The organism is Priestia sp. YIM B13552, assembly GCF_042787775.1.
GTDB classification, from domain to species: Bacteria; Bacillota; Bacilli; order Bacillales; family Bacillaceae_H; genus Priestia; species Priestia megaterium_E.
Genome location: NZ_JBHZOU010000005.1, coordinates 110725 through 221851 on the forward strand (window position 1 = coordinate 110725; position 111127 = coordinate 221851).

133 protein-coding genes and 1 other RNA gene (2 of these 134 running past the window's edge) are annotated in these 111127 nt (G+C 39.6%); 37 read left to right on the forward strand and 97 right to left on the reverse strand.

Annotated features, from left to right (window positions below):
* Positions 1–1525, reverse strand: partial view of a bifunctional cytochrome P450/NADPH--P450 reductase gene (locus ACFX40_RS19700; protein ID WP_377255934.1) — the 5' portion only. Its footprint begins 1625 nt before the window's first position; 1525 of the gene's 3150 nt are visible here — the first part of the coding sequence; its start codon is at positions 1523–1525; its stop codon lies off the left edge, out of view.
* Positions 1526–1551: 26 nt separating this feature from the next.
* Positions 1552–2130, reverse strand: a complete 579-nt coding sequence (locus ACFX40_RS19705; RefSeq protein ID WP_377255937.1) for a TetR/AcrR family transcriptional regulator — start codon at positions 2128–2130, stop codon at positions 1552–1554.
* Positions 2131–2433: 303 nt separating this feature from the next.
* On the opposite strand from ACFX40_RS19705, the gene ACFX40_RS19710 reads away from it, so the two are divergent.
* Positions 2434–2802 (forward strand): nuclear transport factor 2 family protein, encoded by a 369-nt coding sequence (locus ACFX40_RS19710; protein ID WP_377255940.1) that lies wholly within the window; start codon positions 2434–2436, stop codon positions 2800–2802.
* A gap of 70 nt (positions 2803–2872) precedes the next feature.
* Here ACFX40_RS19710 and cotJC read toward each other — a convergent pair whose 3' ends face one another.
* Genes cotJC through ACFX40_RS19725 form a run of 3 tightly spaced genes read right to left on the reverse strand, consistent with a single transcriptional unit; the run spans position 2873 to position 3969 of the window.
* Positions 2873–3442, reverse strand: coding sequence for a spore coat protein CotJC (cotJC, locus tag ACFX40_RS19715; protein ID WP_013083974.1), 570 nt, complete (start codon positions 3440–3442; stop codon positions 2873–2875).
* Positions 3443–3463: 21 nt separating this feature from the next.
* Positions 3464–3724 (reverse strand): spore coat protein CotJB, encoded by a 261-nt coding sequence (locus ACFX40_RS19720; RefSeq protein WP_028409289.1) that lies wholly within the window; start codon positions 3722–3724, stop codon positions 3464–3466.
* Positions 3721–3969 (reverse strand): spore coat associated protein CotJA, encoded by a 249-nt coding sequence (locus ACFX40_RS19725; RefSeq protein WP_098965215.1) that lies wholly within the window; start codon positions 3967–3969, stop codon positions 3721–3723. Before ACFX40_RS19725 ends, ACFX40_RS19720 begins: the two co-directional genes overlap by 4 nt.
* A 185-nt stretch (positions 3970–4154) precedes the next feature.
* Here ACFX40_RS19725 and ACFX40_RS19730 point away from each other — a divergent pair, with 185 nt between their 5' ends.
* Positions 4155–4505, forward strand: coding sequence for a transporter (locus ACFX40_RS19730; RefSeq protein WP_377255943.1), 351 nt, complete (start codon positions 4155–4157; stop codon positions 4503–4505).
* Positions 4506–4558: 53 nt separating this feature from the next.
* Here the strand turns inward: ACFX40_RS19730 and ACFX40_RS19735 are convergent, their stop codons facing one another.
* A complete protein-coding gene (locus tag ACFX40_RS19735) occupies positions 4559–5188 on the reverse strand; it encodes a LysE family translocator (protein ID WP_028409291.1) in 630 nt (209 codons plus the stop codon).
* Positions 5189–5215: 27 nt separating this feature from the next.
* Positions 5216–6049 (reverse strand): AraC family ligand binding domain-containing protein, encoded by an 834-nt coding sequence (locus tag ACFX40_RS19740; RefSeq protein ID WP_098332081.1) that lies wholly within the window; start codon positions 6047–6049, stop codon positions 5216–5218.
* 222 nt (positions 6050–6271) lie between these two features.
* Between ACFX40_RS19740 and ACFX40_RS19745 the strand changes: the two genes are divergently transcribed.
* The 6 genes from ACFX40_RS19745 (at position 6272) to ACFX40_RS19770 (ending at position 10801) form a co-directional block, all read left to right on the forward strand.
* Positions 6272–7093: a sensor histidine kinase gene (locus tag ACFX40_RS19745; RefSeq protein ID WP_028409293.1), complete on the forward strand. Its 822-nt coding sequence runs from the start codon at positions 6272–6274 to the stop codon at positions 7091–7093.
* A complete protein-coding gene (locus tag ACFX40_RS19750; RefSeq protein WP_098248051.1) occupies positions 7094–7735 on the forward strand; it encodes a response regulator in 642 nt (213 codons plus the stop codon).
* Positions 7736–7867: 132 nt separating this feature from the next.
* Positions 7868–9250: a PepSY-associated TM helix domain-containing protein gene (locus ACFX40_RS19755; RefSeq protein WP_098965218.1), complete on the forward strand. Its 1383-nt coding sequence runs from the start codon at positions 7868–7870 to the stop codon at positions 9248–9250.
* A gap of 29 nt (positions 9251–9279) precedes the next feature.
* Positions 9280–9744 carry a FixH family protein gene (locus ACFX40_RS19760; protein WP_098432233.1) on the forward strand — a complete coding sequence of 155 codons (465 nt, stop codon included), beginning with the start codon at positions 9280–9282 and terminating at the stop codon, positions 9742–9744.
* A gap of 140 nt (positions 9745–9884) precedes the next feature.
* On the forward strand, positions 9885–10307 hold the full coding sequence (locus ACFX40_RS19765) for a NucA/NucB deoxyribonuclease domain-containing protein (RefSeq protein WP_013057949.1): 423 nt from the start codon (positions 9885–9887) through the stop codon (positions 10305–10307).
* A gap of 140 nt (positions 10308–10447) precedes the next feature.
* On the forward strand, positions 10448–10801 hold the full coding sequence (locus tag ACFX40_RS19770; RefSeq protein ID WP_225049451.1) for a DUF1516 family protein: 354 nt from the start codon (positions 10448–10450) through the stop codon (positions 10799–10801).
* Between the two features lie 40 nt (positions 10802–10841).
* Here ACFX40_RS19770 and ACFX40_RS19775 read toward each other — a convergent pair whose 3' ends face one another.
* From ACFX40_RS19775 to ACFX40_RS19785, 3 genes are all read right to left on the reverse strand, one after another.
* Positions 10842–11435 carry a hypothetical protein gene (locus tag ACFX40_RS19775; RefSeq protein ID WP_028409296.1) on the reverse strand — a complete coding sequence of 198 codons (594 nt, stop codon included), beginning with the start codon at positions 11433–11435 and terminating at the stop codon, positions 10842–10844.
* Between the two features lie 154 nt (positions 11436–11589).
* Complete coding sequence (locus ACFX40_RS19780) at positions 11590–12246, reverse strand: TetR/AcrR family transcriptional regulator (RefSeq protein WP_028409297.1); 657 nt, start codon at positions 12244–12246, stop codon at positions 11590–11592.
* Positions 12247–12268: 22 nt separating this feature from the next.
* Positions 12269–13549 carry a glycosyltransferase gene (locus ACFX40_RS19785; protein ID WP_231504527.1) on the reverse strand — a complete coding sequence of 427 codons (1281 nt, stop codon included), beginning with the start codon at positions 13547–13549 and terminating at the stop codon, positions 12269–12271.
* A 296-nt stretch (positions 13550–13845) separates the two neighbouring features.
* Here ACFX40_RS19785 and ACFX40_RS19790 point away from each other — a divergent pair, with 296 nt between their 5' ends.
* The gene (locus ACFX40_RS19790) at positions 13846–14391 is read left to right on the forward strand and encodes a GNAT family N-acetyltransferase (protein ID WP_098332085.1); all 546 of its coding nucleotides are present in this window, start codon (positions 13846–13848) and stop codon (positions 14389–14391) included.
* Between the two features lie 148 nt (positions 14392–14539).
* On the opposite strand, the gene ACFX40_RS19795 is transcribed toward ACFX40_RS19790, so the two are convergent.
* The 8 genes from ACFX40_RS19795 to ACFX40_RS19830 form a co-directional block, all read right to left on the reverse strand.
* On the reverse strand, positions 14540–15025 hold the full coding sequence (locus ACFX40_RS19795) for a hypothetical protein (protein WP_028409300.1): 486 nt from the start codon (positions 15023–15025) through the stop codon (positions 14540–14542).
* 78 nt (positions 15026–15103) lie between these two features.
* Entirely contained in the window at positions 15104–15772 is a 669-nt protein-coding gene (fsa, locus tag ACFX40_RS19800) for a fructose-6-phosphate aldolase (protein WP_098332086.1), read from the reverse strand.
* Between the two features lie 49 nt (positions 15773–15821).
* Positions 15822–16715, reverse strand: a complete 894-nt coding sequence (gene gnd, locus ACFX40_RS19805; RefSeq protein ID WP_028409302.1) for a phosphogluconate dehydrogenase (NAD(+)-dependent, decarboxylating) — start codon at positions 16713–16715, stop codon at positions 15822–15824.
* Between the two features lie 38 nt (positions 16716–16753).
* The gene (tkt, locus tag ACFX40_RS19810; RefSeq protein WP_377255948.1) at positions 16754–18748 is read right to left on the reverse strand and encodes a transketolase; all 1995 of its coding nucleotides are present in this window, start codon (positions 18746–18748) and stop codon (positions 16754–16756) included.
* Between the two features lie 28 nt (positions 18749–18776).
* The gene (gene zwf / locus ACFX40_RS19815; protein ID WP_028409304.1) at positions 18777–20279 is read right to left on the reverse strand and encodes a glucose-6-phosphate dehydrogenase; all 1503 of its coding nucleotides are present in this window, start codon (positions 20277–20279) and stop codon (positions 18777–18779) included.
* 443 nt (positions 20280–20722) lie between these two features.
* Complete coding sequence (locus tag ACFX40_RS19820) at positions 20723–21256, reverse strand: hypothetical protein (RefSeq protein WP_330534026.1); 534 nt, start codon at positions 21254–21256, stop codon at positions 20723–20725.
* A gap of 85 nt (positions 21257–21341) precedes the next feature.
* On the reverse strand, positions 21342–22196 hold the full coding sequence (locus ACFX40_RS19825; protein ID WP_028409306.1) for a GAF domain-containing protein: 855 nt from the start codon (positions 22194–22196) through the stop codon (positions 21342–21344).
* A 330-nt stretch (positions 22197–22526) separates the two neighbouring features.
* Positions 22527–23093: a GNAT family N-acetyltransferase gene (locus tag ACFX40_RS19830; RefSeq protein WP_377255952.1), complete on the reverse strand. Its 567-nt coding sequence runs from the start codon at positions 23091–23093 to the stop codon at positions 22527–22529.
* Between the two features lie 128 nt (positions 23094–23221).
* Between ACFX40_RS19830 and ACFX40_RS19835 the strand changes: the two genes are divergently transcribed.
* Positions 23222–23527: a hypothetical protein gene (locus ACFX40_RS19835; protein WP_377238387.1), complete on the forward strand. Its 306-nt coding sequence runs from the start codon at positions 23222–23224 to the stop codon at positions 23525–23527.
* Between the two features lie 68 nt (positions 23528–23595).
* Here ACFX40_RS19835 and ACFX40_RS19840 read toward each other — a convergent pair whose 3' ends face one another.
* From ACFX40_RS19840 to ACFX40_RS19880, 9 genes are all read right to left on the reverse strand, one after another.
* Complete coding sequence (locus ACFX40_RS19840; protein ID WP_377255955.1) at positions 23596–23985, reverse strand: VOC family protein; 390 nt, start codon at positions 23983–23985, stop codon at positions 23596–23598.
* Positions 23982–24551, reverse strand: a complete 570-nt coding sequence (locus ACFX40_RS19845; protein ID WP_028409309.1) for a shikimate kinase — start codon at positions 24549–24551, stop codon at positions 23982–23984. Before ACFX40_RS19845 ends, ACFX40_RS19840 begins: the two co-directional genes overlap by 4 nt.
* A gap of 11 nt (positions 24552–24562) precedes the next feature.
* On the reverse strand, positions 24563–25015 hold the full coding sequence (locus ACFX40_RS19850) for a hypothetical protein (protein WP_377255958.1): 453 nt from the start codon (positions 25013–25015) through the stop codon (positions 24563–24565).
* Between the two features lie 239 nt (positions 25016–25254).
* On the reverse strand, positions 25255–25950 hold the full coding sequence (locus tag ACFX40_RS19855; protein ID WP_377255961.1) for an ABC transporter ATP-binding protein: 696 nt from the start codon (positions 25948–25950) through the stop codon (positions 25255–25257).
* Positions 25950–27035 carry an ABC transporter permease gene (locus tag ACFX40_RS19860; RefSeq protein ID WP_377255964.1) on the reverse strand — a complete coding sequence of 362 codons (1086 nt, stop codon included), beginning with the start codon at positions 27033–27035 and terminating at the stop codon, positions 25950–25952. Before ACFX40_RS19860 ends, ACFX40_RS19855 begins: the two co-directional genes overlap by 1 nt.
* A 72-nt stretch (positions 27036–27107) precedes the next feature.
* Positions 27108–28490, reverse strand: coding sequence for a sensor histidine kinase (locus ACFX40_RS19865; protein WP_377255967.1), 1383 nt, complete (start codon positions 28488–28490; stop codon positions 27108–27110).
* Complete coding sequence (locus ACFX40_RS19870) at positions 28487–29161, reverse strand: response regulator transcription factor (RefSeq protein WP_028409314.1); 675 nt, start codon at positions 29159–29161, stop codon at positions 28487–28489. Before ACFX40_RS19870 ends, ACFX40_RS19865 begins: the two co-directional genes overlap by 4 nt.
* 163 nt (positions 29162–29324) lie before the next feature.
* Positions 29325–30203, reverse strand: a complete 879-nt coding sequence (locus ACFX40_RS19875; protein WP_028409315.1) for a PhzF family phenazine biosynthesis protein — start codon at positions 30201–30203, stop codon at positions 29325–29327.
* Positions 30204–30217: 14 nt separating this feature from the next.
* Positions 30218–30562 (reverse strand): YunG family protein, encoded by a 345-nt coding sequence (locus tag ACFX40_RS19880; protein WP_028409316.1) that lies wholly within the window; start codon positions 30560–30562, stop codon positions 30218–30220.
* Positions 30563–30752: 190 nt separating this feature from the next.
* Here ACFX40_RS19880 and ACFX40_RS19885 point away from each other — a divergent pair, with 190 nt between their 5' ends.
* Positions 30753–31526, forward strand: coding sequence for a DUF2628 domain-containing protein (locus tag ACFX40_RS19885; protein ID WP_377255970.1), 774 nt, complete (start codon positions 30753–30755; stop codon positions 31524–31526).
* A 57-nt stretch (positions 31527–31583) separates the two neighbouring features.
* On the opposite strand, the gene ACFX40_RS19890 is transcribed toward ACFX40_RS19885, so the two are convergent.
* The 3 genes from ACFX40_RS19890 to ACFX40_RS19900 form a co-directional block, all read right to left on the reverse strand.
* Positions 31584–32720 carry a GAF domain-containing sensor histidine kinase gene (locus ACFX40_RS19890; RefSeq protein ID WP_028409318.1) on the reverse strand — a complete coding sequence of 379 codons (1137 nt, stop codon included), beginning with the start codon at positions 32718–32720 and terminating at the stop codon, positions 31584–31586.
* Between the two features lie 80 nt (positions 32721–32800).
* Positions 32801–33373 carry a GNAT family N-acetyltransferase gene (locus tag ACFX40_RS19895; RefSeq protein ID WP_098332097.1) on the reverse strand — a complete coding sequence of 191 codons (573 nt, stop codon included), beginning with the start codon at positions 33371–33373 and terminating at the stop codon, positions 32801–32803.
* 347 nt (positions 33374–33720) lie between these two features.
* Positions 33721–34029, reverse strand: coding sequence for a hypothetical protein (locus tag ACFX40_RS19900; RefSeq protein WP_028409320.1), 309 nt, complete (start codon positions 34027–34029; stop codon positions 33721–33723).
* A 514-nt stretch (positions 34030–34543) separates the two neighbouring features.
* Here ACFX40_RS19900 and ACFX40_RS19905 point away from each other — a divergent pair.
* Positions 34544–34690 (forward strand): YjcZ family sporulation protein, encoded by a 147-nt coding sequence (locus tag ACFX40_RS19905; protein ID WP_057273570.1) that lies wholly within the window; start codon positions 34544–34546, stop codon positions 34688–34690.
* Between the two features lie 314 nt (positions 34691–35004).
* Here ACFX40_RS19905 and ACFX40_RS19910 read toward each other — a convergent pair whose 3' ends face one another.
* The 3 genes from ACFX40_RS19910 to ACFX40_RS19920 form a co-directional block, all read right to left on the reverse strand.
* A complete protein-coding gene (locus ACFX40_RS19910; protein WP_377255973.1) occupies positions 35005–35451 on the reverse strand; it encodes a GNAT family N-acetyltransferase in 447 nt (148 codons plus the stop codon).
* Between the two features lie 20 nt (positions 35452–35471).
* The gene (locus ACFX40_RS19915) at positions 35472–35855 is read right to left on the reverse strand and encodes a MerR family transcriptional regulator (protein ID WP_025751010.1); all 384 of its coding nucleotides are present in this window, start codon (positions 35853–35855) and stop codon (positions 35472–35474) included.
* A gap of 370 nt (positions 35856–36225) precedes the next feature.
* The gene (locus tag ACFX40_RS19920) at positions 36226–37161 is read right to left on the reverse strand and encodes an aldo/keto reductase (protein ID WP_028409322.1); all 936 of its coding nucleotides are present in this window, start codon (positions 37159–37161) and stop codon (positions 36226–36228) included.
* A 273-nt stretch (positions 37162–37434) separates the two neighbouring features.
* On the opposite strand from ACFX40_RS19920, the gene ACFX40_RS19925 reads away from it, so the two are divergent.
* The gene (locus ACFX40_RS19925) at positions 37435–37650 is read left to right on the forward strand and encodes a hypothetical protein (RefSeq protein ID WP_028409323.1); all 216 of its coding nucleotides are present in this window, start codon (positions 37435–37437) and stop codon (positions 37648–37650) included.
* 34 nt (positions 37651–37684) lie between these two features.
* Here ACFX40_RS19925 and ACFX40_RS19930 read toward each other — a convergent pair whose 3' ends face one another.
* Positions 37685–38605: an EamA family transporter gene (locus tag ACFX40_RS19930; RefSeq protein ID WP_098332099.1), complete on the reverse strand. Its 921-nt coding sequence runs from the start codon at positions 38603–38605 to the stop codon at positions 37685–37687.
* 108 nt (positions 38606–38713) lie between these two features.
* Here ACFX40_RS19930 and ACFX40_RS19935 point away from each other — a divergent pair, with 108 nt between their 5' ends.
* A complete protein-coding gene (locus ACFX40_RS19935; RefSeq protein ID WP_377255976.1) occupies positions 38714–39613 on the forward strand; it encodes an AraC family transcriptional regulator in 900 nt (299 codons plus the stop codon).
* 31 nt (positions 39614–39644) lie between these two features.
* On the opposite strand, the gene gvpU is transcribed toward ACFX40_RS19935, so the two are convergent.
* The 16 genes from gvpU to ACFX40_RS20015 all read right to left on the reverse strand — a co-directional run bounded on the left by gvpU (position 39645) and on the right by ACFX40_RS20015 (position 48859).
* Positions 39645–40061, reverse strand: coding sequence for a gas vesicle accessory protein GvpU (gene gvpU / locus ACFX40_RS19940; protein WP_014459206.1), 417 nt, complete (start codon positions 40059–40061; stop codon positions 39645–39647).
* Positions 40062–40084: 23 nt separating this feature from the next.
* On the reverse strand, positions 40085–40963 hold the full coding sequence (gene gvpT / locus ACFX40_RS19945; RefSeq protein ID WP_336091398.1) for a GvpT/GvpP family gas vesicle accessory protein: 879 nt from the start codon (positions 40961–40963) through the stop codon (positions 40085–40087).
* 36 nt (positions 40964–40999) lie between these two features.
* The gene (locus ACFX40_RS19950) at positions 41000–41302 is read right to left on the reverse strand and encodes a gas vesicle protein (RefSeq protein WP_013057989.1); all 303 of its coding nucleotides are present in this window, start codon (positions 41300–41302) and stop codon (positions 41000–41002) included.
* Between the two features lie 21 nt (positions 41303–41323).
* The gene (locus ACFX40_RS19955) at positions 41324–41608 is read right to left on the reverse strand and encodes a gas vesicle protein K (RefSeq protein WP_013057990.1); all 285 of its coding nucleotides are present in this window, start codon (positions 41606–41608) and stop codon (positions 41324–41326) included.
* Complete coding sequence (locus ACFX40_RS19960) at positions 41562–41849, reverse strand: gas vesicle protein (protein WP_013057991.1); 288 nt, start codon at positions 41847–41849, stop codon at positions 41562–41564. Before ACFX40_RS19960 ends, ACFX40_RS19955 begins: the two co-directional genes overlap by 47 nt.
* Before the next feature lie 17 nt (positions 41850–41866).
* Entirely contained in the window at positions 41867–42676 is an 810-nt protein-coding gene (locus tag ACFX40_RS19965) for a GvpL/GvpF family gas vesicle protein (protein ID WP_377255980.1), read from the reverse strand.
* Positions 42677–42943, reverse strand: coding sequence for a gas vesicle protein GvpG (locus ACFX40_RS19970; RefSeq protein ID WP_028409328.1), 267 nt, complete (start codon positions 42941–42943; stop codon positions 42677–42679).
* Between the two features lies 1 nt (position 42944).
* A complete protein-coding gene (locus ACFX40_RS19975) occupies positions 42945–43712 on the reverse strand; it encodes a GvpL/GvpF family gas vesicle protein (RefSeq protein ID WP_377255982.1) in 768 nt (255 codons plus the stop codon).
* A 14-nt stretch (positions 43713–43726) separates the two neighbouring features.
* On the reverse strand, positions 43727–44653 hold the full coding sequence (gene gvpN, locus ACFX40_RS19980) for a gas vesicle protein GvpN (RefSeq protein WP_377255985.1): 927 nt from the start codon (positions 44651–44653) through the stop codon (positions 43727–43729).
* Between the two features lie 28 nt (positions 44654–44681).
* Positions 44682–44948 (reverse strand): gas vesicle protein GvpO, encoded by a 267-nt coding sequence (gvpO, locus tag ACFX40_RS19985; RefSeq protein ID WP_013057996.1) that lies wholly within the window; start codon positions 44946–44948, stop codon positions 44682–44684.
* A gap of 75 nt (positions 44949–45023) precedes the next feature.
* Positions 45024–45290: a gas vesicle structural protein GvpA gene (gene gvpA / locus ACFX40_RS19990; RefSeq protein ID WP_013057997.1), complete on the reverse strand. Its 267-nt coding sequence runs from the start codon at positions 45288–45290 to the stop codon at positions 45024–45026.
* Between the two features lie 19 nt (positions 45291–45309).
* Positions 45310–45765 (reverse strand): gas vesicle protein GvpQ, encoded by a 456-nt coding sequence (gvpQ, locus tag ACFX40_RS19995; RefSeq protein WP_377255988.1) that lies wholly within the window; start codon positions 45763–45765, stop codon positions 45310–45312.
* Between the two features lie 25 nt (positions 45766–45790).
* A complete protein-coding gene (gene gvpT, locus ACFX40_RS20000; RefSeq protein ID WP_028409331.1) occupies positions 45791–46276 on the reverse strand; it encodes a GvpT/GvpP family gas vesicle accessory protein in 486 nt (161 codons plus the stop codon).
* Positions 46277–46336: 60 nt separating this feature from the next.
* Positions 46337–46597 carry a gas vesicle structural protein GvpA gene (gene gvpA, locus ACFX40_RS20005; RefSeq protein WP_013058000.1) on the reverse strand — a complete coding sequence of 87 codons (261 nt, stop codon included), beginning with the start codon at positions 46595–46597 and terminating at the stop codon, positions 46337–46339.
* 447 nt (positions 46598–47044) lie between these two features.
* Positions 47045–47530 carry a YflT domain-containing protein gene (locus tag ACFX40_RS20010; protein WP_028409332.1) on the reverse strand — a complete coding sequence of 162 codons (486 nt, stop codon included), beginning with the start codon at positions 47528–47530 and terminating at the stop codon, positions 47045–47047.
* Positions 47531–47638: 108 nt separating this feature from the next.
* Entirely contained in the window at positions 47639–48859 is a 1221-nt protein-coding gene (locus ACFX40_RS20015) for an MFS transporter (protein ID WP_377255991.1), read from the reverse strand.
* A 109-nt stretch (positions 48860–48968) separates the two neighbouring features.
* Here ACFX40_RS20015 and ACFX40_RS20020 point away from each other — a divergent pair, with 109 nt between their 5' ends.
* Positions 48969–49838 (forward strand): LysR family transcriptional regulator, encoded by an 870-nt coding sequence (locus ACFX40_RS20020; RefSeq protein WP_377255994.1) that lies wholly within the window; start codon positions 48969–48971, stop codon positions 49836–49838.
* 27 nt (positions 49839–49865) lie between these two features.
* Here the strand turns inward: ACFX40_RS20020 and ACFX40_RS20025 are convergent, their stop codons facing one another.
* From ACFX40_RS20025 to ACFX40_RS20045, 5 genes are all read right to left on the reverse strand, one after another.
* Positions 49866–50345, reverse strand: a complete 480-nt coding sequence (locus ACFX40_RS20025; protein ID WP_237074365.1) for a DUF2798 domain-containing protein — start codon at positions 50343–50345, stop codon at positions 49866–49868.
* Between the two features lie 198 nt (positions 50346–50543).
* The gene (gene gltP / locus ACFX40_RS20030; RefSeq protein ID WP_377238402.1) at positions 50544–51788 is read right to left on the reverse strand and encodes a glutamate-aspartate/proton symporter GltP; all 1245 of its coding nucleotides are present in this window, start codon (positions 51786–51788) and stop codon (positions 50544–50546) included.
* Between the two features lie 201 nt (positions 51789–51989).
* Entirely contained in the window at positions 51990–52328 is a 339-nt protein-coding gene (locus tag ACFX40_RS20035; RefSeq protein WP_028409337.1) for a zinc ribbon domain-containing protein YjdM, read from the reverse strand.
* 90 nt (positions 52329–52418) lie between these two features.
* Positions 52419–52619: a hypothetical protein gene (locus ACFX40_RS20040; RefSeq protein ID WP_098248022.1), complete on the reverse strand. Its 201-nt coding sequence runs from the start codon at positions 52617–52619 to the stop codon at positions 52419–52421.
* A 31-nt stretch (positions 52620–52650) separates the two neighbouring features.
* A complete protein-coding gene (locus tag ACFX40_RS20045) occupies positions 52651–52833 on the reverse strand; it encodes a hypothetical protein (RefSeq protein WP_057244319.1) in 183 nt (60 codons plus the stop codon).
* A gap of 225 nt (positions 52834–53058) precedes the next feature.
* Here ACFX40_RS20045 and ACFX40_RS20050 point away from each other — a divergent pair, with 225 nt between their 5' ends.
* Positions 53059–53397 (forward strand): hypothetical protein, encoded by a 339-nt coding sequence (locus ACFX40_RS20050; RefSeq protein WP_136789865.1) that lies wholly within the window; start codon positions 53059–53061, stop codon positions 53395–53397.
* Positions 53398–53426: 29 nt separating this feature from the next.
* Here ACFX40_RS20050 and ACFX40_RS20055 read toward each other — a convergent pair whose 3' ends face one another.
* The 3 genes from ACFX40_RS20055 to ACFX40_RS20065 all read right to left on the reverse strand — a co-directional run bounded on the left by ACFX40_RS20055 (position 53427) and on the right by ACFX40_RS20065 (position 56485).
* Complete coding sequence (locus tag ACFX40_RS20055; RefSeq protein WP_028409339.1) at positions 53427–54038, reverse strand: CBO0543 family protein; 612 nt, start codon at positions 54036–54038, stop codon at positions 53427–53429.
* 38 nt (positions 54039–54076) lie between these two features.
* Positions 54077–54577, reverse strand: coding sequence for a CBO0543 family protein (locus tag ACFX40_RS20060; protein ID WP_028409340.1), 501 nt, complete (start codon positions 54575–54577; stop codon positions 54077–54079).
* Positions 54578–54874: 297 nt separating this feature from the next.
* A complete protein-coding gene (locus ACFX40_RS20065) occupies positions 54875–56485 on the reverse strand; it encodes a gamma-glutamyltransferase family protein (RefSeq protein WP_377255999.1) in 1611 nt (536 codons plus the stop codon).
* 162 nt (positions 56486–56647) lie between these two features.
* On the opposite strand from ACFX40_RS20065, the gene ACFX40_RS20070 reads away from it, so the two are divergent.
* Positions 56648–58036 (forward strand): alpha/beta fold hydrolase, encoded by a 1389-nt coding sequence (locus ACFX40_RS20070; protein ID WP_377256002.1) that lies wholly within the window; start codon positions 56648–56650, stop codon positions 58034–58036.
* Positions 58037–58070: 34 nt separating this feature from the next.
* On the opposite strand, the gene ACFX40_RS20075 is transcribed toward ACFX40_RS20070, so the two are convergent.
* Positions 58071–58400, reverse strand: a complete 330-nt coding sequence (locus tag ACFX40_RS20075; RefSeq protein WP_013084034.1) for a 4Fe-4S dicluster domain-containing protein — start codon at positions 58398–58400, stop codon at positions 58071–58073.
* Positions 58400–59998, reverse strand: coding sequence for an FAD-dependent oxidoreductase (locus ACFX40_RS20080; RefSeq protein WP_028409343.1), 1599 nt, complete (start codon positions 59996–59998; stop codon positions 58400–58402). The genes ACFX40_RS20075 and ACFX40_RS20080 overlap by 1 nt, the downstream gene beginning before the upstream one ends.
* Before the next feature lie 492 nt (positions 59999–60490).
* On the opposite strand from ACFX40_RS20080, the gene ACFX40_RS20085 reads away from it, so the two are divergent.
* A complete protein-coding gene (locus tag ACFX40_RS20085; RefSeq protein WP_377256005.1) occupies positions 60491–61921 on the forward strand; it encodes an MFS transporter in 1431 nt (476 codons plus the stop codon).
* Positions 61922–62016: 95 nt separating this feature from the next.
* Here ACFX40_RS20085 and ACFX40_RS20090 read toward each other — a convergent pair whose 3' ends face one another.
* Positions 62017–62559 carry a GNAT family N-acetyltransferase gene (locus ACFX40_RS20090; RefSeq protein WP_098965250.1) on the reverse strand — a complete coding sequence of 181 codons (543 nt, stop codon included), beginning with the start codon at positions 62557–62559 and terminating at the stop codon, positions 62017–62019.
* Positions 62560–62651: 92 nt separating this feature from the next.
* Here ACFX40_RS20090 and ACFX40_RS20095 point away from each other — a divergent pair, with 92 nt between their 5' ends.
* Positions 62652–63116 (forward strand): hypothetical protein, encoded by a 465-nt coding sequence (locus ACFX40_RS20095; protein ID WP_057244309.1) that lies wholly within the window; start codon positions 62652–62654, stop codon positions 63114–63116.
* 182 nt (positions 63117–63298) lie between these two features.
* On the opposite strand, the gene ACFX40_RS20100 is transcribed toward ACFX40_RS20095, so the two are convergent.
* Complete coding sequence (locus ACFX40_RS20100) at positions 63299–64483, reverse strand: M20 family metallopeptidase (protein WP_098432260.1); 1185 nt, start codon at positions 64481–64483, stop codon at positions 63299–63301.
* Positions 64461–65801, reverse strand: coding sequence for an LLM class flavin-dependent oxidoreductase (locus tag ACFX40_RS20105; RefSeq protein ID WP_098332106.1), 1341 nt, complete (start codon positions 65799–65801; stop codon positions 64461–64463). The genes ACFX40_RS20100 and ACFX40_RS20105 overlap by 23 nt, the downstream gene beginning before the upstream one ends.
* A 446-nt stretch (positions 65802–66247) precedes the next feature.
* Between ACFX40_RS20105 and sfnG the strand changes: the two genes are divergently transcribed.
* Positions 66248–67321 carry a dimethylsulfone monooxygenase SfnG gene (gene sfnG, locus ACFX40_RS20110; RefSeq protein WP_377256008.1) on the forward strand — a complete coding sequence of 358 codons (1074 nt, stop codon included), beginning with the start codon at positions 66248–66250 and terminating at the stop codon, positions 67319–67321.
* Positions 67322–67363: 42 nt separating this feature from the next.
* Positions 67364–68584 carry an acyl-CoA dehydrogenase family protein gene (locus ACFX40_RS20115; protein WP_377256011.1) on the forward strand — a complete coding sequence of 407 codons (1221 nt, stop codon included), beginning with the start codon at positions 67364–67366 and terminating at the stop codon, positions 68582–68584.
* 28 nt (positions 68585–68612) lie between these two features.
* Here the strand turns inward: ACFX40_RS20115 and ACFX40_RS20120 are convergent, their stop codons facing one another.
* Entirely contained in the window at positions 68613–69545 is a 933-nt protein-coding gene (locus ACFX40_RS20120) for an NAD(P)-dependent alcohol dehydrogenase (RefSeq protein ID WP_377256014.1), read from the reverse strand.
* 170 nt (positions 69546–69715) lie between these two features.
* Here ACFX40_RS20120 and ACFX40_RS20125 point away from each other — a divergent pair, with 170 nt between their 5' ends.
* From ACFX40_RS20125 to ACFX40_RS20140, 4 genes are all read left to right on the forward strand, one after another.
* A complete protein-coding gene (locus tag ACFX40_RS20125) occupies positions 69716–70408 on the forward strand; it encodes a response regulator transcription factor (protein WP_098332368.1) in 693 nt (230 codons plus the stop codon).
* On the forward strand, positions 70401–71405 hold the full coding sequence (locus ACFX40_RS20130) for a sensor histidine kinase (protein ID WP_098248014.1): 1005 nt from the start codon (positions 70401–70403) through the stop codon (positions 71403–71405). The genes ACFX40_RS20125 and ACFX40_RS20130 overlap by 8 nt, the downstream gene beginning before the upstream one ends.
* A 100-nt stretch (positions 71406–71505) precedes the next feature.
* Positions 71506–72267 carry an ABC transporter ATP-binding protein gene (locus ACFX40_RS20135; protein WP_098332111.1) on the forward strand — a complete coding sequence of 254 codons (762 nt, stop codon included), beginning with the start codon at positions 71506–71508 and terminating at the stop codon, positions 72265–72267.
* Positions 72257–74203 carry an ABC transporter permease gene (locus ACFX40_RS20140; RefSeq protein WP_098334333.1) on the forward strand — a complete coding sequence of 649 codons (1947 nt, stop codon included), beginning with the start codon at positions 72257–72259 and terminating at the stop codon, positions 74201–74203. Before ACFX40_RS20135 ends, ACFX40_RS20140 begins: the two co-directional genes overlap by 11 nt.
* A gap of 48 nt (positions 74204–74251) precedes the next feature.
* Here ACFX40_RS20140 and ACFX40_RS20145 read toward each other — a convergent pair whose 3' ends face one another.
* The 3 genes from ACFX40_RS20145 to ACFX40_RS20155 form a co-directional block, all read right to left on the reverse strand.
* A complete protein-coding gene (locus ACFX40_RS20145) occupies positions 74252–74866 on the reverse strand; it encodes a GNAT family N-acetyltransferase (RefSeq protein WP_060745270.1) in 615 nt (204 codons plus the stop codon).
* A 107-nt stretch (positions 74867–74973) separates the two neighbouring features.
* Positions 74974–75576 (reverse strand): dienelactone hydrolase family protein, encoded by a 603-nt coding sequence (locus tag ACFX40_RS20150; RefSeq protein WP_028409356.1) that lies wholly within the window; start codon positions 75574–75576, stop codon positions 74974–74976.
* Between the two features lie 5 nt (positions 75577–75581).
* Complete coding sequence (locus ACFX40_RS20155) at positions 75582–76784, reverse strand: aminotransferase-like domain-containing protein (protein WP_028409357.1); 1203 nt, start codon at positions 76782–76784, stop codon at positions 75582–75584.
* Between the two features lie 481 nt (positions 76785–77265).
* Here ACFX40_RS20155 and ACFX40_RS20160 point away from each other — a divergent pair, with 481 nt between their 5' ends.
* The 3 genes from ACFX40_RS20160 (at position 77266) to ACFX40_RS20170 (ending at position 78404) form a co-directional block, all read left to right on the forward strand.
* Positions 77266–77592, forward strand: coding sequence for a PadR family transcriptional regulator (locus tag ACFX40_RS20160; RefSeq protein ID WP_028409358.1), 327 nt, complete (start codon positions 77266–77268; stop codon positions 77590–77592).
* Positions 77593–78132, forward strand: coding sequence for a DUF2812 domain-containing protein (locus tag ACFX40_RS20165; protein ID WP_028409359.1), 540 nt, complete (start codon positions 77593–77595; stop codon positions 78130–78132).
* Positions 78133–78227: 95 nt separating this feature from the next.
* The gene (locus tag ACFX40_RS20170) at positions 78228–78404 is read left to right on the forward strand and encodes a hypothetical protein (RefSeq protein WP_165574902.1); all 177 of its coding nucleotides are present in this window, start codon (positions 78228–78230) and stop codon (positions 78402–78404) included.
* Between the two features lie 39 nt (positions 78405–78443).
* Here the strand turns inward: ACFX40_RS20170 and ACFX40_RS20175 are convergent, their stop codons facing one another.
* From ACFX40_RS20175 to ACFX40_RS20225, 11 genes are all read right to left on the reverse strand, one after another.
* Complete coding sequence (locus ACFX40_RS20175; RefSeq protein WP_098334332.1) at positions 78444–79220, reverse strand: sulfite exporter TauE/SafE family protein; 777 nt, start codon at positions 79218–79220, stop codon at positions 78444–78446.
* A 70-nt stretch (positions 79221–79290) separates the two neighbouring features.
* A complete protein-coding gene (locus tag ACFX40_RS20180; RefSeq protein ID WP_025750977.1) occupies positions 79291–79515 on the reverse strand; it encodes a sulfurtransferase TusA family protein in 225 nt (74 codons plus the stop codon).
* A gap of 24 nt (positions 79516–79539) precedes the next feature.
* Positions 79540–80667, reverse strand: a complete 1128-nt coding sequence (locus tag ACFX40_RS20185) for an MBL fold metallo-hydrolase (protein ID WP_263033983.1) — start codon at positions 80665–80667, stop codon at positions 79540–79542.
* A gap of 62 nt (positions 80668–80729) precedes the next feature.
* The gene (locus tag ACFX40_RS20190; protein ID WP_028409363.1) at positions 80730–81281 is read right to left on the reverse strand and encodes a sulfurtransferase TusA family protein; all 552 of its coding nucleotides are present in this window, start codon (positions 81279–81281) and stop codon (positions 80730–80732) included.
* A 56-nt stretch (positions 81282–81337) separates the two neighbouring features.
* Positions 81338–81634 (reverse strand): rhodanese-like domain-containing protein, encoded by a 297-nt coding sequence (locus tag ACFX40_RS20195; protein ID WP_028409364.1) that lies wholly within the window; start codon positions 81632–81634, stop codon positions 81338–81340.
* 22 nt (positions 81635–81656) lie between these two features.
* Positions 81657–82013 carry a rhodanese-like domain-containing protein gene (locus ACFX40_RS20200; RefSeq protein WP_028409365.1) on the reverse strand — a complete coding sequence of 119 codons (357 nt, stop codon included), beginning with the start codon at positions 82011–82013 and terminating at the stop codon, positions 81657–81659.
* A 27-nt stretch (positions 82014–82040) separates the two neighbouring features.
* On the reverse strand, positions 82041–82523 hold the full coding sequence (locus tag ACFX40_RS20205; RefSeq protein ID WP_377256018.1) for a DsrE/DsrF/DrsH-like family protein: 483 nt from the start codon (positions 82521–82523) through the stop codon (positions 82041–82043).
* 47 nt (positions 82524–82570) lie between these two features.
* On the reverse strand, positions 82571–82798 hold the full coding sequence (locus tag ACFX40_RS20210; RefSeq protein WP_028409366.1) for a sulfurtransferase TusA family protein: 228 nt from the start codon (positions 82796–82798) through the stop codon (positions 82571–82573).
* A gap of 92 nt (positions 82799–82890) precedes the next feature.
* Complete coding sequence (locus ACFX40_RS20215; protein WP_028409367.1) at positions 82891–83151, reverse strand: metal-sensitive transcriptional regulator; 261 nt, start codon at positions 83149–83151, stop codon at positions 82891–82893.
* The gene (locus tag ACFX40_RS20220) at positions 83141–83506 is read right to left on the reverse strand and encodes a sulfurtransferase (RefSeq protein WP_377256021.1); all 366 of its coding nucleotides are present in this window, start codon (positions 83504–83506) and stop codon (positions 83141–83143) included. Before ACFX40_RS20220 ends, ACFX40_RS20215 begins: the two co-directional genes overlap by 11 nt.
* A gap of 330 nt (positions 83507–83836) precedes the next feature.
* On the reverse strand, positions 83837–84154 hold the full coding sequence (locus tag ACFX40_RS20225; RefSeq protein ID WP_028409369.1) for a hypothetical protein: 318 nt from the start codon (positions 84152–84154) through the stop codon (positions 83837–83839).
* A gap of 156 nt (positions 84155–84310) precedes the next feature.
* On the opposite strand from ACFX40_RS20225, the gene ACFX40_RS20230 reads away from it, so the two are divergent.
* Complete coding sequence (locus tag ACFX40_RS20230) at positions 84311–84529, forward strand: hypothetical protein (RefSeq protein ID WP_028409370.1); 219 nt, start codon at positions 84311–84313, stop codon at positions 84527–84529.
* Positions 84530–84636: 107 nt separating this feature from the next.
* Here ACFX40_RS20230 and ACFX40_RS20235 read toward each other — a convergent pair whose 3' ends face one another.
* From ACFX40_RS20235 to ACFX40_RS20245, 3 genes are all read right to left on the reverse strand, one after another.
* Entirely contained in the window at positions 84637–85164 is a 528-nt protein-coding gene (locus tag ACFX40_RS20235) for a complement C1q domain-containing protein (RefSeq protein WP_028409371.1), read from the reverse strand.
* 149 nt (positions 85165–85313) lie between these two features.
* On the reverse strand, positions 85314–86093 hold the full coding sequence (gene fabI / locus ACFX40_RS20240) for an enoyl-ACP reductase FabI (protein ID WP_014459159.1): 780 nt from the start codon (positions 86091–86093) through the stop codon (positions 85314–85316).
* 116 nt (positions 86094–86209) lie between these two features.
* Positions 86210–87085 carry a LysR family transcriptional regulator gene (locus ACFX40_RS20245; protein ID WP_028409372.1) on the reverse strand — a complete coding sequence of 292 codons (876 nt, stop codon included), beginning with the start codon at positions 87083–87085 and terminating at the stop codon, positions 86210–86212.
* 114 nt (positions 87086–87199) lie between these two features.
* Between ACFX40_RS20245 and ACFX40_RS20250 the strand changes: the two genes are divergently transcribed.
* Complete coding sequence (locus ACFX40_RS20250) at positions 87200–88093, forward strand: DMT family transporter (RefSeq protein WP_098248001.1); 894 nt, start codon at positions 87200–87202, stop codon at positions 88091–88093.
* Between the two features lie 31 nt (positions 88094–88124).
* Here ACFX40_RS20250 and ACFX40_RS20255 read toward each other — a convergent pair whose 3' ends face one another.
* The 3 genes from ACFX40_RS20255 to ACFX40_RS20265 all read right to left on the reverse strand — a co-directional run bounded on the left by ACFX40_RS20255 (position 88125) and on the right by ACFX40_RS20265 (position 89703).
* Positions 88125–88616, reverse strand: coding sequence for a GNAT family N-acetyltransferase (locus ACFX40_RS20255; protein ID WP_060745262.1), 492 nt, complete (start codon positions 88614–88616; stop codon positions 88125–88127).
* Positions 88617–88639: 23 nt separating this feature from the next.
* Complete coding sequence (locus ACFX40_RS20260; protein ID WP_231504540.1) at positions 88640–88822, reverse strand: hypothetical protein; 183 nt, start codon at positions 88820–88822, stop codon at positions 88640–88642.
* 170 nt (positions 88823–88992) lie between these two features.
* Positions 88993–89703, reverse strand: a complete 711-nt coding sequence (locus ACFX40_RS20265; RefSeq protein WP_028409376.1) for a GntR family transcriptional regulator — start codon at positions 89701–89703, stop codon at positions 88993–88995.
* A gap of 168 nt (positions 89704–89871) precedes the next feature.
* Here ACFX40_RS20265 and ACFX40_RS20270 point away from each other — a divergent pair, with 168 nt between their 5' ends.
* Positions 89872–91755 (forward strand): beta-glucoside-specific PTS transporter subunit IIABC, encoded by a 1884-nt coding sequence (locus ACFX40_RS20270; protein ID WP_377256024.1) that lies wholly within the window; start codon positions 89872–89874, stop codon positions 91753–91755.
* A gap of 13 nt (positions 91756–91768) precedes the next feature.
* The gene (gene bglA / locus ACFX40_RS20275) at positions 91769–93208 is read left to right on the forward strand and encodes a 6-phospho-beta-glucosidase BglA (RefSeq protein ID WP_098432271.1); all 1440 of its coding nucleotides are present in this window, start codon (positions 91769–91771) and stop codon (positions 93206–93208) included.
* 81 nt (positions 93209–93289) lie between these two features.
* Here bglA and ACFX40_RS20280 read toward each other — a convergent pair whose 3' ends face one another.
* The 5 genes from ACFX40_RS20280 to ACFX40_RS20300 all read right to left on the reverse strand — a co-directional run bounded on the left by ACFX40_RS20280 (position 93290) and on the right by ACFX40_RS20300 (position 97295).
* Positions 93290–93439: a hypothetical protein gene (locus tag ACFX40_RS20280; RefSeq protein ID WP_013058052.1), complete on the reverse strand. Its 150-nt coding sequence runs from the start codon at positions 93437–93439 to the stop codon at positions 93290–93292.
* 199 nt (positions 93440–93638) lie between these two features.
* The gene (locus ACFX40_RS20285; protein ID WP_377256027.1) at positions 93639–95036 is read right to left on the reverse strand and encodes an NCS1 family transporter; all 1398 of its coding nucleotides are present in this window, start codon (positions 95034–95036) and stop codon (positions 93639–93641) included.
* A 242-nt stretch (positions 95037–95278) separates the two neighbouring features.
* Positions 95279–95542 (reverse strand): excalibur calcium-binding domain-containing protein, encoded by a 264-nt coding sequence (locus ACFX40_RS20290; protein WP_028409380.1) that lies wholly within the window; start codon positions 95540–95542, stop codon positions 95279–95281.
* Between the two features lie 104 nt (positions 95543–95646).
* A complete protein-coding gene (gene bla / locus ACFX40_RS20295) occupies positions 95647–96579 on the reverse strand; it encodes a class A beta-lactamase (RefSeq protein ID WP_098432273.1) in 933 nt (310 codons plus the stop codon).
* A 170-nt stretch (positions 96580–96749) separates the two neighbouring features.
* On the reverse strand, positions 96750–97295 hold the full coding sequence (locus tag ACFX40_RS20300) for a helix-turn-helix domain-containing protein (RefSeq protein WP_060745256.1): 546 nt from the start codon (positions 97293–97295) through the stop codon (positions 96750–96752).
* Between the two features lie 137 nt (positions 97296–97432).
* Between ACFX40_RS20300 and ACFX40_RS20305 the strand changes: the two genes are divergently transcribed.
* On the forward strand, positions 97433–98050 hold the full coding sequence (locus ACFX40_RS20305; protein WP_028409383.1) for a LysE family translocator: 618 nt from the start codon (positions 97433–97435) through the stop codon (positions 98048–98050).
* A gap of 327 nt (positions 98051–98377) precedes the next feature.
* Here the strand turns inward: ACFX40_RS20305 and ACFX40_RS20310 are convergent, their stop codons facing one another.
* Complete coding sequence (locus ACFX40_RS20310) at positions 98378–98692, reverse strand: MGMT family protein (RefSeq protein WP_028409384.1); 315 nt, start codon at positions 98690–98692, stop codon at positions 98378–98380.
* Positions 98693–99047: 355 nt separating this feature from the next.
* Here ACFX40_RS20310 and ACFX40_RS20315 point away from each other — a divergent pair, with 355 nt between their 5' ends.
* The gene (locus ACFX40_RS20315) at positions 99048–99605 is read left to right on the forward strand and encodes a MerR family transcriptional regulator (protein WP_377256030.1); all 558 of its coding nucleotides are present in this window, start codon (positions 99048–99050) and stop codon (positions 99603–99605) included.
* A gap of 32 nt (positions 99606–99637) precedes the next feature.
* Here ACFX40_RS20315 and ACFX40_RS20320 read toward each other — a convergent pair whose 3' ends face one another.
* The 3 genes from ACFX40_RS20320 to rnpB form a co-directional block, all read right to left on the reverse strand.
* Positions 99638–100522 carry a LysR family transcriptional regulator gene (locus ACFX40_RS20320; protein ID WP_028409386.1) on the reverse strand — a complete coding sequence of 295 codons (885 nt, stop codon included), beginning with the start codon at positions 100520–100522 and terminating at the stop codon, positions 99638–99640.
* A 357-nt stretch (positions 100523–100879) separates the two neighbouring features.
* The gene (locus ACFX40_RS20325) at positions 100880–101269 is read right to left on the reverse strand and encodes a VOC family protein (protein ID WP_050690910.1); all 390 of its coding nucleotides are present in this window, start codon (positions 101267–101269) and stop codon (positions 100880–100882) included.
* 219 nt (positions 101270–101488) lie between these two features.
* Positions 101489–101877, reverse strand: an RNA gene (gene rnpB / locus ACFX40_RS20330) — RNase P RNA component class B.
* Between the two features lie 246 nt (positions 101878–102123).
* Between rnpB and ACFX40_RS20335 the strand changes: the two genes are divergently transcribed.
* Positions 102124–102942 (forward strand): histidinol-phosphatase, encoded by an 819-nt coding sequence (locus ACFX40_RS20335; protein ID WP_377256033.1) that lies wholly within the window; start codon positions 102124–102126, stop codon positions 102940–102942.
* 79 nt (positions 102943–103021) lie between these two features.
* Here ACFX40_RS20335 and ACFX40_RS20340 read toward each other — a convergent pair whose 3' ends face one another.
* The 3 genes from ACFX40_RS20340 to ACFX40_RS20350 all read right to left on the reverse strand — a co-directional run bounded on the left by ACFX40_RS20340 (position 103022) and on the right by ACFX40_RS20350 (position 107469).
* Entirely contained in the window at positions 103022–104515 is a 1494-nt protein-coding gene (locus ACFX40_RS20340) for a glycoside hydrolase family 1 protein (RefSeq protein WP_098334320.1), read from the reverse strand.
* A 42-nt stretch (positions 104516–104557) separates the two neighbouring features.
* The gene (locus ACFX40_RS20345; protein WP_377256036.1) at positions 104558–106498 is read right to left on the reverse strand and encodes a beta-glucoside-specific PTS transporter subunit IIABC; all 1941 of its coding nucleotides are present in this window, start codon (positions 106496–106498) and stop codon (positions 104558–104560) included.
* Between the two features lie 119 nt (positions 106499–106617).
* Positions 106618–107469: a PRD domain-containing protein gene (locus ACFX40_RS20350; protein WP_060745247.1), complete on the reverse strand. Its 852-nt coding sequence runs from the start codon at positions 107467–107469 to the stop codon at positions 106618–106620.
* A 324-nt stretch (positions 107470–107793) separates the two neighbouring features.
* On the opposite strand from ACFX40_RS20350, the gene ACFX40_RS20355 reads away from it, so the two are divergent.
* The gene (locus ACFX40_RS20355; protein ID WP_098580063.1) at positions 107794–109374 is read left to right on the forward strand and encodes a histidine kinase N-terminal 7TM domain-containing diguanylate cyclase; all 1581 of its coding nucleotides are present in this window, start codon (positions 107794–107796) and stop codon (positions 109372–109374) included.
* Positions 109375–109517: 143 nt separating this feature from the next.
* A complete protein-coding gene (locus ACFX40_RS20360; RefSeq protein WP_377256040.1) occupies positions 109518–110279 on the forward strand; it encodes an MBL fold metallo-hydrolase in 762 nt (253 codons plus the stop codon).
* 367 nt (positions 110280–110646) lie between these two features.
* Here the strand turns inward: ACFX40_RS20360 and ACFX40_RS20365 are convergent, their stop codons facing one another.
* Positions 110647–111127: the end of a DUF4003 family protein gene (locus ACFX40_RS20365; RefSeq protein ID WP_377256043.1), read on the reverse strand. 509 nt of this gene lie beyond the right edge of the window; 481 of the gene's 990 nt are visible here — the last part of the coding sequence; the start codon falls outside the window, past its right edge; the stop codon is at positions 110647–110649.

A 111127-nucleotide genomic window follows, 5' to 3' on the forward strand; every position in this document is an offset into this window, starting at 1 on the left:
CTTTGCTCATTGCAATATCTGCTAAATCACGCGCCGTTCCTTCAGCTGTTCCCATATTTGAACCGTATAACACAAGCAGCGGCGTATTATGAGCGTTTTCTGCCTTTTTGCGTACTTTTTTAGCAGACTGTTCAGTGCTAGGTGAAGGAATACCACCAAGCGGAATTTTTTTCGATTTTGCTTTTACCACAAAGCCTTCAGGTTTTAATGTTAAAGTTTCTTTAATATCCAGCTCGTAGTTTGTATGATCTTCAAAGTCAAAGTGTTTTAGCATCATACCAAGTACCAGCGTTGCTTCATGAAGAGCGAACTGCTGACCGATACACGCGCGCTGACCGTTTCCAAACGGTTTAAACGCATGCTGCGGAATCGCGCTTGGATTTTCAAAACGCTCTGGGCGGAACTCTTCCACATCGTCTCCCCAAATTGTTTTATCACGGTGAAGCTGAGGAATCAGAACCATTAGTTCGTCGCCTTTTTCTAACGGATATTCTCCTCCAAGCATCGTATCTTCTTTTGCATATAGAGAAAACGCAGGAGCCGTTGGCCATAAGCGCAGCGCTTCGTTTAAGACCATACCCACATATTTAAGCTGCTTGACTTGCTTGTAGGTTGGAACAGGATCTACAAGAACTCGTGCTGCTTCTTCTGCTGCTTTTTGTAATACATGTGGATTTTTCACTAAGAAATACAGCGCAAATGATAAAAGACCGCTTGTTGTTTCGTGTCCCGCAATTAAGAATGTAATAATTTGATAGCGAATGTTCTCGTCATCAAGCGGTTCGCCCGTTTCTGGGTCTTTTCCGTTTAGCATATGAGTTAATAGATCATCGCTTTGTTCACCGCTTGCTTTGCGATCTGCAATAATTTTATCCACTAGGTTGTTCATTACTTTAATATCTTCTTGAAACTGGCGTTTATTTTCATCATAAGCTGGGTCATCTGGATTTGCTCGCTGCAGCTTGTTCATTGATTCGTCCAATGCACGGACCATACTCGTAATAAACGGATGAGGCTGATCTCGGTAAAAGCTGTTAAAACGATAGTTGAAGCCGCAAAGACCAATAGTATCAAGCGTTAAACGCGTCATATCTTCCGGTACTTCAATATGCTCATCTGCATTTAGACGCTCCCACTTTTGAACAAGCTGCATGGCGATATCGACCATCATCGCATGATAGCCTTTCATTGCCTGCTGACTAAAGCTTGGAAGTAAGATATTATGCGCTTTTTTCCAATTTTTTTCGTGCGTCCAGCTTGTAAATAACCCGTCTCCTGCAAAATCACGTACAAATTTAAGCGCTTGACTTAAGTTTTTATCAAAGCGTGATTCATCGCATGCTTCTTTAATTAGACGCTGACTTGATAAGTAACGCGTTACACGACCAGGCGCTTCGAATTTAAAGATTTCTCCTAGTTCATCCGCAATTTTCATCAAAGCTTGAACTGGTTTATCTGTGTTTAATAACGGTAAATTTTTAAGCTCTCCAAACGTCTTTGGCTGAGGCATTTCTTTAATTGTCATGTTATCCCTCTTTCACTTGTTAAGTTTCATGATTGTCTGCTAAGTGCTGCCCACAGACTCTCTTCTACACCTGTAAGAAGTTCATCAGTTAAAGATAAGTAGTCATTTTCAATCATTTCATATACTTCCATAAAACTTCCAAATAAAATAGCAATTAGCACATTTTCAGGAAGATTCCTAATCACACCTTGCTTTTGTCCTTCTCTGAAGAACGTGCAAACAAATTCTACCAGCTTTTGATATGCTAAGCGGCTCTCTTCTGTTAAAAAAGCTCCTTGGCTATGAGTTTTAATAAATCCAAGAGCACGAGGATGGTTTTTAGTGAATGTCACCATACCTTCAAAGATATGATGAAATCCATCTCGGTATCCATCTCTCTCGTTTGCCAGACCGCTTTCAATGCACTGTAAAAACTCGTTTACGTGCTGTTGAAATAATTCATTTACAAGGCTTTCTTTATTTTTAAAGTAGCGATAAATTGTTCCTGCTCCTACTTTGGCATTCTCTGCAATCATTGGCATCGTTGTTGCATCGAATCCTCTTTCTGCAAACAGCAGAAGAGAAGCAGAAAAAATCGCTTTTTGTTTTGTTGGAGTAGATTCCACTTTATCACCTCTTTCCAAAAACGGAATGAACGTTCATTCCGCTACAATTACAAGTATAAAAAACTGCATCTTAATAGTAAAAAGATAACTAGAAAAGTGGAAAGAAAAGGTTCTTTCATTCTAATTTTATACCATTTAAAGGTAATTAACCGAGTCTTTCAGAATCTTTTGTGCTTACAGAAAATTAGTCCACTTATCCCCTCTATTAACATAATTTAACACACCTTATTAAGGGCAGAAGTTTAAAGGAAAAGCAACGTGGAAATAGAAAAGAGTTACACAAGGCGTAAAGGAGGATTAAAAATGAATCAAGCAAGAGTTATAGAATACGAAGAAATGCTTCGCTCAGCCATGCTTTCTAATAACGTAGAGCTATTAGAAAAGTTACTTTCAGATGAACTTATTTTTGTGAATCATCTTGGGCAATGGTTGTCAAAAGAGCAAGATATAAATGCTCATCGCTCAAAAAGTTTGGATATAGCGGGTATTGAAGTGTTGGAACAAGAAGTTAAACTGTTTCAAGAACTTGCCGTTACGATTACAAAAATAGCGTTGAATGGGGCACTGGCAACCGGTGAATCGATCGGAGGCGAATACAGCTATACGCGAGTTTGGAAAGATGTTGAAGGGAAATTAAAGGTTGTTTCTTGTCACTGCAGTTCCAGCGTATAATCGACGCTGCCATAATAAAAAACATCCCTCCTTTCGTATGCATTCGCCAAGGGGGATGTTTTTTTACTAGTTAAAAGATTTTCTTCCTGTCTCTGTCATCTTTTAAAATCTCCACGGCCTCGCGGAACCGCTGTGAGTGAACAATCTCTCTTTCTCGTAAAAATCGTAAGCTATCGTTTAAATCCGGATCATCTGATATATCAATTAACCATTGATATGTAGCTCTTGCTTTTTCTTCTGCAGCTATGTCTTCATAAAGATCTGCAATCGGATCTCCTTTTGCCTGTATATAAGTAGCTGTAAACGGAACCCCAGCAGCATTATTGTAATAAAGTGCACTATCATGGTTCACATAGTGTTCTGCTAATCCTGCTGCCTTCAGCTGCTCCGGCGTTGCATCTTTTGTTAGCTTATAAATCATCGTAGCAATCATTTCAAGATGAGCAAACTCTTCTGTCCCGATATCGTTTAGCAGTCCAACCACTTTATCGGGAATTGTATAGCGCTGATTCAAATAACGCAGTGCTGCCGCAAGCTCTCCGTCCGCTCCCCCGTATTGTTCCATTAAATATTTGGCAAGCGTTGGATTACACGTGCTTACTTTCACTGGATACTGCAATTTCTTTTCATACACCCACATATCGTTCCCGCCTTTATCTGCTTATATTTGCCATGGCCAAGGGCTTGTTCCCCAGCTCCACTTTCCGTCGGTATAGCTGTTTCCATATTGTTGAAGCGGCCCGTACTTTGTTTCAAAGGTTCTTTTTAACTGCATAGCCTGCTGCGCGTATTCGTTAAACTGCTGCATAGCCTGCTGGTCATTTGGATGGGTATCTAAATACAGCGTTAATTCTACTAGTGCAAAATCAATCGCCTGTATTTCTTCTAAATCCTGATAGTACTCCGGAGGTAGATTTTTCATTCTTCATCCCTCTTCTTATCTTTGTATGGATTTTCATAGTAGTCCCAAAAAGCTGGCCACAGCGTTCCTTTTTTTAGCGCTTCTTTCGGTAAAAACTGCTGCAGATTCGGCGGCTGAAATCCCATGTATAATTGAGGCGGCGTAGAATAATATTTAACTCCTATCGGCCGGCACGGATCATAGATACTGTGGAAAGGTTGATAGGTCTTAACCGGTGTAAACATCTTTTTTGGATTGTTATCCATGAAAAGTCCTCCTCTAAAAACACACTCTGTTTTATCCTATTCAGCTTTTATCGAGTTCATGAAGGAATTTACTTCGGACTTAGGAACCAAACTTTTATTCGTAAAAAAGGCCTATGTAAAAAACGCTATAATTGCCCAATCCATTTAGGCAACTTTCTCATACTTTATAAAATAGTGATTAAAAAATGGACATTAACTACATGGATTTTTATTTGTACCCGACAAGATTTCCTGGACCTCAACTCCCGCCCGGTCCACCTAGACCACCAGGCGGTTTACCTACACCTAGCCCGCAGCAAGCCCCAACTTCTCCTCCACCGGCATTTATTCCGGCTCAACAAACGGCAACTCCATTTGCTGTTGACCCAGGAGCCATTTCTCTATGTCTATTCCGCAACACGTTCATATGGCTTAGAAACGGCTCTAGCTTCTGGTATTTTCCTATTTTTGTAGGCCCGCGATCGGTTTGGAACGGACGTTTTTGGACCATTTTCGGTGTGGATACACGACAAATTGTTTCGTTTACGTGTTTTTAAACGTAAAAAAAAGCCTTATTTTTCAATAAGGCTTTTTTGCTTACTAACTACGATTACACTATTGTTCTTATTCCAAAACCAATCAGCAGCACGCCGCTGCATCGTTGAAAGGCTTTTTGAAACACTGGTTTTTTAAACCATTTTTTCACGTAATCTATTACATACACCAAGATTAAAAACCATCCTACTGCTATAAGCGTCAGAATAAAGCCAAGTATCAGCAGCTGTTGATTTGTGTGTGCATCCAAGTTAATAAACTGCGGCATAAACGTAATATAAACTAATACCGTTTTAGGATTAAGAAAATTACTAAGAGCCCCTTGCATATATGATTCTCTATAGCAGCGATTAGATGAAGACTTTACAGTTTTTGTTTCTTCTGAAATAGCCTTCAATGAGAGCGTATTTTTTGTCAGAAATATTTTGATGCCTAAGTAAAATAAGTACGCTGCCCCTATGTATTTAATCGTGTTAAACAGATACACCGACTGCGCAATAGCAACAGACAAGCCAAGCACAGCAATTAACGTCCAAAACGTGAGGCCTGTAGCCATGCCGAGTATGGTAAAACGTCCTGCTTTTGCTCCGTGATGAAGCGTATTTTTCATAATAAGAATTGTATCAGCACCAGGTATCATCGACATAACCAGCGCCATCAGCATGTAAGCAGCTAAATGATCCACAGCTCTTCTCTCCCTTTTAAGCTATTACTAGCATCCTGTTTTCTTTTCACTTTCAAATATTTTCATATATTGTTTTGGCGTTAGCCCAACCTGACTTTTAAAAAATCGAGTCAAATGACTTTGATCACTAAATCCCGTTAAAAAAGATACGTCAATCGGTTTTTTTCCTTGCTCTAGCAGCTTTTTAGCCTGATTGATTCGAATTGTTTCCAAGTAGCTGTATGGAGAGATTCCTTTTTGCTTTGTAAAAGAGCGCAGCAGCCGGTATTTGCTCCATCCAATTAGCTGACTTAACTCATCCAGCGTGATTTTGTTTGTATAGTTGTCTTCCAAATAGCTGCAGATCGTTGTAATTTCACGGGACGTGTCAACGGCTGACGAAAGAAAAGAAAGATTTGAATGATCCTGCATGAGTTCTTCCAGCAAATATAAAAATAACTCTTCTTTCTTAAACTCCCGTTCACCATTTGAAATTTGCAAATGAAGCTCTTTTAAACTAGAGACAGCATCACTTCTTTGCACCACGCTGCTGTTAAAACGCGGAAGACTTTCACTGCCGTTAATGTCAAAAACAGCTTTTTTCATCACTTCTGGCGTCACGTTAATACAGCGATAATCAAGCGTTTTGCCGTCTATTTGTTCACAGCTATGGACATCATACGGATTAAACAGCAGCAAATCGCCTGGATTAATGATGTATTCTTTGCCTTGGCAAATTAAATGACGCTGACCTTCTTCAATAAATCCAATCACATAATACTCGTGAAAATGAGCAGGAAACTTTTGCATAATCCCTTTAAAACGATAAGCTTCAATATGTAAATCGGCGTCAACGTGCGCCGTGCGAATTTCTTTTACCATCAATGACCCCTCCTTGTCACATACTAAGCTTTTTAACCATACCATTCACTCAAAAATTTTTCTTGTATGATATTGCAGATGAGACTTTTTTCCATTACTTTTATCCGTTCAGCTACCGGTGGTACTAATCACCCTTAAGAGTGATTTCTCTTCTTTCCTCTAGTAATTTTCCGCTCAAATGATAAAATATAGACACATTTTATGGACGAAAGAAGGGATACCGTGAAATATAGACAAATTAAATGGCTGATTTTGCTTCTTCCAACTCTGACCATCGCGCTTTGGGAGTATGTTCGTCATGCCTTTTTGCTCCCTTACATCTCAATGGATATGGGAAATGTGCTTTCTCCGCTCCTTGTCTTTTTTGTAACGCTTGTGTTTGTCCGCTATTTATTTTCTATTTTAGAAAAAATGCAAGAGGAACTAAGACAAGAAAAAGAAAAGAAAGCAGCACTTATTGAACGTGAAAAATTAGCTCGTGAACTGCATGACGGCATTGCGCAGTCGCTGTTTCTCCTATCTGTTAAAATGAACAAGTTCGGAAGAAAAAATAAATTAGAACAGGATCCTGACTTTATCCGGATGAAACAAACTCTTCAGCATGTCCATGACGATACGCGTCAAGCGATTACGAATTTAAAGCACTCTCCGTCTGACTCTTCCGAAAGCTGGACTGAAAGCATTCATCAATACGTCGATGATTTAACACATACTCATTTACTAGATGTAAACCTAGATTGGAGACTGTCAGAAACAACGCTGTCGAGGAAAGAAAAAAACGAGCTGTTTGCTTGTGTAAAGGAAGCGGCTATGAATGTAATCAAACATGCAAAAACGAATAAAATCTGGATTACAGCCACTGAAACGGCCGGGGGATGGATTTGTGAAATTATAGATTTCGGTACAGGTTTTACGTCCGACTCTCTCAAGTCCGGTCTTGGTTTGCAAATTATGAAAGATCGTGCGAAGGACATGAACTGGGACTTTTCCATTGAGCGAAAACAGAACCAAACCATTGTTAGCATTAAAAAGGGGGTTACGTAAATGCAGCCGTTTCGTATTTTGATTGTAGATGATCATGCTCATGCGAGAGAAGGCATTCGCGATATTTTAGAAGAATATGAAGATTTTATTATTGTTGGCGAAGGAACCAACGGGCAAGAAGCCATTGAACTGACCGAAAAATTAATGCCCGATATCGTACTAATGGATATTGGAATGCCTGTGATGGACGGGTTGGAAGCGACAAAACAAATTAAGCTTCGGTTTCCGTACGTTAAAATTGTGGTTATCACGGTTTCAGACGATATTACGGATTTATTTGATGCGCTGAAAAAAGGCGCACAGGGCTATTTGTTAAAAAACCTGCAGTCTGAAGTGTGGTACGACTATTTGCGTGCGTTCGCTTTAGATGAAGTTCCTATGTCAAAAGAAATTGCGTTTCAAATTTTAAAAGAGTTTCCGCAAGAAACATCGATAAAAAAACCCGACACTCCCCTTTCTGCACGAGAGCTTGAAGTGCTTCAATTAGTGGCTAAAGGACTGTCAAACCGCGATATCTCCGCGCAGTTATTTATTTCTGAACACACGGTAAAAAGCCATTTGAAAAATATTTTAAGCAAGCTTCATTTAGAAAACCGCGTGCAGCTGACAAGCTATGCGTTTCAAAACGGCTTAATGAACTAACAGCTTTCACGAGCTGTTTTTTTTATCAGCATCTTTCTCTTATAAGTCCCAACAATCACTCTCAGGAGTGATGGCTAATTCTCCCTTTCCTTCTATAATAAAAGCACGCTAGTTAGTAAAGAGGAGGAAAAAATGATGCAGGAAAAGCGCGAAGAAACAGCAAGTACAATTAAAAAAAGCACGGCGCGTTCTCAAGGCCTATACAAAGCCATATGGCGCTGGCACTTTTATGCGGGCTTAGTGTTTACTCCGTTTCTTCTTATATTAGCTGTTACTGGAGGCGTGTATTTGTTCAAGCCTCAAATTGAAGAAAGACTGTACCACGACTTGTATCATGTTCAAGCTCAATCACAGTCTACATCCCCTTCAGCACAAGTGCAGGCTGTAAAGGAAAAGTATCCAGGCGCTGACATGTTGACGTATAAGCCCAGTGAGCGCTCCACTCGTTCTTCAGAAGTAGGAATCTCATTAAAAGACCATACATATACGATTTTTGTTAATCCTCACAATGGTCACATTGTAGGAAAACTGGATGATTCGAGTCGCTTCATGAATCAAATTGAAGAATTTCACGGAGAGCTAATGGCAGGAACAGCGGGTGATCGTATCGTAGAACTTGCGGCCTGCTGGGCGATTGTCTTAATTGTAACCGGTGCTTTTTTATGGTGGCCGCGCAAAAAAGACAAAATAAAAGGCGTGCTGATTCCTCGTTTTTCAAAAGGTAAAAACGTGCTTGCACGAGACCTTCATGCGGTACCGGCCTTTTGGATTTCAGCTGGTATGCTTTTTCTCGTACTAACGGGCCTTCCGTGGTCAGGACTGTGGGGCAATGCGTTTCAGCAAATCGCCACAAACGCAGGCGTTGGGTACCCTCCGTCTATTTGGGTAGGCAGTGCACCTACTTCAACCGTGCAAACAAAAGATGTAGCGGACGTGCCTTGGGGAGCTGAAACGCTAGAAGTTCCAAACTCCACAGCTTCGCAATATACAAAAGTATCGCTTGATGACATTGTAGATATTGCAAAAGAACAGCATATGCACGACGGCTATACCATTTCTATTCCGCAAGAACCTCAAGGCGTGTATACGCTCTCTGTATTTTCACCAAGAGCTCAGGATGAAGCAACCATTCACCTTGATCAATACACCGGCGCTGTGTTAGCCGATTATCGGTACGACAACTATGGATTTATGGGAAAATTGATTGCACTTGGTATTACGCTTCATAAAGGTACACAGTTTGGGTTTATAAATCAGCTTATGGGCCTCATTGTTTGTATCGGAATTGCTGGTATTGCTATCAGCGGAGCCTTACTGTGGTGGAAACGAAAACCAGCTAAAAACATAGGCGCTCCTAAAGTTCCTGAAGGAAATGCAATGCGCATTGTGACGTGTATAATCGTGGTGTTTGGTCTCGTCTTTCCTTTAGTCGGACTGTCCTTAGTTATCGTGTGGCTTTTAGATTTCTTTGTCATCAAACGAATTCCAGCATTGAAGCGGTTTTTAAACGAATGATGCATGAAACGATGTGAGGTGCAGTAACAATGAACAAATGGAAAATACCCGGATTGATCATACTCAGTACGATTTTACTTTCCGCGTGCTCTGTAAACAGTAACGCAGATCAGCTCTACAAGCAGCCAAATCCTCTGTCTGCGCATGTGATGCTTCCTGAAACTATAAAACCACGGAGCACACAGGTACTAGAAGTGCACGTAATGCAAGAAAATAAAACGGTGGATGATGCCAAAAGCGTTCAGTTTAAAGTGTGGAAAAAAGATGCTCGCGGTAAAGTTGAAACAGTAAAAGCGCATTATGACGGCAGTATGTATAAAGCCAAAGCAACCTTTAAAGAGGATGGTATTTATTATATTAAAACCGATATTGACGCGCGCGGTGAACACATCCTTCCTACTCAGCAAGTCGCAGTAGGCGAATTATCGAAAGAAGAATTACGTTCACTGCAGCCAGCTGAAAACGAAACGCATCATCATCACTCTCATCATTAGACATAAGCTCACGTTCAGCGACTGTACGTGAGCTTATATTTTTCTTATGAATTTTGACTAGTTCCATTATATGTTTTTACATTTTTTTCTTATTACTTTAAAATAAAAGTGATAAACGTTTTATAAAGGAGTTTTACAGATTGAAAAAAATTGTTTCTGGTATTTTAATTTTAGTATTAGCCGTTATTGTTATGATTGAAGGAAATCCGTTAGAGCAGAACTCTTCAACGAATACCTCCTACGATGAAGTAATTACCTTCCCTGCTGATCGTTACCCTGAAACTGCAGCGCACATTCAACATGCAATCGATAAAGGAAAATCGGCTGTTTGTACAATTGACCGAGACGGGGCTGAGGAAAACCGCCGTGAGTCTTTAAAAGGCATTCCGACTAAAAGCGGCTATGACCGAGATGAGTTTCCGATGGCCTTTTGTGAAGAAGGCGGAAGCGGTGCTGATATTGAATATGTAAAGCCTTCAGACAACCGAGGCGCCGGGTCTTGGATCTCCCATCAAGTAGACGAGTTTCCTGACGGTACGAAGGTTTTAATTGAAGTGAAGTAAAAAGAATGGTCGTGATGACCTTTCTTTTTTTATATTAAAAGTCTATAAAAAATGAAAAATTGCTCTTGCCTAAAGATACTCTTCACTTTTAAAATAAAAACGTGTGTGTTACATATATGCATCATCGTTTTATAGGAGGAATGAGTTTCTTGGACAATCTATGGCAGCAGCTACTCCCTGCCTCATGGCAATTAACTTTATTTATTTTCTTTTTTGTTTATATCTTGCGCTACAAACAAGAGAATAAATTCAGCATGCAGCTTCACTTGCTGCTTAAGTTTCTTTATGCCGTTATTTTGATTTTAAATGCGGTGTTGTTTTTAGTGGAAAGTCAGCGCGATTTTCTTTTTTATGCAACGCTTTTCATGAGTATCCTGACAATTATTTTGATGGAGTTCACGCTTTCTGCAAAAAAACAGAACGAGCTTGATTTTATTTCAGCCGTTTCTTGCTGTGTTCTTCCGATTTTTATTTCTTTACTTGAACTTAGTTAATGAAACAAAGGCCTCTGGTGATTCAGAGGCCTTTTTGATGTTATTGATCTTTGTTGTTACGGTCCATCATATCTTTTGGATCTTCTACAATATCTTCTGGATCACGGTTGTTGTCTTTTTCATCATCTCGATACATCTTGTCATTTTTATCTACGCCAGGTACGTTATTGTTGTTGTTCATATTGTCTAAGCCCGTGTTTACAAACGCCACGTATACTTTGTCGATTTTACTATCTGCTTCTCTTACGCGGTCTGCAATTTTTTGCTCAAAATCAGTTGAAACTTCATGATAAGTATCCCCGTTATACGTTACGGTGTTCACCTTGCCGTTATCATTGTTGTCCGCTGCGTCATTTCCAGCTAGGTCTACCGTTACATACGCGTTATTATTATCGCGAAGCACATATGCATCGTCAACTTCCTTCATATCTTCTACATTTTGTGCTGCTTCAACTGACTTGGTCGGTTGATCAGTGTTATCCATTGGGATATTGTTATCAACTCCGTCGTTTGTAGAAGTGTTGCGTAAGTCATTTTGAGTATTGTCCATTGCGTTATTGTCTTTATTTCCTCCACATGCAGCTAAGCCTGAAAGAAAAAGAACTGAAGAAGCAATGATAAGCCCTTTTTTCATTTTTTCCATCTCCTTAAATATAGTTTGCAGTCGTATTATGCTTAATTTTTGCAAAACTATTCAAAGGAGACGGAGAAGTGAAAAAACCTTTTTAAAAAATATACTTAACGCTGCTAACAATATTATAAGATACATTTTAATATTACAGCTGTACTTATTCTCCTAATAGCTTTCGAACGGCTATTGAAAGCGTATTGACATGCCGTTCTACGTTTGCCGCCTCAGCAACTTGTTTCTTTTCATCGACGTTGTAAACCGGCGCTGGATTTTGTGTAATTCCGTTGATCGCTGTAGCCATAAAAGCCAGCAGATCATCTGTTGGTACAGCCGGAGAGAAATTCTTTACTTCTATTTGCTGCGTAATAAAGTCGTGAAGCTTTTTTTGAATATATTTAAGGTTAGAGACTTCAACTAGCTGATCTTCAATTTTCATAAAACGCTGAGGGTCTTTTGAATACAACGCTACTAGTTCAAAGTAAATTTCTCCTCCTGCTGTCATCGATTCTTGGATATGCTCTCCAATATACATAATAAAATCATGCAACATTTCAAAGGAATCTTTTTTTGTCTGAAGTAGGGCTTCAATTTTATCTTTTACTTTATAGCTGACGCTTTCTTGATTAAGAAGTCCAACAAATACTTCATCAAGGTTTGAAAAATATTTGTACACGCCTCCCTGACTCATTCCAGCTTCCAAAACGATATCTCGCATGGCTACATCATGCACCGGTTTGCTTCTGCATACTCTTTTGGCTGCTTCTAAAATCTCTTGCTTCTTTTTTTCAGCGTATCCTTCCCTTACTTTTGGCATTTTTTCACGCTCGCTTACTTTTTTATTTATTTTCGAATGTCTCGAGTGCATCAATAATAACCTGAGCTGCTTTTTCAGCTCCTTTTTCAGCTCGGATTTGTTTTCCGATTTCTTGTGCTTTGGATCGAATTTCATTAACTTGCGTACAGGAAATGGCTGCGGATAATTTTTCAGCCGTCAATTCTTTTCTCGGAATGGCTTTTGCTCCAGCTCCTAGCTCGTGAATTTTTCTTCCCCAAGCAAATTGGTCATTTCCATAAGGAACAATAATACTTGGTACACCAGCTCGGAGGCCTTCGGCTGTTGTTCCTGCTCCTCCATGATGAACAACGGCAGACATTTTAGGAAACAGCCACTCATGAGGAATATCTTTTACAAATAAAAGGTCTTCTGCTATCTCTTCCGTGTGATTCATTCCTCTTCCTCCTGTATTGATGATACCTCGTTTCCCGGCAAGTTTTAAGGCTTTAATCACTAAAGCAGTCGTTTCGCCTGCGTTTTTTTTATCACCAACACTTCCAAATCCAATATAAACTGGCGGTTCTCCAGCCTTTAAAAACCTTTCCAGCTTCTCTTCCGGCTGATAGCTATGGTCACTGTCCATAAACCAATTTCCGTAGGAATGAACGTGTTCAGGCCAATCTTTAGATACGGAAAATACAGTGGGACTTGACGAAATAATGGTTGGGTTAGCTGCTGTACGCTGCTTTGGATATGGACATGAAAAATCGTTAGGTCCTGTTCCATGCTGCTGAACCCAATATTTTTTTAAAGGACCATTTACTACTTTCCAAAATCCCCATTCAAAAATACGATGCGTCAGCTTATTATATATTTTTCCAAATCGTGGTCGATCATAAAAAATTAAAGCTGGATAGTCTTTTGTTGGTGTCATTGGAAAAGGGCTGGCTAGAATGCTTGGTATATTCATCTCTTTAGCAGCAAAGTAACCAATTGCCGCACCTGGATGATATACAATTGCATCGGCTCCTTTGCATGCTTTGTGCAAATCTTCTTGTATATTCATCATCATACCCATCATCTTTTCATTTTTTAAGCTCGAAAAAAATTTGAGAGGATTGTCTGCATTAATCGCGTCGTCTGCTGCTCCGCTCTCTATAATTTTAGAAACATCTCCTCGAAGCATGGCATATTCGAATCCATACGATTTTATGAAGTTTTGATAAGCTTCTGAAGCCGCAATTCGTACACGGTATCCTTTCTTTTTTAGCTCTAATCCTAAAGCCATAAAAGGCTGGGTGTCTCCCCGCGTTCCTGTTGTTAACATCGTAATAAGCATCATTTCAGCCTCCTTATATTAAAACGACAATGTTGTCGTTTTAATATAATGTAACCTCCTGGAATTGATTCGTCAATGTAAAAACGACAATTATGTCGTTTTTATTACTATCCTTTATTTTCCTAAGGTGCTTTTTGTAAGGATTGCTGCTTTTAATTATAGCAAGGGAAAATTTCCTTTTTATAGTATTGTATAAAGAAAGGCTTATTCAGCTAACGGGCAGTCATATTGAATAAGATAGGGTTTATTTATCCTTAAATAAAATATTTTCAAAACATCATAAAAGGAAGTGTGTACTATTGGGCAGTGAAAGTAAACTCATTATTTCTCCATTAAATAATGACTTAATAGAGGATATCAATAGGACAAATGATTATTTTAAGCTATATGGCAGAGTTGTCCCCAGTTTACAATCAGGAAGGTGGTCTTATAAAGAAGTTCTTTTTGATGAAGCTAGAGAAACACGTTTTCCAGATGACAAACTTGATTGGAGCCAATATATAAACCGAGAGGATAAAGCTTTGTTTTTAGCTTATATGAATAATACTTGCATAGGACAGATTAGAATCATTAAGGATTGGAATCGCTTCTGTTATATTGAAAACATTGCTACTAAAAAAGACTATAGAGGCAGCGGAGTTGGAAAGTTTCTCTTAAATAAAGCAGAAGAGTGGGCAAAACAAAGAAAACTTATAGGAATGTCCTTGGAAGCACAAGATGATAATCTTGGTGCATGCAGATTTTATGTAAAACAAGGATTCATACTAGGTGGAGTTGACACACTAAAGCAGTCATATAATCCTACTATTGGAACCACTTTATACTGGTATAAGTTATTCAAGTAACGGGGACTTTAGCGAAATAAGTAATAGAGTCGTTTTAACATAGGAATTTTAAAGAGTTAAATAGTTGAAACTGAAAAAAAGATGCTTCGCGTTTTAAACGAAGCATCTTTTTCAAGTGCAGCTATGAATGCCTACCTACTTTTTTAAGTTAAACTGATCGTGAGGCAGCTAATTTCTCAATCGGGGCTTGTTCAATGTCTGCTGCTGAAATATTCAGCAGCTTTTCTAAAACAGCCGTTATGCCCTCATTTGTCTTATTACTTTTCTTGCATTCATTAATATGCTGATTTAATTGTTTTTTATAAGCCTCTGTATGAATGAGCCACTGACTTAAAAGCTCTTTTGTCGCCTTTCTTTCTTCTTCGCTTTTAGCTCCAAATAAGCTTTCCATATCAGGTTCTTGAATAATTAGCTTACTAAAATCTTCGCTTACTGCAAGCCAAAAATAGTTTTTTTCGTACTCGTAATATCTGTGTTCTTTTAATAAAAAGTAGCCAATTTCAAATTCAATGCGATAGAGCGGCTGGTTAACTTTCGGCGCATGAAGGCTTTTAAAGTTAATATGTTCTACATCATCTACATAAACCTCTGAACCGTATTGGGTTTTAATCATCTTAGCATCTACTGTATTCATGGTGTTTACCTCTTTAAGGATATTATGAGAGAACGGGTGCATTCTTTTTCTAGAATGCGCACGTTCTTTATCTTTTACTTAATTTTGAACAGCATTTTTCCAATCAGCCGCAAATTTTTCGATTCCTTGTTCGGTTAAAGGATGTTTAACAAGCTGCTCGATTACTGAATATGGAATCGTTGCAATATGAGCTCCGGCAAGGGCTACGCGTGTCACGTGATCCGGATGTCTTACAGAAGCCGCAATGATTTGAGAGTCAATATTTTGAATGCGGAACAACTCGGCAATTTTAGCCACAAGCTGTACGCCGTCTTCTGAAATATCATCAAGGCGACCAAGGAATGGAGATACATATGTTGCACCTGCACGAGCTGCTAAAAGCGCTTGGTTCACAGTGAAAATAAGCGTTACGTTTGTTTTTACACCTTTTTTAGCAAGGTAGCGAGTCGCTTCTAATCCAGCGATTGTCATTGGAAGCTTAATCGTAATATTTTGATCCCCGCCATTAATTTTAATTAGTTCTTCTGCTTGCGCAATCATGTCTTCTGCTGTTTGGGCATCCGGCGTCACTTCTGCTGAAACGGATTCTACTTCTGGAACAGTTTTTAAAATTTCTTCAATACGATCTTCAAACTTTACGCCTTCTTTTGCAACAAGAGAAGGGTTTGTTGTGACGCCAGATAAAACGCCCACTTTGTATGCTTTTTTAATATCGTCAAGGTTTGCAGTATCAATAAAAAATTTCATTTTTTCATTCCTCCATTAGTTTTTTTTACTATACCCACTATTTCACTTGTTATTTCTTTTCCACAGCATGACCGCCAAACTCATTTCGAAGTGCGGAAACTACCTTTCCTGTAAAGGTATCATCTTCAAGCGAGCGATAGCGCATCAGTAAAGACATTGCAATAACCGGCGTAGCTGTTTGAAGGTCTAGAGCGGTTTCTACCGTCCATTTCCCTTCACCAGAAGAGTTCATAACTCCTTTGATGTCATCTAGCTTAGCATCTTTAGAGAATGCATTTTCTGTTAATTCCATTAGCCATGAACGAATAACAGATCCATTGTTCCATACTCTCGCTACTTTTTCGTAATCATAGTTAAATTGGCTTTTTTCAAGAACTTCAAATCCTTCTCCGATTGCAGCCATCATGCCGTATTCAATGCCGTTATGAACCATTTTTAAAAAGTGGCCGCTGCCTGCTTCACCAGCGTATAGATATCCGTTTTCTACTGCTGTATCGCGGAAGATAGGTTCAACAATTTCCCACGCTTCACGATCTCCGCCAATCATATAACAAGCTCCGTTACGAGCGCCTTCCATTCCGCCAGATGTTCCAACGTCCATAAAGCGGATTTTGTTTTCTTTTAACTCGTTATAGCGTCGAATAGACTCTTTGTAATGAGAGTTTCCAGCTTCAATTACGATATCTCCTTCAGCTAAAAGAGGCTTCACTTCACTAATAACAGAATCAACAACCGTATGAGGAACCATCAGCCATACAACTCTTGGTGTTTCTAGTGACTGCACAAGCTCCTGCAAGCTTGATACTCCTGAAGCACCATACTCTTTCATTTGTTCCACTGCGTTTGAATTTACGTCAAATGCTACAACGTCATGACGGTGATCCAATAAGTTTTGTCCTAAGTTAATCCCCATTTTCCCTAAACCAACTAATCCTACTTTCATGTGAACAGCTCCTTCTATTTATCTTTTCATCTTCTTATTTAAGCCTTTAGCAATTCTTTTGCTTGTGCCACTACGTTTTCTTCTGTAAACCCAAACAGCTTCATCACATCAGCTCCCGTTCCTGAAGCACCGAATGTGTCAATAGCTAACACTTTTCCTTTTGGTCCTACAAAGCGTTCCCAACCAAGTGAAATTCCCATTTCTAGAGAGATTCGTTTTGAAACAGATTCAGGCAAGATGCGCTCTTGATACTCTTTTGACTGCTTGTTAAACAGCTCCCAGCTAGGCATTGCTACAACACGTACAGATATACCTTCACGCTCTAGCTGAGTTTTAGCACTGACCGCTAGTGCTACTTCAGAACCTGTAGCGATAAAAATCAGCTCCGGCTTATCGTTTGTTTCGGTTAATACGTAAGCTCCTTTAGCTAGGTCGTTGATATTTTGTTTTGTTTCTTCAAACACAGGCAAGTTTTGACGGCTAAGCACTAAGGCTACAGGACCTTCCGCTTGCTGAAGCGCATAAGCCCAAGCGCTAGCTGTTTCGTTTGCATCAGACGGACGGATTACGGTAAGCCCTGGAATTGCACGAAGAGAAGCTAAATGTTCAACGGGCTCATGAGTCGGTCCATCTTCTCCTACTGCTATGGAATCATGAGTAAACACATACGTGACCGGCAGCTTTTGCAGTGCAGCCAAACGAATCGCTGGACGCAAGTAATCATTAAAAACAAAGAATGTGCTGACAAACGGCTTCACACCGCCGTGAAGGGCCATTCCATTTCCGGCCGCTCCCATTGCATGTTCACGTACGCCGAAATAAATATTTCGATTTCCGAAATATCCTGGTGCGTAAGGGCCTTCTTCTTTAATGTCCGTCATCGTGGAATGCGATAAATCAGCGTTGCCTCCAAAAATAGATGGCACAGATTTAGTGAAATAATTAATAGCTTCTCCGCTTGCAACACGAGTCGAAATCGCTTTTTCTGATGAGAATGTTAAAATATCATTCACTTCAATTAACGCTTCGCCTGTGATAGCACGCTCTAATTCATCAGCGAGCATAGGGTATTCTTTTTGGTAAGAAGCAAACAGCTCGTTCCACTCTGCTTCTGCTTTCATTCCTTTTTCTTCTAGCTTTTCAAAATGGGCTTTTACTTCTTCTGGAACATAGAAGTTTTCTTCAGCTTTCCAGCCGTAGGCTTGCTTTGTTGCTTTTGCTTCTTCTTCTCCAAGCGGATTACCGTGTGCTTTATTTGTTCCCGCTACTTTTGGACTTCCGTAGCCAATAATTGTTCTCACTTCAATAAGCGTTGGCTGCTCGGTGTTCTGCTTCGCTTTTTCGATGGCTTTTGTGACTTCATCTACGTTATTTCCATCTTCTACACGCAAATACTGCCAGGTTGCAGATTCCGCTCTTTTTTGGATATTTTCACTAAACGAAAGATTTAATTCCCCGTCTAACGAAATATCGTTGGAGTCATATAAAGCGATAAGTTTACCAAGCTTCATATGGCCAGCCATGGACATTGCTTCATAAGAAATGCCTTCCATCAAGTCACCATCGCCTACTAACGTATACGTATAGTGATCAATGACTGGGAATTTTGACTGGTTAAATTTTGCCGCTAAATGAGCTTCTGCCATTGCTATTCCGACTGCATTTGCAATCCCTTGACCTAAAGGACCTGTTGTGGCTTCCACGCCGTCCGTATGGCCAAATTCAGGATGTCCCGGTGTTTTACTGTTTAGCTTGCGAAAGCTCTTTAAATCTTCTACTGATACATTGTATCCGCTTAAATGAAGCATGCTATACAGCAAGCTTGAGCCATGACCGGCTGATAAGATAAAACGATCTCGGTTAAACCAGCTTGAATTTGCCGGGTTGTGCTGTAAGTGATTCGCCCATAGCGCATAGGTCATCGGAGCCGCTCCCATCGGAAGCCCGGGGTGGCCTGAATTGGCTGCGTTCACCGCATCAATTGACAGGGTGCGAATCGTATTAACTGCAAGTGTGTCTATGTTGGTACTCATGTGTCATCCTTCTTTCGCTTTGTTTGTATTAAACTGGCTGCACTTCGCGTGATTGACTTGCTGTTTCTTCATCCAGCCACCATTTAAAACCGTCTTTTTCTAAAAGTGCATGTGATGCATCAGGGCCGTGTGAACCAGCAGCATATTTATAAAGCGGCACTGTATTTTCCTCAAATGCTTCAAGAAGCGGCTGAACCCATTCCCAAGCTAGCTCTACTTCTTTCCAATGAGCAAAAAATGTAGAATCTCCGGCGCATGCATCTGCAATAAGACGCTCATATGCTTCCGGTGCTCCTTCTTGCTGACCTGAAAAATTAATTTGTACAGGCTCAATATGACCATGATTAAATGGATTTTTGCTGTTCAACTGCAGCGTAATATTTTCATGCGGGTTAATTTCAATGATCAACAGATTTGGAGATGTTGTTTCTCCTTTGTCTAAGTACAACTCTTTTAACGAGTCTTTGAATTCAATAACAATTCGCGTCGCTTTTTCAGCCATTCTTTTCCCTGTACGAATGTAGAAAGGAACGCCTTTCCAAAGCGAATTATCGATATATAGTCTGGCTGCTAAAAACGTGTCCGTCTGCGAAGATGGTGATACGCCGGGCTCATTTACGTAGCTCTCCACTGAAGAGCCGTTTATTTTTCCGGCCTCATATTGACCGCGAATAACGTCTAGATCCATATCTTCTTTTACAAGCGGACGAAGTGCTTTTAACACATTTATTTTTTCGTTTCGAATATCATCAGCGCTAATGCGGGCCGGTAAGTGCATAGCCGTCATCATCAGCATTTGCAGCATATGATTTTGAACCATATCTCGAATGGCTCCCGAATGGTCATAATAGCTTGCTCTTTCCTCTACCCCGACCGTTTCACTTGCTGTAATTTGTATATTCGCAATATGTTCGTTATTCCATAATGATTGAAGAATAGGATTAGCGAATTCCAGCGCTTCTAAATTTTGCACCATCGACTTGCCAAGATAGTGGTCAATGCGGTAAATCTCTTTTTCTTTAAACGCTTTGCTCAAGTTTTCGTTTAATTGTCGAGCTGACTGTAGGTCATGGCCAAACGGTTTTTCAATAATTAACCGTTTCCAACCTTTTGTAGCACCTAAGCCACTATCTTTAATATGCTCGGCGATCGTACCGAAAAATTCTGGGGCAACGGAGAGATAAAACATTCGGTTGCTTGGAATGTTTAGTTCTGCTTCTCGTGCTTCTACTAGATTTAACAGACTTTTATAGTCTTCAGCATTCGTTGCATCCAATTGACTGTAGCGAAAAGCTGAAAGAAAATGCTGCATAAGAGATGAATCTTTTTCGACGCGACGTGAAAAAGTATGAATAGATTCTTCTACTTTTTTCTGAAAATCTGCATCGGACATCTTCCTTCTGCCTAGTCCTACAACAGAAATTGATTTAGGGATTTTCCCATCTACAAATAAATTATAGAGTGCAGGATAAATTTTGCGTTTCGCTAAATCACCTGTTGAACCGAATAAAACAAAAGTCATCGCTTCCATATCTCTTCCTCCTGTTAGGAAAAATATAATCTTTTAAAAGTAACTTTTCTTTCACTCGTTACTTTATGTAACATATCTTATTCCTGAAATATTTTTTCGTCAAGATATTAAACTCGTAAAAAATCATTTCAATTTTCTTTTTTTCTTTAAACCTTATAGCAGCTTATCTCGGTTAGTTTATGGAAAAATAATGAAAATACTTTTCAGTTGAATTTAGAAAATAAAACTGTTTTAATGGACTTGATAGAATTGTATGAAAGTAAAAACATACATACTATTTACATATGTGCCAGGTAAAAAATATCAAAAGGTGGAAGTGCTATGAAAACTCAACTAATGAAGATAGTTGAAGACCTATCAGTTTTTTCACATAGAAAAATCGTAAAACACTCTAAAGGAGAAAGGAGAGTTTGTCCTCTTTCTTTTAAGCTGCACGCACGCCTTTAATGCGTGGCTACAGCAAGAAGTGCAAGCATCATATAGAGGTTAAAGACAGCCAGTAAAACAAGAACGGTATAGACTAGTGTTTTACCTGTTTTTCCTAAAAAGTAGACATTTACTAAACTAAAATACACGCTTGCTGCGCATAAAACGAACGCAAGAAATTCCTTGCACTCACTGGGCTTCATTTGAAAATCTTGATTATAGTAAATTCGGAGATCCTTACTAACGGCAAACGGCACGGTCCACCACCTAATCAAAATTCCAATAAACATAAGTATCCCTATTGTGTTTAACGTGGACTGAAGTGTTCTCGGCTGTTTCTTTTTCATATTCACATCCGTTTGTGCGGACCTTTTGAAGTTTACTCGCATGTATTTCCCCCCATGATGTTTTTGCATACCACAAAAAAGATCATCAGCCATACGCAGGCCTCTCCCGCGGCTATTTCTTACACCGTCAAAAGATGCGTAATAATCATCGCGCAAGGCTTCAATAAAGTTATATTCTTTATCTATATTCACTTTATGCTGCATTTGATGCTTTCACAGCTTCTGATCATACCAGCTTGTTATATACATACACAAAAATAAGCCTTGGCTCATAGAGCTAAGGCTTGCTTCATGTTTTGATTAAGTTATACCCCACACATTGAAGAGCTTGTTGAATATTTTTCACGACTTTTAACTGTAAGTTTTTCAAATCATGATTTTTAATTTGCTCTTTCGCAAATGTGGGCGTTACACCTGTTATAACTGCTTGAGCACCCATGAGCTGAAGTGCTGTAATCATTTTTAAGAAGAAATTCGGAAACTCTTTTTCTCTCAGAAGCAGCTTCGATAAATCAATGATAAAGTAATCTATTTCATTATGAGCTGCATCGTGAAGCACATCTGTCATAATCTGATCCGCACGCTCTTTATCAATAATACCTTGAAGAGAAAGAATCGAAACACCTTCTGTAATTGGAATGATTGGGACACTTAAAAACCCCATCTGATATCGTGTTTCATCCAGATCGATCATATGAGATAAGATACCTGCCATTGATTGTAAAAAAGCAATATCTTCTCCTGAAAATTCTTTTTCTTCCTTGTCCATTACACAGAGTGTTCCAAATACATTTCCTTTTAAATCTTTTAATGTAACACCTAAAAAACCTTTTACCTGCAATTGATCCGTTACTTCTAGCTGTCTGGTAACGGCATCCTTCATCAGATTTGCCGTATGCATAACGTCTCCGTCATTCATAATGATTAAGCGGCAGTATGTACCTCCGTATTCAACGCTGTATCCTTCAGGAATAATTTCTTCCTTCTCGTTATATGAGCTGAGGACCGTCATCGCTGTTTCTCCTTTTCTAGTTACGTACGTTGTGCGGACATTCAGCTGGTTGGTAATAACCTCAAATAATTTTTGCGAAACAGACCGCAGTGAATAAAAATGAGGAACTTTATTTTCTCCATCAACGTTCATCTAGTTACCTCCATCGCAACCATCATTCTCTCTGCCATAAGTGCATTCTTTCATAAAGATACACACAGTTTGTTTCTAACTTTTTTGTAGTATGAGAGAGTACGGCTATATTGCCTCTTTTCTATCTTATACATGCTAGATTTGACATATGACATGATTTCACATAAGAAAAACTTCTTCCGTTCATGAAAGAAGAAGTTTTAAATTATATAAAAATCTTACACGTCCCCATCTCCCCTCTATTCCCCGTATTAGGATATATCAAACTAAACTGCTTAATTCTTATGGATAAAAAACAAACGTTTACAGGAAAACATAGCACACAGGGTATTAAAGCTCCTGCTGCATCTTTTTGTTCCATTCCCTTCGCAGAATGCCCATTTTAATGCTGTCAACATAGTTACCGTTTACGATACGTGCTTCTCGGATTCTCGCTTCTTCTTTCATCCCTATTTTTGCCGCTGTTTTGATCATTCTGATATTGCCTGACCATGTGGACATACCGAGTCTATGTAAATGTGTAGATTCAAATAAAAAATCAATCCACATGCGGTAAGCTTCCGTTCCGTATCCTCCGCTCCAATAGTCTGGGTCGTAAATGACAATTCCGGTTTCCAGCCAGTTTGTATGCTTGTCCACCCAATAGCAGCTCACGGTCCCCACCGTTTTTTCATTAATAATAATCGCAAGTATTCGAGGAACTGACGGAAAAAGCTCATATTCTTTTTTCCATGAGTTTATATACTTTTCTTTCGTGAGTCTTCGTTCTGGTATGTACGGAGCATTCCACTTTTTTGCTTCTTGGTTTTTTTCTTCGTACTTCCAGTAATAAAGTTCATTAACGTCTTCCTGTGTCGCTTCTCTTAACGACACTTTTTCTCCTATTAGTTTTATCATGAGAAGCATCACTCCTTGACTTATAAAATAGCTTATTACGTTCTGTAGAAATAAAACGAATATTAATACACGTGTGTACAAGCACACCTTTGCATAACGAATAAAATATAGTAGTTATGATGAAAGGAGTGAATCTTATAAAAAAATATTATTGCTACTACAATTCAGCAGATGGAAAATATTATGTAGAAAGCGATTATTCTTCTAAAAAGCGTTCTCGCAAGAAAAAACCATGCTGTGTAACCATTAATTATTATACAAATATTGCATATGAAGGCGGACAAATTGCTATAAACGGTGGACAAAACGCATCTCAAGGTGGACAAATTGCCAAAAACGGCGGGCAAAATGCTAATCAAGAAGGACAAATCGCAGGAAAGTACGGGCGAAATAAGCTAACTGAATTTAATTTCACTAATGGTAATGAAGAGTAATTCCCCCTGTTTTGCCTGTAAAACACCGAGAAGAATGTATATACTCCCGGTGTTTTTTTGTTTTTCTTCTATTTATTACTTACGGTTTCCATAACTGCAAAATAGTTATCTTCACTGTCTGAAAAGTTAAAGACTTTTCCTGAAGGCATGGATACAATTTCTCCTACCGTTACGCCTTTAGCTGTTAAATCTCTGTATAGTTCATCCACATTCTCTGTAAAAAACAGCAGCGAAGGAGTTCCGACGTTTAATTCTGGCTGCATTTTTGCTATTAGCTGTTTGTTATGAAGGATAATGGTTGTTTCGGCACCCGCTACCGGTGCTAGCTCAATCCACTTCATGCCTTGTTCATTATTTTGTTCAGACATAACTTGAAATCCCATTTTTTCTGTCCAAAACTTTACCGCTTGATCTTGATCGTTTACATACACCATAATTTGACCAACTTTTTTAATCATTTCTTCCACTCCTTTGATATAGATAAAATAATTTCTTCGGCTACTGTATCTGCCGATTTTTCTTTTGTGTAGATCGTTTGCTTTGCCAGCATCTCATTTGATGGATGCGTTACAAAATGTTTGTTAAGTTCAAAAACATCTTTATCATCCGTTATTTTCTGCAATCTTTGATGTAATAGTTGTATAGACTCTTCTTTATCAGCACTAGGAAGCAATAAAAATAGAGACTGGTAAGGTTTTAACGTCTTTTCTACTTGCTGAAACAACCCCATGTCTTCATACACTGAGTGACCCGCGCCAAAATCAATGACCGCATGTTTGTACTCTTCTAGTATTCTTTTAACAGCATAGGCTTCAAACGGTTTCCAATAGGCGTACATGCCTTGAAATCCTTGTTTTTCTCGAACGTTTTGCTGTGTTTCTTTGCTGAATCCTATTTCCCGGTAGTAGGAAAATCGCACTTCATCCATTGAGCACTGAGGAACATTTAGTTTTTTTGCCACTTTTTCACCGACCGTCGTTTTTCCAGCGCACATAGGTCCAATGAGAATAATAGGGGTTTGCATATGCTACCTCCTTATTTCACTTCCAGCACAAACGCGTACAACGCATCTCCATTGGATACATTTTTTTGATTTTTATCCATCCACCATACTGAATATGAGTAGTAGTAAGTGCCTGCTTCAGAAGGTGCTTTCAGCTTATTTTTCTTCAGTGGTACGTCCACTTCATTTTTGTTTTGTATTTGTACCATATGCCTCTCGTTAGGCTGCCGCTTATGTTTGATAGTAAGCGCTAGCGATTCATTTGCTTTAACTTCAATAGGCTTTTCGGTTTTTAACAATTCTAAAGGGCCTGCTTTATCCACACACGTCTCTTTCCAGCAGTATGTGCCAACTTTTGTTTCATAAAGGTGGTTGTTTGCTTCGAGATACGCTTTTGGCGGGGATTCTTCAAGAACTCCACTGCTTGAACATCCCGTAAAGCTTGCTACGATAAGTCCAAACGCGGCTGTATTCCATTTTCTCATCGTTTCATCACCTTTTTACTATTTCTTCATTGCCTTTTCATTTCCTGTTTCTTATTTTCTTCCTTCCTAAATAGCGTTGTTTTATTTTGGCTATACGCTTTTTAAAGAAGTGGAATATGAATAACTAACCCATCTACTAATAAAGAAGCAAACGTATGGAAGCTCCAAATCGAGACGACAAATATATGCACAATGAAGAACGCAAAAAAAGCGCTGCTCTTGTCAAGAGCAGCACTTTTTTAAACTTGCACGCTGTTTGATTCTACTAATTTTCCATCTTCCATCCACACAACACGGTCACATAAATCCAGCATTCTTTGGTCATGCGTAACCATTACAGCTGATTTGCCCCTTAGCTTTACTTCATCTGCGAGCATTTGCACGACTGCTCTTCCTCGCTCTGAATCCAAGCTGGCCGTCGGTTCATCTGCAAAGATAATTTCAGGGTTATTCATCCACGCTCTTGCAATCGCTGCCCGCTGGCGTTCTCCGCCCGATAGACTTTCAGGATAGTGATGCTTTCGATGAGCAAGCCCTAGTTTTTCAAGCAAATCATCCGCTCTTTTTTTCGCTTCTTTATTTCGACTTCCTTCTAGTTCCGTGACAAGAAGAAGCTGATCGCGAACCGTTAAATACGGAATTAAATTAGCTGCTTGAAAGATAAAGCCGATTTTCTTCAAACGGATGTTGTTCATTTGTGATGGAGACATTTTATTAATCTCGTCTCCGTCAATAATCACGCGTCCGCTAGACGGCGACAGCAGCGCGCCTGCAATGGATAAAAAGGTACTTTTCCCGGAACCAGAAGGACCGACAATCGCCACAAGCTCTCCTGCTTTTACACGCAGCGATAGGTCATTTAACACGACTACAGCGTTTTCTCCGTCTCCAAATGACTTGCTAACACTCTCTAAAACTAATTTTTCTTCACTCATTAAACAGCCCTCCCAATCGCTTCAACTGCATCTACTTTTGCTACGCGATACAGCGACAATAATGAACTCAGTACAGAAACAGCTACAAACAGCGCCGAACAGCCGGCGATTAGCGATAAATCCAAGTGAAATGGCATCGAAACAGGCAAAATGGCAGCTACTCCGTACGTCAGTCCAATACTAATAGCGAGACTGCATAAAGTTAACACAACCACTTGAGATAAAATCGTTCGCGCTAAATAACTTGTTTTTGCTCCTATCGCTTTTAACACGCCAAACTGATTCATTTTTTGAAGCGTCATCACGTAGAAAAAAACGGCTAAGACAAAAGCGCCAATGATAAACAGAAACGCGACCATCATTAAAAGCGAGCCTTGTTCTTCTTGATAGCCAGGAATTCCTTTTAACGCTTCATCTTTACTAATCACGTCAATGTTAGACTCCTTTTTTTGAAGAGCATGTGCTTTTTTATCGTTCATGTTTAACACCACTGCATTAAAAGCACCTGTGCTTTCAATTGTCTTCCACTCTGTAAGATTAATATGAATAACAGGAGCGTGACTAAACGACTGATTTTTTGTAAAACCAACAATCCTAAAGCTTTTTCCTGAAGCCGTATCTTTTATCATATCACCTAGCTTTACTCCTTCTTCTTTTAGCGAAGAGTCCGCCACGGCTTCATGTTTCGCATCGTCCGTAATCATCTTCCCTTCTGTTACGTTCGGAGCTAAAAAGCCGCTTGTGCTTATGGCAAAAAACGAGGCGTCTATTTTTTTCGCTTTTCCTTCATTTATAATTGCTGTCATCATCACACCAAGCGGCTCAGCATTTTTCTTGCCGCTTAGCTGTTGAATATCTTCTGTTTTGTTTATGGATAAAACAGAGCGCGTCAGGCGCTGATCCGCTTCTTTTTGAAGCACAACGTAATTTCCTTTCATTTCTTGAACAGCTGAAGCATTGTCAGAGGAAAGCCCCTTTGCTAAGCCTGATACAAAAAGCACAAGCCATACAATTAACACCATAATCACGCCAATGAGTAAGTAGCGCAGCTTCGCATGTTTCAATTCACGTAAAGCCAAAAACATGTTTCTTTCATCTCCTTTTTTCATTCTATTTAAAGTATAAAAATAGAAAATGAATGGAAGATGAACGGCTCATTACATTTTCGGAAGATAAATGTGAAAGGTGCTGCCTTTTCCTTTTTCGCTTTCAACGTGAATGGAACCTCCATGCATTTCGACAATTTGCTTCACAATCGCTAAGCCAAGCCCGCTGCTTCCTTCGGTCCGGCTTCTTGCTTTATCTTCTTTATAAAAACGATTAAAAATATGCGGGAGGCTTTCTTTTGACATGCCGATTCCCGTATCTTGAAATTCCACGTGGCAATGCGTGTCTTCCATACCAACGCGAAGAGACAGCGTGCCTCCTTCTTCCGTAAACTTTACGCTGTTTGTAATCAAATTTGTCCACACTTGATGAAGCAGTTTTTGATCGCCTGAAATCATCGTTGAAGGAAGATCCATTTCAATAGCCAGCTCTTTTTCACGCCAGCTCCACTCCGTCATAAACAGCACCTGCTTGATTTGAGCTGCAACATCAAACGTACTTTTTTCGATATGCTCACTTTCTTTATCAAGTGAAGCAAGCGTAAGCAGCTGTTTGCTGAGTGACGACATGCGCCGGCTTTCTTCTTCAATAATAGACAGATACTCATTTCTCTGTTCATCTGAAAGATGAGCAGAACGGAGCGTTTTCGAAAACCCTTGAATGGACGCCAGCGGAGACTGAATTTCATGCGACACGTTGGATACAAATTCTTGGCGCATCTCTTCAAGCTGCTCTAAACTTTTAGCCATCTCGGAAAAATGTGAAGCAAGCGCCCCGATTTCGTCTCGGCGCTTCACGTACAGATCGACGTTGTATTTTCCTTTTGCCACTTGTTTTGTCGCTTCCGTTAGCTTGACAATTGGTTTTACTAAATAACGCGTACTAATAAGTACAAATAAAATACTTAATACAATCATCAGCAGTAAAATAACCGAGAAAAAAATGCGCATTTCCCCGAACTGCAGCTGAATATCAGGGCGGATAAACAGCGCTTGCTGCTTATTAGTTTCTCCTTTTAACGGCACGCCGATGGTATTGGCTAACACATTATCAAAAAATCCCGTCACAAACACCTGTGAAGGAAAGTTTGCAATTCCGTGATACATTTTTCCGTCCAGTACTTGTTTGACAGCACTCTTTTCTAAGCGCTGATTTCTAAATTCCCGTCCGTAAAACGTCTCATGTCCGCTCCTGTCCACCACATATATTTGATAACCTAATTTACTGATATGCTGTAAATAAGCTTGTTGATCCACGCCCCTATTGCTTTCGTAAAAGCTCGCAATGTCTTTTGCCATACGCGTAAGCTTTTGATCGTTATAAGGCTTTAAGCTGTACTGATAATAAACGTTTGCTAAAATAAACGCTAGGAGACTGCTAAATACCATTACAGCAATGGTTGTCAGGACAATCCGCAAATAGAGCGTCTTCATTTTGCCGTCACCTCAAGCTTATAGCCGACGCCTCGAACCGTCGTAATGACAAAATCATCGGTATGTCCAAACCTTTCGCGCAGCCTTTTTACGTGTACATCGATTGTGCGGTTATCTCCGTTAAAATCCGCTCCCCATATCAGATGAATTAATTCTTCTCTTGTGAAAATTCTTCCTGGATAGCTCGCAAGCTGAGCTAATAATTCAAATTCTTTCATTGGAAGAATTAACAGTCGTCCGCTGCAGTGCACTTCATAGCTTTTTCGGTCGATAGAGGTGTTGTTCAGCACGATCATTTTTTCATTTACCACTTCGTATCGGCGAAGCAGGGCTTTGATTCGGAAAATCAATTCTTTTGGTTCAAACGGCTTTGTAACATAGTCATCCGTTCCTGCTAAAAAGCCTTTTTCTTTGTCTTCCAGCTGATCTTTTGCTGTTAATAAAATAATGGGAAAATCATAATAGCTGCGTATTTCTTCGCAAACTTCATATCCGTCTTTATGAGGCATCATAATATCGACAACCGCTAAATGAATGTGCTGCTTAGCAAGCAGACCCGAAGCTTCCTCACCGTCTTTTGCTTCATGCACCACATAGCCTTCAAGCTGCAAATAGTGACGAACTAATTGCCGCATATGCTCATCGTCATCCGCCAGTAAAATGTGAATCATTTCTTCTGCCACTCCTTTTATCAACCATTTAAAATGGCGGCCTTTTGGCCGCCATCATTTATTCTTTCAGTATCTATCTGTTTACTAGTGTAACCAAACGCCGTGGTCCTATTGCGTTTTTATTAGGATAAGAACTTATTGTGAACAGCAGATGAACGGCTTGTTACAAAATCCATTCACCGCGCGCAATCATCTCTACTTTTCCGCCTACTTTAATGTGAAAAGCTTCTCCATCATAACTAGCTTTTACATACAGCAGTGAAGGTCTTTCTATCTCGTATCCTTGTTCTACACGTATGTCAATCACGGTCTGATTAAAATAGCCGTATTTAACTAAATATGCTGCCAAACAGCCGTTGGCGCTGCCGGTTGCTGCATCTTCTGGAACGCCGTAGTAGTCGGCAAAGTCCCGTACGTTTAGCTGATGATCTTGGTGATAGGTTTCCCGCGAAAAGACCATAATTGCTTTTGCTTCTGTATTTTCTATCAGTTTGAAATATTTTTCTTTGTCTACATTTATTTCTTTAGCTGCTTCTAATGATGTTAACGGGGCAAGGATGACAGGCAGACCGGTGGATACTTCTTGAACGGGAAAACGCGTGTCGATATAAGCTTCATCAAGGTTTAACACATCCGCCACTTGCTTTTTATCAAGCACTTTCCCAAACGTCGGCTGACTTTGTGTCATCCATAGTACATCTTTTTGTTCATCATATGTAACGGGCGTAGGACCTGCTTTATAATGAAGAATAAGCTCCTCTGTATCTTTTTCTTCTAGTTCTTCTCGGATAACATAAGCGGTACCGAGCGTCGGATGGCCTGCAAATGGCACTTCTTCATTAGGCGTAAAAATCCGCACGTTATATTCCCCTTTTGCAGAAGAAGACGTAATAAACGTCGTTTCAGAGAAATTAATTTCTTTAGCCATTTGCTGCATCTCTTTGTCTGAAAGGCTTCCTGCGTCTTTAAAAACTGCGAGCTGATTTCCCGTATATTTTCTCTGTGCAAATACATCAACAATGGAATACTGAATACTTTTCATTTATGTGTTCCTTTCTAAAGGGAATTTTTATGTATGAAACAGGCCATTACGTTTTTCTTTAAAGCCTCATATTGCTCTTTATTCGTATCCATAAACGCTTCTTTCCGACTGGACAAAATGTCTGCATAATGGAGAGGCTCGCGAAATTGTTCTTGTGTAAAATCACAGCGCTGTCCGTTGAGCTGATTATAGAAATGCCAGCCTTCTTTACACGGAGTTTTTAAAATACCTCCTCCTTTGATATCTTGAACGACAAGAGCTGTCACGCCGCACTGTCCTTTGGAAGGATTGTCAGCCGTCCACTTCGTGCTTGAATGAATTGACCACGATTGGTGCAGGGCTTTCTTTAAACGATTCACGTTTAAGCACCTCCTTTTTCTTCAAATCTACCATATTCTTCTTTTTTATGAAAGTTCCCGTTAAAAAACCCATAGCACAAATATTCTTACTTTAAAAATAATTTAAGGGAGAATAGAAAAATAATAGAAATAATGTATAATAATAGAGTCATTTTAGATGATAGATTATAACCAATGAAAGGTGTTTTAAATGGAAGAACAAGCAGTAAATGAACTCCTGTCTTTTGAAGAAGAGCATAAAGTAGTTCGAACAAATACGTCCTATTATGATTTGAAGTGGGGAAAAACAGCTAATCCAGCTAAAAACAACACGTGGAACTGGGCAGCCTTTTTTCTGACAAGCGCGTGGTTTGCATACCGAAAAATGTATAAGTACTTTTTTATTTTAACGCTTATTGAGGTAATTTGGTTTTCCCTTTTGTGCTTTGTAGACATACCAGAGTGGTCGGATGCAATTGTGTTCGGCGGTGCTTCACTTATTACAGGGCTATGTGCCAACCGCTGGTATTATAACCAAGTTAAAAACGTGTTAGTTCGAGCCGAAGCTCAGCCGGAGCAGCGGAAAGAAGCTTATCTGCAAATAAAAGGCGGCACTCACATCGGAATTGCTATTGGTTTAAGCATCTTAGCGCTTGTGATTACTTTTGGAGTCGGAGCGGGATTATCATTTTTACCAACAAAAACGAATATTAAAGATGTAGTTCGCTACGGCGACGAAGCAATTACGCTTGAAATGTACAACGATCATCCAAAATGGACCTATATTAAAAAAGAAGGCCGTCATCACGTTGTACAATTTACCGGCTACGATTATACAGAAAAAGAGCATGTACGCATTGTATTTAATGTTTATTTGGATAAACAAATTTACGAATGGGACAAAATTTACATCAACGGCAAAAAGTTAAATAAAAAAGATGCGGAAGACTATGAATACTGGATTGAAGACAGTTCAGCATATTAAAAAGGTCAGCAAAAAAAGAAAGGATGAGGCTTGCTCTCCTTTCTTTTTTGTTTTATCTTAAAGCGTCAAAGGCAGCTTAACCGTCACTACTGTCCCGTTCTCATCACTTTCAATCGAAAGCTTACCGTTATGCTCGTTGATGATTGTTTTACAAATAGAAAGCCCTAACCCCATGCCTGTTCCATCTTTTGTTGAGAAAAATGGATTTCCTACTTTATTAATAATGGATAGCGGAATCCCAGAACCGGTATCTTGAATATCAATAAGAGCACAATCTTCCCATTTTTTGATAATAAGATTTACTTCCCCGCGTTTCTTTTTCTCCATTGCTTCAATGGCGTTTTTCAAAAGATTCATAAACACTTGTCTCATTTGAGCAGGATCGATTGATACAAGCGGAATGGCTCCTTCTATTCTTACGTTCATTTCGACATTATACAGCGCAGCTTCACTTTTCAAGAAAGCAACGGTATCATGAATAACTTCTACAATCGATACGATTTCTTTTTTAGGCGCTGTTGGCTGCGTGACAAGCAAGAAGTTGTTAATAAGTTCATTCATACGGTCCAGTTCATCAAGAACAATTTTTTGAAAAGGCTCTGCCTGTTCATTTTCATTAAATAAAAATTGAATAAAACCGCGCACCGACTGCATCGGGTTTCGAATCTCATGCGCTAACCCTGCTGCCAGCTGCCCTACGAGCGCCAGTTTATCAAGCTGCAGAATTTTCTCTTCAATTTTCGGCAAAACAGCCGCTTGATTTTTATAAATAATATGAGACAAAATACCAGCCAGCCGGTTTAACCCTTGAATTTCACTTTCGCTAAACTGATAAGGATCCGGATCGACCGCGCATAAAGTACCAAACATTCTCCCGTCTTCTAGCACAATCGGTGTTCCTAAATAAGAACCTACCCGGGCACCATCAATGATGGCTAAATTAGACGTTCTAACATCGCGTTTTGTATTGGGAATAACAAGGGGCTCATCACACGTGACTAAGTTGCATACCGCAAGCTCTAACGGCAGCGTCAGTCCATCCTCTACAAGGCTTCCCCCTTCTTTATTAAAGGCTTTCATAACTGAAAATTGTTCGTCGAAAATCCCTACAAACAGCGTCCTGCTTCCGACTACTTCGCTAGCCATCTGCAATACATCCCAAACGGCTTTTTCATTGATGTTCCTCTCTTCCATTACCTTAGTCACCTACTATTTAAATATAGACTGTTCTATTCTCTTATTCTCATTATAAAATTTAAATGTAAAAACGTATATCAAAATTTTAAGAACTCGTTTATTTCTTCTATGTCATCATTAGGGTTAAGGATAGCTAAGACTTGATGGTCTTCCCATATACCATTAATATTTACATTTTTTCTAGCAATTCCTTCCCTATGAAACCCTGCTTTTTCAAGTACGCGCTGAGAAGGCAAATTACGTGGCATAACGCCGGCTTCAATGCGGTGAAGATGCAGCTCTTCAAACGCATAGCCAACAAGTGCTTTTACGGCTTCTGTTGCGTACCCTTTTCCATTATAATGCTGATCTAGAAAATAGCCGATAAACGCGCTTTGTAAAGATCCGCGCAGCACTTGAAAAAGACTAATGGTGCCAATCAGCTTATTATTCTCTTTTTGAAAAAGACCAAAATAGTATTCTTCATCGTTTTTCCTGTTCTCTTCATGACGCTGAATTTTTTCTACTTGGCTTTCCAACGTATAAAAAGAATGCTCTCGAATCATAGAAAACCGTTCAAAAAAACCGCGATTGTCCTTTTGCAACCGAAGGCTGTCGTGCGCATCGCTGACAGTTAAGGGGCGTAAATAAATAGTATGACTTTCGATCATGGTATTTCTCTCCCTTTTTTACTTCTCACAGAAAGTTATGTAAAAAGAATGCTTCATTAACATTTTCCATTTTCTCACATAGTAAGCGTTTCTTACTGTAATGTAAAGAACCAAAAGCACGATTCTAACATCTTTTCTTTATCCCTTTCTGCCGCTATTTTTAATTTCTTCCCTATGTAAAAATAAAAAACCACCTGGGAAATCACCAAGTGGTTTTTTATATTAAGCGGGGTGCACGCTCTGATTAACTGTGGATGGATATAAAGCCTTACGTTCCAAAACAGACTTCTTTATAGAAAAGAATGGGATAAAAAATACTTTTTCTGAGATTTTTCTTTTATTTACGTTTAACAGCAGCCGCCGAAGCCATAGCCGTAACCGCCAAAGCCACCATAAGGATAACCACCGTAACCGTAGCCGCCAAAGCCATATGGTGATAACAGTGAACCTGCTACTAGCCCTCCTGCTAATCCTCCTAAAAATGGACCTCCAAAGCCATAGCCGAATGGTCTGCCAAAGCCATAGCCAAACGGGCGTCCGAAACCAAACGGTCTGCCAAAGCCAAACGGTCTGCCAATAAACCTTTCATCTGCGTGTTGAAGTTGATGATGATCTTGAGAATACATAGTAGGTAAAAAATGCATTTCTGAATTCATAAGAGAAACCTCCGTTTTTTTGTTTTTGCTTTCACCCATGAATATGCATTTACCTAGTCGCTGTCTTGGGCAAATATCTTGGTTATGCTGAAAATAAGGGAAAAGAATTACGAAAAAAAACAAATTACTAGGTTTATATGAAAATGAGCTTGATTTCTCTTTAGTACCTAATACATACAAAAAAGCGGATCCTGACTTAGAATGGTATAGGGAAAGTACTAACGTGTTTATTTCATAGTAAAAAATAAGAAGCCGAAGAAAAAATTCTTCGGCTTCTCCTTCATTATGTACGCAGGCTAAGGAGGAAGTGGTATTAGCCTGCTTTGTTATAACATGGGGGCTCATATATGAGATCTTGGGATGATTCATCCTATGTAGAAAGTGAAAAAAAGTACCGTGTCCATCTTATTTTCTTATCTTTTTTTATTTTCATTGAAATCATTGGATATTTTTGGAGCACTTTTGCATTTCAGGCATATGTTAAAAATGTACTCAGAACTTGGAGGTGAAATATATGGGCTTCTATGGTGGCTGTGGTTATGGCGGTTACGGTTACGGCGGCGGCGGCGGATTTGGCAGTGGCTTTGCTTTAATCATCGTATTATTCATTTTATTAATCATCATCGGCTGTGCTTGCTGGGGAGGATTTGGCGGTTGCTAATCATTAGAAATAGTGATAAACAGCTTCATTTCCGCTAATTTTTTTACCAAAAGCTAGCTTTCCACTTTATTATGAAAAAGCAGTGTCCACATAATGGGCACTGTTTTTAAATGTGCTTATGAATCAGGTAATAATAAGACTAGCCATTATAAAAAAATAGATTTTTTTAATCTGCCGTTTCTTGTCTATTTCTTCCCATCACCTTATTTTTCTTGTTCATACTTCCTTTTCTTCTACATATTAATAGATAAAAAGATTAATTATAAAGAGAGTCACTCTGCAACTCTCTTCCTGCTCTATGTAGATGCTAAACATTAAACAAACGTTTTTTTCAAGACAACGCGCTGATCATTGACAGTATAGCCGTTTCTTTCATAAAAAGCCTGTGCAGCTCCTCCAGTCGCCGTCAAGAGATACAAGCTGTTGATATCGTGTCTTTGAAGTTCGTTCTCAAACCGGCTTAAGATAGCTGAACCGTACCCTTTTCCCTGCACGCTTGCGCTGACGCAAAGCTCGGCCACGTAAAAGGTCATACCGCTGTATGATTTTTTTGCGTGACCTGCAATCATTCCAATCAGCTCTCCTTGGTCATAAAATAAATAGCCCATAAATTTAGGTGTGTTCAGTAAATCAGTCAGCCTTTCTCTAGCTGCTTTCTCTGTCCACGGCTCATTCCAAGGTGTTTTTGTAAATACATTCATATACAAGTTAATACACTGCTCCATATTCTCTGCAGTGAGAGGTACTACTTTTTCGATCATTTTTACGCTTCCTTTTTTGTTTAGTTTGAAGGCTTGTTAACAATTCGCTCGTACATTTCCGGCAGGTGCTTAATTTTATAATCAATCGTCTCAAGCTTGTGATGGATTTCTTCGATTTCTTTTTGTACCGCTTTTTTATGATCCATCAGCATTTGCAGACTTTTATCAAGCACGGCATTTTCAAGCGTACAGTTTTCAATAAGCGTCCGAATGTCCTTGATTTGCATCCCTGTGCTTTTTAAACAGCAGATTAAATCAATCCATTCAATATCTTGTTCTTTAAAAATACGATTCCCTGACGCTGTACGATCTAAAAATGGAAAAAGCCCTTCTTTATCATAATAGCGAATGGTATAAATTGTCACGTTCAATTTTTTTGCCACTTGTGAAATGGTATACGTCATACTGCTTCCTCCCATACCTTAAACTTCTCAGAAAAACATGATGAGTTTGTCTTGACCTCTAGTTATCTCGAGGATTTATTCTTTTATAGTCTTCTTCATTGAGCTCTTTATGCTGCAGACTTTTTGTACAAGCAGCAAGCAACATATATTTAAACCTGAAAGGATGAATACGATGAATACTGCTCACATGATGCTTACCATTGTAATTGGCGGTTTTATTGCCTTTTTGTTAGGTCTTGGCGTCACAAAAATAATTGAGCTGCTGCTAAATCTTTTTCTAGCTTAACCAGTAGTTACTTATCGTAAAACGCAGGTAACTCCGTTCCATATCCGAACGGAGTTACCTGCTTTATTTTAAAAACTGCAGCGCTTAAGGCACCATGTTGCCAGCGGCTTTGTAAATATCGTACCACTCTTCGCGCGTTAACTTGATTTCTGAACCTTTACTTGCATCTTTCATACGCTGAATATTTGTAGTACCAAGCACCACTTGAATATTTGCAGGATGAGTTGTGATCCACGCAACGGCAATCGCTGTATTCGTCACGCTATACTTACTTGCGATGCGATCAATCACTTCGTTTAGCTTTCCAAATTTCTCTTTGTCGCCTAAGAAAGGTCCTTCGAAAAATCCGTTTTGGAATGGCGACCACGCTTGAAGCGTTATATCATTTAAACGGCAATATTCAAGCACGCTGCTGTCGCGGTTCACAGCTTGGTCGATGCCCATATTTAAAGAAATACCAGAGTCTATAATTGGCGTATGTGCAATGCTGAACTGCACTTGGTTTACGACAAGCTTTTGGTTGATATATTTTTCAAGCAGCTGAATTTGCGCTGGGTTGTGGTTCGACACACCGAAGTGACGTACCTTTCCGCTGCTTTGAAGCTCATTAAACGCTTCTGCTACTTCTTCAGGATCCATTAGCGGATCTGGGCGATGAAGTAATAAAAGATCTAAGTAATCTGTTTTTAAGCGCTCTAAGCTGCCGTTAACAGAGTCTATGATATGCTTCTTTGAAAAGTCATAGTAATTTTTCGCTGCGTTAATGCCGCATTTACTTTGAATCACCATTTTCTCACGAAGACTTGAATTCATTTGTATAGCGTTTGCAAAATACTCTTCGCATTGTCCCACATAATCAGGACCGTAAATATCAGCATGGTCAAAAAAGTTAATTTCTTCTTCCATCGCTGTGCGGATTAGCTTCTCTGCTTCTGGTAACGAAAGCTCTGTTAAACGCATATTTCCCATAATTAAATTTGATACGTGTAAGTCAGTATTAGCAATTGTATGATACTTCATATAAAGCCCCTCCTTGAAATGATACTAATACAAGATAAACCATAGAGTTAACTCTAGGTCAAGCAGAAAGAATAAAAGTTTTTATAAGCAGCGACGGTAAAACACCCTATCTTTTTTGGTAAAAAGATGAAATACTAGGTTGTGGTGTGATAAAAGTCACTGCCGCTCTGCATTTCATTTAGTAGTATATGTTACGTTCTTTTATTCCTTTTTATCGAAGCTTATTTCATAGCAATACATCAATTTACCAGGCAAAGGAGCTTATCAATCACTATGCAGAAAACGAAAGCAAAACGATTTGAAATACAGTATTCCGTTCTAAAAGATGAAGCCAAAATCAAAGGAACTTTTGTGATAGAATCTGCTAAAAACCGGGATGACGCATCAAGACTTGCTAAATTAAATGTCTCTACAAAAGAAAGAGTGTTTATTCAATATGTAAAGATTTTAAAAGTCAAACGAGTTTCTACAGATTCGGCGGAAAAGTGACATTGGTTTGCTTCTTCTTTTAGCAAGCCCCTATTTATGCTGAAAGTGTCGTCTTAGAAGATGCTTGTTTCGTTCGTGTGAGTAATAAAACTAATCCAATAATACAAGCTGTGCCTATCCATTGATAAAAACCAAAAGGCTCTTTCAGCCAAACAACGGTTGTAATAACAGCGGCTAAAGGCTCTAAACTTCCAAGCAAACTCGTTTCTTTAGGTAAAAGACTTTGCAGGCTTTCTACATAAAACCAAAAAGCAAGCATCGTGCCAAAAATAATGACAAATAAAATATATCCCCAGGTTATTGGTGATAAGCTTGACGCTTCCCAAGGAGGATGAATAAAGCTCATTACGCTTCCCCCAATTACCATTGACCAGCCAACGATGACAAGCGAACTGTACTTTTTGATCAGCGGCACCGCATACAGCGTATAAAATGCTGCTGCTACACCTGACAGCACTCCCCAAGCAACGGCAGATACAGGAACAGACAGCTGAGAAATAGAGCCGTTTGTTAATAAAAAAAAGCAGCCCCCCAGTGCCAGCAAAACAGTGATGACGTCTTGTCGCGTAAATATAGACTGCTTGCGCAAAAGCAAATAAACGATAATCATCACCGGTGATAAATACTGCAGCAGCGTAGCTACTGCTGCATTTCCATGCTTAATAGAAGCCATATACGTATACTGAACGGCGAGCATACCAAATATGGCAAAAACGACGAGCTGAAGAGCTGCCTTTTGGTTCTTCCATACTCCAAGTACGTGAGAACGATTATTTTTTATACATGAAATCATTAGCAGCAAAAAACCCGCAATGAGCAGCCGTACTGAAACAAGCCAGTCTACACTGATTTCAAATTCTTGAAAAAGCTTTTGAGCAACCGTTCCTCCCATCCCCCAACATATAGCTCCAGTTGTTACAAAGAAGAACCCTTTTTTCCGGCTGAGATTGTTCATCTTTCATCCCTCACTTTTATTATAAGAATAGTGTTATAATAAATGAAAAACGGGGCGGGAAATACGCATATTGCATTAAAAAATATAATTATATTGAGGTGACCATGTATGCCAGCAGCCCATTTTAAAATTGATGAAAACTTAAAAGAGCTAACGACCCATCGCACCGTTGAGCTGCCAGTAGCATGTTATCAAACGACGATCAGTGATCACATCAACGGCTACATCCCTCTTCACTGGCATGATGAGCTTCAATTTGTATTAGTTATAAAAGGAGATGCGTCTTTTCAAATAAATGAAAAAACAGTGACTGTAAAACAAGGCTACGGACTGTTTATTAACAGCGGATGTCTTCATATGACTGAAGACACAAACAAATCTGGCTGCGTGTACATTTGTTTAAATGTTTCTCCTCATTTTCTTGTGCCGCAAGAGCTTTTTACAAATTACGTTTATCCCTACATTCATGCAACGAATCTATCACATTTATTCATCAGTCTAAAGCAAGCCTGGGGGAATAACGTGTTAGAGTCTATACATAAAATATACACATGGATTCATAAGCAGCCGCACCACTATGAAATAGAGATTGCCTCTGAACTCAGCATACTGTGGAAAAATTTAATTCTTAACGGTTTGCAGCTGAAATACAATGAAAAAGAAATGATCAAAAATCAGCGAATGAAGCAAATGCTCAATTGGATTCATTTGCACTTTGCTGAAAAGATTACGCTCGATGATATTGCCAAAGCCGGACAATTGAGCCGTTCTGAATGCTGTCGATATTTTAAGAAAATGTTAAAAAAATCGCCTTTGACCTATGTATTAAACTATCGAATTCAGCAAAGCTTAGTTATGCTGCAGCAAGCAGAAGCAAATGTGACGGACGTCGCTTATCAAGTAGGATTTAATAGTACAAGCTATTTTATTAATCAGTTTCGAAAAGAAATGAAGATGACTCCGCTCATGTATCGAAAAAAGAAGCTGCACATCTCATCACATCACTAAAAAAACGGCAGGGCAATCACCCCGCCGTTTTTTATGAACTCTTTTTACTCGTTGATTTTGCATCAGAAATCTTTCCTAAAAAAAACCCGTCTACTTCTGCTATTTTCCCTCTCCAAAAGATCTTTCCTTTAGAAGGAGTAGATTTACTGTCTCCACAGTAAATCTTTGTATTTTTCAAATGAATAAAATGGGCTTCTGCTTCTCCGTTTGATTCACTCGCTTCGCTTGCTAAAGAGAATTGTTCGCTTAGCGCCTGAGCCACTTCACTGCCTTCTTCAAACGTTTCGCTTAAGTAATCAAAGTATTCTTTTGCTGAAATCATGGTACCGGAAATCACAGCGCCGTTTACATTTAATGAAATATCAAGTGAAAAGCCGTGTTTATTAGAAGCTTTCACAAAGTATTCAAGCGTACTGTCTTTAGTTGAAAAAGAAGGGCCTGTACTCATGTCTTTCTTTCCTCCTTTACGCCTTAGGCTGTTGTGTCGTCTTCACTAGAAAGAGATGTTGCTTCATCATCTTCTTCGTCCGTGTTTTTCTTTGCTTTTGTATTTTTTGATTTTTTAGCTGTTGACTTTTTTGGTTTCGCTTCCTTTTTTTCTTCTTCGCTTTCATCTTCTTCTTCTTCTTCTGTTTTTACTTTTTTATTTTTTTTGTTTGAGCGAGAATCTTCCTCTTCTTCCTCGCTGTCTTCGTCACTTTCACTTTCTTCTTCCTCTTCTTGCTCCTCTTCTTTTTTATCCTTTTTACGAGGCTTAGATGTTGCTTCTTCGTTTTCGTCGTCCTGCTCGTTTTCTTCGTTTTCATCGTTCTCTTCTTCGTCGGAATCTGTATCTTCCGCTTCTTCGTCTTGATTTTTATTGAGGCTAAGCTCAACAAGCATGTTCATTTTTTCTTCAAGCTGTGATAAGCGATCTTGAAGAGTTTGATTTTCTTCTTTTAACTCGTCGTACTCTTGAACGTTATCGTCTTCTGTTTCGCTACTAGAAGAATTTACGTTTTCTTCATCATCTTTTGATTTATCTTTATCTTTTTTAAACAAGCTTCCCGCAGATGTTTTCAGGCTGGCCACACTGCTTTTTGATTTTTCTTTTACCTTTGTTCCTAAATCAGATGCTTTGCTTTTTAATTCGTCTGTATCAATGCGGTCAAGGAGACTTTTTCGATTTTCAGGAGTCGATACATATCCAATCGTTGCACCGATGATACCTCCTGCTACCGCTCGTTTGATTGGCCCGCTGCTTGTTGTTTTGCTTGCTTTTGAACCGTTCTTTTCTTTTGAACCGTTTTCCGTATTTTTATTTTCCTTGTTTTCTGCCTGTGTGTTATCTAATTTTGTTTCAGTTGCCATTGTAAATCCCTCCATTTTTTAAGTAGCGTACAGTTTTTAACGTTTCGTTTCTATTTTTTCTTCAAGCGTTTTTAACCGCTCATGCAGCATTTTATTTTCTTCTTCGAGCGCTTTGTTATTGGCTCCTTTTGAACTGAGATAGGGATCATTTTCCCACCAGTCCATGCCGATTTCTTTTGCTTTATCAACGGAAGCCACAATCAAGCGGATCTTTATCGTTAATAGCTCGACATCTGCAATTCCTACGGTGATGTCCCCCGCTATGACGACTCCTTTATCCAAAATCTTTTCGAGCACATCTACAATCGTACTTGACTGCATATTATGTTCGACTGCCATACTGTTCCTCCTACTGACCGCTTAAAGCAGGCTGCCTAGCGGTCCAAGATCAATATTTAAATCTTCTGCATCCAGACCGAACACCTCTTTCAACTCGTCCATTTTTTCTTCTAAGTTCATTAGTGCAATTCCTAAGTTTTCAATTTGTTCGTCCGTCAACGTTCCACCCTCCACCCGCCTCATGGCATGACGTTCAACGATTTGCCTCAATAGCTCAATAACTGTCATCACAAGCTGCGCTAAGCCTTGTTCAGCTTGATCAGGATCCAAGTGGATTCGTCCATTTGCTTGGCTGACCGGTTGCATCCATTAATTCCTCCTTTTGTTTATCAAATTGTTCAGAAGTGATTGGTTTGCGATTTCCTTCTTTAGCTTGCACCAGCGTCTCGACCGAAGAAATAAGCACCCGCAAATCCAAATACACTAAATCGACGCCGGCTATGGAAATGATTAAGTCTCCTTTAATGGCGACTCCTTTATCTAAAATCACATCTAAAATATCAATAAGAGCAATATCTTTATTCTCCATGGATTGTTTAAGAGACATAATGTTAATTCCTCACTTTACGCAAAGCTCGAGAAATGATAGGGCGGCCATGGTCCCGTCACTTCAAATTTCCAGCCTTTATTTTCAAGCTTTTGCTGAAGCTCTTCTATTTTGTTTACGAACTCATTGATCTGCAGAGACGGAAGAAGAAACACGCTGTTCCACGCCATCTGTTCAGAAGCGCCCGTTACGTCCTTGCTCCAATTCTTTTTAACTGAGTCATAAAGCGATAACTCTTTAAGCTTGTCATGTATCTCTTCACACACTGTGTTTTTGTGAAGTTCTAATTCTCTTTCAATCAGCTGATCTATTTTTTTCTTTTCAAAAAATTGTCTTCCTGGTGATAAGTGACTAATTTCTTCTTTTTTCGCTTTCACGCTTTCATTCGTTTCGCTGATTCCTTTTTTAAGCTCCGTATCATCACAGTAAATCTTCACGTTCCACTCTTCATTTCCTTGAAGCAGCTTCAGTGAATTCTCTATCTTTTCTTTGTTAATCTCAATAGCTGCCTGCAGACTTTCTTCACTTTTATAGATGGTGCAAAATTTTAATGGAATGATCGTAAATTCTTCGTACAAAGCGGCTACCGTCTCGTGATGGTGAAATGCTTTTTCCTGCAGCCAGCTCATATCCTGCTCCATCTTTTCTTTAATCACTTCTTCTGAATAGGTGTCAGCATCCAGCTTAGAAACTACAGCCGTCACCTGATCAAACGTTAGTGGGTACAGTGAATGTTCTCCGTCAAACCCTTTATAAGATGGAAACGGCTCTATGGCTGCTGCTTCTTTTGTTGGAATTAAACCGTATAAATACAGTAATTCTCCCATCTAGTCTTCCTCATTTCTTTTTTTTGTTAGCTCTTCCCATTGTTCAATTTCTCTGCGCTTCGCAATTTCGTACCTCATTAACAATTCATCTTCTTTTTCTTGAAACGCTTCTTCGGGAATTTCACCAAGCTCAAACATCATTTGAAGCTGAATGAGTTTTTGCTGAATCGTCGGAAGGTCATATAGCTGTTTATCAGCTTCTTCCTGTACTTTTTCGCCGATTTTCACTACAAGGTTAATAGGGGCGGTTACTAATTTGTGAAGCACGTTATTTCTCTTCTACTTTTAGGCGAATGTTCACAAAATTATAAGCAGGCCATGGACCGCTGTAATGAAAATCGGCTTTGTCTTTCCAGTTTTCATGCGCTTCATTCACTTTTTCATCAAACTTCGCTTCATCTTCTCGGTTAATTAAGAAAGATGCGTTTAAAAGCATCGTTTCGCCCGTTGGCTCATTTGCTTTTGCTGCTTCCGCTGCTTCTTCAAGCGGTGAAAACACATCTGTCTTGACTTCTTTTTGCAGGGAAGTAAACATCTTTTGAGCCATTCCCCCAAGTTGAATACGCTCATAATAACCGGCTGCTTCTGATTTTCCTTTTACGGAGGCTGATACTTTTTCAAGTTCAGGATTTTCATTTACTTTTTTCTCAAGCCATTCTTTTTTCCCAATTACTTTTAAACCGACTTCAATTTTTCCTTTGATCGCTGGAAACAGTTTTTCAAACTGCGGATAAAGGTTTTCCAAAAGAACTTTTACGTCTTCTTTTGATTTGAATACATTCCCAAAGCTGATTGGAATAACCGTATCGTTCTTGTCCATAATCGCTGCTACTGCGTTTTGATGCATTAATAAATTTTGGCGATTAGGATGATAAATTTTCATCGGTACTTCAGCTGCTACCATAGCTGCGTCTTTGTAGCGAATCAGAAATGTTTCAGCTTTTGTTCCTTCTACTTCCACGGCGCCAAATTCTTCGTTTTTATCCGTTTGAATGGCGCTAAAAATATAAATACCTGTTTCGTTTGTTTCACTCATGTTTTCAAGCTCCTTTACTTTTCTTCAATGTCTATATTCTTACATTCTTCTAAAATGATTTTTTCGGCTTTGCTTTTTGCATTTTCTTCATCCAAACATTTGGTAAGCGGATGATGCAAAATATCGATACATAACGTTTGAAAATCTTCGTCATTTCCATCGATAGCAATGTCTTGCTGCGTGGCGAGAGTAGCGATCATAAGCGAAGCCCGAAGGCTAAGTCCGCTGCTGTTTTCGTCTCCAGAGCGGTTTCGCACGTTTGCTACGAGCGTTACAATTGTGCGCGCTTCGTCTTCTTCTACGTCCGTTTTCTCCGTTATAATCGCTGTCTCTCTGTCGATGTCTTTATAATCAATAAACATGGTAATTAACCTGTCAAGAAGCGCATCTTGCGTATCATATACGCCGGCATACTCAGCTGGATTGCTTGTGAAGATGACGCGAAAATCGGGATGCACGCGCACAAAAGGATCGGTCATTTTCACTCCATACAGCGGAAGCACGCCTTCTTCTAATATTGATAGAAAGATATTATTCGTTGCAGGCTTAGACCGAGTAAATTCGTCGTAAATCAGCGTATAGCCATTTTTTACAGCTTCAAGCAATCGGCCATCCTGCCAGTTTTCACTCACTTGTTCATCTTTTTTATAGACAGAACGAACATATTGGTCGATTACTTTTTTGCTCGTGTATCCCGTAAAATCGCCAATTAAATCTTTATTGTTGAGCTCGTGATTCCCGTGCATCAGCATTACAGGACGCTTTCTCTTTTTAGCAAGCGCTCGCGCTAAAGAGGTTTTGCCTCCGCCGGCAGGACCTGTAAAATGAATGGAATAGCCGGATTTTAAATAGCTCAGCGCTCTTGAAAGAACCTCTTTTGTCTCGTCATCTTGTATAAAAGCTCCACTGCCTTTTTTCCTTTTGTCTGTTAAGACGGTCATTTTTACGTTCCTCCTGCCATCTTATCGTCTATGCTTCAATGCCAATGGCGCTTCTATATCTGACGTCGAGTCGTTTGAATGAAATGACTTCTTTTTCTTTATTTAAAAAGCACTCGTACGTTCCGAGCATTTCATCTTTGGCGTATTTTTTCATGTATTCTCGTTCTTCAATGACTTCAACAATAACTCTCCAGCCTTCATCTTCAGTAGCTTCCACCGAGGTAATTTTATGAGGAGGAGCTACGTGTTCACCGAAAAAGTCGTTCACGGCTTGCATAATTTTTTTAATTTCCATTTTTAGTAGCCTCCAATAGTTAAATCTAAAAGCTGGAACCACCCTCAAAAAAGGAAGGTTCCATATCACTTCATATTAAATACTAAAACGCGGCTGTCCTTCACTTGAATTTGAACGTTCAGGAAGACCGTTTTCTTCTACGTCGTCACGAAGAAGCCCTACTGCTTCTGCATAGCGTAACCATGTATCAACACTGGCAATAACCACTCGTGCTTCAATCGTTAAAATTTCAATTCCTACAACAGAAACCCTTGCAAAAGCATCAATAACAATTCCTTTATCTAAAATACGATCAATGACTTCTGCTAAACTTGAACTATTAGTACTTTTTTGAATAGACATATCTCATTTCTCCTTTCGCTCATGATCCCATTGTTTTTAAATCAGTAGATGATTTAATATCATTGGAGCTTTTAATATCCGTTGCTTTTTTAATCTGATTTGCGCCTTTTATTTTCCGCTTATTTTTTGACTTCTCTTTATCGTCTGAAGAAGAAACTTTTTCTTGAAAGTTTTCTCCAGCTTCTTTCACATCGCTAAGCTTATCTTTTACTGATAGTAAGACGTCTTGGAGCTTTTCTTTTGCGTCTTCCCCTTTGCCGTGTACCTTTTGGGCATTTTTTTCTTTTGTTTCCTGCAGTTTTTCTGACGCTTCATTTGCTTTTTCCTGCAGTTTCCCTTCAGTTTTTTCGACAAATTTTTCTTTCGCTTTTTCTTTAACCTTTTCTTCTACCTTTTCCTTAACAGGTTCAGGCGTGTGCTCCACTATTTTTTTTCCTGCTTTTAGTGCTGCTTTCTCCACATCTTTTTTATCCATGAAATTCCCCTTCAGGACGGATATCTTACTTCTTCGCGTCCATGAGTTTGTTTAGCATCTCTTCAATGCGCTGCAGCTGGTCGTTCATATTTTTATTTTCTTCTTTTAACTCTTCGTACTGAGACGTTTCCATTTCTGCGCTTTGGCTGACTTCTTCCTGCGCATTTCCCTGTTCATTTGATGCCTCTTCTTTTTTCTTTTTAGGTGCGAGCAGCTTGCTTAAATTGTCTTTTTCAAGATAGCCTGTAGCCGTCTGTCTTAATGCTCCCATCGCTTGCTGCGTTAAAATATCCTGTGCGTTTCTTCTTAACTCTTGTCCTGTCGCACGTACAATTTCTGATTGTCCTAAGCGGCTGAGTACTTTTTTACTCGTTTGAGGACTTGAAAGAAGCCCAATTCCTGCTCCTACTACGCCTCCTAAAATAGCAAGATTTAAAGAGTTTTGCGTTTTTTCTTCCTGCTGCTGATTTTCTTGTTTTTCATTTTGCACGTTGTTATCAGTTGTTGACATGTTCCATCCTCTTTTCTCTTATTATTATTTATTTAATGAATTTTCTTACGATTAAAAGACTTAAAAGCTAAGCCCTGCTCCTCGCTCTTCTGTTCGGCCAGGCAGCCCTTCTTCCTCTACTTTGTCGGTTAATAACCCAACGGCTTCTGCGTAGCGAAGCCACGTATCGACACTTGCAATAACGACTCGGGCTTCAATCGTTAAAATTTCAATTCCTACGAGTGATACTCGGGCAAAAGCATCGATGACAATCCCTTTGTCGAGAATTCGATCAATCACTTCTGCTAAACTAGAACTATCTGTACTTTTTTGAATACTCATTTTTAGCAGCTCCTTTTGAAATTTAGCTAAATGAATGATGCTACTAATCAACCTGCTTAACTTTTTAATTAAACATACTTTTGAAATATACTTTTTAGCCCTCTTTCAAACATGAAGAATTTGCTAAAAAGTAATTTCTGAAAATAAATTAGAAAATTATTCTACTACGTATAATAATTAACAGTTAATTATTGGATGGAATTTGCGCGTAAATCCTTCTGTTAAAGCTTTCATCAAGATTTCAATCCCAAAATAAAACAATAAATACATTATTGTTACAATAATATTACATTATAATTTAAGGCATATTGTTACTCGGTGTACCATGACATATTTTGATATTTTTAACTATTATGGAATATTATTGTGAATTAAGTTCACTTAAATAAAACGAGCGCATAAAAAAACTGCCGCACTGCGACAGCTTTCTCCTACGTATCTTACGTTCTATAAAATCATTCCAGTTAAAGGAGCTTTCGGGTTTCCATCATGATCTGAGTCTTCTTTGTCTACTAAAACAAGCAAGCTTCCTTCTTTGACTGAATCATTATATTGTTCGGCCTGCTGTTTTGGAATTCCCATACTTACTAAAATACCAGACAGACCTCCTACGCTCGCACCAGCTGCCGCACCTGTTAATGTAGCTACAATCGGACCAGCCGCCACAATGGGACCTATTCCCGGTATGGCAAGAGCCCCGGCACCTGCTAATATTCCGGTTAAGCTCCCTAGCGTACCTCCGGTAAGTGCTCCAGTTGCTGCCCCTTCTGTTTTTGTATTCGTTTCTTTCTGAACGTTTTTGGTCTTTTTATGTTTGCCGATGATAGATATTTCTTCTGATGTATACCCTTCTTTTTTCAAACTCTCTACAGCTTGAATTGCTTCTTGTTCCGTTTCGTATACCCCCACAACATTCTTTGCTTTTGCTTCCATACTATCTCCTCCTCATTAATGTTGTGTGTACCCGGGAGTATGGCTTTGAAACGTTTTAGAGAGTCAGAGGTCTTCTCTATTCTTAAATAAATAGCCCTACATCACTTTTCATTTAGTGACGTTTTTATTTAAAAATGAATGAACTCGCTCTTTTTTTAACCATATTCCTCCATAAGCAATGAAGCACGCAGCCGTACTAAAAGCCAACACATAGCTCCGGAGCCAATCCACAAGGAGCCCAAACCAAATCGGCGCGAGCACGATGGCAAATTGATTGAGCGTTAACGCAATGCTTACCGTTAAACCGATAAAACGATCATCCGCTTTTTCTGCTATTAGCACGATAAACAAACTAAACCAGCCAATTGCAAAAAAGCCAAAGCTAAAACAAAAAGCAGTTAGTAGCCAAAAAGGCAAAGTAAATCCAATATAAGAAATTGCTATTGTTAGTCCTGCAGTCATCCAAACCGTCACTTGCAAAGGAGTTCTTCGATTTCCGTTATACACATAATCACTTACCCAAGCTAAAACAATTCTCCCCACCATTCCCCCTAGCAGTGTGATGCTCAGCAGGGTGCCCGCTGAAGCAAAATCCATCTTTATGGCTTTCGTTAAATAGCTCATAAAGTGCGCAACGATAATCATTTGAAGAGAAATCATTGAAACACCTACAAAAAACAGCGGATAGAGCGTTTTATCTTGAGAAATGCGCTTGATTTTTTGACGAAGCGTAAATGTTTCCTTTTTTTCTGACGATGATGATTGCTCTCGGTAGAATACAAAAAAAAGAAGACCTCCTCCGATAGCTGCTGCTGCCTGTACGAGAACAGCCCCATGCCACCCGTATTGATGAAACAGCAGCGGTAATGCTGCTGAAGCGACAACGCCTCCAATCGGTATCCCCGTTTGCCGAATTCCCATGGCAAGACCTCTATGATGAGAAGGAAACCACTTCACCACCGCTTTGCTTCCTCCTGGCTGTGCTGTTCCATACCATACGCCTGCTGCGAGAAGTACGCCTGTTAGATACAAATAATGATCAGCGCTATAGGCGAAAAGCATGCTTATCCCCAGCAAAATAGATCCTCCTCCTACAAGCCACCTTTCGCCATATTGATCCATCCAGTTTCCAAAAAGCAGCATAGAAAAAATCGGACCAATTTGAACAGCTGATACGAGCAGTCCTGTTTGAAACTGCGATAAATCATATAGTCTTTGCCAAAACGCTGCCAATGGTCCTATCCCGTACGTGACAAATGTTGCACACGCCTGAGAAAGCGTGGCAATAAATAAAATCATCCACTTATAAGAAGCTTTTTGTCTGATCATTTACTCTCCTCCACCTCTACTTTCAGTGTAGAGAAAGAATGGTATCATGTAAAATAAGGAATAAAGATAAAAGTCATCAATAAAAATGATAGCTGAAGGAGGAGATTTTATGGATATAAAAGATTTGCTTGTTTTTACGACAGTAGCAGAAGAAAAAAACATTTCAAAAGCTGCCAAAAGTTTAAGCTATGTGCAGTCGAATGTGACGATGCGCATTCAGCAGCTGGAAGCTGAACTCGGCACACAGCTATTTGAACGCAGCGGTAAAGGCGTAACGTTAACTTCTAGCGGAGAGCTGTTGCATCGTTATGCTGAAGAAATTCTTCGTTTAACCAATGAAGCCACTATAACTGTTCAAAACAGTGCGCACACGCCGATAGGGCCTTTGAAAATAGGCGCAACTGAATCCACCGCGGCTCTTCGGCTACCGCCTTTGCTTTCTACTTATTGCACTGCCTACCCGGATGTAGACTTCATTTTAGAAACACATACAACCGATGTTCTTATTCACCTGGTTTTAACCCGAAAACTTGAAGGCGCATTTGTTGCAGGCAGCTGTGAACATCCTGATCTAAACTCTTTATTTACTCAAGATGAAGAGCTTGTACTTGTGAGCCGCCACCCTCTTCCTTCTCTTTACAGCCTAAACGATATGAATTTATTAGCCTTCAGCAGCGGATGCGCATATCGACATACGTTAGAAATGCTGTTGACAAAAGAAGGCGTGTTTCCAAAACGGATATTAGAATTTGGTACGATTGAAGCGATTATTGGGTGTGTAAAAGCTGGTATGGGCGTAGCTGTAATGATGAAATCCATTGTATCTCATCACGACCATTCATTAACGTTAACTCCGCTGCCGCAGCCATATAGAAAGGTTCCCACTTTTTTTATTACGCGAAAAGATGCCTTTGTATCGGCGGCTTTACGTGAATTTTCTTCTCTTCTTACCGAACAGCTTTGCATAACAAAACCCTAAGAAAATAGGCGTTCTTAGGGTTTTGACTTAAGCCGCTGCCGGATTCTTTTTCACAAATTTCATAAACAATAAACGAACTAAAGGTCCCATAATAAGAAGCTGAAGCGGGTAGGCTACGATAAAGTTTTTCATCACGATAAATGCATAGCTTGAAAGAAGCGGCTCTCCTTGCAGGCCTTTCGTAAGTGACATCGTAATTAATCCATATACAGACATGGAAAGCACCATTCCAATAACCATACATGATGACAAAATCAACACGACTTTTAACTGTTTAGACTTATCAAACGGCAGTGAAAATGCTACTTTTTTTGCTACGGGACCAACGAAAAAAGTTTCGACAGTCATTGCGACTACAAACGTGATAACCAAGTTCAAAATACCTTCTGCGAGCGTGATATGCCCGATGACGTCATTCATTAACATGTTATACACCGTCATTACAAGCACCATCCCTCCGCACATCATCATTCCAAAATACATACTCTCTTTTTTAGTTGTTGGCACATTCCTCATCCTTTTCATCTTTTTTACTTGGCTTAGTATAGCTTTTTATCTTCCTTCTTCGTAAGTGAACATTTTGTGAACATTTGTAAGCGGCTGCTCCTCTTTTTGTGGAGGGATAAGTATGACAAACCACTCTAGTCTGCACCTTTGAAACGTAAACAAAAACCCCCGCTTTATGGACTAAAGCGGGGGTTCATTTTATAGAGATTCTGTGTGCGACCCGGGCGGGATCGGCGTTTGGGTGCGGAATACTTTTTCCCATTTCGAGACGACAATACAGGCAATCGCGTGGCCTGGAACGTTGACTCCTGTTCTGGCCATATCCATAATGCGATCCACTCCTGCAATAATTGCCACTCCTTCAGCCGGCAGACCTACTGCATTGGCTGTTGCTAAAAGAACAACGAGTGAACCTGACGGGACAGCCGCAATTCCTTTACTTGTCATCACGAGTATAAGCATCATAAATAATTGCTGAGTTAATGGCATATCAATGTTAAAAGCCTGTGCTAAAAAGACGCATGAAACGGATAAATAAAGAGTGGAGCCATCACAGTTTAACGACAGGCCGGACGGAATAACGAACGACACAACTCGTTTAGGGCATCCGTACTTTTCCATCCGTTCCATCAGCTGTGGCAGCACCGTTTCCGTACTTGTTGTTGAAAACGCAATAAGAAACAAATCCCAAATCATTTTGAATACTTCAAAGTAGTTGAATTTGAATATAAACCCAACAAGCGGAAATAAAACAAATAAAATAATAAAAAGACCTAAAAAGACGGTTCCAATAAGCTTTAGCATTGGAAGCAGAAGCACAATGCCGTATTGCCCTACAGATGCAGCCATTAGCGCTAGTACACCAAGAGGCGCTGTGACCATGACAATTTGCGTTAATTTAAACATAATTTTAGCCGTGGATTCAAAAAACTTCATTGCAGGTTCGGATGCTTTCCCAACTCCTGAAGCGGCAACACCAAATAAAATAGCAAAGAAAATCACGGCCAGCAAATCATTTTTTGCCATCACATCTACGATATTTGTTGGAATGATGTTTAAAATCATTTGTTTAAAGTCCACGACTTTCTCAGTGTACTGAGACAATTCACCGATATCTTTTTTTACAAGATGAGAAAGATCGAGGCCTACTCCAGGCTTTAGCAAATTCACTAACAGCAGACCGATTCCTAATACGATGGTAGTAATGATTTCAAACCAAATAATCGTCTTTAATCCTAGACTCCCCATTTGTTTCATACTGCCGCTTCCCGCAGCACCTATGACGATGGTTGAAAAGACAATCGGCACCACAATCATTTTAATGAGGCGAATAAACCCGTCCCCTATCGGTCTTAAAGCCATCCCGAAGTCCGGGAAAAAGTGCCCGATAAAAGCTCCGATTACTAATGCAATTAAAATTTGAAACGCTAAAAACTTTTTCACATTTCTACCTCCCTTTTGCCTTCATGAAACGGACATCCATTCCATTAATATCCAAATCCTGAGACACTTTAAGTAAGTTCGGGACATTTAGCTAGATTCCTTCTAAAATAGACAAATTGGTCTATATATTTCGCTTTATCAGTTAAAATGCATAGAAAAAAGCCAGAGTGAAGTTGTTCTTCATCCTGGCTTTTTTAATTCTTATGCTTTTTTAACAAACTGAGATTTTAAGCTCATCGCTCCAAATCCGTCAATTTTGCAGTCGATGTTATGATCGCCTTCTACTAAACGAATGCTTTTTACTTTTGTTCCGATTTTGACAACCGATGAGCTTCCTTTTACTTTTAAGTCTTTGATGACGGTAACTGAATCTCCGTCTTTTAAAAGGTTCCCGTTTGCATCTTTTACAGTCAGCTGTTCTTCTGTGCTTTCTGTTTTTTCATCTTGCCTCCATTCATGCGCACACTCCGGGCAGACGAACAGGTTTCCATCTTCATATGTATACTGTGATTGACAGCTTGGGCAATTAGGTACATTCATTTTCTTTTCCTCCAGCAGCAGCTCGTAGCCAATAGTACGATTACGAGATTACATTTTTTATCTGTTTTATACTGTCACAATTTCACGAGATTAACAAGCTTTTCTATTTCCTTGCTGCTGATGTTTTCTTTTCCAAATAAGTGAGCCGATAAACAGAACAAAACCCGCTCCAAAGACAAGAAGCTGATCTACATAAAAGTCACCTGTTTTTACATACCGTATAATAAATAATCCTCCAAACATCAGCATCAGCATACATGAAAATCGAATGAGGTATGAATTGATTTCCATCTTTCATTCCTCCTTTTTGTAAGACTTTGTATTACGAAAAAAACACGAACCATATGCCAAATGTAACTCCGTATAACGGTAAAATGACGGCTAGTTTTTGCTTCCACCCTTTAAAAAAGGAAGCATTACGAGGCGCAAACCAAAGCTCTAACGTACCGTATAACAGCAGTGCTCCCGCTGCTAATATCGCAATCACAGTCTCTCCTAAGTCCATACACACTCCTCACTTTCATTCTACGCACTTGAAGCTAAGCGCAGCGTATATAGTAAGTCTCATCATTATAAAAGACCTTACACTCGTGATGCATGAGGATTTTGAACACTTTCTAACAATACATTTATTACCATTACATCATAATAAAAGCATTTTTGAGACTTTTTATACATGTAAATTATTGTATAATGAAAAGTAGACACAGAGAAAAAAGGGGAGAATTTTTTGAAGAGAACTCAGCTTATTTTTGTTATTACACTGCTTATTGAAGCTGGATTAACCTATGCGTGCTCATCATTTTTGTCTATCCGCTTTATTGAGCTTATGTTTTTTAGCGGACTTTTGTTTTCAGTTTTGACTTTTTGGTTTTCAAGCAGCGGAAGCAACAGCGCTCATTCTCACTATAAAACTCATTCCATGAGATTAATGTCTGGGGCCACTATTGAACACAATCCGTTTCGTTTGCGCTGGACGGCTTATTTTCTTGCTTCTTTAAGCTTTACGGGAGTGGGCCTGATTTTTTTCGTTCTGCTGCTGACAAACGTTATTCCTCCAGTAAGCTAAAAAACCTGCTCTTCACAGAGAGCAGGTACTTACGAGAACAGCTTGAGAAGCAGGCATTTTCGCTTTACTTTATTCGCAACAGCTTGAGTCACATGATCTTTTAAAGGCCGCGTCAATATTCGTTTCAGCGGATGTTTTAGCATCCGTTTGCTCACGGGAACTTTAAAGATAACGCTGAGAACCACTGTTGCTAAAACCGAGAGCAGTAAGACCGCAAAAGGCTTTTTTTGAAACCATCTCGAGAAGATAAGCATCATTACGTAAATAAGTGCCGACCACCCCAAATGCCAGCCGTGCCTAAATGTAATCCCCTTACACCTGAGCCCAACCCATTCTACAAACGAAGCTGTACATACCCATTTTGTAATATATTTCACCTGCTTAGCGAGTGTAGACGGATAAGTAGCTAAGAACGACAAAATCATGAGAGGCGTAATGAACATAAGGTGTAAAATACGCAGTACTTTTAATGAAAGATGAGAAGATTTAAAATCCCAAAGCAATTTATCATTACATAAAAAGTAGTAGAGCATATTAAAAAAGCTCACGTATAAAACCCCAGCATACAGCTCGCGTATTTTGTTCCACGTTTTCTTATGGATATTTTGAAAAATCAGCCATAGAAGGACAGAAATATGCACCTTTGTTCACCTCTCTAACGTCGTTTTTAGAATCTCTGCTATTGTATTTTCGTTTCTTCCTGCTTCTTTTCAATTTTTCGAATCCATCCAATAAGCATACGGTTAAGGTACGATTTTAACGTTACGCTAGTAAAAGTGTGATACCACATCCAGCCTGTTTTCCACTCGATGAGCTTCGTTCGTTTTTCAGCCCATAATTCAATAAAAAACATTGGAATCGTAAAAAACATAATTTTATATAAAACTTTTAACCCTTTATCGTAATATGTAGCTTGATTAATCATGACGGATATCATAGGATAAAGCAAAAAGTCGAACAACACGTTAATTCTAAACTGTTTTTTCAATAAGCGAGTTGGATATCGAAGAAGGCCGTGAGTTACAATAAATTTATCAATAATACCATTTGTTAAGGCGTTAAATACATAGGCCAGCAGCCAGTCTTTAATCGGTGGTTTTCTAAATAAAAAAGGGAGAATCCCCAGGGCGATAAGTAGCATTACACGTAAAAATTTCACTTCAAACTTTTTATTTCTCATCACCTTTTCGCTCCTTTCACCAAGTGTTGTTAGCCTACCTTCATGTCAATTGGCAGCTTGAGACGGCTGTTCTCACCACGCTCAATTATTGCTTATGTTAATTTATAAAGATACGCAGCAGCGTCTAATGTAAATTTTCCGTACATAACCCTTAAGTTCACGCTATCCATACATACGTAAATATTTGTTTTAGTTTTCAGTTCTTTGAAGAGATTTATACATGTGGTTGAGACATGGAAAAAGCCCAACTCTAATCAGTACGGGCTTCTTCCTTCACCTATTGTGTTTTTTTAAACGTTACCATCCGGCTACGAATCCATCCGTTCGTGATTCACTTCCTCCGCATAGCACGCCGCTTTCAGGATCTCTCCAAATAATCTGTCCGCGCCCAAATGCCATAGAATCCACGGCTACTTCAATTTTATGTCCTTTCCGTTCAAGCGCTTGCGCTACGTGGGATGGAAAAGCTGGCTCCACAAGCACCGTTTTATCTTTTTTCCACTGCCATCTTGGCGCGTCTAAAGCAGCTTGAGGATGAAGCTGAAAATCAATCGTATTCATGACGACTTGCATATGTCCCTGCAGCTGCATAAAACCTCCCATCACTCCAAACGGTCTTACGGGCTCATTATTTTTAGTGAGAAAGCCCGGAATAATGGTATGAAACGTTTTTTTATTAGGAGCAAGGCAGTTATCGTGATTAGGATCCATTGAAAAATTGTGGCCGCGGTTTTGCAAGGCAATTCCCGTTTCTGGCACAACGATTCCAGAACCAAAGCCCATATAATTACTTTGAATAAGCGAAACCATGTTTCCTTCTTCATCAGCCGTTGCTAAATACACCGTTCCGCTTCCAACAGGCTCTCCCGCTTCAGGCTGCAGGGCATGTTCTTTTATAAGGCCGCGGCGATAGCTTGCATATGTATCAGACAGAAGCACACTAACAGACACGCTCATTTTTGCTTCTTCCGTAATGTATTTTTCTCCATCTGCAAACGCAAGCTTTATCGCTTCTATTTGTTTATGATACGTATCCACGGCATCTTTTTCTAGAAGCTCAAAGCCTTTTACGATATTTAATGCCAGTAACGCAATAAGCCCCTGACCGTTCGGAGGAATTTCCCATACATCATATCCACGGTAGTGAGCGCTAATAGGATTCACCCACTCAGGCTCAAAAGCAGCCAAATCTTCTTTTGATAAAAAGCCGCCGTGTTTTTTACTGAATGCATCAATACGATCCGCAAGCTCGCCTTTATAAAACGCTTCTGCATTTGTTTCGCCAATGAGCTGAAGCGTACGGGCATGATGGAGGGATGACCACATTTCTCCTGCTTTTGGTGCTTGTCCATTAGCCGCAAACGTTTGAAACCACGATTCAAATTCTTTGCTTGTATGTACTCGTTTAAACGTATCGTACGCTTGTTTCCATTGTTTCGCGAGAGTAGGCGCTAGCGGAAATCCTTCTTTGGCGTACTGAATGGCAGGCTGCAGTACTTGAGAAAGAGGCAGTTTGCCAAATCGCTTCGATAAAGCAGCCCAAGCAGCCGGAGCCCCGGGAACCGTAACGGGAATCATTCCGTATTTAGGAATATCTCTGTATCCTTTTTCCTTTAGCGCATCAATGGAAATAGACTGGGGAGAAGGTCCGCTAGCGTTTAGTCCATACAGCTGATTATTTGTCCAAACAAGCGCAAACGCGTCTCCTCCGATTCCATTAGATGCGGGCTCTAATACGGTAAGGCTCGCAGCTGTCGTGATTGCTGCATCAATGGCATTGCCGCCTTTTTTTAAAATATCAATGCCTGCCTGCGCTGCGAGCGGCTGAGATGTAGATACCATTCCTTTTTTTGCATAAACAGGAACTCGGTAAGATGGATATGGATGATAATGCGGATCATAGGTCATAAAAGCGCCCCTTTTTTAGATATTTAAATTTTCTAAATAATGTAACTTCTTTATTTTACCATATTCATAACGCATCGGCTTTTTTATCTTAGAATGACATGACTCCTTTTACCTAAAATTGGTATACTGATAGAGTACAAGAATCGCCAAGGAGGATGATGTATGAAAAAAGTAAAAGCTGCCCTTCCACTCGCTGTTTCTTTAGCACTCGGGCTTCAAGCACTTCCTATGTCCACTTCACCTGTTCAAGCTGAAGCAGCGGCGAATGCTGCTCATCATTCAGCAAAAGTTGAAGTCAAACGAGCAAACGCATTTTTAACGAATGTCGCCAACGGCAAAACAAAAGAAGCTAAGCGCCATTTTTCACGCAGCCTGCAGTCCAAAATGAGTGAAGACAACCTAAAAACATGGTGGTCAGCTCTAACGGCTCAGTTTGGTGCTGTAAAAAAGATTGGGACAGCTGTACAAGGTGAAGTCAATACCGTTCATCGAAATATAGAAATTCCCATTGAATTTGAACACATATCAGCTACTTTAACCGTTCGATTTAGTCAAAATCGGCAAATTGATGATTGGCGAATCGTACCGGAGGAGCGCCAGTTTTCGTTTTCCACACCGCCTTACGATACCTCTAAGAACTACAGTGAAACACAGCTTTCAATCGGCAAAGCACCTTACGAACTTCCAGCAACGCTTACTCTTCCAACACGTTCAAAACATCAAAATGTACCCGTTGTCATATTAGTTCACGGATCAGGACCTTCTGATCAAGATGAAACGTTTATGAGCTTAAAGCCGTTTCGAGATCTGGCTTCTGGACTGGCTTCTCAAGGAATCGCCGTTTTACGCTACAACAAGCGTACATACGAACATACAGCTAAAATGTCCGGTGAAAATAAAATAAACGTCGACGATGAAACAACGGATGATGCCGCACTCGCAGTGGAAGCAATGGCGAAACAAAAAGGCATCGACAGCCGCAATATTTTTATACTAGGACACAGTCAAGGCGGCATGATGATGCCCAGAATTTTAAATCAAACGCCGGATAAAAGCGTGCGCGGCTCTATTTTACTCGCTGCACCGAGCCGCACACTTCCAGAGGTAATGCTTGAACAATTTGCCTATCTTGTATCGCTGAATCAGCTTCCGAAAGAGCAGCTTGCGTTTTTCCAGCAGCAGTTTGCCATTTTACAAGACCCAAGCTTTTCACCAGCTCAGCCGCCAAAAGAGTTCCTGCTTGGCACGCCTTATTTTTGGTATGACGTAGCTCACTGGCACCCTGCAGAAGTCGCAAAATCTCAGGACACGCCTCTGCTTCTTTTACAAGGAGCACGTGATTATCAAGTAACGACCGAAGATTTTGAAGGCTGGAAACAAAGCTTATCTCAGCGTTCCAACACTTCTTTTAAGCTTTATCCAAAGCTCAACCACTTTTTCACAGAAGGAACTGGTGAAAAAAGCACGCCCGATGAATATGCTGTTTCAGCCAACATTCCTTCTTATGTCATTGATGATATTGTGAAATGGGTTCGTGAAACGAAAAAGTAAAGAAAAAAGAGCGGCTGTTTCCGCTCTTTTTTCTTTACTTTCTATTTAAGATGATATGCGACTGATCGGAAGAAGCGGTGGATTTTCTTCCTTTTCCCCAGCCTACAGCTTCCCGGTAACTTCCGAGCAAGTGCTGATTTATTACATGCTGTTCATTTACTTCTACAGTTTGTTCAGCTAAAGGCGTCACATATAAAGCATCTACCGGACAGTACAGTTCACACATAAAGCAAGTTTGACAATCGGATTGACGAGCTATGGAAGGAGCACCTCCCATTCGAGAGCGGTCAAAGACATTTGTTGGACAAACGGATACACAAAGATTGCAGTTAATACATCGGTCTTCACTAAGAAGCTCGATCATTAAATAACCCCCTTTACGCGATCAGAAGATTTTGTACCTAAGGGTCTCGCCCAGACTTCCTGCACCCCTCCGCTTAGAATGCGGTAGTGTTGCTTGGAATCCATAAACGGAAAATCGTCACGCCGGTGCATTCCTCGCGTTTCTTTCCTTTCTAATGCACTTGTATACATCCATCGCGCCGTTGCCGTCATGGCCGCAAGCTCTCGACTTCTCACGATGTTTCTTTCTTTATCATATACTCCATTCTTCAACTCATTCCACACGGCATTTAACTTCATAAGAGAATCTTGCAGTCTTACTTCTGAACGGAACCAGTTTCGATCATATGGAAAGACTTCGCGCTGAACCGATGCTATCATTTCCTTCGTATCAGCTGCGTCAGAAGAAGCTACTGACTTTGTGATTCCTGACGCTTCTGATAAGCCTTTTGCATGTCGACTTGCGGCATTTTTTCCTTGCTTAACAGCAAATGCTGCCGCTGCTTTTCCTGACCAGCAGCCTGAAGAGATAGCCCACGCTGCATTATGGCTTCCTCCTCCCGTAAATCCTCCGCAAATTAATTCGCGCGTTGCCGCATCTCCGGCTGCATATAAACCTGGAATGTCGGTTCTACACGTTTCATCTGTAATGTGAATACCTCCTGTTCCTCTAACAGTTCCTTCAAAACGCAGGGTGATTGGAAACATTTGAGTAAAGGGATTTATATGAAGACGATCAAATGATAAAAAGAAATTTGGCTGTGATAAGCGCATGGCTTTTTGAATGCTTTCATCCGCTTTGTCCAGCCTTGCATAAACGGGCTGGGTCATTAACGTTCTGGCAATGATGGAACGTCCTTTATGAGAACCGGCTCCTTCAATCACTGTACCGTCTTCATAATAAAATGTAGCCCATTTATAAAATGCAGATTTTGTGATTGGAGAAAAAGCTGGCGAAATTGAATAAGCATTTGAAAACTCCATACCTGAAAGGGCCGCACCTGCTTCTGTAGCTAATAAGTAACCGTCTCCTGTTAAAACATTTGTACCGAGTGCTCCGCTCAGAAATGCACACCCTCCCGTTGCAATCACAACTGCAGCAGCCTCTACTCTCCATGTTTCTTGCGTTTGATTATTGATTCCGCACGCACCTGCCACACCGTGTTCATCTGCAAGAAGCTCCAGTGCGGGGCTGTGGTCCAAAATCTGAACGTCTGCTTTTTGAAGCTGACGCCGCATTAATCTCATATATTCAGGACCTTGAAGAGTCGTTCGCTGAGAAATCCCTTTTTCATCTACTGGAAACGGATAGCCAAAATGCGCTAACTCATTTACTTGTTCAAACGTACAATCAAGCACTCGCTTCATCCAGCTTCTTTCGGCTAAATATCCTCCCAGCTCTTCCCTGCTTTTCATCGCGGTCATCTGTTCATCAGAAGTGGGCTTTACATACCAAACTCCTGTACCAGAAGGCGCAGTTGCTCCGCTCGTTCCGCAATATCCTTTATCAACAAGTACAGCTTTTGCACCTTCTTTAACTGCTTGCAGAGCTGCCCATGCACCAGCAGGGCCTCCTCCAATAATTAATACATCTGTATGAAAATGAAAGTCGGCAGTCATATACGGATCCTCCTCTTAAAATGTTTACGCTCTCAAAAACCTTATTAAGAAAAAACTTACTTACTGTCCATTCGACTATTTTGCTCATCGCTAAATTTATACCAACTATTCCGTTCCAGAATCCAATTCTTCCATAGCAGCCGTTCAATAAAAAAGGAGACCAGTCCATTTGTTTCACCACAATGGTCTGGCCTCCAGTTGCCTAGTAGGCGCGTTTTTTCGTACAGCGTCAGCAATACCTAGTAATTCACTTTGTTTAATTATATATTAAAAGTTTATGCTAGGATTGTCAATGATTATGTTATTCTTAGAATTTATTTCGATTGTTCGTATCTCGTATTGACAACTCTATGAATTTTTTGGTAAATTAATCTCACTAAACATATAGGAATTAAAAAAACCGACCAGACAACTGGAGGCTCTTATTCTTTTAAAAAGAATGAGAGCCTTTTTGTTTCCTGAATTATATGTAATACGATAAGGAGGTCAAGTATGGCAAGTGCTCAACCACACGTAATTCAATCGCGTCAAGACATTATCAACTTTGTTAATTCAAATCCAGTTACCTCTAAAAGCTGGAAAATCATTTTAGTAGCGTTAGGCGGCATTTTTGTCGATGCCTATGACTTTACCAGTCTTGGAATTGGAGCTGATCAGTTAAAAGAACAGTTTAACCTTTCTCCTGCCGGTCTTGGAAGTCTTACAGCTATTATGGCCCTTGGCGCTTTGTTAGGAGCCACTGTAGGAGGATACTACACGGACAAATTCGGCCGCAACAAAATGTTTTTAATTGATTTATTTTTTATGGTCTTCTCCGCTCTTGGCGCTGCTTTAGCAACTGATTTAGTTTGGTTGTTTATCTTTCGGTTTTTAATGGGCGTAGGCGTAGGGCTAGATGTTCCGGTAGCGCTCAGCTTTATTGCAGAGTTCAGCAATTTAAAGAAAAAAGGTCAATACGTGAACTTGTGGTGTCCCCTGTGGTATGTGGCTGCAACTGTTACTGGACTTGTTGTTCTCCCTTTTTATCTGCTCGGGCAGCACGAAGATATTTGGCGCTGGTCGGTAGGATTTGGAGCTGTTGCTGCACTAATCGTGCTAATTTTGCGCTACCGCTACATGAATGAAAGTCCGATGTGGGCCGCTCATCACCTTCCGCTTAAAGAAGCGGTCAAAGTGTTAGAGAAAACCTATGACATACAAGTCACAGTGGCTAAGAATGCAAAAGAAGAACCATTATCTCGTTCAAAAAAACTGTCTTACAAAGCTATTTTCCAAGGAAAGTATCGGGCTCGGACATTTCTAGCTTCCATCATTACGGCTACTCAAAGTATGCAGTACTTTGCCGTTGGCTTCTATATCCCAACCATTTCCACGCTTATTTTTGGCAAAGGAATGATTTATGCAATTATCGGTACTCTTTTCTTTAATTTATTTGGGATTATTGGCGGCTTTACACAATCACGGCTAACTGAGCAAGTCGGTATAAGAAAACTTGCCATTACAGGCTATACCATTTGTTCTTTAAGCTTAGTCCTGATGGGGCTCACAGGCGATACACATTTTATTGCGCTGCCAATTTTATTTATTGCTTTATTTATTTTCGGTCAATCTTTTGGACCCGGAGCGCAAGGGATGACGATGGCCACTCTTTCTTACCCGACTGAACTGCGAGGGCTAGGCTCTGGATGGGGGCAAGGAACAACGCGTATTGGCAGTATTTTAGGTTTTTACTTATTTCCGGTTGTCCTTTCAATTGGCGGGATCTATACGACGTTTCTGGTTCTTACAATCGTTCCCGTTATTGGGCTGATCGCGACGATTCTTATTAAGTGGGAGCCTATTGGCACAGATGTCGAAAAAGAAGAAGAGCAAGAATTTGAAAGCGATAAAAGCTTTAGTAAAAAAAGTGAGGTCTATCACTAGCTATAATCCTAGTAAAAACGGAAAACACCTTCAAGTGCAGTGTGCTTGAAGGTGTTTTTTTGTTAAAGGTCGATAAAATACATACTCGTAAAAGGCTATGCAAAGCGCCCCATCACTACCGTGTTATAGTACTTGCCGTCAGACAGCACCTTATCATTTTTTAATACTCCTTCTATTTCAAACCCGAACTTTGTATATAAATCAATCGCTTTTTTATTGGTCTCTAACACATTTAGCGTCATTTTCTTCATGTCCGCGCTATCTGCCCACCGTATGGACTGCTGTAAAAGCTCTTTGCCAATTCCGTATCCCCAATGTTCTTTTGCGATGCACACACCAAACTCTACTTTATGAGAAAATCGTTTCAATTCGTTGCCTTGGCACCTTGAAAATCCGACGATTTCATTATGTACGCTTGCTACTAAAAATAAGTTTCGTTTACTTTCTGTGTCACGTTGAATAAGTTTTTCAAAATCGGATTCGTCCATATATCCTTCCCCTGGTTCACGATCTAAGTTTTCCGTTTCTCCGTCTAGCTGAACTCTAAGGTGAGACAGTTCGTGTGCATCGCTGGTGTCAGCTGAACGAATGATGTACTGAAGTCCTTTTACATTATAGATTTGCTGGTTGATGACCATCGTATTCCTCCAAGCGTCTTTCATAAATCTATCAATTGAATTTAATTTCCTTTAATATAAATATTATACATAAAGAAAGAGAGCTGAACGAGTTGCTTTGGTTACTGCTTTTAATTCTATACGGCATTTACAAGTTCTATAAATCAAGAAGACCTCTAACGAAGTTTGACCATTTTTATGAGAAAGCGTTTGAGCTAGAAGAAAAAAAGCGATATGAAGATGCTCTTGATATACGCAATCAAGGGATCGAACTCCATACCCTTACCGATTTAGAACGAGCTGATTTACATTTAGCAAATGGGCGTATGCTTTTAAAACTAAAGCAATACGAAGAAGCAACAAAACACTACGATGCCTCATTTAAGCTAGCAAAATATGAAAAATTCCCTTACTCAGAAGGATTTGACGAAGTCATTGAAGCCTACTTGTATGCAGGGCGTAAAGAAGATGCGCTGATAATAACCAACGACATGTTAAAACGGCAAAGCTATGATCAAAAATTTAAAAAGCTAGAGCCTTTAAAAGAAAAGCTTCTTTCATATGAAGACTCATGGTAAAATTAAACAATTGAAAGCGTATTATTAAGAGCGACTGAGGTGAACGTAATGGTCATAACCGTCATTGTAGGAGTGCTGGGTTTAATTGGTTTAATTGCAGCAGGTTTTGCGACGAATTATAAAGATACGAAGTAAGGATACATAAAAAAGAACAAGAACCAAATAGGTTCTTGTTCTTTTTTTTAACGAGCCAACAGCTTTTCTGCTATGCGCAAAAACATCTTTACGCCAATTTCAAGCGAGTCTTCATCTACCGTAAACTTCGGATGATGATGAGGGTATACGATGCCTTCTTCTTCATTTCGTGCTCCAATGTTAAAAAACGCCCCTTCCGTTTCCTGCAGGTAAGCTGAAAAATCTTCTCCTCCCATTTTAGGAGACAGCGTTTTAACCCGTTCTTTTCCATATTCTTCGATAGCTGTTTCTTCAATTAAACGCGTAATTTCTTCAGAGTTAATGACAGGATGATAGCCTTTTTCATACGTAAACGTGTACTCTGCGCCGTAGGCTTCTGTTAGTCCTTTTACGATACGGTCAATTTGTGCCGGAACTTTTTCTCGCAGAGCCGCGTCAAAGCTGCGAACGGTTCCGTTCAGCTCCACTTTATCAGGAAGTACATTGTGCGTAGTTCCTCCGTGAAATTGTGTAACTGATACAACTAATTTATCAATTGGATTCGTCGTTCTTGAAACAATGGTTTGAAGGTTGGTCACAATTTGCGCTCCTACCACAATGGCATCAACTGCTTCATGAGGCGCTGCGGCGTGTCCTCCTTTTCCTTTAATCGATATGTTAAACGTGTCAGGCGAAGCCATCATAGGACCTGCAAGCACGCCGATTTCTCCGACGGGAAGGCCAGAATTCAAATGCGTGCCAATTACGTAATCCACCCCTTCCACCACGCCTTCTTTCACAAGCTCCTGCGCTCCTCCCGGCAGCAGCTCTTCTGCGTGTTGAAAAATCAAGCGAATTTCTCCTTTAAATTCATTTCCTAACTGAGAAAGAACAGAAGCTACTCCTAATAAAATAGCCGTGTGACCGTCATGTCCGCATGCATGCATCACGCCTTTATGAACAGAAGCAAATGCAAACGTGTTTTCTTCTTCAATCGGCAGCGCGTCCATATCCGCTCGAATCGCAACTACTTTCCCCTGCTCTTTTCCTATTAATCTAGCCACCACGCTTGTTGGTGTAGGACGCGTAATGATAAAGCTTCCAAACGAACGAAGCGTATCTTCAACGTACTGAGCCGTTCGATGCTCTTGAAACGATAATTCAGGATAGCGATGAAAATGTCTTCTCCACTCAATTACCTGCTTCTTTAAGCTTTCTGTGACGCTGTATTCACTGATTAATTTGACTGTCATACACATACTCCTCCTTTGTTTGACTATATCGATTGGCTGGAACGGAAAGGTTCAAATTCCCGCGCAGCGTACTGCTTTCATATGAAGTGTCGTAAAGGCCACGCTCTTGTAAAATAGGCACTACTTTTTCCACAAATTGATGAAACGTCTCGCTCATAAAAGGACGAAGCACAAATCCATCCGCTGCTTCTTGCTCATGCCATTTTTGCATTTCATCCGCTACGTGTTCAGGTGTCCCTGAAAACGGCGAACGCGGCAATATTGTTTCAAGCGCCACTTGTCTTAACGTTAACTTTCGAGCAGCCGCCGCTTGTTTAATTTTATTTGTCGTGCTTTGAAAGGCATTTGCTCCGATATCCCCTAACTCTGGAAACGGTGCGTCTAGGTCAAATTGCTGAAAGTCGTAGTCATCAAAAAAACGAGCTAAATATGTAATGGCGTGATCAATTGGAATTAGCGCAGCAAGCTCTCCATATCTTCTTTCTACATCTTCCTCGCTATCTCCTATAATTAAATCAATACTTGGAAAAATGAGAAGCTCTTCGGGATTTCTTGCTCTATTTTTCATATCTTGATAGAATGCCCGCGCTTCTTCTAGTGTATGTGCATTTGTATAAATCGCATCGGCATTCTCTGCTCCGAATTCTCTTCCTCTTTCTGATGAACCTGCTTGAAACACAACCGGATGTCCCTGCTTTGAACGAGCAATATTTAACGGCCCTTGAACTTGAAAATGTTTGCCTTTAAATCCAAGCGTATGCATTTTCTTTGGATCAAAAAACTGCCCGGTTTCTTTTTGATAGATAAAAGCATCGTCTTCCCATGAATCCCACAGTCCTTTTACTACGTCGAGATGCTCTTTTGCAATTTCGTATCGTTCGCTGTGAAGAGGAAGATATCCTCTGCTGTGATTGCGCGCTGCTCTTTCTTGCGGAGAAGTAACTACGTTCCATCCCGCTCTCCCGCCGCTTATATGATCAAGAGACATCAGCTGACGAGCGATTGTAAAAGGCTCACTGAAACTTGTTGAAATCGTCCCGACTAGTCCGATGTGACTCGTAGAAGCAGCGAGAGCTGACAGCAGCGTAATTGGCTCAAAACGATTTAAAAAGTGAGGAATAGACTTTTCAGATATGGCTAATCCATCTGCAATAAAGACAAAGCTGAACAGTCCTTTTTCCAATATACGCGCTTGTTTCTTATAAAACTCAATATTAATGCTCGCATCAGGCTCTGCGTCCGGATGTCTCCATCCATCCGTCGTATTTCCAAGGCCTTTAATATTTGCTCCTAGCTTTAGCTTTCTTTTTTCACTCAACGTATACTTCCTCCTTTTTACGACAAATAAAAAGAGATGCTTTGATTGTTCAAAGCATCTCCAGTCGTCTGGTCGATTGTTTTTAAACGGCTATTTATTTAGAGCAAAATAGCTGTTGACCTCTCATTTATTTAGCTTATTTGAATAGTATACTCACTATTCCTATAAGTCAAGTTTGTTTTTAGTTAAAATAAATGATCTCTTCTTTCTTTAACTAAACTTAATTACGATTTCATTCTTTTTAAATTTCTTAAAACTCATTTTGACTATCGGAATAACCGGTGATATAACTATATGTACATTCAGCATCCATACTGCCTGTCAGGCTACTGAAGGCTCTTCTCTTCTCTTCAACTTGAAGCGAGATAAGAGCCTTTGGCATTTAAGGAGTTGAATGTTTAACCCAGCTCATTTATTTTCACTATTTAACTAAGGAGGCGTTACATATGAGTTTGCAATTTGCTTATTGGGCTCCGAACGTAAGCGGAGGTCTTGTCATTTCCAACATTCCTCAAAAAACAGAGTGGTCATTTGAAGCGAACAGCCGGTATGCGCGAATTGCCGAGCAGGTGGGCTTTGATTATGTTCTCTTGCAAACTAGGTTTTTTGCAAGCTACGGAGCTGAAAATCAACTAGAAGCTGCGACTCTCGCTTCTGCTTTGGCCGCCACTACTAAAAAAATCAACATTATTACAGCAGTTCTTCCGGGGCTATGGCATCCCGGCGTATTTGCTAAAATTATTTCGACTATTGATCATATCAGCAGCGGACGCGTCTCTGTGAACATTGTAAGCGGCTGGTTTAAAGGCGAATTTAACGGCTACGGCGAACCATGGCTAGATCATGATGAGCGATACCGCCGTTCTGAAGAATTTATTAACGTTCTTCGAGAGCTATGGAAAAACGAAACGACTACGTTCAAAGGAGACTTTTACCGATTAAATGACGCACCGTTAAAACCAAAGCCTCTTCAGCCGCCAAAAGTATTTCAAGGAGGAAACTCTAAAGCCGCCCGTGAAATGGCAGGCCGAGTATCAGACGTTTATTTCATGAACGACAACTCGATTGAAAACTTAAAAAACCAAATTGAAGATGTAAAAGCAAACGCAAACGGCCGTGATATTCAATTCGGGGTGAACGGGTTTGTCATTGTCCGTGAAACAGAAGAAAAAGCAAAACAAGTGCTAAAAGAAATTGTTCTACAAGCGGATAAAGAAGCCGTTGAAGGGTTTGAAAGTCAAGTGAAATTTGCAGGCAAAGCTTCTCCTCAAGGTGAAGGCATGTGGGCAAACTCTTCATTTGAAAACTTAATCCAGTACAATGATGGCTTCCGAACTGGCCTTATCGGAACAGCCGAACAAGTCGCCAATCAAATTATTGAACTGAAAAAAATCGGCGTGGATATTATTTTGACAGGCTTTTTACATTATGAAGAAGAAATCAAAACGTTTGGCGAAACCATCATTCCGCTCGTAAGACAAAAAGAACAGGAACTAAAAGAAAAAGCGGGCGCATTGTAAATAGTTTATCGTAACAAACATTAAAATTTTTGGAGGTATGTTATGTCAGTCGAAATTTCTGCACGTCCTGTATATAATCAATCAACGCGCGCTTATTACGCATCCATCCGCGAGAAAATCGCTTCTCTTGTAGATGAAGTGATCCGGCCTAATGCAGCCCTTACAGATGAAGAAGGTGCTTTTCCAAGAGAAAATTTAGAAGCGCTTATTAAAGCAGGCTGGGGAAATATTCTTGTACCAAAGGCATACAACGGCTTAGAGCTTGATCACGTGGCTTTTGCAATTGTAGCTGAAGAAATTGCAAAAGCTTGTGCTTCTACTGCTTTAGTTTACGTGATGCATGTCGGAGCGATTCAAACTATTACGCTGTATGGAAACGACGATCAAAAGAAACGCTGGTTACAGCCAATTGACCAAGGGCTGATTGGTACGTACTCTACAAGTGAAAAAGCCTCAGGAGGACACTGGTGGTACAACTTCAGCCAAGCACAGAGAAATGACGAAGATTATGTAGTTAATGCTGACAAATCATTTACTACGAGCGCCGGGCAAGCTGATTTTTATATCGTCCAAACACGCAGTCCTGAAGCACAAGAAGCAACGGATATTAGCTTTTTTATTGTAGATGGAAAATCAGACGGCATCACCGCAAGTCCATGGGAAGCGCTGGGCGTTCGCGGCAATCACAGCGGTCCGATTTCTTATAAAAATGTACATGTGCCAAAAGAAGATCTTCTAGGCAGTGAAGAAACAGGGAAAGAAATCGTCTTAAACGGCGTTTCCCCTATTTATTTAATTGGCCTTGGTTCTGCTTGGCTTGGAGTAGCGGAACATGCGCTAGAGCTTGCGGTTAACCATGCAACGCGAACGATTCACCGCGATTTTAATAACCAGCTTAGCGACTATCAAGTCATTCGCCAGCAGATTGCCGAAGCAAAAGTCCTCATTGAAAGCACAAAACCATGGCAAATTGACTTGGCAGAACAGCTTGATATTTTACAAGCCGAACAAAAAGCACAAGGTGTCCTTACCCTCCCTCTAACTGAATTTAAAGTGCACGCTTCAGAAGTAGCCAACAAAGCAACGCGAATTGCATTGGATGTAAGCGGCGGATACGGCTATAAAAAAGGACCTATTGAACGTTTGTTCCGAGATGCCAGAGCGGGCATTGCTATGGGCCCTTCTAATAATATTGCCAGAGAATGGATCGGAAAGAACCTTGTAGGGCTTCCTCTTGAACTTTGGATTAAAGGCGGAGAGTAACGTTTAATATCGTAAAAAAGAGGATCTTTTAAAGAGATTCTCTTTTTTGCTTTTTTAACGTAACGACTACGCTCCCTATTTTATGTCCGGTTTCTACATACTCATGAGCTTCTGGAATTTGTTCTAAAGAGTAGCATCTATCAATCACTGATTTTATCTGCCCTTCTTCCATCAGCTTTTTAAGAAGCAATAAATCTTTCGTCTGCACTTTGGCAATTCCTTGCCCTTCGACCGAAACAAAGCGTCCATTTAAGGCTAACACTTCCTGGCACTGATTTTTTGTGATTTTCCCAACGGCATCAAAGATAAGATCGTATCTTTCTTCTTTTTCAGTAAAATTTTCGTGTTGGTAGTTGATGACGCGGTCTGCTCCTAAAGACTTTACTAGTTCACTATTTTTAGCACTGCACACGCCTGTCACTTCAGCTCCGTAATAGCTAGCAAGCTGTACAGCGGCAGTTCCTACTGCACCTGAAGCACCGTAGATAAGCACTTTTTGACCAGCTTGAATGTTTCCTTTTCTAAAAAAATGCAGAGCCGTCGTGCCGCCAAAAGAAATAGAGGCGGCTTCTTCACAGGTTACATTCTCTGGCTTTACGGCTATTGTCCCCTTTTCTGGTAAGCAGATATATTCCGCATATCCTCCGAACTTCATACCAGTCATCGCAAACAGCTGGTCGCCTTTTTTGAACCGCGTTACGTTCTTTCTGACGTTCTCTACTTCTCCGGCCAGCTCTACGCCTAGTATTGATTTTCTAGGCTTCCGTAATCCTAAAACTATTCGCATTGGAAGCCACAACAGCAGTGGACTGTTAAAGCTCCTCACTCTGCAGTCGCCCGATGTGACCGTGGTGGCATGAATTTTTATCAGTATTTCATTCTCTTTTGGAATAGGATTTTCCACTTCTTCAAGCTGAAGAACATCTGGTTTACCATACTTTGTACATACCATTGCTTTCATAACAGCTCTCCTTTTTTCACTAGAGTTCAGTATATGTTTATAAACTATGCTCGTCAAAAGCTATTCTTTCACATTTTATAAAGAACGCCGGTGAATCTACTATCACATATGGTAAATAAAAGGATATTGCTATAAAATAAGTATAAAAACAGAAAGCGTGGTACGTGTTATTGTTTAAACTTCTTTTAATTGAAGATGATGTAACGCTGTTTAACGAACTGAAAGAACGGTTGGAGCAATGGTCTTATGATGTTTACGGCATCCGTGATTTCAGTAACGTTATGCAGGAGTTTAGCGAGGTAAAACCTGATTTAGTTATTATGGATATTCAGCTGCCGAAGTATGACGGATTTCACTGGTGCAGAATGATTCGTTCTCATTCAAAAATCCCTATCATCTTTCTATCTTCACGTGATCATCCTTCTGATATGGTAATGTCTATGCAGTTTGGCGCAGACGACTTTGTGCAAAAGCCGTTTCATTTTGATGTGCTTGTAGCAAAAATACAGGCCCTTCTTCGCCGCGTTTATAATTACAGCGTTGAACAAGTAAACCTTCTTTCGTGGCAAGGCGCAACGATTGATTACGAAAAAAATAAAGTATCAGCGGGATCTACAGCTATTGATTTAACCAAAAATGAAATCTTTATTTTAAAATGCTTAATACATAAAAAGAATACGATTGTAAGCAGAGATGAACTGATTAATAGTTTGTGGGAAGATAAACGGTTTATCAGTGACAATACGCTGACGGTAAACGTCAATCGCCTGCGAAAAAAATTAGATGAAATTGGACTGGGAACTTTTATTGAAACAAAAGTCGGCCAAGGCTACGTAGCCATTGAAGAGGAACGCTATGATTAAACTCTTTATTCGCGAGCGTTTAAGCTGGATTCTTTTCTTTTTTATCATACATTTTTTTATGCTATTTATCGCGTATATTGATGAATCCATTCCTCTGTCTTCGATTCTCTATATCGTGTTTTTATCATCGATTATCTTTCTTATTTTCTGCGTCTTCCGCTATCACAAAGAAACGAAATTTTATCAAAAGCTAAAAGATGAAGAAGACTTTTTTGATTCTTCTACTCTTTCTCATCCGCTGCGTCCGTTTGAAAAGATTGTTCAGCGAAATCTGATGCAACAATTAGAACAAGCGAAAAAAGATGGCGTGGAAACTCAGCTGCACGTGACGCAGGAAAAAGATGAACTGTTAGCTTGGATTCACGAAATTAAAACGCCGTTAACTGCGATGCATTTAATAATTGAACGTTTAGAAAATCGAGAAGTTAAAGCAAACTTGAAGTTCGAGTGGCTACGCATTCACTTTTTGCTTGATCAACAGCTGCATCAAAAGCGCATTTTCTTTATCGAAAATGATATGTATATTGAACATCTTGATTTAGAGTCCCTTATTTTCACTGAAATCAAAACGCTGCAAGCTTGGTGCATGCAAAAAAATATTGGGTTTGATGTGGACCTACAGGCAGAACGTGTACTGTGTGACGCAAAGTGGCTTTCGTTTATTATGAGACAGCTGTTAACAAACGCAGTCAAGTACAGTGAAGAATCTGATGTGATGATTAGAAGCTACGAGCACCGCGGTCAAGTATACATCGAGGTAAAAGATAACGGACGGGGCATTTCTCCTCAAGATATGCCGCGCATTTTTGAGAAAGGTTTCACTTCAACTACGCAGCATGAAGACAGCCGCGCTACAGGCATGGGCTTATATCTCGCTCAAAAAGCTGCGCACGCTCTTTCTATTCACATTGGCGTGCAGTCTGTTCTTAATGAAGGCACAACGTTTACACTTGCCTTTCCTAAATCAAATGATTTTGTGGATATGAAAAGCATGTGACAAAAATGTCACATGCTTTCGTTATTTGTTCGGTGAATCAAAGGAAAAGCTAAAGCCCTTTTTCTATAATAAACGTATCAGATCAAAGGAGTGAGTACATATGAACATATTAGAAGCAACTAATATTCATAAAAGCTACGGAAATAAATTTAATAGACAAGAAGTATTAAAAGGCGTAGACATTACGATTATGAAAGGAGAATTTGTAGGAATTATGGGCGCTTCAGGATCAGGCAAGACGACTCTTCTGAACGTGCTTTCCTCCATTGACAAAATCAACGGAGGAACCATCAAAATCGAAGGAAATGAAATTAGCAGAATGAAAGAAAAGCAGTTAGCAAACTTCCGAAAAACGCATTTAGGCTTTATTTTTCAAGACTATAACTTGCTCGATACGCTGACAGTAAAAGAAAATATCCTCTTGCCTCTTTCCGTTGCAAAAACTCCTTCAGCAGTAGCTCACAAAAAATTTGACGCGCTTGCTAAACAGCTCGGCATCTATGAACTGAAAGACAAATATCCAAGTGAAATTTCCGGGGGACAAAAACAGCGTACTTCCGCTGCAAGAGCCTTTATTCATGAGCCAAGCATGATTTTTGCTGACGAACCCACAGGTGCACTTGACTCAAAAGCGGCAAGCGATTTGCTAAACAAATTGACCGAGCTTAATGACAAAAGAAGCGCAAGTATTGTGATGGTAACGCATGACCCAGTGGCAGCCAGCTACTGCAGCAAAGTTATTTTTATAAAAGACGGACAAATCTATACGCAGCTGTACAAAGGCGATCAAACGCAAAAAGCCTTTTTTGACGATATTATGAAAACTCAAGGCGTGCTAGGCGGAGTGCAAGATGAATATTAATCAGCTCATTTTCCGCAACTTCAAAAAGAATGTAAAAAACTATTATTTATACGTTTTTGCACTAATTTTCAGCGCAGCTTTATATTTTGCTTTTGTCACGCTTCAGTATGATCCTGCTCTTGATGCAACCAAAGGCTCCATTAAAGGAGGTGCAGCCGTTCGGGCCGCTTCTGTTTTACTTGTAGCTATTGTTTCTATCTTTCTATTATATGCAAATACGATATTCATCAAGCGACGCAGTAAAGAAATTGGCTTATTTCAGCTAATTGGCATGACCAAAACAAAAATTTTCCGTATTTTGACCGTTGAAAATTTTATGTTGTACTTTAGCTCGCTGATTATCGGCATTTTAATTGGATTTTCGTTTTCTAAAGTAATCATTATGATTTTATTTAAAATTACGGACACCAAGGGCATTGCCGAGCTTCACTTTTCCGAAGAAGCCTTGATTCAAACGCTGATTGTATTTGGAGTCATCTATTTGCTGATTATGACGATGAACTATCTTTTTATTAAAAGACAGACCATTTTGGCTTTATTCCGAGTTACTTCATCGACAGAAAGCAAAACGAAAAAAATCAGTGTACTTGAAATTATTATTGGAATTCTTGGCATGACCTTTATCGCTTCCGGCTACTATATTTCTGCTAAATTGTTTGACGGATCTTTTACAAGCATGAATGCTTTAGCAATCGCCATGATATCTATTTTAGCCTCAGTTATCATAGGTACTTACTTGTTTTATAAAGGCTCGGTTCGCTTTTTATTAAATCTGATGCGAAAAAGCAAAAAAGGCTATTTGTCAATTAACGATGTATTATCTCTTTCATCCATTATGTTTCGCATGAAATCAAATGCACTGTTGCTGACGGTTATTACAACCGTATCGGCTCTCGCTATCGGTTTTTTATGTTTGAGCTACATCTCCTATTACTCTGCTGAAAAGTCGGCTGGGGACTATGTACCTAACGATTTTGCTATCAATAATACAAAAGACGCTGCTTCGTTTAAAGCCGCACTGGATCGAAAGAAAATAGCATATACGGAAAAAAAGATCGACGTCATCCAAATAAAAGCAAACGTAAAAAACATCTTAGAAAATGAATTAAAAAGTCCAATGGTCGACTCGTCCGCTATGACGATTCCGATGATTAGTGAAAAATCAGTTAATGGCATAAATCTAGCTCAAAACGAAACCTTGTTTACCGGCTATAATAATATGCTTCAAAAAACAATGGCATTTAAAGGTTCGGGACGTATTGAGCTAAAAGGAAAGCAAAAAGTAATTTCACAAAAGTTTGTAGGATTAAATCGAAAGTTCCTGCTATCCACTTATTTTACAGGGGGTGGTTTACCTACTGCGATTGTTGATAATTCCGTATTTAATAAGTTTAAGCAAGACGCAGATCCTTCTATTCAAAAAGACTCGTCTATCTATACGGGAATAGACATTTCAAAAGAAACTGACGTAAAAAAAGCAAACCAACTTTTTGTAAAGATGACTTTTAGCGATAATAGCTTAAATGATTCGCGCATGGAAACCGTAGTGAGCCAAAAACAAAATATGGGTCTAATCATGTTTATTGTCGCTTTCCTTGGACTAGCATTCTTAATCACATCAGGGTGTATTCTTTATTTCAAACAAATGGACGAAAGTGAAGATGAAAAGCCAAACTATACAATTCTTAGAAAGCTCGGCTTCACCGAACAAGATTTATTAAAAGGCATTAAAATAAAGCAGCTCTTTAATTTCGGCATTCCGTTAATCGTAGGCTTGCTTCACAGCTATTTTGCCGTCCAATCCGGCTGGTTTTGGTTTGGAACAGAGGTTTGGACCCCTATGATTATCGTTATGGTTGTTTATACGGCCCTGTACTCTATCTTTGGTATTTTATCGGTTCTTTACTATAAAAAAATTATTAAAGAGGCTCTTTAAAGATAAAAAGCACAAGCTATAGCTTGTGCTTTTTATCTTTAAATGCCATTAATTGCTGGCATTTTCTTCATTTCCCTGACTGGCTGCATGTAAAAAATCTTCTAGTCGCTTTTTGACAAACGGCCACTCGTCGTCAATTATACTGAAGATAACCGAATCTCGTACGTATCCATCAGGTAAAACCATATGTTTTCTGCTGATGCCTTCCTGCGTGGCGCCTAACCGTTTAATAGCTTCTCTAGATCGATTGTTTCGCACATCCGTTTTGAATTGAACGCGGTGAAGCTTCAGCTCTTCAAAACAGTATTTTAACAATAAATACTTACACTCCGTATTAACCCGAGTGCGCCACACGGACGGATGGTACCACGTCCAACCTATTTCTACGCTTTTGTTGGGAAGTGATATATCTAAAAATCTCGTGCTTCCTACAATTGAATGTGACTTTATATCAAACACAGCAAAAGGCAGCTCTCTTCCCTCTTGCTTTGCTTTTAAAGCACTTTCAATCAGCCGTTTCATATCACTTAGACTACGAACTTTTACGGGGAGATGCTCCCAAATTTCTTTCGGTTTTGCAGCTTCATAGAGTCCTTGTTCATGCATTTCCCCAAGCGGCACTAGCTTTACCGCTGTTCCTACAAGCTCACCTGACTTTAGCATAATCTCGCTCCTTTTCGATACGTCTAAAGAAAATGTTAATACATGTATACGTACTGAAAAAGAGTCAGTTTCTGCTTATTGTAAGGTATCACTTTCAGAATACATAGCTAGTGATCAGCTAATTGCTTTTCGAGAAAATCACTGATTGTTTGGAAGGCTTGGTCTGCTGATTCTTTATTAAAGGTTTGTGAAAAAGGATTCATAAAACCATGAACGCCATAAAATTTTTTGATTTCCAAAAGCGGCTCTCTTTTTTGCTTTAATGAATTTATTAAACAGTCTACATCAAATGTTTGCTCTACAGCAGGAAAAATAAGAAGAGTTGGACAAACAGGACTTCTATTTACATAATCTCTAATACGTGATCCGTAACAGCCAATCACAAAGTTACACAAATTGCTTTCACTGCATAGCCACGATATTGTGGCTCCTACACTGAAGCCTATAACTCCTACTTCTTCATACTCTTGTTTTAGTTGAATTAACATGTTAGTAATTTGTCTTGAACCCTCATCAATCCCAATGTTTTGAACAAAGTTTTGATAAGCCATTCCTTCTTCTTCATAGCTATAAGGAGCGTCTTTAGATAATAAGTTAGGACAGATAATATCTGCCTCTAACTTAGACAGTTTCTCTTTCATCCACTTCATATGATCGTTCACACCGTATATTTCATGAATTAATAAAATTGCTTTATTTGATTTTTCCATTACTTTTATAAAACAGTCGTTTCCCTTGTCAATTCACGATGCAATACGTCTCCCATGCGCTTCATGCCTTCAACGATTTGTTCAGCAGACATATTAGAATAATTCAAGCGCAGCGCATTGTTTCTTGTGCCGTTTGGAAAGAATGGCGTTCCAGGCACGCAGGCTACGTTATTTTTTAGACATTCTGAAAAGATATGTCCTGAATCGATCCCTTGAGGCAGTTCCACCCAAATAAACAATCCGCCTTCTGGCTTACTGTAAGACAAATTCTCCGGGAAAAATTCTTCGATGCACGACAGCATTTGGGTACATCGCTCTTTGTATACGGCTTTAATTTTTTGAATGTGCTCTTCGATATCATAAAGCTCCATGTACTTAGCCGTTACGCGCTGAGCAAAGCTGTCCGTATGCAAGTCTGCCACTTGCTTAAACGCTACGTACTTATCAATGAAGTCTTCATCTGCACACACCCAGCCGATTCGAAGACCTGGCGCAAAAATTTTAGAGAATGTGCTGATATAAATAACTCTGCCTTCTGTATCAAAATGCTTAACCGGCGGCAGCGTTTCTCCTGCAAATCGGACTCCTCCGTACGGATTATCTTCTACAATCAGCACATCGTATGCGTTCGCAAGCTCAATCATTCGCTGACGTCTTTCGCGCGTTAAGGTGCGTCCTGTAGGGTTTTGAAAATCAGGAATCGTATAAATAAATTTCGCATGGGGATTTTCCTGAAGCTTTTTCTCTAGTTCTTCCATAATCATTCCGTCTTCGTCCATGTCCACTTCTACAAACGTCGCATTATAGGATTTAAATACGTTAATAGCCGCTAGGTACGTTGGGCTTTCACAGATTACCACGTCTCCGTCATTAAGAAACAGTCTTCCGGTAAGATCGATTGCCTGCTGAGATCCGGACGTAATTAAAATGTTCGAAACCGTGGACTCAATGCCGATGTCCTTCATTCGTTTAGAAATTGCTTCTCGTAAAGGAATATACCCTTCAGTTGTACTATATTGAAGCGAAGCGGCTCCGTCTTCATTTAATACCGCGCGGCACGCATCGTTCATTGCTTCAACGGGAAATAGCTCCGGCGCTGGAAGTCCTCCTGCAAACGAAATGACTTCTGGTCGTTCCGTTACTTTTAAGATTTCACGCGTTTCAGAGGATTTTACAAGACTAGCTCGTTGGGCAAATTTATCTTTCATTAATGATCATTCCTTTTCTAGATTTTAAACTTTTAACAATAATTATTCGAATAGTCAGAAAAATTTAAGCAGAAGCCGTGGAAGATGCCTTTTTAATAGACAACCAGCATCTGCTTGCTCTCTGACTCTTCATTTCTTCTTGATGCCACGTTCTCCTTTCGGTACATATTTTTCTCATTCACTATTTGTAATACAAATCAAAGGTCGTACGATAATTATGGCTTTGTATTTAATGTATGTTAAAAAGGATAACATAAAAATCAAATAAATAAACAATAAATTCTATAAATTCTTAATTTTTTATGCGAATATATTTATCTTAGTAAACTATTTTGTAAGATCTCTTCCCTTTTATACTCATTAAATCGTTTCATGAGATAATCATAAACCTAAAATTTAACATTTTCTATTGACTATATATATCATTAAATGATATATATTAATTAACGATATATCGTTTAATGATATAAGGAGGTTGAATATGCCGCGAAACGATTCATTAGAGACAGGGGAACTTACCGATACGTCCTACTACATCTTAGTGTCCCTCATAGAAGCAAAACACGGGTATCTTATTATGAAAACCATTGAAGACATGACCAATCAACAGTTTTCGATTGGACCTGCATCCATGTACACCACGATTAAAAAGCTTCTTGCAGCTGAGTTAATTATGCTTTTTAGCGAAAGCAAAGACAAAAAGAAAACGTATGTTGCAACGGAAAAAGGAATTCAGTTTTTAAAAAAAGAAATTCAGCGCCGTAAAGAAATGATTAAACACGCTGAAGATGCTTTAGGAGGTTTATAAATGAAAAAGACAAAATACATAATGAGCGGCGGAACGGCTTTTGCAGAGCAAGAAGATTTACAAAAGCTCAGCGACTATGCTAAAAAAGGCTGGCTATTAGATCGTTTTGCATTTTTAGGATATACCTTAAAAAAAGGAGAGCCTCAAGACCTTCAATATTCACTGGATTTTCAGGAAAATGCAGATGATGAATATTTTCTGCTTTTTAAAGATGCTGGATGGCAGCACGTTTGTTCAGAGGGGCATGCAATGCATATTTTCAGCGCACCTCCGGGAACAAAACCTATCTATTCCGATATAGAGACTATTATTGACAGATACAAACGAGAAAAGCATTTCGTAGGGAAAGCAGCGCTATCTATTCTTGCCATTATGGTGTTTCTTCTGCTTTTTAACGCTATGAGCTCATACGGTTGGTTGCCAGAAGCAGTGGGAATGATTAGCGACATTTTATTGATAATTTCAACAGTGCTTCTAGTATTTCCAGGACTTCCTTACCTGGCGTATCAGCGTAAGTTAAAAAAGCTTCGCAACATCTAAAGAGATACTCTTTTTATTGACCTTTCCTATAAAACCCTTTATAATCCTTATTAACTCGATAAGATTTAAAGGTTTTAGTACAGGAGTGATGAAAAGTGAAATGGCTTCATTTGCTGTTTAATGAACGATGTCCTAAATGCAAGCAAGTGTTAAATACATCAAAATCCAATGCGCTTCGCTCTACTGTTGTGAAAATATGTCCGTCGAACCACTATCAAAAAGAATTTCATCCTGCGCTTGAAACGTTTGTGGAAAGTGATGAAGTACTATAAAAAAGCTAAAGCTATGGAAATCCATAGCTTTAGCTTTTTTTATAGCAGCCCCCACCAAATCTTAATTGCCGTTGCTAAAATTAAACCGGCAAGGATCCACTGAAGCACTTTTGTATTCATTTTCTGACCAACTTTTGCCCCAATTGGAGAAGCAATTAGGCTTGCTACCACTAATATAAGTGCAGGTATGAACGGGACTTGGTGCGTTATCAGCTTTCCAACCGTCGAACCAATGGAAGAAATAAAGGTAACGGCTAGTGAAGTTGCGATGGTAATTCGAGTTGGAATTTTAAGCACCACGAGCATCACAGGAACTAAAATAAAGGCTCCTCCTGCTCCTAACACGCCTGCTACGGCTCCGATAAGCAGTGATAAAATAGAAGCTAATCCTTTGTTGAATTGAAGTTCACCTTCTTTTATCTCATCTAAATTTTTCTTTGGAATAAACATCATAATAACCGCAATAAGAGCTAAAACTCCATATACAACATTTAATCCTTGTTCATTCATATAATGTGAGCTGTAGCTTCCAATCATGCTGCCGATTAGAATATTGCTGCCCATATATAAAATTAATGGTTTGTATAAAAATCCGCTTTTTCGATACGCCCATACGCCGCCTATTGTCGCAAAGAACACTTGAACAGCTCCTGCACCTGAGACTTGATGAGCCGTTAATGTTCCTACTCCTACCAATGGAGGAATATATAACAGCATCGGATAATTAATAACAGACCCGCCAATACCGACCATACCGGAAATAAACGACCCAATAAATCCAATAAGAAAAAGCGTGATGATAAATGTAAGATCCATCTATAGTCGCTCCGTTTCATATAAGGAAAGGGTACCTTTTACAAGAGATACCCTTTTCGTCCATTATTTCTTATCCTTTTTTAATCCAAAATTTAAGAACGTCGCCTTCTTCTGTCTGAAGAAGCTCATGACCGCCAGATTTCGCCCAAGCTGCAAGGTCATTTTTCGCCCCTTTATCCGTTGCGTGAATTTCTAACACTTGACCTGCTTCTAGTTCATTCATTGCTTTTTTTGTTTTAACAATCGGCATTGGACAGGCCAGCCCTTTTGCATCTAATACTTTAGTTGATTCCATTTCTCTCTCTCCTTTGTTTAGGTTTTAGCGAATCGCACAGCGGTTTGGTCCAATTTCCATTTCACGCTGTTTTTCTTCATCTGGACTTACTTTCCCCATATTAGTTTCACGGATTTCTTGATATGCATTTGGCTGCGGCGGTAAGTTATCTGTTACTAAGTGTCTGAACTCTGCTTCGTCTTTAATGTTTAATCCATGATTTTCTGCAAACAAAGTACCTAACTTTTCAGCTACGCTGCCGTTGTCATTTAGCTCATCAATAATCATAAAATGAGCTGGCAATACGATTAACTCATCTGATAATGCTTTATAGCGTGTATAAAGCGTTTCGCGCAGATCGCCTACCCAGTCTTCAGCCATACCAGCTAAATCAGGACGTCCAATTGAATCAATGAACAAAATATCACCTGAAAGCAAGTATTGATCGTCTACGATAAAAGAAGTTGATCCAATCGTATGACCCGGTGAATAAAGAGGCTGAATCGTAATCATTGTGTTACCAATGACGACATCACTGCCTTCTTCTAACGCGTTGTAGTCAAAAATCACTTCTTCTGCATCTTTTGGAGGCAGCCAGTACGCTGCATTTGTTGCTTCAGCAATAACTCTTCCTCCTGAAATGTGATCTGCATGAAGGTGCGTATCAAACACATGCTTAACAGTGACACCATGTTCTTTGGCAAAGTTAATATACACATCCGCCATACGCGTCGCATCAATAATAGCCGCTTCACCGTTTGATACGATCATATATGATAAGCACCCTTTACCGATACGAACAAACTGATAGATCTCTCCGCCGTCTTTTAAATCTCCGACTTTAACAGGCTCTAAATATTCACTCCACGCTTTCATACCGCCTTTAAGGTACGATACGGTAAGACCCGCTTCTGAAAGCATGTCAGCTACCATCACTGATGAACCTTCTTTGGCGCAGACAACTAACACTTCTTTATCAGAAGGGATTTTTTCTAAGATTTCTTCTACTCCGTCTAAAAGATCGAAATACGGCACATTTAAATGCTGAAATTGATGACCTTCAATTTTCCAATCGCTAAAATCATTTTCGTTACGAACGTCCAAGATAAATAGCGCTTCTTTATTGATAATTTTAGATGTAACTTCTTTTGCAGTAAGAACATGTACTGTCATATTAAAATACCTCCTTGGGTATATAAAATATCAAAATTTTTTAATTCACTATAATTCATTAGTTATTCTACTTTACCTGTCCAGTCGCGCATACCAGGAACCACGTTAATTAAGTGTTTAAACCCTTGCTTTTTCATCGTTTGCCCTGCCATTTCACTTCGTCTTCCAGAGTGGCAAATAATATAAATTTCATTCTCTTTATTTAGCTCATTCGAACGTTTTTCTACTTCACCAAGGGGAATATGAACTACGCCTGGAATATGAGCTTCATCGTATTCTTCTACTTCACGAACGTCTAAAATATGAAGATGTTCATCATTCTCTACTTTTTTCGCAAATTCTTCTAATGAAATTTCAGGAATTGGCGTTACGTTTTCTTCAGCGCCGCCTTTACGAAGAAAGTGGTGAAGAACGTCACCTGCTGCCTCGGTACCTAAATACTCATGACCTGTGCTTTTTGCCCACGCTTGTAAGTCAGCCGTAGAGCCTTTATCCGTTGCTTGAATTTCTAGTACTTGACCTGCTTCTAATTCATTCATTTTCTTCTTTGTTCTTACGATTGGCATTGGACATGCTAACCCTTTTGCATCTAATACGAAGTTTCCTTGCATCATTTCTTTTTTCCTCCTTGGTTTAAATACTAGTAGGGGTATATTTTTCTCCAAAAAAATTAGATCGTTTCCCCTTTCCACTCCATCATTCCGCCTGTCATATTCGTTACACTGTAGCCTTGCTGCTCAAGAAAACGAGCTGCCATTCCGCTTCTGCCTCCAGAACGACACACCACAATGTAGTTCTTTGCTTTGTCTAACTCATGCATACGGAATTCCAATAAAGGAAGCGGGATATTTAACGCGTTTGGAATTTTACCTATTTTTACTTCCTCTACTTCACGCACATCTAAAATGTGAATTTGTTCTTGTTTTTTTACTAATTGTTCTACTTCTTGTGCCGCTATTGTCTTCACGCTACTTCTCCTCCTTTTTGATTTATCTCCACGTATTCATGCCGCCTTTAACGTTGGTGATGGATGTAAAACCTTGTTTTTTCAACAGTTTACTTGCTTTCATACTTCTCATTCCGCTTTGACAAATAACGATTACTTCTCTGTCTTTTGAAAGCTGGCCTGTTTGCGCTGGCAGTTCTGATAAAGGAATGTTTCGAAACCCTTTAATATGTTTGGTACGAAATTCATGCGGTGTTCGCACATCGATAAACTGTTTATGTTTATTTTTTAACTCTGCTTTTAATTCCATCGTCGATATTTGCTGTATTCCTTTTACTGGTGCAAAACGCTGATACAAAAACCACAGCAGAAAGATGATAATAAGCGCATTGATAATCATATTAACCCTCGCTTCATGAGTTATCTTTTAGATGAATAAGTTTACGTTTCCATCTTCTGCGTCGGCTAAATACGCCGCTACGCCTGCATATTCAATATTATCTAGCAGCTCTTTTTCCTGTAACCCTAGAAGATCCATCGTCATCGTACAAGCCACTAGCTTCACATCTTGTTCTTGCGCCATTTCGATAAGCTGCGGCAGCGTTAGGGCATTATGCTTTTTCATTACGTTTTTAATCATTTTAGGTCCCATACCTGCAAAATTCATTTTAGATAAGCCCATTTTATCCGCACCGCGCGGCATCATTTTGCCAAACATCTTTTCTAAAAATCCTTTTTTCACCGGCACCATTTCTTCTTTACGAAGTGCATTCAATCCCCAAAACGTATGGAATATCGTCACTTCATGATTATAAGCAGCTGCTCCGTTGGCAATAATATAAGCTGCCATCGCTTTGTCATAATCACCGCTAAATAATACAATTGTTGTTCGTTTCTTTTGTTCAGTCATGTTGTTCCTCCTCTTACCCTACGGGGTATATTTAATTCTAAAAAAAATTAGCCTTTTTGAATGTAAAAGATAAATGTGCTGCCTTCTTCTTTAAAATCAATAAGCTCGTGTCCTGTTGATTTTGCCCACGCTGTTAAATCACTTTTAGCACCTTTATCTGTTGTTTGCACTTCTAATACTTGACCTGTTGTTAAAGTATCCATTGCTTTTTTTGTTTTTACGATTGGCATTGGACAAGCTAGTCCTTTTGCATCTAAGACATGATCAATTTTCATCGTATTTCTCTCTCCTTTTTATATACATATACCTGTAAGGGTATATTATACTAAATAATGATATTCGTCAACCTTAAACAAGGTGACAATGATTAACGACTTTTCACTAACAGCTGTACAGCTTCTTTCACTAAACCTTCCGTTGGCTCTCCTTGCTCCAGACTTTCTCTAACGCACTGTTCAAGATTGCTGCTCACAATGACTCCCATTGTGCGATCAATGGCACTTCTTGCAGCAGATAATTGAGTCACGACGTCTCTGCAGTCTTTTCCTTGCTCCATCATGCTAAGCACGCCTTTTAGCTGCCCTTCAATTCGGCGCAGGCGATTTTTCACCTGTTGGTTATACTCCATAATCAAATACCCCTTTCTTTCCTTTACTTTTACACTTACACGCTGCTAACTCATAGCTGCGTACTTCAAAACCTTTTTTTCGTAAGAACCTTACGCCCAAATTTAACTCCACTCTATCTCTGGCAATCAGATGAACGCTGCCCTGTGGAATTTCTGAATAAAAGCGTTTTAGATACGCATACGGAATAACTATACCAATCGAATCGCGAACTTCATGGTAATGACGAATATCTACAACCGTTCGCCCAAGTTCTTTTGCTTTAGATTCACGTATGCACTGTATTCTTTTAACGGGATAATAACGTTTGTATGCAATAAATAAAATAGCAAGCAACAAAACTGCTATATAGAGCATATCCATCACCGCCTTGCTATTGAATTAATGTTGTTTACACGCTTTATATTATACCCCTATAGGTATATTGTCAAGCAAGAAAATTATATTTAATTTTGCTCATTTACATAGTTTTCACCTCGAACTAGTCCATTTTATACAGCTTAGGCATTATGAATGTTGGTCTTCAACTCGCTTTATATATGTACCCCCTACCCTATCGACCAAACATATTCTTCATCATCGTCGCTCGTATACAGCGCTGAAAATCAAGCTTACTGCATCATTCACGTCTACACACAAAAGGTCCAGTTCCCAAGGAGAACCGGACCTTTTATGGTAAAAAGCTGATTAGCTTTGATGATAAATATTATGCCATTGATTCCACGAACTGTGTGGATGCTGCTGGTGCCACTGATTCCATGGCACATATGGATTTTGCTGATGCCACTGATTCCACGTACCGTGCGGATACTGCTGATGCCACTGATTCCAAGGTGTGTATGGATGTTGTTGATGCCATTGATTCCATGTGCCGTGCGGATACTGTTTATGCCACTGCTCCCAAGGTACATGAGGATGTTGCTGATGCCATTGATTCCACGTGCCTTGAGGATGCTGATGATGCCATTGTTCCCATGGAATATAATGTTGCTGTCCTTGATGCATATTTCGTCAACTCCTTTTCCTTTGCCACATCATATGTTCTTTTTAGAATTTAGAGCTTATCTATTTTAAAATATAGGCGTTTGATTAATTATGAATTAAATTACATATCTGTTCTTATATATTAACACTCAAATAAAACACCCAGCATGATTTCAAATGGTTAAAAACTTGCCTTTACTAATGGCCATCTTACTTATAGGAGTAAGCTTTTCTCTTATAAGCGGAAGCGTAAACTTATCTGGAAGTATAGAATGGATATTTCTTATCATTAGCCTTATTGCTAATATTACTGCCGTGATTGGCCATTCTTTACACGTATTTGTCTACCTTCCTGTGAAAAAGGCTGAGAAAAATCTAAAAGAAACGTTTAAATGAACATAAGCAAAAGAAGCAGGTTTCTTATAAGAAACCTGCTTCTTTTTCCTGCTTTTATTGAACTGGTTTTTCTCGGCTTCTATACACCAAAAGATGCATGTAGCTCTTTATTCGGAAGGAGATGGAAATCTTGCTGCTTCGAAATGCGACACATTTTCTGTTGTGACAATTGTGCCGTCAACATTACCTTCCGCGAAGACTTCAACTCGATCTCCTTTTTCTAAATTGTAAATAGTAGAGACCGATACTACGTTAACAAATATAGTGTTTCCTCCAAAGAAATCGTTATCAATCGCGATAACCGCCGTACCATTGACACGAATTTCTACGCGCGCTCGATAATCGACAGTCGTATCGTTAGGAAGAAATCCAATTGTAGCAACAAGGGAATATACGCCATCTTTTTTGGGGCGAAAAACAGACGTAACAGGATTATATTCATTTGCTAAATCAAATTGTTTAAACTGATAAGAAACTTTCACAGAAGTGTTTGCTGATACGGGCTGATTTGTAAGGTTAAGAGCACGAAAAGCTGAGTCCCTTGTATTTCCTTGTGGGGAAGAACAATGATGATGTTTCTTAGAAAAATGAGACTTTTCTACATAATATCTATCATCTTTTTTAATCGTAATCATCCTTTCTTTATGTGTCTATCTATTTTATTCATCCGCAGGAAAAATGCTTGGATGCTTGTCCTTTAACACATAATTTTCACTAGAGGAAACGATAGATTTCTGAGTTTTCCACAAAAAAACACCTTCTCATTCGAGAAGGTGTTTAGGAATTAACCTACAATATTGTAACCAGCGTCTACGTGTACGATTTCTCCCGTTACGCCGCGTGAAAGATGGCTCAGTAATACAACCGTCATGTCGCCAACTTCTGCTTGCGTTACGTTACGCTTAAGAGGTGCCTTTTCTTCAACTTTGTGAAGAATTTGGTTAAAGTCAGAAATACCTTTTGCTGCAAGCGTACGAATTGGACCTGCTGAAATTGCATTTACGCGGATATTGTCTTTCCCTAAGTCTAATGCTAAGTATTTTACTGAAGACTCAAGCGCTGCTTTCGCTACGCCCATTACGTTATAGCCTTCCACTGCACGTTCTGCACCAAGGTAGCTCATTGCTACAAGAGAACCGCCTTCTGTCATAAGAGGTTTTGCTGCTTTTGCTACCGCGATAAATGAATAAGCGCTTGTATCTTGAGCAAATGCATATCCGCTTCTTGATGTATTGATGAACTCACCGTTTAAATCTTCTGAGTGAGCAAACGCAACAGAGTGAATCACTCCGTGAACTGTGCCTGCTTCTTCTCCGATTTTTTTGAACGCTGCTTCAATGCTTTCATCGCTGTTCACGTCACATTCAGCAATTAGTGATGCTTGAATTTCATTTTTTTCTAGCAGCTTGTTCAATTTTCCTAGTGAACGTTCTTTACGGTATGTAAAAATTAAGTTTGCTCCTACTTGATGAAGGGCTTTTGCAACACCCCAAGCAATACTTCTGTCGTTGGCAACTCCCATAATCACAATGTTCTTGTTCTTTAATTGTAATAAATCTTCCATATTATCCTCCAAAAAAAATTAGTCATCAATGATGACTAATAGGTAATTGTATAGCTTTATTATAGCACAAAGATGCGCTTAGTTCCTAAGAGTCTTATGAATTAACCGATTTTGCTCTATAACTTATCTGAATCCTGCAGCCATGCTTGCGTTGTTTCAGCAAATTTTTTGGCTGCAGGTGAAAGATGATAACGAGTAGCTAGACCAATTGAACGGTAGCTGTCTACTTGAAACGGAATCGCACGCAGCTCTTGCGGGATCGAATCTAAAAGCATTTCAGGTAAAATGCTAATTCCTAAGTGATGCGTAACCATCGATAAAATAGCACTTTCATCCATTAATTCAAAACGGATGTCAGGCTGAATGCCGTGTTCTTCAAACAATTGCTTAATATCATGATAACCGCCGTATGTCGGCATAATAAACGGTTCTTTCTCTAGATCTTCAAAAGAAACGGTTTTCTGATGGTATAGAGCACTTTGATTCGATACGACGCACAGCAGCCGGTCTTTTTTTAAAGAAATAATATGAAATTGACTTGAATGCGTAATGTTGATAAAGCCGCAGTCTATTTCTCCGCTCAGCAGCCACTGTTCAATTTCAAGGTAGTCGCCTTCCTTGAGCTGAATTTGAATCTCAGGATAGTTTTTCTCCATCAGCCGAATAATTTCAGGAAGCCATTTGGTCGACACGCTTTTAAAAATACCGATTTTAATTGTTCCTTTTGCAAGACCTAAGAGGCTGGCTGCTTCTTGATGAACTTTTTCATTTTCTTGCAGCACTTTCCGAATAGCAAGCAGCATCGTTTCGCCTTCTGTTGTTAAGGTAATACCCGCCCTGTTTCGATTTACAAGCGGAAATCCAAATTCCGATTCAAGATTTGTAATGGCATGACTGACCGCTGACTGCGTGAGCGCCATCGCATCTGCCGCTTTTGTAAAGCTTTGCAATTCCGCTACTTTGTTTAAGATTTCATATTTCACTAAGCTCATTTTATCCCACTCCAACATGAATTTAATTCACGTTCATCATTATAAAGATTCATTTTATTAATATCAAATTCCTTTGTATACTGTGGGTACATGATAAAAAATGGAGGGTTGAACGTGAGTTACCGCACACGAGCAAATATGATGATGATTGGGGTAAACGTATTTTGGGGTATGTCGTACGTGTTTATGAAAATGGGGCTTAGTTCACTCGGGTCATTTACCATTATTGCGCTTAGATGTTTGATTGCTTTTTTCATTGCCGGGCTGTTTTTTCATAAGCCTTTACGGCAAATCACGCGCAAAACGATTTTATCATCCGCTATTTTAGGCTTTTTACTGTTTTCTGTTTTTGCATTTGTCACGTTTGGCGTCAGCATGACGTCTGCTTCAAATGCCGGATTTCTTGTCAGTTTAACGGTCATTTTTGTTCCGTTGCTCAACTGCGTGTTAGTGAAGAAGCTTCCTTCTTGGCCGATTGGGCTCGGCATTATCACTACCCTAACCGGTATAGGTGTTTTAACTTTAAAGCACTCCTTTCATATGAATGCTGGTGATTTACTTTGCATTGGAACCGCACTATGTTATGCCGTTCATATTACGTTGACCGGCACGTTCACCAAAAATGAAAATCCAATTGCTCTTGGCATTTTACAGCTTGGTTTTGCTGGATTGTTTGCACTGCTTTGCAGCTTTTTATTTGAGCACCCGAGCATCCCCACTACTTTATCATCATGGGTTGCGATTTTAGGTCTTGGCGTTCTTTGCAGCGCGATTGGCTTCATTTGTCAAGCTATTGCGCAGCGCTATACAACTCCTACTCACACAGGCCTTATTTTTGCAACAGAACCGATTTTTGCTGCGCTGTTTGCCGTTCTTTTTTTGCATGAGCTGTTTACGCTTAAAGAACTGATTGGTTCTGTTATTGTCATCGCAGGGATTTTAATTGCGCAGTTAGACGATTTGCTACTTAAAAAAAGCGTTCATTATCAAGAGACACTGCCAAAGTAAAAGCCGCTAGATAAAAATCTAGCGGCTCACTTTATACCTTATATGTATAAAACTTTTTATCTACGTTCATCACCGGGAAATTCTCAGGCAGCTTTTCTTTCTCTATATGTTGAAACCCATTTTTCTCATAAAATCGATGAGCAGCTCTATATTGTAATGTGGTTCCTAAATATATTCTTTCCACTTCCTGCTTTTTTGCCCACGCGATGGCTGTATGCAATAACCGGTGAGCTGTTTTGAAGTTCGCTCCTCTATAAGACTTTGCTACAAACATTTTCCTCAGCGCTACTTGACGGCTGCCGATGTCTATTAAAGCCACGCTTCCTACTACTCTTTCGTTGCAAACAGCAACCCAGAAGTTTCCGTTTCCCTGTTGATAAAAGCTTTCGATTTCAAACAAATCAGGCTGATCTTTTTCCGTTATCGGAATGTGGTATTCTTGCTGCTGAATAGGAAGAATTAAATCCACTACTTGCTGTTGATACTTGCTAGCATATGGCTGAATAATGATACTTTCACTCAAAACCTCCACCGCCTCTAATCAGTTTACTCCATCTTACGTTTGACTGTTTTTAATACTGCACAGCCTATGTTCATTATAAAACCAATCACAATACCTGCAAGAATCGATATCACACCTACAGCGATAAAATCGCCTTTAGTCGGCTGAAATAAATTCATGGAAAGCAAACCGAACATAAAAAGCATGGGAATAAGATAACTCAGCATCTTTTTCACCTTAGCACCTCTTTCCCTATCTCCATAAATCTTGTAACCATTTTATCGTATATCAACTTCCTATTTATTACAATCTCTGTCTTTTTTCGTATCTTCATTAGAGAAATAAAGAAAAAAGCGCCTGCCTCTCGTTCCTTACTAATTGAGAGACAGACACTTTTTTATAAAACATGACTCGTTGCTTGTAAAAAGAACTGAGACTGTTCGTAGTTGTACGTTACTTTTGAAAAGTCAAACGGCTGGCCGTTGGCTAAATGAAAAAGCGTTTCAATAAACAATTTAGGATCGCCTTCTTTTAATCCTAAGTATGTAGCTTCTTCTTCGTTCAGCTTGCCGACGTGAAGATATAGATCAGAAAACCCTATTTTTAAGCCAAGTCCTTCTTTAATGTAATGAAAAATAGAATGAGAAACAATTTCGTTATTTAAGTACGTAACGATGGATTTATTATAAAACGATTCTTCTAGACAAAGCGTCTGGCCGTTGATATACCGTACTCTTTTTACATAATAGACGTCACTATTTTCTTCTATGTTTAAATTTAACGCGGCTTCTTGCGTCGGCTTTCGTACATCTAACTCAATCACTTCCGATGTTAACTGAAAATCTTCAAGTTCGCTCGTAAATCCTTGATTGGAAAGCAAGCCAATGTATCCTGTTCGTTTATGACGACGGACAAAAATGCCGCTTCCTCTCACTTGAAAAACAACGCCTTTTTTCTCCAGCAGATCTAAGGCTTTTGTTACCGTACTTTTGCTTGCCTTAAACTGCGCCATCAGCGTTTCTAATACCGGCAGCTTATCTCCTTGCTGAAGCTTGTGTTCTTCAATATAGGTTTCAATTTCAATTGCAATTTGTTGGTATTTAATCATAGCTATACCTCTTTACTGAATTTGTCTCAAGAATAACACGATTATACCATAATCTAACTCCATGCCATAAACTTAAATTATTTATTGACTATTATTTTATTAGGGTATTGATAAATTGTACCGATACAATTATACTGAAAGCGCATACTCAACAAGGGGGTTGAACATATGGGAGGGAAAATTAGAGATTATCACAAGCTTGCAGCAGACATTTTAGATGCGGTAGGCGGCGAAGAAAATATCGTAAGCGCTACACGCTGCGCTACGAGACTGCGAATTGTGTTAAAGCGCTCAAAGCCAGAAGCCAAACGCAAGGTGTCTTCTATGCCTGGTGTTATTACGGTTGTTGAAAACAGCGGACAGTTTCAAGTTGTGATTGGACAGCACGTAGGAGATGTTTATGAGGAGTTTGCTAGTTTAGTAAATTTAGATACGGAAAAAGAGCAAACTGAAAACAAAGGCACGATTTTAAACCGCGTGATTGCGACAATGTCTGCTGTGTTTGCACCATTTGTATACATCCTAGCAGCAGCAGGAATTTTACAGGGTTCGTTAATACTTATTAATTTGTTTTCGGATAGCTTTGCAAAAACGGGCACATATCAAGTATTAAGCTTCATTTCATGGGCACCGTTTGTTTTTTTACCGATTTTTATCGCCATCACAGCATCTAAGCATTTTAAAACCAATACCTATATCGCAGTGGCTTGCTGTGCAGCATTAGTGAGTCCAACATGGGCAGAAATGGCGGCAAAAATTGGTGACGGAAGCTCAATTACGTTTTTAGGTCTTCCCTTATCCGAAACGGTCTATACTTCTTCTGTTTTACCGCCTTTATTTTTAGTATGGATTTTGTCTTATCTTGAAAGGTTCCTAAATAAGAGCATTCATGAAGTCGTTAGACCGCTGTTTGTTCCATTTTTATGTATGGTGATTATGGTTCCAGTAACAATTTTACTTATTGGTCCTATTACTACGATGGGCGCTAATGGAGTTTCTCACGGCTATAACTTTTTAGCTGAAAACGTACCGGCTTTGGCTGGATCCATCATTGGCGGGTTCTGGCAGATCGTTGTTATCTTTGGGGTACATTGGGGAATTACGCCGATGATACTTGCTAACTTTGACTTAAACGGCAGAGATTCGTTTCAAGCGTATCAGACAATTGCCGTGGTAGCTCAAGTTGGAGCGGTACTTGGGGTTATTTTAAAAGCAAAAAGCCACGAAGCACGCAAAGTGAGCGTATCAGCCGGGATAACAGGATTATTTGGTATTACAGAACCGGCCATTTACGGCGTAAACCTACGTTTTAAAAAGCCGTTTATCTTTGGATGCATTTCAGGTGCTATTGGTGCTGTTGTAGCAAGCTTCTTTCACCCTTATTACTTTGCTTACGCAGGACTGCCCGGACCTCTGACCATTGTAAACGGGATCAGTCAAGACTACCCGATGTCGATCTGGGGAATTTTAATCGGATGTGCCATTGCGATTATTCTTCCCGTTGTGCTTATTCAAGTGTTTGGTTACGGAGAAGATGCAGCAAAAGAAGCAGCTACTGCTTCTTTAAACGAAGTCGCTGTCAGCAACCCTAACGAAAATGAAGAAACAATCAGCGCCCCGTTTAGCGGGAAAGTTATTCCTCTTTCTAGCGTACCGGATGAAGTATTCAGCTCAGGTGCGATGGGAGAAGGATTAGCAATTGACCCTTCCGATAATAAGCTTTATGCACCTTTTGACGGAATAGTTGTCATGGTAGCACCAACAAAGCACGCCATCGGCCTTCGATCAGAATACGGTGTTGAATTACTTGTTCATATTGGATTAGATACCGTTACGTTAGACGGCAAGCCGTTTACGCTGCATGTAGAAGACGGTGTAAAGTTTAAAAAAGGCGATTTACTCATTGAATTTGATAAAGAATTTATTAAAACACAGGGATTACAAACGATCACGCCGGTTATTATCACCAATTCAAGCGCTTATCGAGAAGTGATTGTTGAAGATGTTGAAACTAGCGGGCTGAATCAAACATTATTTACCGTAGTGAAATAAGGAGGAACTAACAATGACAAAGATGCCAAAGAATTTTTTATGGGGCGGCGCATTAGCAGCTCATCAATTTGAAGGTGGATGGAACCAAGGCGGAAAAGGACCGAGCGTAGTAGACGTTATGACTGCAGGTGCGCACGGTGTGCCGCGACAAATCACCGAAACAGTAGAAGACGATAAATTCTATCCAAATCACGAAGCGATTGATTTTTATCATCGCTACAAAGAAGATATCGCACTGTTTGCAGAAATGGGCTTAAAATGTTTGCGAACGTCGATTGGCTGGAGCCGTATTTTCCCTAAAGGCGATGAAACTGAGCCAAACGAAGAAGGACTAAAATTCTATGACGATGTATTTGATGAACTGTTAAAGCATGGAATTGAACCGGTTATTACGCTGTCTCACTTTGAAATGCCACTGCATTTAGCTCGAGAATACGGCGGGTTTAGAAGCCGAAAAACAGTAGATTGCTTTGTGAAGTTCGCTGAAGTTTGTTTCGACCGCTATAAAGATAAAGTCACGTACTGGATGACGTTTAATGAAATTAACAATAAAATGGATGTAAACAATCCTCTATTCTTATGGACGAACTCAGGTGTTTCTGTAAAACCGGGTGAAAATGCAAAAGAAGTGATGTATCAAGCGGGACATCATGAACTGCTTGCAAGCGCTCTTGCCGTATCAAAAGGAAAAGAAATTAATCCCAATTTCCAAATCGGAGCGATGGTGTCACACGTGCCAATTTATCCGTATTCTTCAAATCCTGACGATGTGATGTTAGCAGAAGAAACAATGAGACAGCGCTACTTCTTCCCTGACGTTCAAGTTCGCGGCTATTATCCAAGCTATGCATTAAAAGAATTCGAACGAGAAGGCTATCATATTCCGTTTGAAGAAGGCGACGAAGAAATTTTACGAAACGGAAAAGTCGATTATTTAGGATTCAGCTATTACATGTCAACAACGGTTAAAAGCGACGTTGAAGCTGATAACACGGGCGATATCGTAAACGGCGGATTGCCAAACGGCGTAGCAAATCCTTATATCAAATCAAGCGATTGGGGCTGGTCAATTGATCCAACGGGCTTGCGCTATACGTTAAACCGCTTCTACGACCGCTATCAAATTCCGCTGTTCATCGTAGAAAACGGATTTGGTGCCATTGATACAGTTGAAGAAGACGGATCCATTCATGACGCATCACGAATTGAATATTTAAAATCACACATCGAAGCGTTAGAAAAAGCTGTGATGTACGATGGCGTTGATTTGATGGGCTATACTCCATGGGGAATTATTGATATTGTTTCCTTTACAACAGGCGAAATGAAAAAACGATACGGCATGATTTATGTCGACCGTGACAACGAAGGAAACGGATCGATGAAGCGCTACAAAAAAGATTCCTTTAACTGGTACAAACATGTAATTGAAACAAATGGTGAAGAACTATAAGAAATTAGAAAAAGCCGGACTCCTGCGTAAAAACATAGGAATCCGGCTTTTTTAAAACGTGTAAAAATAAAGGCAAATACATTATCTCGGTTTATCTACTAGCTGTGTTTGCGCAATTTCCGTTTGCTTAATTCCCGCTCGTTGAATTTCATCAGCAAACGATTCATGTTTCAGCGTTTTGATTACCTTTTCGCTTCCATCTCGAAGAGTATACACTCTAAATTCATACATACTCTGCCCTCTCCTTTAAGCTATGATTGATGCGATACATTAGATGCGCTCCTGTAAAAGCAACTCATAATAGAGGTAACTTTTTTCTCTTCTTTACTTTACCCACTTTTTAGGAAACTAGACAACGAGATTTAATCTGACGCGACAAAAGACAAACCAAAAGCCTTTGCGGCAAGCAAAGGCTTTGATCTATTTAATATTATTGTTCAAAAATGGTTCCTTTTTTAAATTTTGAATGTTTAAAAGCAAATTTCGTCAAAAGAATATAAGAGATTCCTGCGACTACTACTCCTATAATCCAACCTAAATCAACTTCGATAAACGCAGCGCCTGCACCGATGAGCATCGCCAGCATGGCGCACGGATTATAGCCGGAAAACGGTCCTTTTTCTTGATACAATTCTTCTACGTTTACTCTTTGTTTCCGTAAAATATAATAATCGACTAGTAAAATAGAAACAATCGGCCCTAAAAAAGCAGAGTAAATTAAAATGAAGAGCCCAAGACCTGCAGCTGACGAATCTTGAACAAGCACCCAAGGGAACGAGCAAAAAGCAAGCAGTCCAGTAATGATAACCGCCACTTTATAGTTTGCTTTTGTCAGCAGCGTAATCACATACGTAGGCGGAATAATATTTGCCACCATGTTTACCGCAATAACGCCAATCACAATAAAAGCTGATACAGCGACGGTAATATATGAATTATCCACTACAACCGCAAACGCTTTGACAGGATTGGATATGCCCGTAGCAGAAGCAAGCATTGCTCCGATTGTAAGAACGAATCCGTAGGCTACTAGAATTGGTGTAAAGTATAAGAACCCACGCTTTGTGTCGCTAATTCCTGGCTTCAGTTCTCTAGAGTAATCGGCTGCGCTTAGAAAAATTGCTGCATAATTCCCCATGAACATCATAATGAAAGAAAAGAACGGAAGTCCCCATGAACCTTTTGTATGTACCCACTTCTCCCCTACTACCTCACTATGAGAAGTTAAAAGAACACCAAATACGTAAACAAGGCCAAGCAATATGATGATTGAAGCAAGCATCTCTACCCATTTAACCGCGTGGAAGCTGTACAGGGAAAGCACAATTTGCAGCAGCTGAATGATAATAAAACAAAGAACAAGATTGTCAAAAGATCCTTTGCTCACAATTTTCCCGATTTCGTTTAAAGCTGTACCGCCTGTCCAGCTTTGGAAACCATACCAAACGATAGCTGGAATACCTCGTAAAAGAGAAGATATAACGGATCCTTTTATTCCAAAAGACATTCGGAGCTGCATCACATACGGTATGCCCGTCTTATAGCCGATTCGATCGTTCAAGACAAAAAAAGTAGAAATAATACCAATGGCAATAATCGCTGCCACAAACGTTTGAAAAAGATTTAATACCGCAGTACCTGCGATTACCAAGCTAGCCCCAAGCGTCATATTCCCTAAATTAACGCCGTCTCCAATCCACATAAACATATAGGATAACGGAGTTAGCTTTCGATCACTTTCCACTTTTGGCTTTAGTGACGGATCAAGACTTCTATCTTGATAAGAATGCACCTCTTCTATAACTGAACTTGTTGCATTTGTAGACACTATACACTCAACTCCTTTTTTATGATGTTTCCCCTCTCACTTCTAACATTAGATGTAAGTTAACTTAACATGTACATAGTGTATACGAATTTTAACGCAAGTTCATTATTATTTATGTGAATTTTCTGATATTATTTTGTGCGATTTGACTAATTTTTGAGCTCAGCTCGCAACATACAGGAGTTGATGATAATAAAAAATCCAAGCGCTTACAATAAGCGCTTGGATGAGTCCGCTAGTATTTATTTTTCACAGGCAATGTAGTCTTTATCTCGATCTAGCTTTGTATTGGCATCATACAGTGATTTTGACACATACGGTTTGTACTTTGTTTTGCCGCCTTTATTTTTCACATTAGCCGCACGAGCTACGCCGCCTTTGTAGTCTTTGTTTAATTCCGTGCAGTTTTTGTAAGATTTAGCTGCCGCATCTACGTTTGAAACCGTGCTAAAAGATACACTTGTTAATAAACCGAAAGATAGAACAATTGGAAAAATCTTTTTCATAAGAGATACTTCCTTCCTATATTTTTTCTAATTAATAATAGAATGTTCTATCAATCTTTTCAATCTTTTTTTTACATTTAAACTACTATTATCCAAATTTATTTTTATTTACGAGTAACTTTAAGAGCCTTGACCGCTTGTTTAGCCGCTTCTGCAATCAGTTTATCATTATACTCCGCATCTTTTTCCGTACGATTGGAAAGGATCGCAAGAACAATTGGATCTCCTTTCGGCGGCCAAAGGATAGCAATATCATTTCGCGTCGCGTATGAGCCTGCGCCTGTCTTATCAGCTACTTCCCAACTTTTCGGCACGCCCGCTCGTATTAACGCATCCCCTGTTGTGTTTCGCTTCATCCAATCTGTTAAAAGTGCACGCTTGTCTTCAGGAAGTGCCTGTCCAAGTACATACGTTTGAAGACTTGAAACGAGTGCTCTTGGTGTACTTGTATCGTGAGTTTCTCCTGGATTCACTTCATTTAAATCCGGTTCAAAGCGCTCAGGCAGCGTCACATCGTCTCCTATGTTTTCTAAAGCTTCTTTAAATCCATCCGGTCCGCCCAGCTGCTGCAGAATTAAGTTCCCTGCCGTATTGTCGCTGTAGCGAAGTGATGCATCCGCGAGTTCTCGAAGAGTCATGCCTGTATCCACGTGCTTCTCTGTAATTGGATTATAGTTTACAAGGTCATCGCGCGTATAAAAGATACGCTCGTTGAGATCTTCGATTGACTTCTGCTGTAAAAGTGCGCCGACAGCAAGAGCCTTATGAGTAGACGTATAGGCAAAACGCTCGTCCGGGTGATACGTTACCGTTTTATTTGTACCGGTATCTAATGCATAAATGCCAAGATTCGCATCATATTTGTCTTCAAGCTTAGCAAACTCTCGATCACTCTTAGTTTCTTGTCTTTGACATTTTACCGTTTCAGCATGTACCTCGCTGCTTGAAAAGCTTACAGCCGCCGCGCACGACAGAGCGAGTACAGGCATCATTTTTTTAAGCTTTGAAGTACGAAATATCTCTTTCCATGTCTTCATTACACTTCATCACCTTTCAAAAAAGTATTTAGTATGTATTCTCTTAGGTAGAGATTACCAACAATGCTATTTTATCAATTGTTCACTCTCACAAACATGATAGTTTTATCACATTTATATAATAAAAGTGCCTCACACTGAAGGTGAGCAGTATAAAAACCGTAAGTACTTTAAAAAACAGGCGGCGTAACGGAAAATAAAATAATGGCTTTCTCTTCAAATATATTCTCCCATTTATGATTCAGATGCGAAGGGATTTTGACACTATCTCCTTTTTCTAGCACGTATACTTCCTCTTCCAAATACACTTTAATTTTCCCTTCTAAGACGTATGCCACTTCCTCCCCTTTATGCGCTAAAGGAGTTTCTGATGAAGCCATCATCGGCGGTACTTCCATAATTGCCGTAGCTAGATTCCCTGTGAAATCGGGTGATAGCAGCGAATACGTTAGCTCTTTTACCTTCATTGTTTTACGCTCATTCGACCTTACGACTAAATGAGAGGTGTTTATTTCTTCAAGTAAAAAACTGAAAGTAGGAACATCGAGGCATTTAGCTAAAATTTTAAGCGTTGAAATGGACGGATTAGCTAATCCTCGCTCAATTTGACTTAACATAGACGGCGTAATCTCCGCTAATTTGGCTAATTCTCGACTGCTTAGCCCCTTTTCTTTTCGAAATTTCTCTACTTTTTTTCCAATATCTATGTTTTCCATGATGATTCCTCCGTAAAAGATGTTTAATTATAATTAATTTTATTAAATTAAACTTAATAAACGGCGTTACTTATGTTAAATTATATTTAATAAATAAATTATAATTTAATACTATCACAGTAAGGAGGAAGAAAAAAATGAACGACATCTTCACCTTTTTGATTCTCACATTATTTGTTATTATGAGTCCTGGTATTGATACCGCTCTCATTACCAAACGAACGATGGCAGATGGACAAACGGGCGGCTATAAAATGGCATTAGGCTTAGCGAGCGGCTCTTTAGTTCATACACTCGCCGCCACGTTTGGTTTATCGGCTCTTCTCCTTCAGTCAGCTCTGGCATTTGAAATCGTAAAATACGCAGGAGCCCTTTACTTAATGTACTTAGGAATCTCTGCTTTCCTTTCTAAAAAAAGCAATATACCTTCTTCTGAAAAAGAGGAGCAGTCAAAAGAAACGTCCGCTTTTCGTCAAGGCCTTGTCTCAAACGTTCTTAACCCAAAAGTAGCCGTGTTTTTCTTAACTTTTTTACCTCAATTTGTTCAAAGTGATCAAAATGTAACGCTTCAATTACTTCTGATGGGAATAACGTATACGATCCTTGCTATCACGTGGTTTTTCGTATTCGTCTTTTTTATTAACTATTTACGAAAATGGCTCACAACACCTAGCGTTCAGCGCTTTATGGATAAAGCAACGGGCGTCGTTTTAATCGGGTTTGGATTAAAGCTGGCTTTTGAAAAACATAAATAAGAAAATATGTTAGTTGAAGGAAGTTCCGAATGAGTTTGATTCTTGATGGAGAATCAAACTCATTCAGATTTTTTTATTGTGATGATGAACGTAGGTCTAATCAGGTGCTTCTAGCCATTAATTGGAGGGCAAGACGAAGACTCCTGCGGGAAAAGCGGAAATGGTGAGACCCCGCAGGAGCACAAGCGACGAGGAGGCTCAGCGGCCGCTCGCGGAAAGCGAAGTCTTGCACGGAAATTAATGGCGGTGTCACAAGCGGTTCAGCTCCTTTATCTCGTTTGTTCATCTTTAGATGGAATTGATTTCGTTATGTCTCAATTTCTTTTGTTATTTATACACGTCAGGTTCATAGAGATAGACTTTAAGATCAAGCTTTCCATCCGAAGAAACGATTATTCCTTCCGCTTCGAGTGAAAGTTTTTGAACAACGTACATTTCTTCGTCTTTAAACCCAATTTCTCCTTTAGAATTAATGACTCTGTGCCAGGGGAGATTATGTTTCTTACTCATCGAATGCAGGACTCGTACAACTTGCCTTGCACCTCGCGGACTCCCAGCCAGACGGGCGATTTGTCCGTATGTCATTACTTTCCCGGATGGTATTTGTTTAATAAGTGCTACTGCTCGTTCTGTAAAACTCAAGTCGCTCCTCCTTTCGTTTCTTCTTTAGTACAACATTACCATATTAAATAAACAGTGAAGTAATCACTCGATTTTTCTTCAGCAACATTATAAGATAATAATAAGAAGCACGCTCATCATTGTTCAACATACTCCAAACAAATGCTTACTGATTATTTCCTATTCTTCAACTAACAAATCTTTGTGCGAGTGGTAGCTTATACCTCATTTATGACACTGTGATTATAAAAACGTTACAGAAACCAACACAGCAAGGTACGTAGAAGCGTTACATGATAAGATAAACAGTAGAGATACTAGTACAATTTCAAATTGATGCTGACGAATAAGTAATCATTTAAAAAGTGGTGAGAAAATGACAAAATGGCTTAGTGTAAAAGAGTTATCTGAAGAAACGAGTATTCCTACTTCAACGATTAGAAGATATATAGATAAATTCCAATATTTCTTTATACAAAAAGAAAATCATCGACCAAAACAATATGAAGCTGCGGCTGCGACCGTTTTACTGAAAATTAAGCAGCTTTATGATGAGGGCTGTCAAGCAGAAGAAATCAATGAAGCGCTGCAAAAAGAATTCTCTTTGACTACAAGCGAGGATCAAGCTGCCGTGTCTCTAGAAGAAGCCGAAGACAAAGAGGACACAGAGAACACCGCAGAAGCAGTTGACCAGCCCGAGGCTGACGACCAGCAGCCGACACCTTCCGAACAGCCGGTACAGTCTTCACCCCAACAAGAGCCTGATACAAAACAAATTCTTCAGGAAAAAGATAAGCAGCTTATTCAATCTTTGCGCAAAAGCCTGCGTGAACAGCAGGCCATTTCAGAATTAGTAGAAGCTTCAAAAGAAAGCAGCGTAGTAGGTAAAAAAAGATCGATTTTAAAACGATTATTCCAACGAAAAAAGGACTGAGTTTGCAAACAAGTTTAGGCTACGAAATACCGTTATTTCTGGTCATTAAATTTATGTAAAACAAAGTTTCTAAACTGTTTAACAGCCGGTGATAGATATCTTCCTTCAATCCATGCTAGTCCAATTACTCGGTGGCAGTTGGCTTTAGCTAATGGGATTTTCACTATTTTACTTTGATCGATTCCGTGTAAATCTGGAAGGATAGAAATTCCTAAGCCGGCTCCTACAAGTCCTGCTACGGTGTCAGCTTCCTCTCCTTCAAACATGATGTGAGGCTTTTCTCCTGTCTCTTCAAATAACTGCTCAAACGTAAGACGAAGAGAAAAACCTTCTTTTAAGTGAATAAAGGATTCCTCAGCAATTTCTTCTAGTGCAATACTTTCACGATCAGCATACCGGTGATTTTTCGGTACGATCACAAACAGCTCTTCACTCCAAAGATGCTGCCACTTAATGATCGATTTCTCTTCCATAGGGGCAATCAAACAAAGATCCAGTTCACCGAGCTGCAGCTGCTCAAGAAGAACGTGAGAAGGACTTTGCCTCAGCTGAAAATTCACTTTAGGATATGAGCTGCGAAACGACGCGATTAAATCTGGAATCAAATCTGTGCTGAGCGTATGTAAAAATCCAAGTGACACCTGCCCTTTTTCCGGATCTAGCAGCGCTTGAATTTCCTCTTGTCCTTTATCAAATTCTTTCATCATATTATCTACACGCTTCAAAAAAACTTTACCGTATTGATTCAATCGAATGGAACGTCCTTGCCGGTCAAATAGCGGCGCTCCTACTTCTTCTTCAAAACGAGCAATTGAACGACTGAGCGCAGGCTGCGTAATTAACAGTTCTTCTGCTGCGCGCGTCATATGCTGCGTACGTGCAAGCGTTTGAAAATATTTAAACTGCTGCCACTCCACTTTGTACCATCTCCTTATTAACCGTTCTATTCATTACATAGATGTATGAAAAATATGATTATAATGAATTATACATTATAAATAGCGGGTGTTACGATAAAAAATGGAAACATACTCGAGGATGTTTTTAGTTCAGCTTGACGATTACTGTATACGGCACTTATAAATTTTTATATTCATCATTTTCTAGCAGAAAGAAGGATTTGGTATGAAACGTAAGGAAAGTTATTAAAAAGCTAACTAAGATATCATAGTAACTACACATCAAAAAGACCTTTCTCTCACAATCAAAGAAAGGTCTTTTTTGAGAATGTAAAACGCATTTTTTCTTGTATGTACCCCTTAAAGTAAACTTTTTTAGAGTTTAACTCGTTCTACTAACTGCAGCAGTTCATCATTAGGTCCGTGAAATAAAATCATACGGCCGCCTTCAAGCGTTGGCTGAGGCTCCGATGATAAAAATTCAATTCCTTTGCTCTTATAATGTTGAATCGCCTTATTTATATCCTCTACCGTAAAGGCAAGGTGGTTAACAATCCCGCTTTTGTTATACTCGCCAATCGGATCAATATCTCGAATGAGCTCAATTTCGATACCAGGCTGTTCTTCAAGATACAAAAAAGCCATCTCTCTTTTTTCGGTAGATCCTTGAAGGCGAACTTTAAAGCCAAACATATCCCCGTAGTAGTGAATCGTCTCATCCATATTTCCAACAATGATTGCTGTATGCTCCATTTTTTTAATCATCAATCTTCTCCCTTTCCCCGTATTTAGTAAGTACAAGTAAACTATACCGCAATTTAGGCAATATGTATTTCCATATACCTTGAATCCTCATACTATAGTTAGGAAAATTCAAGCACTCTATCAATGAGTCGGCTATGATTTAAAAATAACAAACAAAAAAACAAACCTCATTGGTTTGTTTTGGTTACGTATTTTACAGTCAGTCTCTGTTCAACAACGTTCGATAAGCCATGTTTTGTACCTTTGTACTGCAAACGATTTTACTCTCGTACTCAGGCGGTAATCATCTATCTACGATTACACATGTAACCGTCCGTCTCTCCGTTTGATTCCTTAGAGACAGTTCCCCTACCATTGTTTGGGTTTCTCGCTCGTGGGGTTTACCGCGTTCCACCTTTGCTGTTTCCAGCAAAGCTTCGTCACTGTGGCACTTTCAGGGATACTCGACCATATCCGAAGACTTAGGTGGTTTTTCCCGCCGTCAGCTAAGCTATAAGCCAAGCTGCCCTAGCTTATTTTTTCACTAGGCACGAACACTACGGGCATCTCAGCACCGTGCGAGCATGGACTTTCCTCTACATCAAATGATGCAGCGATTACCTGAACGTTATTTCAGATCGTGTATGAGTAGTATATGCGTTTTAGCTTGCCGAATCAAATGTAACTTTTGGTATGGATTCCATTTCAATTTTTGCGGCAAATTAAATAAAATAACCTTTTTCTGTACAATTTTTTAGTAGATGACTCACTAGCAAGCCAAGAAATATTCTCTTCATCCATTTCTACGGGGGATACTTTGTTTCTTTGTAGAATATTCTATACACCACACAAAAAGATAACAGAGGTGATGAAAAATGAACGCTGAGTTAAAATTTGATTTTCATACCCATCACGACCGATGCGGACATGCTCGCGGAACGATTCGAGATTATATAGAGGCATCCATTAATAAAGGGCTTGATATCATTGGAATTTCGGATCATTCTCCTTATTTTGCGAGCGAAGAAGACCAGCCTTATCCTAATATTGCGATGGGAAAAAGCGCATTTTCCGGATATGTAGCTGAGATTTTGAAACTAAAAGAAGAATATAAAGAGAAAATTGAAGTACTGTTAGGCGTGGAGTCTGATTTCTTTCCCGAGCATGCAAAAGTATACCAAAGCCACTATGAAAAATATCCGTTTGACTACATAATTGGCTCTGTCCATCTAGTTGATGAAGTCAGCATCTTTCATAAAACGCGCTGGGAAGGTCTTTCTCAGCAAGAAAAGCAGCGCACGAAAGAAACGTATTATCAATTGATTGAAGACTCCGCCCGCAGCAGAATGTTTCAAATCCTTGGCCATATTGATGCCATGAAAGGATTCTATCCCTCGTTTTCTTCTATCGAGACAGCTGTCATTGATCAAACGCTAAAAGTGATTTCAGCACATGACATTGCCATAGAAGTGAATACATCAGGCAAAACCAAAGACTGCGGAGGCTGGTATCCTGCAGATGATATTTTAGAAAGAGCCCTGCACTACGGGGTACACATTACCTTTGGTTCCGATGCTCATGATCCGGAACGCATTGGCGACGACTTTGAACTAGTAAAAAAGCGTCTTAAAGAAATCGGCTTTACAGATTGGGTCTTTTTTAGACAGAAAAAAATGCAGATGACACCTTTATAAAACGTAAATAGACTCATAATAAAAATATGCCTGAAGACAAGGAGATGAAGGACATCTCGTGTTTTCAGGCATGTGTTTTTTACTGAGAAACTTTGACTTTTGTAGATGAAGATAAATCTTCTCCATTTGTCTGAATCACTTGTTTATACCAGTAAAAAGAATCTTTTTTAGATCGTTCAAGCGTACCATTTCCTTCATCGTCTTGATCTACGTAAATAAAGCCGTATCGTTTTGACATTTCGTTTGTTGACACACTGATTAAATCAATAGGTCCCCACGCCGTATAGCCCATTAAGTCCACACCATCTTTAACCGCTTCTTTCATTTGTTCAATATGCTGCTTTAAGTAATCTACGCGGTACGGATCATGAATAGAGCCGTCTTCTTCTACTTTGTCATGAGCTCCTAAACCATTTTCAACGATAAACAGCGGTTTGCCGTAGCGGTTATGAAAATCTTGTAGCGTATAGCGCAGTCCTTTCGGATCGATTTGCCATCCCCAGTCGGACGTTTGAAGATGAGGATTTTTTACACTTCCTGCAATCATATTTCCTAGGACATTGTCTTCTTCGCTTTGAGTTGTGACAGAAAGAGACATATAGTAGCTAAACGAAATAAAGTCAACGGGGTATTGTTTGATAATCTCATCGTCCCCTACTTCTTTTACGATTTGAATGTTGTTTTCTTTAAAGTAACGCTCCATTACCTTTGGATATTCTCCGCGAACTTGAACATCTGTAAAAAATAAGTTCAAGTCATTTTTATGCTGAGCTAGTAAAATATCATCCGGATGATTCGTCACAGGATACGTTGTCATACGCGCAAGCATACATCCTACTTTTACATCAGGAATAATTTCATGAGCTAACTTAGTGGCAAGTGCACTCGCAACAAACTGATGATGCGCCCCTTGATACGCAATTTGCTCCGCTGACTGATTTGGAACGTTTTCAACTAAAATACCGCCGCCTGTATAAGGACTATGTGTAATCACATTAATTTCATTAAACGTCAGCCAGTATTTTACTTTGTTTTTATAGCGTGTAAATACCGTTTCCGCGTAGCGTGTATAAAAGCCAATTAGCTTGCGGCTGTACCAGCCGTTGTATTTACGGGTAAGCTCAAGCGGCGTTTCATAATGCGAAAGCGTCACCAATGGTTCAATGCCGTACTTTAACATTTCATCAAACAAATTATCGTAAAATTGCAACCCTGCTTCGTTTGGATTCACATCATCTCCATTTGGAAAAATTCTCGCCCAGTTGATCGAAATGCGAAGCGTTTTAAATCCCATTTCCGCGAACAGTGCGATATCTTCTTTATAGCGATGATAAAAGTCAATAGCCGTACGCTTTGGAAAACGATCGTTTACTTTGTTGTTAAGCACATCTTCAATGTAATCTGCTTTTACATCCATTGAATAACCAGTTCGTTCGTCTTTTGGGACAAATCGGATCATGTCTGCAGTAGACAGCCCTTTCCCATCAACGTCGTAAGCTCCTTCAATTTGGTTAGCAGCCGTCGCTCCTCCCCATAAAAATCCCTTTTTAAATACAGTATCATTTGTTAACATAGCCCCCACGTCCTTTTTTCATATTTTTATTAAAAATAGCATTTATTTTACTACAGAAAGTAGCTGTTCCCCTTCAAAAATCGGACCTATTTCATTGACCGGCAGCACATCTAAATACTCTGCGGTGTTTGTGATAATAACCATCGTAACGGTTTCGAATCCAGATTCTGCAATCGCATGCCGGTCAAATTCAATGAGCGGCTGCCCTGCATTTACATAATCTTTTTCTTTTACCAGTGCTTTAAAATGCTCTCCTTTTAAAGAAACGGTATCAATTCCAATATGAATTAAAATTTCTTCGCCATCTTCTCCTTTAATGCCGATTGCATGTTGAGAATCAGGCAGCACCATAACCGTGCCAGCAACAGGCGAAACTACACGGTTTTCGCTCGGTTTAATTGCAATTCCTTTCCCCATAATTTCTTGAGCAAATGTTGCATCTGACACTTGATGCAGCGGTACAAGCTCACCGTGCAACGGAGAAAAGACGCTTGCTGTTTTACCGCTTTTTTTCGCCTCTACTGCTAGAGAAACATTTTGTAATGGCGCTTTTTCTGTGACAGGATGTTCTTCAAGTTTGATTGTATTTTTTTCTGTTTCTTCTGAAGCAATATCTTTAAATCCAAGAGTGAGTACCAAAACAGCTGGTAAAATAACTGCCGCTGCCAGCAGCGCCACAGCGACCATTAAATTGCCTGCTGCTCCGCTTGGATCTGCAAACGTAGGGATAGCAAAGATTCCGACTAATCCTCCTAGTGTAAAAGCTTTAAAACCATACCAACCAGCAAAGCCACCGAGCAGTGCACTAGATGCCATAGCGTAATAAAAAGGTTTTTTTAACTTCATGTTTACTCCGTACATAGCGGGCTCTGTAATTCCGATAACAGCTGAAATGGCCGATGAAAATGCCACTTGCTTTAAATCTTTATTTTTTGTCTTCAAGGCTACTCCAAAAGCTGCTCCACCTTGAGCAAGGTTGCTGATATACATCATTGGCATCAAAACATTGTCAAATCCGTATACTTTTAGATTTTGAATCGCAATCGGACCTATTGCATAGTGCATGCCGGTCATGATAATAAGAGGCATAAGACCTGCTAGTAAAAGCCCTGCCAGCGGACCGGCTGTTTCAAACATCCAAGAGAACATAATGGCTACTCCGTCTCCCATATACGTTCCAAGCGGACCGATTACCCATAACGTGATAGGTGCAGCAATTAAAAGGGTAAGCAGTGGTGAAAACATGACCGTAAGAGTAGCCGGCATCCATGAGCGAACAAATTTATATACATACTTTAATAAAAGCACACCTAAAATAATCGGTATAACGCTAGACGTATAGTTCACAACTGGAATGGATATAAAATTGATTCCAAATAACGTGAATTCTTTTATTTTCGTAATGCCTCGTGCTGCATCTACAAAGGTCGGATACAGCATGGCAGCTGCTAAAGCAAGCGCTAAGTATTCGTTTGTTTTAAACTTACGAGCTGCTGAAACTGCTAAGAAAAAGGGTAAAAAGTAAAAGACTCCGTCTCCAATTGCGTTTAGCACGGCGTACGTATCGCTTTCTATGCTCAGCCATCCGAGAGTAGCAAATAAAGCGACAAAAGCCTTTAGCATACCCGCACCAATAAGCGCTGGTAAGATAGGAGTAAAAATTCCCGAAATACTGTCCATTACAAGTGAAACAACGCCTTGTTTTGTACCGCTTTTCTCCTCAGCAGCGCTTCCGCTTCCTACTAAAGGTTCAACTTCTTCAAACACTTCAGCAACTCTGTTTCCAATAATGACTTGAAACTGATCACCGGAAAATTGAGCGCCCATCACTCCTTTTATTTGCTTAATTTCCTCAACCTGGACTTTATTCTTATCGTGAAGATTAAAGCGAAGTCTCGTCACGCAGTGCCAAGCCTGGTTAACGTTCTGTACTCCACCGATTTTATCTACTACTTGTTTAGCTGTTTCTTTATATGAAGTCATTTATATCCCTCCTTTTTTCAATAAAAAAACCCAAACAGATCACTACATGTTTGGAACATGTCAATGTCTGCTTGGGTAATGCCTGATCGAGTCAGTAACAATCCTCCAATGAAGAACAATTATTCAGTTTCTACGAGATTCGTCACGCGCCAAATGTGTAGCGTTAAGTAAAGCTTTTCATCTGACGTTAAAGACCAACCGTACTGTTTATGAAGCAGATTTGTCACTTTTTCAACAGCTTTGTACGCTTTCTCATACTTTGTTTTTACAACATCCAGCAGCGTAGCATCAACTTCAGGAGAAACATGTGGGTTCTGATCTAGCTGACGTAAGACAAAAAATCGTAGATGCGTGACAAAGCGGGAATAATTCATCGATTCTTCATCAAGTTTTAGCTGAAAATGATATTGAACAATATCGATAATTCGATTAATCACTTCAGTCATCTTCATCGTTTCTTCCACTTTTGCTTGTACATTCTGTGCATTTACAAAATGATAGGTAAGAAACGTTTCTTCACTTTTAGGAAGCAGCACATCAAGCCGGTCATACACTAGTCGAATCGCGTTAACCGCAGCATTATACTCTTTCGGATAAAGCTTCTTGACTTCCCAGCGGCTCGGCTGCGCGTATTCAAGGCCACTATGGCTTCGTTCAATCGCAAAATTTAAGTGATCCGCAAGAGTTAAGTGAATATTGGTGCGAAAAGGCTCACCTATTTCTTTTTCTGCTTGTTTGATTAGCTCTACAGAAACCTCAAGAATTTCTGGTTTGATGCTCTCTAACATTTGAGCCAGCGGTCGACGAATGTTGGACGACTCGGCCACAAACTTTCGTCGAATGACAGCTTTATCAACGGGATCACCTTTTTTCTTTTGGAAACCGACGCCTGTTCCCATGATGACCCATTCTACATTAGAAGAGTCTTTCACCAAAGCTACGTTATTATTAAATACTTTAACAAATTTCATAGATGCTTCCCCCACATCAGAACAAACATGAAAATCCCATCTTAAAAACACGTGAACACACCACGTATTTTTAACACAGGTAATGCCTGATCGAATCAGTAACAATCCAGTTTTAAGTTATTACCGAAATTATATTCTACTATGAAAGCGATGTCAACACATAAAATACTGAATTTTTAATAATCTGCTAGTGAAAGAGAGATAATTCTTATAGACTAGCCAGCTACTTCCTTCACTGCTACTAAATTCCTAATAAAACATCCACATTTTATTTGAACTGTGCTACATTTAACTAAAAATGCTTTCTTAATGAGGGACACGATTGTGAATTTAGATTTAACCGCTTATATAACGCTTATCTGTACGTCTGGTGTTCTTAATTTATACTTGTGTTTTTACGTATTTATTAAACGTCACCACTACAGCAATATTGCGCATTTATTTATTCTTCATACGGGTTTCACCGCCGTTTATTGTATGGGTGCGGCATTCAGCTTGCTATCCGTTAATCTTGAGGAAATGAAATTTTGGACCGTTATTCAATACGTGGGCATGCCTTTTTCACCTCCTGCAGGACTGCTGTTTGTTATGCAGTATGTCGGCATAAAGGTAAGGAAAAAACATATTTTTGCGCTTTTTATCATTCCGTTTATTAGTTTGATTATGGTCGCAACAAACGACTGGCATCACCTTCATTATCGCGTGTTTGAAATTGACCCAGTTTTAGGTGCTCCTTACATTCATCAAGAAATTGGACCATGGTACACGATTCACGGCATGTACATCTTTTCGTCTATGTTCGTTGCTTTTTTGCTCGCCATTTACCGCTGGAAAGAAACAGCCAAAGCTTACCGCCTGCAGTTAATTGCATTAATGGTCGGGCAACTAGTCCCTATCGTCACAGCTTTTGTCTATTTAATGGGCTTTACGCCGCAGGGAATTGATCCAGTTCCGATGGTTTTATGGGTTTCTTCTTTTTTATATTTATGGTCCATTAACTCATCGCGTATGTTTACAGTCATGCCCGTTGCGAAAGATGCGATATTTAACAGCATCAATGACGGTGTTATCGTGCTTGATGAAGCTTACAGATTAATTGAATTTAACTTAGCGTCGAAGAACATGTTTCCCCAGCTGAAAAAAGCGATGTTTGGAAAACGGTTTGCTGATATTTGGTTCACGCTATCGGACAGTTCATTTCCTTTTACATTCGAAAATAAAAACAGCAGTCAAGAGCTGCAGCTTTTTTCTGCGGATCAATCTCAGTATACGTATCAAGTTCGCACCTCTCCTTTGCAGTATGCTAACAATAGTCACGGCTTGCTGCTTATTTTTACGGATATTACGGAGCTCAAAAGACTTCAGCTAAAGCTTGAAAATCAAGCTTATTACGATGAGCTGACGCAAATCTATAATCGTCGGGCATTTTTTCAGCACAGTAAGCAAGCGTTCAAAGAAGCAAAACAGTCCGCAGCTTCTTTTACGCTTCTTTTACTTGATATTGATTATTTTAAAAAAGTGAACGACACGTATGGTCATTATGCCGGCGATCAGGTGCTTGTACATGTCGTAAAAGCCTGTCAGTCCGTATTACCGCAAGGAGCGCTTTTTGCTCGGTACGGCGGTGAAGAATTTGTACTCGCGCTAAAGGGCTATACTTTATCCGAAGGCGAAACGCTTGCCGACCAAATTCGCCGTCACGTCGAGACTCAGCCCTTACTGATTAACGAAGAAACCATTTCTGTTACGTTAAGTCTTGGAGTAGCACAAGCGGAAAAACAAGAAAATGAAACGTTAGATGAGCTGTTGAATAAAGCAGATATCGCCCTGTACGATGCCAAACAACATGGACGCAACCAAGTACGTATATATAAAGAGATAAAAGAAATCCTAAAAAGAACCTAAACAGCACTGTTTCGGTTCTTTTTGCTTTTGACTACTATTCTTTCATTTATCAAGTGAAAGTGTTAAAAGACTTGATTTTATCTATGTATTTGCAACTAGAGCATCCTATAAACTGTATGTAGATCAAAAAAGGAGAGATACAGATGAAGATTACACATATTCGCAACGCTACTCTAAATGTTGAATACGGAGGAAAAACGTTTTTAATTGATCCTATGTTAGCAGAAAAAGGCACGTACCCTCCTTTCCCAAATTCGATCAGACAAGATCAAAACAATCCTTTAGTGAACTTACCGATATCCGTTGAAGAAATTATTGCTGATGTAGATGCGGTTATTGTCACTCACCTCCATTTAGACCATTTTGACGATGCCGCTAAACAGGCGTTGCCAAACAATATCAAAATGTTCGTTCAAAATGAAGAAGATGCCGCAGCAGTAAAAGAAGCTGATTTTAAAAATGTAGAAGTACTTACGCAAAACACGGTTTTTGAAGGCGTTGAATTAATCAAAACAAAAGGTGAACACGGAAGAGGAGAAATTTTAAAGCGTACTGGTTTAGTGTGCGGCGTTGTTTTTAAAGATAAGAGTGAAAAAACCCTCTATGTAGCTGGAGATACGGTATGGTATTCCGCTGTTGAAGAAGAAATCAATACACATAAACCCGACGTTATTGTCGTAAACGGCGGCGATAATCAGTTTTTAGAAGGCGGTTCTCTTGTGATGGGGAAAGAAGATATTTACGAAGTTTTTAAAGCGCCCCCTCGTGCTACGATTATTTCTGTCCATATGGAAGCTGTAAATCACTGGACGCTATCAAGAGAAGAATTAAAAGGCTTTATCAAAGAAAAAGACATGACATCTCACGTCTTTGTTCCAGATGATGGCGAGGTTTATACTTTTTAAGAGAAAAGCTGAGATAAAAGTATTCTAGTTGAATGTAAATCCGAACGAGGAATCAAGATTCTTGATGGAGAATCAACTCCGTTCGGATTTTTTCATCGGTATGGTGAACGTAGGTTTCATGTATATGGGTACTTCTAGCTGTTGATTGGAGAGCAAGGCGAAGACTCCTGGGGGAAAAGCGGAACAGGTGAGACCCCGCAGGAGCGTAAGTGACAAGGAGGGTCAGCGGCCGCCGGCGGAAAGCGAAGCCTTGCACGGAAATCAACCGCGGTATTATAAGCGGTTCAGCTCATTTATTCCATTGGTTCATCTTTAGATTAGATTCATGTAGTTATGTCCCAGCCTCTTTTTATAACCGTTTCATTTATCAAGTAGTAGTCGTAGTAGCAACTGCTGAAGTGCTCGCAATAACAGCTAGCATAGCTGCCTGCTGGGCTTGAATAATCGTTTCAATCGTTGTATAGATACCTGTTTCGACCAGTCTAGAATCCTTTAGCTTTTCACTGATAACCAGATTAACCGCCAGCATAACATTGATGTCTTTATGCCACTTAAAAAGTTTATCTGCATTCAGCTGCTTTACCGCTTCATGGATAATTTCAATTTCAGCTTCCGGATTTTCAAACAGTGCTAATAAGCCAAGAACCGGGTAATGCATTGCTTTTACTTTCATACCTGCCGATTCACAGGTTTCTTTTACTGCTAGGCACCTTTCAATAAGGGTATCCCCATGTAAGTTTTTATCGATTGCGAGAATATGACTTAAAAATTGAAGGTCATTCCCTCTTTTAAATCCATGCTGCCCCAATGTGGTATAAAAGTGTTCAATTTCATGCATCAAATCATCA

What these genes read in the sequence shown, in the direction of transcription:
- ACFX40_RS19710 (WP_377255940.1), top strand. Translation starts at nt 2,434, where the DNA reads ATGAATCAAGCAAGAGTTATAGAATACGAAGAAATGCTTCGCTCAGCC.
- cotJC (WP_013083974.1), bottom strand. Translation starts at nt 3,442, where the DNA reads ATGTGGGTGTATGAAAAGAAATTGCAGTATCCAGTGAAAGTAAGCACG.
- ACFX40_RS19720 (WP_028409289.1), bottom strand. Translation starts at nt 3,724, where the DNA reads ATGAAAAATCTACCTCCGGAGTACTATCAGGATTTAGAAGAAATACAG.
- ACFX40_RS19725 (WP_098965215.1), bottom strand. Translation starts at nt 3,969, where the DNA reads ATGGATAACAATCCAAAAAAGATGTTTACACCGGTTAAGACCTATCAA.
- ACFX40_RS19730 (WP_377255943.1), top strand. Translation starts at nt 4,155, where the DNA reads ATGGACATTAACTACATGGATTTTTATTTGTACCCGACAAGATTTCCT.
- ACFX40_RS19740 (WP_098332081.1), bottom strand. Translation starts at nt 6,049, where the DNA reads ATGGTAAAAGAAATTCGCACGGCGCACGTTGACGCCGATTTACATATT.
- ACFX40_RS19750 (WP_098248051.1), top strand. Translation starts at nt 7,094, where the DNA reads ATGCAGCCGTTTCGTATTTTGATTGTAGATGATCATGCTCATGCGAGA.
- ACFX40_RS19755 (WP_098965218.1), top strand. Translation starts at nt 7,868, where the DNA reads ATGATGCAGGAAAAGCGCGAAGAAACAGCAAGTACAATTAAAAAAAGC.
- ACFX40_RS19760 (WP_098432233.1), top strand. Translation starts at nt 9,280, where the DNA reads ATGAACAAATGGAAAATACCCGGATTGATCATACTCAGTACGATTTTA.
- ACFX40_RS19770 (WP_225049451.1), top strand. Translation starts at nt 10,448, where the DNA reads ATGAGTTTCTTGGACAATCTATGGCAGCAGCTACTCCCTGCCTCATGG.
- ACFX40_RS19775 (WP_028409296.1), bottom strand. Translation starts at nt 11,435, where the DNA reads ATGAAAAAAGGGCTTATCATTGCTTCTTCAGTTCTTTTTCTTTCAGGC.
- ACFX40_RS19780 (WP_028409297.1), bottom strand. Translation starts at nt 12,246, where the DNA reads ATGCCAAAAGTAAGGGAAGGATACGCTGAAAAAAAGAAGCAAGAGATT.
- ACFX40_RS19785 (WP_231504527.1), bottom strand. Translation starts at nt 13,549, where the DNA reads ATGATGCTTATTACGATGTTAACAACAGGAACGCGGGGAGACACCCAG.
- ACFX40_RS19795 (WP_028409300.1), bottom strand. Translation starts at nt 15,025, where the DNA reads ATGAATACAGTAGATGCTAAGATGATTAAAACCCAATACGGTTCAGAG.
- fsa (WP_098332086.1), bottom strand. Translation starts at nt 15,772, where the DNA reads ATGAAATTTTTTATTGATACTGCAAACCTTGACGATATTAAAAAAGCA.
- gnd (WP_028409302.1), bottom strand. Translation starts at nt 16,715, where the DNA reads ATGAAAGTAGGATTAGTTGGTTTAGGGAAAATGGGGATTAACTTAGGA.
- tkt (WP_377255948.1), bottom strand. Translation starts at nt 18,748, where the DNA reads ATGAGTACCAACATAGACACACTTGCAGTTAATACGATTCGCACCCTG.
- zwf (WP_028409304.1), bottom strand. Translation starts at nt 20,279, where the DNA reads ATGGAAGCGATGACTTTTGTTTTATTCGGTTCAACAGGTGATTTAGCG.
- ACFX40_RS19820 (WP_330534026.1), bottom strand. Translation starts at nt 21,256, where the DNA reads ATGCAGCATAAAGTGAATATAGATAAAGAATATAACTTTATTGAAGCC.
- ACFX40_RS19825 (WP_028409306.1), bottom strand. Translation starts at nt 22,196, where the DNA reads ATGAACGTTGATGGAGAAAATAAAGTTCCTCATTTTTATTCACTGCGG.
- ACFX40_RS19830 (WP_377255952.1), bottom strand. Translation starts at nt 23,093, where the DNA reads ATGATAAAACTAATAGGAGAAAAAGTGTCGTTAAGAGAAGCGACACAG.
- ACFX40_RS19840 (WP_377255955.1), bottom strand. Translation starts at nt 23,985, where the DNA reads ATGATTAAAAAAGTTGGTCAAATTATGGTGTATGTAAACGATCAAGAT.
- ACFX40_RS19845 (WP_028409309.1), bottom strand. Translation starts at nt 24,551, where the DNA reads ATGCAAACCCCTATTATTCTCATTGGACCTATGTGCGCTGGAAAAACG.
- ACFX40_RS19850 (WP_377255958.1), bottom strand. Translation starts at nt 25,015, where the DNA reads ATGAGAAAATGGAATACAGCCGCGTTTGGACTTATCGTAGCAAGCTTT.
- ACFX40_RS19855 (WP_377255961.1), bottom strand. Translation starts at nt 25,950, where the DNA reads ATGAGTGAAGAAAAATTAGTTTTAGAGAGTGTTAGCAAGTCATTTGGA.
- ACFX40_RS19860 (WP_377255964.1), bottom strand. Translation starts at nt 27,035, where the DNA reads ATGTTTTTGGCTTTACGTGAATTGAAACATGCGAAGCTGCGCTACTTA.
- ACFX40_RS19865 (WP_377255967.1), bottom strand. Translation starts at nt 28,490, where the DNA reads ATGAAGACGCTCTATTTGCGGATTGTCCTGACAACCATTGCTGTAATG.
- ACFX40_RS19870 (WP_028409314.1), bottom strand. Translation starts at nt 29,161, where the DNA reads ATGATTCACATTTTACTGGCGGATGACGATGAGCATATGCGGCAATTA.
- ACFX40_RS19875 (WP_028409315.1), bottom strand. Translation starts at nt 30,203, where the DNA reads ATGAAAAGTATTCAGTATTCCATTGTTGATGTATTTGCACAGAGAAAA.
- ACFX40_RS19885 (WP_377255970.1), top strand. Translation starts at nt 30,753, where the DNA reads ATGGAAGAACAAGCAGTAAATGAACTCCTGTCTTTTGAAGAAGAGCAT.
- ACFX40_RS19890 (WP_028409318.1), bottom strand. Translation starts at nt 32,720, where the DNA reads ATGGAAGAGAGGAACATCAATGAAAAAGCCGTTTGGGATGTATTGCAG.
- ACFX40_RS19895 (WP_098332097.1), bottom strand. Translation starts at nt 33,373, where the DNA reads ATGATCGAAAGTCATACTATTTATTTACGCCCCTTAACTGTCAGCGAT.
- ACFX40_RS19900 (WP_028409320.1), bottom strand. Translation starts at nt 34,029, where the DNA reads ATGAATTCAGAAATGCATTTTTTACCTACTATGTATTCTCAAGATCAT.
- ACFX40_RS19905 (WP_057273570.1), top strand. Translation starts at nt 34,544, where the DNA reads ATGGGCTTCTATGGTGGCTGTGGTTATGGCGGTTACGGTTACGGCGGC.
- ACFX40_RS19910 (WP_377255973.1), bottom strand. Translation starts at nt 35,451, where the DNA reads ATGATCGAAAAAGTAGTACCTCTCACTGCAGAGAATATGGAGCAGTGT.
- ACFX40_RS19915 (WP_025751010.1), bottom strand. Translation starts at nt 35,855, where the DNA reads ATGACGTATACCATTTCACAAGTGGCAAAAAAATTGAACGTGACAATT.
- ACFX40_RS19920 (WP_028409322.1), bottom strand. Translation starts at nt 37,161, where the DNA reads ATGAAGTATCATACAATTGCTAATACTGACTTACACGTATCAAATTTA.
- ACFX40_RS19925 (WP_028409323.1), top strand. Translation starts at nt 37,435, where the DNA reads ATGCAGAAAACGAAAGCAAAACGATTTGAAATACAGTATTCCGTTCTA.
- ACFX40_RS19930 (WP_098332099.1), bottom strand. Translation starts at nt 38,605, where the DNA reads ATGAACAATCTCAGCCGGAAAAAAGGGTTCTTCTTTGTAACAACTGGA.
- ACFX40_RS19935 (WP_377255976.1), top strand. Translation starts at nt 38,714, where the DNA reads ATGCCAGCAGCCCATTTTAAAATTGATGAAAACTTAAAAGAGCTAACG.
- gvpU (WP_014459206.1), bottom strand. Translation starts at nt 40,061, where the DNA reads ATGAGTACAGGCCCTTCTTTTTCAACTAAAGACAGTACGCTTGAATAC.
- gvpT (WP_336091398.1), bottom strand. Translation starts at nt 40,963, where the DNA reads ATGGCAACTGAAACAAAATTAGATAACACACAGGCAGAAAACAAGGAA.
- ACFX40_RS19950 (WP_013057989.1), bottom strand. Translation starts at nt 41,302, where the DNA reads ATGGCAGTCGAACATAATATGCAGTCAAGTACGATTGTAGATGTGCTC.
- ACFX40_RS19955 (WP_013057990.1), bottom strand. Translation starts at nt 41,608, where the DNA reads ATGCAACCGGTCAGCCAAGCAAATGGACGAATCCACTTGGATCCTGAT.
- ACFX40_RS19960 (WP_013057991.1), bottom strand. Translation starts at nt 41,849, where the DNA reads ATGTCTCTTAAACAATCCATGGAGAATAAAGATATTGCTCTTATTGAT.
- ACFX40_RS19965 (WP_377255980.1), bottom strand. Translation starts at nt 42,676, where the DNA reads ATGGGAGAATTACTGTATTTATACGGTTTAATTCCAACAAAAGAAGCA.
- ACFX40_RS19975 (WP_377255982.1), bottom strand. Translation starts at nt 43,712, where the DNA reads ATGAGTGAAACAAACGAAACAGGTATTTATATTTTTAGCGCCATTCAA.
- gvpN (WP_377255985.1), bottom strand. Translation starts at nt 44,653, where the DNA reads ATGACCGTCTTAACAGACAAAAGGAAAAAAGGCAGTGGAGCTTTTATA.
- gvpO (WP_013057996.1), bottom strand. Translation starts at nt 44,948, where the DNA reads ATGGAAATTAAAAAAATTATGCAAGCCGTGAACGACTTTTTCGGTGAA.
- gvpA (WP_013057997.1), bottom strand. Translation starts at nt 45,290, where the DNA reads ATGTCTATTCAAAAAAGTACTAATAGTTCAAGTTTAGCAGAAGTCATT.
- gvpQ (WP_377255988.1), bottom strand. Translation starts at nt 45,765, where the DNA reads ATGGATAAAAAAGATGTGGAGAAAGCAGCACTAAAAGCAGGAAAAAAA.
- gvpT (WP_028409331.1), bottom strand. Translation starts at nt 46,276, where the DNA reads ATGTCAACAACTGATAACAACGTGCAAAATGAAAAACAAGAAAATCAG.
- gvpA (WP_013058000.1), bottom strand. Translation starts at nt 46,597, where the DNA reads ATGAGTATTCAAAAAAGTACAGATAGTTCTAGTTTAGCAGAAGTGATT.
- ACFX40_RS20010 (WP_028409332.1), bottom strand. Translation starts at nt 47,530, where the DNA reads ATGGAAGCAAAAGCAAAGAATGTTGTGGGGGTATACGAAACGGAACAA.
- ACFX40_RS20015 (WP_377255991.1), bottom strand. Translation starts at nt 48,859, where the DNA reads ATGATCAGACAAAAAGCTTCTTATAAGTGGATGATTTTATTTATTGCC.
- ACFX40_RS20020 (WP_377255994.1), top strand. Translation starts at nt 48,969, where the DNA reads ATGGATATAAAAGATTTGCTTGTTTTTACGACAGTAGCAGAAGAAAAA.
- ACFX40_RS20035 (WP_028409337.1), bottom strand. Translation starts at nt 52,328, where the DNA reads ATGAATGTACCTAATTGCCCAAGCTGTCAATCACAGTATACATATGAA.
- ACFX40_RS20040 (WP_098248022.1), bottom strand. Translation starts at nt 52,619, where the DNA reads ATGGAAATCAATTCATACCTCATTCGATTTTCATGTATGCTGATGCTG.
- ACFX40_RS20045 (WP_057244319.1), bottom strand. Translation starts at nt 52,833, where the DNA reads ATGGACTTAGGAGAGACTGTGATTGCGATATTAGCAGCGGGAGCACTG.
- ACFX40_RS20060 (WP_028409340.1), bottom strand. Translation starts at nt 54,577, where the DNA reads ATGAGAAATAAAAAGTTTGAAGTGAAATTTTTACGTGTAATGCTACTT.
- ACFX40_RS20065 (WP_377255999.1), bottom strand. Translation starts at nt 56,485, where the DNA reads ATGACCTATGATCCGCATTATCATCCATATCCATCTTACCGAGTTCCT.
- ACFX40_RS20070 (WP_377256002.1), top strand. Translation starts at nt 56,648, where the DNA reads ATGAAAAAAGTAAAAGCTGCCCTTCCACTCGCTGTTTCTTTAGCACTC.
- ACFX40_RS20075 (WP_013084034.1), bottom strand. Translation starts at nt 58,400, where the DNA reads ATGATCGAGCTTCTTAGTGAAGACCGATGTATTAACTGCAATCTTTGT.
- ACFX40_RS20080 (WP_028409343.1), bottom strand. Translation starts at nt 59,998, where the DNA reads ATGACTGCCGACTTTCATTTTCATACAGATGTATTAATTATTGGAGGA.
- ACFX40_RS20085 (WP_377256005.1), top strand. Translation starts at nt 60,491, where the DNA reads ATGGCAAGTGCTCAACCACACGTAATTCAATCGCGTCAAGACATTATC.
- ACFX40_RS20090 (WP_098965250.1), bottom strand. Translation starts at nt 62,559, where the DNA reads ATGGTCATCAACCAGCAAATCTATAATGTAAAAGGACTTCAGTACATC.
- ACFX40_RS20100 (WP_098432260.1), bottom strand. Translation starts at nt 64,483, where the DNA reads ATGACAGTCAAATTAATCAGTGAATACAGCGTCACAGAAAGCTTAAAG.
- sfnG (WP_377256008.1), top strand. Translation starts at nt 66,248, where the DNA reads ATGAGTTTGCAATTTGCTTATTGGGCTCCGAACGTAAGCGGAGGTCTT.
- ACFX40_RS20115 (WP_377256011.1), top strand. Translation starts at nt 67,364, where the DNA reads ATGTCAGTCGAAATTTCTGCACGTCCTGTATATAATCAATCAACGCGC.
- ACFX40_RS20120 (WP_377256014.1), bottom strand. Translation starts at nt 69,545, where the DNA reads ATGAAAGCAATGGTATGTACAAAGTATGGTAAACCAGATGTTCTTCAG.
- ACFX40_RS20130 (WP_098248014.1), top strand. Translation starts at nt 70,401, where the DNA reads ATGATTAAACTCTTTATTCGCGAGCGTTTAAGCTGGATTCTTTTCTTT.
- ACFX40_RS20135 (WP_098332111.1), top strand. Translation starts at nt 71,506, where the DNA reads ATGAACATATTAGAAGCAACTAATATTCATAAAAGCTACGGAAATAAA.
- ACFX40_RS20140 (WP_098334333.1), top strand. Translation starts at nt 72,257, where the DNA reads ATGAATATTAATCAGCTCATTTTCCGCAACTTCAAAAAGAATGTAAAA.
- ACFX40_RS20145 (WP_060745270.1), bottom strand. Translation starts at nt 74,866, where the DNA reads ATGCTAAAGTCAGGTGAGCTTGTAGGAACAGCGGTAAAGCTAGTGCCG.
- ACFX40_RS20150 (WP_028409356.1), bottom strand. Translation starts at nt 75,576, where the DNA reads ATGGAAAAATCAAATAAAGCAATTTTATTAATTCATGAAATATACGGT.
- ACFX40_RS20155 (WP_028409357.1), bottom strand. Translation starts at nt 76,784, where the DNA reads ATGAAAGATAAATTTGCCCAACGAGCTAGTCTTGTAAAATCCTCTGAA.
- ACFX40_RS20160 (WP_028409358.1), top strand. Translation starts at nt 77,266, where the DNA reads ATGCCGCGAAACGATTCATTAGAGACAGGGGAACTTACCGATACGTCC.
- ACFX40_RS20165 (WP_028409359.1), top strand. Translation starts at nt 77,593, where the DNA reads ATGAAAAAGACAAAATACATAATGAGCGGCGGAACGGCTTTTGCAGAG.
- ACFX40_RS20175 (WP_098334332.1), bottom strand. Translation starts at nt 79,220, where the DNA reads ATGGATCTTACATTTATCATCACGCTTTTTCTTATTGGATTTATTGGG.
- ACFX40_RS20180 (WP_025750977.1), bottom strand. Translation starts at nt 79,515, where the DNA reads ATGGAATCAACTAAAGTATTAGATGCAAAAGGGCTGGCCTGTCCAATG.
- ACFX40_RS20185 (WP_263033983.1), bottom strand. Translation starts at nt 80,667, where the DNA reads ATGACAGTACATGTTCTTACTGCAAAAGAAGTTACATCTAAAATTATC.
- ACFX40_RS20190 (WP_028409363.1), bottom strand. Translation starts at nt 81,281, where the DNA reads ATGATGCAAGGAAACTTCGTATTAGATGCAAAAGGGTTAGCATGTCCA.
- ACFX40_RS20200 (WP_028409365.1), bottom strand. Translation starts at nt 82,013, where the DNA reads ATGATTATCAATGCGCTTATTATCATCTTTCTGCTGTGGTTTTTGTAT.
- ACFX40_RS20205 (WP_377256018.1), bottom strand. Translation starts at nt 82,523, where the DNA reads ATGACTGAACAAAAGAAACGAACAACAATTGTATTATTTAGCGGTGAT.
- ACFX40_RS20210 (WP_028409366.1), bottom strand. Translation starts at nt 82,798, where the DNA reads ATGAAAATTGATCATGTCTTAGATGCAAAAGGACTAGCTTGTCCAATG.
- ACFX40_RS20215 (WP_028409367.1), bottom strand. Translation starts at nt 83,151, where the DNA reads ATGGAGTATAACCAACAGGTGAAAAATCGCCTGCGCCGAATTGAAGGG.
- ACFX40_RS20220 (WP_377256021.1), bottom strand. Translation starts at nt 83,506, where the DNA reads ATGCTCTATATAGCAGTTTTGTTGCTTGCTATTTTATTTATTGCATAC.
- ACFX40_RS20225 (WP_028409369.1), bottom strand. Translation starts at nt 84,154, where the DNA reads ATGCATCAAGGACAGCAACATTATATTCCATGGGAACAATGGCATCAT.
- ACFX40_RS20230 (WP_028409370.1), top strand. Translation starts at nt 84,311, where the DNA reads ATGGTTAAAAACTTGCCTTTACTAATGGCCATCTTACTTATAGGAGTA.
- ACFX40_RS20235 (WP_028409371.1), bottom strand. Translation starts at nt 85,164, where the DNA reads ATGATTACGATTAAAAAAGATGATAGATATTATGTAGAAAAGTCTCAT.
- fabI (WP_014459159.1), bottom strand. Translation starts at nt 86,093, where the DNA reads ATGGAAGATTTATTACAATTAAAGAACAAGAACATTGTGATTATGGGA.
- ACFX40_RS20245 (WP_028409372.1), bottom strand. Translation starts at nt 87,085, where the DNA reads ATGAGCTTAGTGAAATATGAAATCTTAAACAAAGTAGCGGAATTGCAA.
- ACFX40_RS20260 (WP_231504540.1), bottom strand. Translation starts at nt 88,822, where the DNA reads ATGCTGAGTTATCTTATTCCCATGCTTTTTATGTTCGGTTTGCTTTCC.
- ACFX40_RS20265 (WP_028409376.1), bottom strand. Translation starts at nt 89,703, where the DNA reads ATGATTAAATACCAACAAATTGCAATTGAAATTGAAACCTATATTGAA.
- ACFX40_RS20270 (WP_377256024.1), top strand. Translation starts at nt 89,872, where the DNA reads ATGGGAGGGAAAATTAGAGATTATCACAAGCTTGCAGCAGACATTTTA.
- bglA (WP_098432271.1), top strand. Translation starts at nt 91,769, where the DNA reads ATGACAAAGATGCCAAAGAATTTTTTATGGGGCGGCGCATTAGCAGCT.
- ACFX40_RS20280 (WP_013058052.1), bottom strand. Translation starts at nt 93,439, where the DNA reads ATGTATGAATTTAGAGTGTATACTCTTCGAGATGGAAGCGAAAAGGTA.
- ACFX40_RS20290 (WP_028409380.1), bottom strand. Translation starts at nt 95,542, where the DNA reads ATGAAAAAGATTTTTCCAATTGTTCTATCTTTCGGTTTATTAACAAGT.
- bla (WP_098432273.1), bottom strand. Translation starts at nt 96,579, where the DNA reads ATGAAGACATGGAAAGAGATATTTCGTACTTCAAAGCTTAAAAAAATG.
- ACFX40_RS20300 (WP_060745256.1), bottom strand. Translation starts at nt 97,295, where the DNA reads ATGGAAAACATAGATATTGGAAAAAAAGTAGAGAAATTTCGAAAAGAA.
- ACFX40_RS20305 (WP_028409383.1), top strand. Translation starts at nt 97,433, where the DNA reads ATGAACGACATCTTCACCTTTTTGATTCTCACATTATTTGTTATTATG.
- ACFX40_RS20315 (WP_377256030.1), top strand. Translation starts at nt 99,048, where the DNA reads ATGACAAAATGGCTTAGTGTAAAAGAGTTATCTGAAGAAACGAGTATT.
- ACFX40_RS20325 (WP_050690910.1), bottom strand. Translation starts at nt 101,269, where the DNA reads ATGATTAAAAAAATGGAGCATACAGCAATCATTGTTGGAAATATGGAT.
- ACFX40_RS20335 (WP_377256033.1), top strand. Translation starts at nt 102,124, where the DNA reads ATGAACGCTGAGTTAAAATTTGATTTTCATACCCATCACGACCGATGC.
- ACFX40_RS20340 (WP_098334320.1), bottom strand. Translation starts at nt 104,515, where the DNA reads ATGTTAACAAATGATACTGTATTTAAAAAGGGATTTTTATGGGGAGGA.
- ACFX40_RS20345 (WP_377256036.1), bottom strand. Translation starts at nt 106,498, where the DNA reads ATGACTTCATATAAAGAAACAGCTAAACAAGTAGTAGATAAAATCGGT.
- ACFX40_RS20350 (WP_060745247.1), bottom strand. Translation starts at nt 107,469, where the DNA reads ATGAAATTTGTTAAAGTATTTAATAATAACGTAGCTTTGGTGAAAGAC.
- ACFX40_RS20360 (WP_377256040.1), top strand. Translation starts at nt 109,518, where the DNA reads ATGAAGATTACACATATTCGCAACGCTACTCTAAATGTTGAATACGGA.